This is a genomic window from Luteolibacter pohnpeiensis (genome assembly GCF_016595435.1).
Lineage (GTDB): Bacteria > Verrucomicrobiota > Verrucomicrobiia > Verrucomicrobiales > Akkermansiaceae > Luteolibacter > Luteolibacter pohnpeiensis.
The window spans coordinates 1-84,444 of record NZ_JAENIJ010000021.1; the positions used below are offsets into that span (position 1 = coordinate 1).

The window sequence follows — 84,444 nt, forward strand, 5'->3', positions numbered from 1 at the left end:
GCGCGGAGGTCTTGGCGTCACATCAGATTGCATCACGCGGCCGTTTTGGGTTCCATTTGGGAACGAGTGGTGTAGCCTTTGTTGTGGCTGAAATCTAACTTATGAGATGTTATAGGCAACGAGCATTCGCCCGTACCTGACATTTTTTGTCATTCTGCTAAATTTGGACTTGCACCGCATAAATAGTGAATACAATGTGTATGCATGCGAGGTGTTTACATTTTCAGTTATCTACTTCTCTCGGCGGGATTCGCGTCGGCCGCTACCATCATTGATGATTTCAGCACCGGGAGTCTTGCTTTCGATTCTTCCGACTCGATTTCACAAGAGGGCTTGGATACAAACTCCGTTCTAGGTGGCCGCCGCTCGGTTAGCGGATCCGCGCTGGGGTCGGCATCAATGGATGTGCGAGTCAACACGACTGAGGGTGCCTTCCAATTCACAAGTAGCGATTTCGGCTACTTCTCGGTTTCCTATTCTATTGATGTGGAGAACCGTGTTGATCTGCTCGCCAACGGAGACACAGCCTTCGTTCTCAGCTTCTCGTTCGTAGACCCTGGCTTCTGGCGAGGGAGATATGGACTCACAGTTGATGGCGTTCGCTACAGTCTCGCGAGCGAGATATTCGCCTTGAACGGCTCGGGAACAATAGAAGTCCCATTTTCTGCGTTTACGAGCGCAACATCATTCACTCCATCAGAGATCGTGTTTTCCGCAGATCGAGTCGAGCCGAACTTGCGCCTTGAGCTTTCGTCGATCTCGACGATACCCGAACCGCGGTTGGCCATCCTTCTTGCGGTTGGAGCACTCTTCACGACAATGAATTGCAGAACCAGGCGGGGATGACAATCCGCTACCCCCGCCGCGAGTCGGAGATTGAACCGTGACTAGAACCTTTTAACCCTGAGTCGGACTGGCGCTCTCGGTAGTGGGTGCCACCACCTCGACGTTAGATAGATAGACTGAAATTATTCAATGCAAACTTTACCACTTGTCCTCGCTCTAGCTGTTGGAGCGTTGGCGACGGTGGAAAGCTCGTGCTCATGGATATAACTGCGTAGGAGATATCAAAATGAGCGAACAAGGTGGTCTACTCAATGCTTACTCGCATCACAGCTCGTGCTTGTCCTTCGCTCTGGCACGAGTCGCGCCACGGGCGAGCGTAGGTGATATTGAAGGTTCTGCTAAATAATTCTAATAAATATGAATACCGACCTTGATAGAGTAACTCAAAGAGTTGAGCGTCTTGAACTCCAGAATCGACGATTGCGGTATTTTACTTTCGGAGTCTGGCCGTTCGTTTTGGCGATCATCACAGTTCTCGTTCTGCTTCCCGCGAAGATCGATTTTAAAGCAATGAAGCTCCTATTAGCCTGGGTTGGAGCAATTGTTGGACTGCTCGTGATCGCCTTAACGATTGCAATTGCTTGTTGGTTCCTGCTCAGGGTGGCGGTCGACTTCAAGAATCGCAATTCCCGGTTCGTTCTTAATCCTGGAAGTCGGAAGCTATCTGATTGAAAGAACCCTACAGCGTGTGTGCTGATCTTTGACACTCGCCGGAAAAATGCATCGCTTCGCCCTAATACGCCTCGTGTTTTTCGTTTCTTCGTGTGCGGTGTCTACTGATGGTTATTTCAAATCAATTTCCGTCAGTCTTCCAACGTAGAATGATTCGGACGTCACGGATACGCTGACTCCGGGGAAGCCGACGAGAGACGTAGACGATGATAGAACCATCAGTGGCTAAGTGAAGAGGCTGAAGAGTGCGATGACGACCTCAACGGCGGTCGGCACGGGAGCTTGAGAGTCCTTATGTGACTCTTTTCCGATTTTCCACCCCGCCATGCGGGCCAACTTGGTTCAAGACCGAGTCTCTCGCCACGAATTATCGTGGGGACGAGGGCTGTTTACTTGGTGGCTTTCACACAAGGCCCTGGAAACTACCGAAACAACGAAGAGTTGACCTATCTGTTTCAGGGGCTCTCTTACGACGAGAAGATTTTTATATCCGGTGACTTTCGAGTGACCCACGCGATCCTTCGCGCCACCATTGATTCTATTTCCGACTACGACTACATCGACGACAAGGTTCAATAGGTTGCGAGGGCGTTGGCCCGCCAGACAGACCCGACTTCCTTACCTGATCTGAAGGTTATCCGTGAGTGGGTGGCCTCGATATCAATCTATCAAGCTCAACAAACCACGGCTGGACAATCCGCTACCTCGCTGTGAGTCTGAGATTGAAACTTGAAAAGATCTATATATTCTGAGACGGACTGGTGCTCTCGTTAGCGGGTGCTAGGCATCAAACGTGATACAGAAAATGAAGACCATTCTATGCTTCTTTCTCTTGGCTCTCCGATTATTTGCAGCAGAGCCATGTCCGGTTTGCGGAGGCGAACTTACCACCGTTGGGATGATCAAGGATGATCTTTCCAAGCCGAACAAAAACGAGTGGGTTTGGCGCGGCAGCCCGGAATGCGGACTTCAGATGTTCAATGACGACTCTCCAATCTGCAAGCGCTGTTGGTTTGTTTCGGATGGTGGCACTCCGGTGTGGTGGAGACGCTCCAGTGAACTACCTGACTCTTTTCTTGTTCCATTCTCTGTGGCGATTCGCAATTTTCCTGTACCGCCCAAATCAGCGAGCTACGAACAACGATTTGTTGAAGGTACACGGACTGAGTCTATCCATTTCTGGTGTGATGACTCTCCTGAACTGATCGCAAAGTTCCGCAAGTATTGCATAGAGAACAATCTTTCTATCGATATCTCTGCGAAGCACGATGGCCAAGTGTTTATAGATATTGAACCAGTCGTGGGACAACAAGGCGGCGCTGGACAACCCGCTGCCACTTCTGAGTCGGATTCGGAGGGTGGTGAAAATCATCAACCTGAATCGGATGAGCGCTCCCAGTAACGGGTGGTTGGGCACATACATTTTGCAAAAAGAAGATGGTAATTATCGCAAAACTTAAGGCGTCGGGCGTTCGCGTGGCCATCATTGGAACTGGTTACGGCGCACTCGAATCGGCCAGAGCGAGTTGAATTTTCAGTGATCTGCTTCCGAGCTATATGAGCGGGTGACTTGGGGAGATTGTTGTATCCAGGAAGAATGGTGGGATTTTATGGTGTCCCTCCCATGAGAGTCAGATCGTAGAGATTGATGGAGTAGCCGTTGATAGCGTGTTGCAAGGCGGCGCTGCTACAGAGAGCGCTGCTGATCTTGTGTTCCCTACATCGACTGCCGAAGAGGTGCGCAATCCCCCACAGTTCATCGCTTTCGTGACGGAAGACCGTGATAGGTAGTTTTTGGGCAGTGGTCGTATCGAGACTGAGTTTAGTGAGTGGCAGTCGCCGCAAAAAAGAATCACAGAATAAGGTGCTGCGTCCGTAGGAGATCAGCCTGCGAGTTAGTTTTAGAGCTTCCATACCATCGCAAATGAAATTATGCATTCGCTGAGAAATTTATGATTAACATATTAGTCTTTGAGGTGCTGTCCCACAGATGAATCAAGAAAGGAAACCATGATCCTCGGCGACGGTATCTCTACAAAGAGCAAGTTTCTGCGAAGTTCTCTGAATGGCTTAAGTCGTGTGACCAAGAAAATCATAAAGACCAAGCGGTCCCAGGCAACGGGCGTCCATCCTTACCTGGATCTTGTATGTTCTGGGTGAAAATGTATGTATAACTCAGTGCTCACCTTGATCCTGCTTGCAATTGCCGGTGTTGTCCTTCTTGGCGGATATGTTGCCGTTTGCCGTTGGCTAGTGAAGGGGCAGGCGTGGGGTTTCCTCTACGTTGCCTACTTTGTGTTGTTTGGCACGGTCGGCGGTTGGGTTTTCACTTTTGCAATGTCGCCGTCTGGTGTCGCCGCAATGAGTGCAATGTTTCTTTCCACCGTTGCGCTCGCCGCATGCCTGATTTGTGCGATTGTGGTTAGCTCTCGGGAGAAGAAGAGCCGGGCAGAGTGGATCATCCTAGCCGCAGGTTGCTCTTACCCGATTTGTCTCGGAGTGATGGTAGGCATCGGATTCTTGCTCGACTCACGGCTACCATCGTAGCTGGTTTTTTTGTTCTATGCAAAAATGAACCAGAGAAACCCTGCGTCATTCCTAGTGCTTTTCAGCGGCATGACTCCAATGCTGGGTGGTATGGTCATGAGAGGCTTTTGAGAATGATTCGCGGATCATTTCTCAATGGATACGGGCCGCCATGGCTTCCCGCATCACACTGATCGGGTCCGTTTGGGGAAACCAGTGTTGGAACGCAAGCACGCCTTGATGGATCAGCAGTGACAGGCCGTTTGCGGTTTTGCATTCCAGCGCCGAACCAGCCGCGAGCAGGGGAGTGACTGCAGGCTGGTAAATGGTGTCATAGATCAAATGGCGGCTGCGCAGTAAAGTTGGCGGCAAGATGGACGGATCGCCGACTTTAAGGCCCACTGAAGAAGTATTCACGATCAAATCACAACTCCGACATTGTTGGGAGAGTTCTTCATCTTCAAAGGACAATGCCGTGATGTCCTGGGTCGACCCCAGCGCCAGCATGCGATTCACCAGCGGGCCGAGCTTCGATACGGTGCGGTTTACCAGCACCAGTTTTTCGACTCCCTGCATGGCACACTGTGTCGCGATAGCCTGGCCAGCTCCGCCGCCTGCACCCACGATCATGACTTTCAGGGTGGAGAGCGTGGTGTTGAATTCGTCGGCGATGGCGCGGACAAAACCCGGTCCATCCGTGTTGAAACCTCGGACAGCATCCGCATCGAAGCGCACGGTGTTCACCGCCCCAAGAGATCTGGCATCCGGGTGCACCTCGCTGCATGCTTCCAAAGCCTCGAATTTATGCGGAACCGTGACGTTGCAACCAATGAAATCAAGAGCTCTCATCCGGTCGAATGCTTCCGCGACCCGTCCCGGTTCCACCAATACCCGGATGTAACGCGCATCGATATCATTCGCATCGAGCGCCGGTTGTTGGAGATAGGGGGACGCCGAGTGCGCAATCGGATTTCCAATGACCGCCAGTTTTGCGGGTTTGGAATGCCCAGCATCCAGGGTATCGCGAGAAACCAAGTCTTCGAGGGAGTAAACTTCAGGCATGAGATCGATCAAGAAAGAGTCAGCGATTGGGCAAAAGCAGCCACGCGGGCGGCACTTCGCTCACGGCCAAGCAAATTGAGGATGTCGCCGAGGTCTGGGCCGTGTCCTCGGCCGGAGAGTGCGACCCGCAGTGGGAACATGAGTTGTCCGGGCTTTGCACCAGCTTCTTTGGCCACTGTGCTGAGAGCTTCTTTGGCCGAATCCGCAGACCAAGGATCCAGGTTGCGGAAAGTGGCAGCAAGTTTTTCCAGCAGGCCAGCTGCTGCGGCATTGGCTTGAACCTTTGCAACTGCTTCTGCATCGAAAGGACCATCATCTTTCAACAGGAAATCGATGGAAGACGGAACCTCGGCAAGCAGCCGCACTTTCTCTTTAACCGCGGTAGCCACTTGCTCAAAATTTTGAGGAATCGGCAGCCCAGCGGCTTCTACGAAGGGCTTTGCGGCTGCGGCGAATGACGGCACATCGAGTTTTGCGAGGTGCTGCTGGTTCATCCAGGTGCATTTCTCGATATCGAATCGTCCTGGTGAACGGTTGACCGCTTCCAGTGAGAATCGCTCGATCAGCTCATCGGGATTGAAAATTTCCTCATCGGTTTTTGGATTCCAGCCCAGCATGGCGATGAAATTGACCACAGCATTCCCGAGAAATCCCTGACGCGGGTAATCCCCAACGGCTGCTCCGATGTCACGTTTCGACATTTTTGAGCCGTCAGCATTGAGAATCAGTGGGATATGAGCGTATTGCGGTGCTTTCCCACCAAACGCCTCAATGAGCTGCAAGTGCTTCGGCGTGTTCATCAGGTGATCCTCGCCGCGAATCACGTGGGTGATCTCCATTTCCAAATCATCCACCACATTCACAAAGTGAAAGACATAGGATCCGTCTGAGCGACGGATGACCATGTCCGGCGTGTTGGATTCGTCGCGGTAATCGATGGTGACCTCGCCGCAAACGGCGTCGTGCATGGTGACGGGCTTGCGTTCGAAGCGAAATCTCCAGGCGCCACCGTCTTCGTAGACCCGATCGGCATCTTGCAGTTTGGCGAACCATTGGTCGTAGATTTCTTTGCGCTGGCTTTGAAAATACGGTCCGTGATTGCCTCCGACTTTGGGGCCTTCATCCCAGTCCAAACCGAGCCAATCCATGCCGTCGAAAATAGCCTGGCGGGCTTCCTCCGTATTCCGTGCTTCGTCGGTGTCCTCCACGCGCAACACGAAGCAACCTCCGTGTTTTCTGGCGAAAAGCCAGTTGAAGAGAGCAGTGCGTGCACCTCCCACATGCAAGTAGCCTGTAGGTGAGGGGGCAAATCGGGTACGGACGGTCATGCGGCTGTGTAGTGGCAGTCGACGCAGGAAGCAAGTGCTTCGATGAGACAAAGTCTGCAGGGACAGATGCTTAGCCCTGCAAGCCGCGCAATGCGCCGCGGATCAAAATCTCGGTCGTGGCAGCAGGATCGGCATCGAGAATTTTCCGGACAGCCTTGCGTGCATCCACCTGCTTGTAGCCCAAGGCAATCAGCGCAAGTTCCGCATCGGCAGCACATTCGCTGACCGAACCGGACGCGGCATCCTGCCAAGTGTCGGTAACGCCGACTTTATCTTTCAATTCCAACACAATGCGTTCGGCCGTTTTTTTGCCGACGCCTTTGACTTTGGAAAGACCGGCGACATCACCAGAAACAACGCATTGTTTGAACTTCGAAACTTCAACGCCGCTAAGCACCGCAATCGCCATCGAAGGACCAACACCGCTCACGCGATCAATCAGCAGCAGGAAAATATCCCGTTCTTCTTCACTCGCGAAGCCAAACAGCTTCTGGCCTAGCTGACTGAAATGAAGGTGCGTCCGCAGATCCACCTTGACTCCCTCGGAGGCATGCAACCGATCGAATGTGGAAACTGGGATAAACACTTCATAGCCGACACCTTGGACGTCCACCACCAACCGGTTGGGATAGGCTTCGATTAGAGTTCCGCGAAGTCGGGCGATCATGCGTTCTGCTTTCTTGCTCCGAGTGCCAGAGCATTGCAACGTAGAGTTTTAAAATGGAGCCGGCTAACGGATTCGAACCGTTGACCTACTGATTACAAATCAGTTGCTCTACCAACTGAGCTAAGCCGGCCAAGGACCATGGGGTCGACAGGGCGGAGTATTCCCAAACTTTGGATGTGGGGAAGCCCAAATTTAAGAAAAGCTACATTTTTATGAACGCTGCCCTTGATCCCGATGCAGAATGACCTTGCCAGCGACCTTTGCCGTCAGGTAGATCGTTCCGCCGCGCTGCTACACCACTCCGCGTTCCACTGCCGCCTGTGCCAAATCACGTAAATTGGCACGCTGCAGTAGAACTAAGAATCGGTGAGCAACGCAACTTCTGGAGCTTCAGTTCATTCTGATTCCGCAAGTGTATGGGCCTGTAGCTCAGCGGTCAGAGCAGGGGACTCATAATCCTTTGGTCGTGGGTTCAAACCCCACCGGGCCCACCTTGACTCGATCCGCAAGAAATCCGCGAAGATCGTCCGATCCGCATTACGTTTTCACGTAACTCAGAGGTCTCTCAATCAGCACTTTTGCCCCAGTTCGGATGGCATTCACGCATCGCTTGTTGGTCATGGAAATGACGAAGATCGGCAGAGAAAAGTTTCAATAAGCGGTTTGGTGAGCCGCTAAATGCATCTGCAACCTGATTTTTGTCACTTTCGATGCTTTTTTGATCCATCGACCGTCGATGAGTTTCAATTGAGAAGAGCGATCATAACATATTTCACGAAAATATAGGGAATCGCCTATAACGTATTGGCGTAATACACGCCTGAACATATAATCAATATAAATTGACTATTACTGATGCCTAGGTCAGTCTGCTAGGGATTTTCAACTATCCATTTCGGCGTCATGAAATTTGCCATACTTCCTTCGGTCATTGCTTTTTGTAGCTTTGTTCAACCTGCAGCTGCGGACATTGCAGTTTATTTCTCTCCCAACGACATTGAATCCGCCGAGGCGAGCGGCATTGTCGGGGCTAAGACCGAAACCTTCAGCAACGCCAGTATCGGAACATTAACGACCTATCGGAGTAATGCATTGGGAGGAACTTATACCTCAGTTCAAGGGACGTCATACTTTCAGGTTAACAATCGCTATGGCGCCAGCAATGGGGGCACGCAATTTGCCGTAAAGGGCGGCGCCATTACTTCTCTAACACTTGATGAGGAAGTGAGTTACTTTGGATTCTACTTCACTGCGGGTGATATCTATAACAGCATCGATTTGTATTCAGGTGATACCCTGCTCATGGCGTTCAGCACTGAGACCCTGATTGACTACATTCCGAGAACCGCGGGGACGACGGTTACTGCAATTGATGGAAACACCTATAACACCATCGATTACTATGGCCAGCCAGTCACGAACTTGAATGGCAATGAGCCATATGCCTATATCCACTTTTTTGCGACGGATGGAACGACGATTGATCGGATCGATTTCCATCAAGAGGTGAACACCAATACCTCGGTCTTTGAAAATGATAACCACAGCACTTTGGTTGTTGCTCCCACAGTTCCAGGTAGTTTCGTTTATTTGATTCCAGAGCCTAGTTCTCTTATCTTGAGCTCATTAGGATTGCTCTTTGGGGTGCGCAGACGTCGATAGTCTGTTGTCCAAGTTCGATTTCTTCTTTTTGCACCGCCCGGCTATTCGGGCGGTGCTTTTTGATGGAGGTCCTGCTGGTAATGAAACGCGGATGTTTTTTTAGGATTCTCGTTTCAGCCACAGCTGTTACGAAGTGCCATTGCTCCAAGCTACAGCCTGCATCATTATCGATATGAAGACCTACTGGAAAATCACCCTGACGTATCTGATTTTCGGGATTTCATGGATTTTGATCACGGATCTGATCGCGTTCGGTTTTTCGCCGGATAACAAGATGTTTGCCCTCGTCGAAGTCCTGAAAGGCTGGTTCTACGTGTTTTTATCAGCCGCCGTCATCTTTTACCTGACCCGAAACGCATTCTTCAAACAAGCGGCCGCCCATGAGGAAAAGTTCGCGATTTATCAGAATACGATTCGCGGGGTTCATCACATTTTCCTCAACTATCTGAATCAAATGCAGTTGATGACGTTGGAAGCGGAGAGATTTCCAGATTTTGACAGTGAAGCGCTTGAACTCTCCAAGTCTGCCTCTGCTGAAGCGGCCGAAGAGCTGATGAAGCTGGGAGAAATCGAAAAAATCTCACCGGAGAACATCGAATCATTTGTGTTCCGGAAAATGGAGCAGAAGCCGGAGAACGTGCCGTAAAGCACGGTTTCCTCTTATCCGTTGCCTATTAGAATACTGTTTGTTTGAGCTGGAGACTTTCGGTCCATGCCATCCATGTCGTCGTGGGATCGTGCTTGCGGATGGATGTGGTGCGGATTATCCCGGTGGCGCTTTCGTCACCTGATCCAGCTTGCGCCATTCAGTTTGGTCGCGGCCGCGGACCTTCTGACGCGAAGGTTACTTTTATGAAATGGCTCACGATTGTTGTCCCGGTGCTTTGTTTGATTGGCGGTTTTGTTGATGAATTTTTCCCTCTTCCGTTCAGCAACAAAGAGTTTGGAATCATGGAGAACCTCACGGTGTTGTTTTTAGCCCTATCCATCCTCATTCTTCTTTTTCGAGGATTTCGCGGGTTTGGGAAAATGCGGCCGTTGGACCGGATGGTTTTAATCGTTCTGTTGCTTGGGAGTATTTACTTTCTGGGGGAAGAAATCAGCTGGGGGCAACATTTCTTCGGCTTCCACACGCCAGAGGGATATCGCGAACTTAATTACCAGGGTGAAACCAACCTCCACAACCTCGGTGGAGAACTGAACAAGAAGTTATTCGACCGGCTGCCACGGCTGATTGTTGGAATTGGCGTCTTCTTTTCCGGGATCATTTTTCCATTCATTCCCAACAAACTACCAGAGTGGATCCGTCGTTATGTCCCTGGTAAAGACGTGGTTTTTACTTCAATTCTGGCGGTCGGCATCTCTCTCCCGAGCAAGGTTTATCGAATGATCACGGGCGTCAAAGATGGTTTTGATGCGGGTGAGGCCAAGGAGATGTATATCGCTCTTTTCATCCTGTTGTTCTGTTTGGCATTCCTCCGGATGCTCAAAAAAGAGAGGCAGAATTCCGTTTCGGTGCCCAACTAATCGGGTCATTCATCGCGAACGCTGGAGCACCATCATTTCGTGTCAGAAACGCGGATTTTTTGCTTGGCCACATCAACTGGGCGCATGAGTTTACGCCATGGAAGCTAAAAAAACCGCATTAGTCTTAATTGAGTTTCAGAACGATTTCACGACCGAAGGAGGCGCTCTCCACGGCGCGGTGAAGGACGTCATGGATCAAACCTCCATGCTGGCCAACACGATTGCTACCGTCAAAGCCGCTCGTGAAGCTGGAGTGACCATTATTTTCTCGCCGATCGAGTTTGTCGCTGGTTTCGGTGAAATCACTCCGAATCCCTACGGCATTCTCAAAGGAGTGGTGACCTCGAACGCTTTCGTCAAGGGAAGCTGGGGTGCGGCAGCAGTTGATTCCTTGCAACCGGAGCCTGGCGATATCGTGATTGAAGGAAAGCGTGGACTTGATGCATTCGGCTCCACCAACCTGGATTTCATTCTGCGCAGCCGCGGATTGGAAAACATGGCAGTCTGTGGATTCCTCACCAATTGCTGTGTCGAAAGCACCATGCGCACGGGCTATGAGCGCGGCTACAAGGTCATTACTTTGAAAGACTGCACCGCTGCCACCAGCATGGAGGAACACGAAGCCGCACATCGCTTCACCTATCCGATGTTTTCCAATCCGATGAACCACAACGAGTTTCTCGCAGAATTGGCATCTGCCTGAATTTCCGGCCAAGTTCCCTGAAAGACAAAAGCGCAAGGATGGCGTATGGGTTTGGAATCCATGCGGAATCCCTGCGCATTTTTTTTGATCTCGCTGATCTGCCTGCAGGCCTTGCAAGCGGAGGACGGTTTGTCGATTTATGCCAAGCAGTGCGCATCCTGTCATGGCGATCACGGTCAGGGAGTTGCCGATGAATGCGAAGATCCCTTGCAAGGAACTCGATCCCTGGAATCGCTGGCCCGCTACATCGAAAGGCGGATGCCGGAAGACGATCCGGAATTGGTCATTGGGGACGATGCGCGCCAGGTGGCGGCATACATCTATGAAGCATTTTACTCAGTTGACTCCCAGTCGGCATCGAAGCCTGCCGCTGAACCCGCATTCGCACGCCTGACGAATCGTCAATTTCGTGAATCCGTCGCAGACCTGATCAACAGCTTTTATAAGCAACCGCAGATGGCGGAAGGCACTGGCCTGCGTGCCAAATATTTCGAATCGGACGGAATGAATAAAAAGGCCCGCCAAGGTATGGAGCGGGTGGATCAGAAGCTGGACTTCGACTTCGGGGAGGGGGCTCCGGCGGATGGGATCAATCCCGAGCAATTTTCGGTTGCCTGGGAAGGGTCGCTCAACGCGCCGGAAACCGGATGGTATGAATTCCGGATGAGCACTCCAAATGGTGCCCGTTTCTACCTGAATGGCGATAAGCAAAATGGGGACTCGAACAGTCGGGATGACAGCGGGGCAAAACGGCAAACCGCATTGATCGACGAGTGGGTGAGTTCTGGCACGGAAGTGAGAACCTCATCTGCCAGGATCTTTCTGTTAGGCGGTCGCGGCTATCCGATTCGATTGGATTATTTCAAATACAAGGAACCGCGGGGCATGGTGAAAGTGGAATGGAAGCCGCCGCATTCCGAGTGGGAATTACTAGGTGTGCCGTATTTGTCACCGGCGGATTCCAAGCGAACTTTTGTGGTGAACACCAGTTTTCCGCCTGATGATGCGAGTGAGGGGTATGAGCGCGGAACCGGGATTTCCAAAGCTTGGCATGAAGCGACCACTCTGGCGGCGATCGAGGCCGCAGATGAAGTGGTTTCGCGGATTGGTTTGCTAACCGGAGTGAAGGCAGACGCCCCGGATCGAGTGGAGAAGCTCAAAGGATTCATTGCAACATTTGCGGAACGCGCATTCCGCCGCCCCTTGGATGATGACGCCCGACAACGCTACATCGACCACGCTTTTGCAGGCGATGTCACTGCGGATCAGGCCATCAAACGGGCGGTGATCATGATCTTGAAATCCCCACGATTTCTTTATCCCGAGCTTACGTCGGAAAAAGACGACTACACCATCGCCAGCCGCCTTGCTTTGGCATTGTGGGATTCCATCCCTGATGAAAAACTGAGAAATGCGGCGAAAGAGGGGAAACTCCGTGATGTGGCGGAAGTCCGCAGGCAAACCGAGCGCATGGCGGCAGACCCGAGGGCGATCGCGAAAGTGGAGGCCTTTTTTGCAGGATGGCTGAAGCTGGATGCGGAGGATGAATTGCAGAAAGATCCGCAAAAATTTCCCGGTTTCGATGCGGCAGTGGCATCGGATTTGCGGCGCTCATTGCAGTTGTTTGTCGATCACGTCATCACCAGCGAAACCTCGGATTATCGCGAGCTCATCCACGCCGATTACCTGATGTTGAATGCTCGTCTCGCGCACTACTACGGAGTCCCGGCTCCAGACGGCGATGGTTTTCATCCTGTGAAAATGGAAGCAGGGCAGAGGTCTGGCATATTGACCCATCCATACCTTCTTTCACGACTTGCTCATGAAGACTCAACCTCGCCGATCCATCGTGGAGTCTTTCTAACAAGAAATGTGTTAGGGGGAGTGCTCAAGCCACCCCCCAAGGCCATTTCCTTCGAAGATCATCCATTCACTCCGGGCATGAGCATGCGTGAAAAGGTGACGGAGATCACCCGCAGTAGCTCATGCATGACATGCCACGAACGGATCAACCCACTTGGGTTTTCACTTGAGAATTTCGATGCGACTGGAAGATTTCGCACGGAGGAAGATGGCCGGCCCATTGACCAAGTGGCGGATTTTATCACCAGTTCTGGCGATACGGTAGAGCTAAAAGGACCGGAAGATGTTGCGAATTTGGTTCTCCAGTCACCGGAGGCACGCATGGGATTTATCGAGCAATTGCTGCGGTATACTTTGAAACAAAATCCCGATGTTTACGGGAATCGATCGGTTGATCGATTGGAAGATGACTTCACTCAATCGGGTGATAACATCCGCAAACTTTTCATGGAAATCTGTGCCGTCGGAGCCTTGGACCGCATTCCGGATCTGAAGCAGGCGGCGAACTAAACGCAGTCGCGAACTTACAACATTCTCATGAATATCACCACACGCCGCCAGTTTCTCCGTCAACTTGGATTGTCGGCCGCAGCCCTTCCATTTTTGCCATCGCTCCCATCGTTGGCAGGGACAGTGAGCGAATCCCCACCTCAGCGGATTATTTTCATGTTCACCCCGAATGGCACCATCCCGGAAGATTTTTGGCCGGATGAAACGGGGGCCGATTTCAAATTAAAGCGAATTCTCTCGCCCCTGGAGCCGTTCAAAAACCGGATGATCACCTTGAAAGGCGTCTGCAATAAAATCGGTGGCGATGGTGACGGGCACATGCGTGGCATTAGCTGTCTGCTGACTGCGGATCAGCTTTTACCGGGAAATATCCAAGGCGGTGGCAATAAACCCGCAGGCTGGGCTGGAAATATCTCGATCGATCAGGAAATCAAAAATTTTCTCCAGGCCAACGCCGCGACTTCAACTCGCTTCGGCTCGCTGGAACTCGGCGTTGCGGTGCCAAATCGTGCCGATCCATGGACCCGGGAAGCCTACGCAGGCCCGAATCAACCACTTGCTCCAATCAGTGATCCCTATGCTCTTTTTGATAAACTTTATGGCAATCAGAAGAATCTGGAGAACCTCGGCAGTATCCTCGATGATGTGCGCGATGATTTGAAATGGATCTCAGCCAAAGTGGATCCGAAAGAGCGCGAGATGCTCGATCAGCATGCAACATTTGTGCGCGAAATGGAACAGGACCTTCAACGGTCCGATACGCAGCAGTTGATGTTTCCCGCACCTGTTTTGGAACAAGGAGTTGTGCTTGATAATGACGGAATTCCCAAGATCAGCGCGATGCAAATCGACTTGTTGGTCAATGCATTTGCTAACGGCATGGCGCGCGTCGCGACTCTGCAATACACCAATAGTGTCGGTCAGGCGCGGATGCGCTGGCTCGATATCAATGACGACCATCATCATCTTTCTCACGAGCCGGATAACAATGAGGAAGCCCGCGAGAAATTGGTGAAAATCAATACCTGGCTATGCCAGCAATTGTCGGATCTGGCTCGGAAGCTGGATGCGATTCCGGAGCCTGGAGGTTCCGGGACGATGCTGGACCACACCACGATTGTATGGACCAACGAGTTGGGCAAAGGCAATTCACACTCGCTCGACAATCTGCCATTCGTGATGGTCGGCGGAGGTTTGGGTTTTAAAGGAGGCCAAGCCTTGAGCTTTGATAATGTGCCACATAATCGGCTCTGGATGTCAGTGGCTCATGCGTTTGGACACCCGATTTCGACATTTGGACGTCAGGAATTTTGTGCGAATGGCCCGCTCAGCCTCAGCTAAGTTCATCGACGCCAATTCGATCGCGCACACGGTGGAATCGAAGAGAGCTGCTTTGGCTCGCTAACGATTCTTTGTCATTTCCTGTTTTGCATTTTACGGGCTGGGAAAGGCCGTCTAGCGTCCGCGATCTTAATTCATGAAAGCACTTGTTAAAGCTAAAGCGGAGCCGGGACTTTGGCTGGAAGACGTACCGGAACCTGAAGTCGGAATTAACGACGTCCTGATCAAAGTCCACAAAACGGGCATTTGCGGGACGGATCTTCACATCTATAACTGGGACTCGTGGGCGCAGAAAACGATCCCAGTTCCCATGGTCGTCGGCCACGAATTTGTCGGCGAAGTGGTTTCCGTCGGTTCGAATGTCGTTGATTTTCATGAAGGTGAAATCGTCAGCGCGGAAGGTCACGTGGTTTGCGGTCGCTGCCGCAACTGCCTCGCCGGTCGCCGCCACCTGTGCAAAGACACGGTCGGCATTGGGGTCAACCGGACCGGTGCTTTCGCCGAATACATCAGCGTGCCGATGACGAACGTTTGGCACCACACCGCAGGCATCGACGAAGATGTCGCTTCCATTTTCGATCCCTTCGGCAACGCAGTCCACACCGCGCTTTCCTTTGATCTCCTCGGCGAAGACGTGCTGATCACCGGCGCTGGCCCGATCGGTATCATGGCCGTTGCCATTGCCCGCCATGCGGGTGCCCGAAATGTGGTGATCACCGATGTGAACGACTATCGCCTGGATCTGGCGAAGCAAATGGGCGCGGACGTCGCCCACAACGTGAAAACCGGCAGTCTCGCCGATGTGCAGAAAAAACTCGGCATGACTGAAGGCTTCGACGTCGGTCTGGAAATGAGCGGAAATCCGAATGGATTCCGCGACATGATCGACTCGATGTGCCACGGCGGCAAAATCGCGCTGCTTGGCATTCCAAGCGAACCGATGGCGATCGACTGGAACAAGGTCATCTTCAGCATGTTGACGATCAAGGGGATCTACGGCCGTGAGATTTTCGAAACCTGGTATAAGATGCGCGTCTTGCTCGAAAGCGGACTCGATATCAAACCGGTCATCACGCACCGCTACGGAGCTGACGAATTCGAAAAAGGCTTTGCAGTCATGAACAGCGGTCTTAGCGGCAAAGTCGTGCTCGATTGGAGCGTGTTCTGATCCGAAACGCATCCATTTCCCAGCTTTCTTGATTTCCGGCCAACTTGCCCCTAACCATCGCGCATGAACGCAACTTTCAAAGCACACCTCGATAGCCAACTCGACTCGATCCGCGAGGCTGGCACCTACAAAAGCGAACGCACATTGACCACGCCGCAAGGAACGATGGTCGAGACCACCAGTGGAAAATCGGTGCTCAACATGTGCGCCAACAACTACCTTGGTCTCGCTCAGCATCCGAAGATCCGCGAAGCAGGTCACGAAGCGCTCGATCGCTGGGGCTACGGCTTGGCAAGTGTGCGTTTCATTTGCGGCACCCAGGGCGTGCACAAGGAGCTGGAAGATGCGCTCAGCAAATTCCTCGGCACTGAAGACACGATTCTCTACAGCTCGTGCTTCGATGCCAACGGCGGCCTATTCGAAACTTTGCTCGGTCCGGAAGATGCGATCATCAGCGATGAGCTCAACCATGCATCGATCATCGACGGCGTCCGGCTCTGCAAGGCGAAGCGCTTCCGCTACAAGAACTGCGACATGGCCGATCTCGAAGCGCAGTTGATCGCCGCGAAGGACGCCCGGTTCCGTCTGATCGCAACCGATGGCGTTTTCTCCATGGACGGCTACATCGCTCCGTTGAAGGAAATCTGCGACCTCGCGGACAAATATGATGCGCTGGTCATGGTGGACGATTCCCACTCGGTCGGGTTCATGGGCAAAAGCGGTCGCGGCACGCACGAACATTGCGACGTGATGGACCGGATCGACATCATCACCGGCACCTTGGGCAAGGCGCTCGGCGGTGCCAGCGGCGGCTACACCAGTGGTCGCAAGGAAATCGTCGAACTGCTGCGCCAGCGCTCCCGCCCGTATTTGTTCAGCAATACGCTCGCGCCAGTGATCACCGGAGCTTCACTCGAAACGCTGCGTTTGCTCAGCGAATCGACCGCGCTGCGCGACAAGCTGGAGGAAAACACCCGCTATTTCCGCGAGGCCATGACTGAAGCAGGTTTCAACATCGTCCCGGGCGAGCACCCGATCGTTCCGGTCATGCTGGGGGATGCAGCACTCGCGACCCAATTTGCCGATGCCATGCTGGAGCGCGGCGTTTACGTCATCGGCTTCAGCTATCCGGTAGTGCCGCAAGGCAAGGCGCGGATCCGCACCCAGATCAGCGCCGCGCACAGCCGCGAAGATCTGGAATTTGCGGTCAAGGCCTTCATCGAGGTCAAAAAGGAACTCGGCGTATGACCACGGCTGCGGAGCTCTCGACTGCCAGCACCATGCGGGAAATCCTGGACACGCTTCCAGGTGCCCGCAGGGCGATCTTTGCCAAGTATCATCTCGGCGGCTGCCAAAGTTGTGCCTTCTCCGACGACGAAACGCTGGCAGAACTCTGCCAGCGGGCAGGGGAGCTACCCGAAACCGAAGTGCTGGCTCATTTGCTGGAAAGTCACGAGCACGATCTGCAAATGCTGGTCGAACCGTCGACCGCAAAGCAATGGATCGAAGCCGGAGCGGTTCGGTTGATCGATATCCGGACCCGGGAAGAGCACGATGCGGTGCTTATCGAAAATTCGGATTTTTTCACCCAAGACCTACAACAGGAATTGTTTGCAGGAAATCCCGAACAAACTTTCGTGCTGTATGATCACTCCGGCAAAGGCGTTCTCGATCAGGTCGCCTGGTTCCGCGGTCACGGATTGAAAAAGACCTTTGGACTGCGTGGCGGCATCGATGCCTGGAGCCAGGAAGTCGATTCCACGATTCCACGATATCGGATCGAGGTCGATTGAGAATGATTCCGGTGCGTGAAGTTCCTTTGGCTCTTATTGCCAGCTGATCTTGCAGAGTTGCGAAATCGCATACTGCATGGAATTACACTAGCCAAAGCGCTTGCCTGGCGGTGTGAGAGTCAGGCAGCGTCTTGATCGCTGCGGCGGCGGCGAATGGATGGCGCACGTTCACCGAGAACGACCGGGCGATTGATGGTGATCGCTTCCACATCGTCGCGAGATGGGGTGTCGAACATCACATCGAGCATGAGGCGTTCGAAAATCGATCGCAACGCACGCGCTCCAGTGCCGCGTCGAACGGCTTCCTCTGCCATTGCGCGGAGTGCGTCGCGGGTGACACGGAGCTTCACATTGTTCATCGCCAGCTGCTTGCTGTACTGCTTGACCAACGCGTTTTTCGGCTCGGTGAGAATTGAGATCAACTCGTCTTCGGTGAGCTTGCGCAGCGATGAAATGACGGGGAGGCGACCGATGAATTCCGGGATCAAACCGAAGTGCAGGAGATCTTCCGGTTGCACCTTGTCGAGCACGTTGAAATTCGGATCGTCCAGTTCCTGGTTGCTCACTTCCGAGTGGAAACCAAGGGTGTTGCGTCCCAATCGGCGGCGCACCAGATCTTCCAGGCCGACGAAAGCGCCACCGCAGATGAACAGGATCTTCTCCGTATTCACCTGAATGTATTCCTGCTGCGGGTGCTTGCGGCCTCCTTGAGGCGGGACATTGCAGACGGTGCCTTCGAGGATTTTCAGCAGAGCCTGCTGAACGCCCTCACCGGAAACGTCGCGAGTGATCGAAACATTTTCGGTTTTGCGACCGATCTTGTCGATTTCATCGACATAAATGATGCCGCGTTCTGCGCGGGAAACATCGAAATCGGAAGCCTGCAGCAGGCGGAGAATGATGTTTTCAACATCTTCACCCACGTATCCGGCTTCTGTCAGGGTAGTCGCGTCGACAATGCAGAAGGGGACATCAAGCACTCGCGCTAAGGTGCGGGCAAGGAGCGTTTTTCCGGATCCGGTCGAGCCCAGCAGGAGAATGTTGGATTTCTCAATCTCAACATCGCGAAACTCGTCATCGACTTTCGCCTTATCCTGATTGAGCCGCTGGTAGTGATTGTAAACTGCCACGGCCAGCACCTTTTTGGCGGTTTCCTGGCCGATGACAAATTCGTTCAGCTTGTCGCGAATGTCGGCTGGCGATGGCGTCCGCAATTCGGTTTTCGTGCCGATTGTGGCGCCTTTGCCCGACGCTCCACCCAATTCCTTTTCAAGAATGTTGGAGCAGACGTCGATGCATTCGTTGCAAATGTAAACACCTGGCCCGGCGATCAATTTTTTCACCTCGGAGTGGCTCTTTCCACAGAAAGAACACATCGTGAGATTGGAAGCGCGGGCCATTAGTTTTACAGTAGCGGATTCAGAGGGTTACGCAAGAGGCGATGATCAGCCTTCTTCCTTGGGAGCATCCATGGCGGCTGCCACAGCGTCTGGAAGTTGTTTGCGACTTTCTAGGACTTTGTCAACCAATCCATAAGCAACCGATTGCTCGGCGGTCATGTAATTGTCACGGTCGGAGTCATTTTCAACCTGCTCGATGGTTTTGCCAGTATGCTTGGCAAGGATGCCATTGAGGCGCTTCTTGAGGTTGAACATGAAGCCGATGGTCCGTTCGACGTCCGAAGCAGTTCCTTGCGCGCCACCGGAAACCTGGTGAATCATGACGTGTGAGTTTGGCAGGCAAAAGCGTTTGCCTTTGGTGCCGGCAGTCAGCAACACCGAGCCCATGGAGGCGGCGATGCCGATGCAGTAGGTGTTCACGTCGCAGGTGAGGAATTGCATCGTGTCATACATCGCCAGTCCGGCGGTTACGGAACCTCCGGGAGAGTTGATGTAGATGTGGATGTCCTTCTTCGGATCCTGCATTTGCAGGAAAAGAAGTTGGGCGATGACGGAATTCGCAACGTAGTCGTCGATTGGCGTGCCGATGAAAATGATCCGGTCTTTGAGAAGACGGGAGTAAATATCAAAGGAGCGCTCGCCGCGGCCATCGGATTCGATGACGACGGGAACATAGTAACTGTTGCGAGGCTCGCTGGAGCCCATCACGGGAGATTGGAAGTTATTCATCGATGGTTGCATCTGCAGTTTCCTCAACGGTGGCGTGCTCGACCAGGAAGTCAATGGTCTTGCCGATCACCATGGAGCTGCGGATGTTTGAGAGACGTCCTTCACGTTGAAGATCGCGGATGAACTTCTTCGGTGCCACTTTGCGTTGGGCTGCGATTTGAGCCAGGTGATTCACCAGTTCGTTGTCGGATACGGTGATGTTCTCAGCGCGTGCGATTTCTTGGAGAATGAAGTTGGTGCGCAGGTTGGCGACAGCTTGGTTGCCGGCGGATGCCATGATTTCAGCTTGCTGCGAAGTCACTTCCTCCTTGCTCATGCCCGATTGCATGCCACGGCTGATCATGGCGTTCGCCTGGCTTTGCGTTTCCTGATTGATCAGGGCTTCCGGCAGTTCGAAATCGACCTGCTCGTTGAAGTGGGAAACGATTTGATTCACTTTGGAATCGTCGATTTTGCGGCGGCGCTCACCTTCGAGATTCTCGCGGATGATGCTCTTGATGCCGTCCATGGTTTGACCAGGGGCCAGCTTTTCCGCCAATTCGTCATCCAGTTCAGGAAGTTGTGCTTCCTTCAACTCCTTGAGGGTGACCTGAAATGTGATTTCCTTGTTCTGCAGATCGTTGACCGGGAAATCATCAGGTAGAGTGAGGGTGATTTCTTTGGAGTCACCAACGTTCATGCCTTCGAGCTGCAGGGCAAATCCTGGAAGGAATGCTTTTTCATCCAAACGGACCCAGAAGCCTTCGCGGCTGGAGAGATAACCTGCGGATTTACCGAGAAATTCCTCAGTTGGTTTGCCTTCGACCGTGGAAGAGTAGTCGATCACGGCAAAATCTCCGGCAGCAGCAGCGCGGCCTTCGATGTCGGAGAAATCTGCGAAACGCTCGCGCAGCGCCTGCAATTGAGCATCCAATTCTTCCTCAGGAAGCGCAAGAGGTGGAACTTTGACGGTGAGATTCTTGTAATCCGGGAGGCTGAAGTCAGGAGCGAGTGTCAGCTTGGACTCAAAGCTCATCGAGCCGTCCGGGTTGGTCACCAGATTTTCTGGAATGCCGAAATCGAGAACCTTGAGCGATTCTTGTTTCAGCGCTTCGTCATAAGCTTCATTCACCAGAGCACCAGTGAGTTCCTCAGTGATTTCCTTTTGGAACCGCTTTTCGACCAGTGCGCGGGGAGCTTTTCCGGGACGAAAACCTTGGATACGGGCCTTGTTCGCATAGCCGCGGACGATCTGATCCCGCTGGCCATTGACCTTATCCGAGGGGATTTCCACACGAAGGGTGGCGACGCATTTAGGCTGCTTCTCAACGACAATGTTCATGATGAATGGGCCGGGTTTCATGGCCCGGGGGCGAGAAGCTAGGGGGACTAAGGGGCGATTGTCAAACGGGGTCTTCCAGAAAACTCATCCTGTGGCTCCCGTCCAGCTCCAAAGTGTTGGGTCGAGCTGGTCTCGAGCTGCGGCGATGTGCTTTTCAGCATCATCCGCTTGATCCAAAATGGCAAAAATCGTGGAGCCGGATCCGCTCATCAAGGCGGACAGACCTCGGTCCAATAGCCACTGTTTCATCTCGGCCAAAAACCGGTGTTTGCGGAAAACGGGCAATTCCAAGTCATTGACCATCTGTCCCCAAGGAAATGTTACGGGATCATGGCTAATCCCGGGCAATGGCTTGGCGTCGTGCCACCGGCCATAGGCATCCGGGGTGGAAACGGCGAAAGTCGGTTTTAAAAGCAGCAACTGGATCGGCGGAATGGATGGCACCGGAGTGATGATTTCACCGCGACCCGTGCAGCGTGCAGCTCCATTTCCCAGGAAAAACGGGATGTCCGATCCCAAACTGGCGGCAATCCCCGAAAGCGCGGCCTGATCCAACGGGTTTCCGTGCAATTCGTTCAAGGCGGAGAGTGTCGTCGCCGCATCGCTGCTGCCACCGGCAAGACCAGCTCCGTGTGGAATGACTTTGCTCAAGGAGATGTGGAATTTGCAGGTAGTTCCTGTGGCTGATTCGAAAGCTCGAACCGCCTTCACCACCAAATTGGATTCATCCGATGGCACCGATGGGTCGTCACAGGAAAACGAAAACCGTTCGGATTCCTCAAATACCAGTGAATCGCAAAGTCCAGGCAAGCGAACCATCAAAGTATCGATCTCGTGAAATCCGTCGGTCCGTTTGCCGAGAACCCGAAGAGACAGATTGATTTTGGCGGGGGCGAGGAACGATTGCATAAAATTTTTTAAAAATCTCGGGTAATCAGTGCCATCATCCGACCTGTTTTGCCTTTCTCCATCCGGTAACTGTAAAAGCGCGCCAGATCAGCCGCGGTATCGAGGCCGCAGTCAGAAAATTCAGCGATTCCGGCAGCTTCTGCCTGGCGACCGATTTCTGCCGCGAAATCGATCTCATAGTGCGGTGGGCGGATGCATGGGCCGAGCACGGCAGTCACATCCTCCGGTCGGGTGCCGAACTCGCGCTCCATCGCGGCCAGCCCGGCAGTCAGGATATTGCCCTCGGTGCCTTTTTTGCCGGAATGAAGCAGTCCGATCGCGCCCGACTTCGCATCTGCCAGCCAGATCGGTCCGCAATCCGCCACATAAATTGCCAACGTGTGGCCGGGTTGGTTGGTGATCAAGCCGTCGACTCCTGCCATGACCGGGAGTCCATCCGATGCCTCAATGGCGTTGGATGCAGGAATGACTGCGATCCCGGTGCCGTGAATTTGTTCAGCTCGCCACCATGAGGCGTCCGGGGAAAAATGTTGAACGGCAGTTTGATGGGAGCGACGCAGGCTGCGCATGGCGGCATCCCGGTCACCGGTGATTTCAAGGCCGGGAATTCGTTCGACCCAGTCCGCGCGGATGCCGGGCAGGGATTGGATCGGTTTGAGAAATTTGGGGAGCGCCTCCGTCACTTCGGGACCGTAACGGAGGCACTCAAGCTTCGCCAAGCGGGTTATTCCATTTGGGGGAATTCGTGAATCATGCCATGACGCGACCTTGGATAGCGCGTTTGGTATGCTCGACGGCATCTGCCTCGTCTTCATCCATACCTGCGAGGATTCCGGCGAGGTCGGAGGCGATCTCTTTCCGCATTTTGGAAACGAGTTCGGTTCCTTTGGCCGTGATTCTCACCATGATCTTGCGGCGATCTTCCGCAGCATGCATGCGCTCAACGTAGGACAGCTTTTCCAAACGATCGACCAAGCCGGTGGCTGCGGCAGTCGAATGCCCCATCTTTTTCGCGATATCCGACATCGTCAGGTAATCTTCGCTGGAGAGATAGGTCAAAAGGAAGAACTGGGGGAACGAGATGTTTCCTTTGTTGAGTTCGGTGGACAGGTTCAGAATGCAACTTCTCTGTGTAAACAAGACGAAGTCAGCTAATCGATCGGCATCGGCGCCGATCGAAGCGCCCGAGGCGTTCGATGTGCTCAATTTCATTTTGGCTGGTTGTAGTGTTCATGTTTTGGGACATGTAAGGGAGCACAGCCATTACGTTAAACAAGCTACCTAGTTACCTAGATAGTTATCAACGCCAAAGTGAATAATTTCAAAAAGACGGCTGTGCAACCAAGTGGGACTTTTTGAAAGTATTCAAGTTCGGAACATTTGGGAAGCAAAGAATTTGGGAAATGCTAAATAAAAGGTGCTCAGTCCTGTCCTGAACTTGCTTCAAATGTTCGTCAAATCCTGGAAATTATTGAGCTTTTTCCGTCTTTTCGTCGGGCTCATCTTTTTTCGCTTTCTCAGTCTCCTGGATCTCAACCGCGCGCTGCAAAGCTGGCGGAAGATTGGTGATTGAGGGCGTCAGGTCGTCGGCTTTTGACTGAATTTCAGGCCGATCAAAAACCGCGTCTCCAACCGCAACTTGACCGGATTGTAGGTCTGCGGCGGCGTATTGGCCCAGATGCTCGCCGGTTGCCAATAGGTTGGCGGTTCTTCCGTCGTTTCCTCGGGAAGTCAGTATCGAATCGGGAGCGATGTCCCATTTGGCATAAGATTGAATCAAAACAAACCGGTGGTCGGCCGGCACAGAGGCGATGCGGCCGATCAGTCTTGGCAGGGTGACGGGCTCTTTTTTCGGCGCCGGTCCCGTAGGTGCTGGTTCCTCTTTGGACAGGGAGCAGGAGGCCAGGGCCAGAATGGGCAACAGGCAGATCAGGAATGCAGCCATATGACAGGGTTTTATCGGAAGTTGCATGGGCATCGTGGGGGGCGAATCAGTTGGTGACGGTTCGCGGGGATTCTGAGGCTGTTTGCAGCGAATCTTTGACCTGTGACTGGCGGTTTGAGGTGGATGTTGTGGTCTGAACGTCCAGAGCAGTTGCGACCAAACGATAGAATGCTTTTTCATCATTCGGGCTGGCATCGGTCCAGGATTCAATTTGTTTGTTTCCTGCAATGACCGGACTCAACGGAGAAAAGGTGATGAGATCCTCGGAATGCTCGATCTGATAGCTCATGAAGCTGCTCGAAGGCCATGAAAATTGAGCCGAGGTTGGATTGGTGATGGCATTGCTGAATCGGGCAGGTGGGGCGACTTCCCATCCGATGTCCACCAACGCCGAAACATCGAGGTCTGTGGCAACACAGAGTGGGGAATAACCGATTGTCGTCGCTGCGCGCATCAAGATCGGCCCAACGACTCCATGCTCAGTTTGGAAAGAGCCGAAAAATGGGCTGGTTAGCAGAGTTTCACCGAAATGTCCGCCGTTATCGGTCACGGATGGAGTTACACCGCAGGATCGGGCTGAGGCCACGCCGTTAAAGTCGGTGCCGGAAATCAGATTATCCCAGGATGCAGCCGTTCCGATGCCCAGAACATGGCCCAATTCGTGAAGGGCGATGGTGATGAAATTTGGACGGCTGCTATCGGCTGTGCTGGTAAAATTGAAATCGCGGTCCCGATTGAACGCGATCGTCCCGCCCCAGGGCGCGAAGTCGGTTTTTTGGTCATTCGCGGAAGCCGGGTAATCAGCGCCCGGATTTCCGCGTGAACGAAGTCGGCTAATCCACATGGAGGTCCCACTGGCGGAAAATCCACCGGGCCCACCGATGCCTAGAGTTGAACCAGCGAGTGAGCGACTTCCCACGAACACGATGATCGTGTCTTCCGGGACGACGAGATTGGAGATTGACGTGCTCTCCCCGCTTTCTGGATCGAGCGGTACAGCTGCCCAGGATGATTGTGAAAATTCCGAGGCATCAATCTGTAGCAGGTGGTCCTGCAGCATCGATCCCCAGAACTTCGCCACGGATTCCATGGCTGCTTTTTTTTCAGCGGTATCGAAGAAATTGGCGGTATCAAATCGATAATCGATCTGGATTTCGATTGCCTGGGCCTGATCGACTGCGCTTCCCGCGACGAGGAACAGCAGACTACCCAGGCATCGAAAATTTTTGGGAATTTTCGAAGAAAGCTCAGTGATCATTGCCTGAACCATTGGTAGCCGGCGGTGATCTGACAATCTATTTCCCTTTCTTCGGAAGTAACGCGAAGCTTACTGGCCTTGATCGGATGGGTTTTCAGGCTTCTCCGGTTGGGCAGGTGTCTCCGGTTGAGCAGGTGTCTCCGGTTGAGCAGGTGTCTCCGGTTGGGCAGGTGTCTCCGGTTGGGCAGGTGTCTCCGGTTGGGCAGGTGTCTCCGGTTGGGCTGGCTTCTCCGGTTGGGCTGGCTTCTCCGGTTGGGCTGGCTTCTCCGGTTGAGCTGGCTTCTCCGGTTGAGCAGGTGTCTCCGGCATTTCAGGAACTTCCTTTGCGGGGGCAGGAGCTGATGGAGTTGGCTTTGTCTCGCTAGTTTGCCTCATCGGCGGGATGGAAATCGGCGGAGTTACAGCCGTGACACCCGATGTAGGAAGCGGAGCCTGCCGTGGGGCTTGCCCCGGTTTGAGTAGCATGCCGGTCCGATCTTTCAGAACTGGATCGAGCATGTATTTGCTGACTTCAAAGACGCGACCCGCGAGTTTCTTGGTCTTGCTGACTTCTTCTTCCAGTGCTTTCAGGCGGTCGGTGAAGGCGGCATCCTTTGTTTTTGCTTGTTCGGGAGTTTCGCCCTCTTCCTTTTTCCGTTCTTTTGCCAGATCTGCGGAAATATCCACCGACATGAGATACGTTTCCTCAGCGGGTTGGGCTGGATTCGCAGGATCATCTGAAGGAGTGGGTTCTTTCGGAACGGTTGGCTGGAATTGAATGGTGTAGGTGAGTCCCTCGACGGTTTGTAAGGTCAGCGTCTGCTTTTTATTTTCGATGCCGCGTTTGGCGACCTGATCTGCCGGAACGACATCTTCAAATTGCAGATAGCTGAACAAACTCTTCAGAGGCGATAGCACGTCCGGGTCTAATGAGGTTCCAGGTGCCGCGTCGTCCAGAGTGTAAGTATCATTTTCGGTGGATCGGCTGACCTTCCAGTCGACCTTTGAGGTGCCGGGCTCGGTGACGGAAATGGATTTGATCTTCTCAATTTTGACGAAGTCCTCGGAGAGCCAGCTCTTGGGATCGCTGCTGACGGATGGGAACAGCTCGCTGGTGGCGTAGAAGCCGGAGCTATCGTCCGCATTGCGTAAGAAACGTCCACTCACCGGTGTGGATGCCTCGCCGCCGCCGATTTCTTTGCCGAGGTTGATTCGGTCCAGCTGGTTACCTTTGTCATCTTTAAAAGTGACTACCAATCCATGGAGTTCCGGTTTTGTGGATGATTCATCCATGCCGAAGTGTGGTGCGAATGATGGACCGGCTTCGATCGCTTGGGTGATTTTCAGGTCACTGAGCTTGCGAAGGAATTCATTAATGGTGTTGGTATTGGCAGGGTAGTCATCGCGTTGTGCGATTTTCCATTCGCCGTCTTTTTTCTGCAGGGTGGTTTTTTGGTCGGCACCATCGATCTCGATGCTCGCGACGTCTGTGGCAGGGAACGACGTGAAGAATTTCTCACCTGGGGCACGCTTGGTGGTGCTGTCCTCGGTCTTGCTCTGGCCGAGTTTGACAATGGAAATGGTGATGCCGAGGACAACGGCAATGGACCATAAGATGATTACCTGGCGTTTGTTCATGTTGAGAAGCGGGGTTGGGTCGGGAAGATAATCGGGGTTTGGCGTTGGATCAGCGGGCGCGGGTGGATGAGCGGCGTTTGATGAAAAGTCCGAGTCCGAACAAAATCACGAGGAGAGGCATCGTGGCGACGTTGATCAGGGTGATCTTGCCTGCCAGCGCATCCTTCTGTCGTCGCAGTTCCTTTTGTTGATCGCGGATCATGCGGGAGTAGTTGACTTGCTCTTCCCGCAGTTTCTGGATTTCAGCTTCCTGCTCAGGGGAAAGGTAGAGCTCGGAGCTTCTGGACTTCTGTGCTTGCAGTGCACTGAGCTTTTGCTGGGCTGCCTTTTGCTTTTCCTGGAACTCTTCGATCTTGGCTCCGACGGACTTATTGAAGTCAGCTTCCATTTTTTGAATCACTGTGAACGGACGTTGCACGGCGGAGCGGGAACGGGAACCGATCAGGTATTTCGAGCCGGTTGCCTGATCCAGAATGTTGAACAACAAGGTGATGTTGCCATTGATCGGGGTGGCCATTTGCATGCCGCCGAAATTTTGCACGTTGTAGGCGAAGTTGTCGTAGAACGCGTCGACATCGGCGATGAGAAACACGTTGCCTGTCGCGGTCGCTTCCTTCAGGTAAGTCGGCTTGGCTTCGGCATCTTTACTGTCTGCGGCCTTGTCATCCTTGGCAGTGGCATCTTTGTCCTCGCTGCCAGGTTTTCCTTTCGGGAAAGCGGTCTTGAATTTGCCGGTCAAATAAGTGACCAGGTCATACGAAGCGCCGGTGGGGTGGAGCGAAGTGTTCAGGGTAGGGTCCAGGCGGGAAGCGCGCATCGAATCGACGAAAGCCGCTTGGTTGGATGATTTGATCAAGGTCTGCGTCTCAATTCCAGCGCCACCGGTTTTGGTGAATCCGCCTGGCAGGAACATGGTGACCGCATTCAGATCTTTGGTAATGACACTGTCCTTCTGAGGCATCGAAGAGTTTGGCAGTGTCAGAACTGCGATGCCCGGGCGGTTGTCCGAAAGCGTGGTGGCATGGACTGGATCTGCCAGGGTTTTGGCTGATTCGAAGGAAATGCCCCATGCGGGGAGCAATGTTGGTAGGGTTGAGCTGGTTGGAAGTCCCTGTTGCCCCATCATCGGGTTCTGAGGTGCGGTCATTTGCACCGCGACCGAGTAAGGGTCTAAGCAGGCAACCACCGTTCCTCCACCCAGAAGGTATTGATCTACGGCAAATTCAGTAGCAGGGCTGATGGTGGCAGGATGGAATAGCAGCAGAACTTTGATTTCCTTCGGATCGATGGTTTCGACATCCATCGGAATGTCGCGAACGTCGAAGGACTGTTTGAGCTGCTGATAAACGACCCAGCCAGGCATGCCTTGCTGTCCGGGCATGGGCGAAGGACTGCCGCCGAGTTTGAGGGCGGACATCACGCCGATCACCGGTTTGGTTGGCATGGAAACATCAGAGATCGCTTTGGATAACTGATATTCGAGCATGGTTTCCTCGTTGGGGTTGAGGAAAGGAAGTACACTCGTTTTATCCAGGCATGAAATCGCGAGGCCAAAGTAGAGGTTCTGATCGTTGAAGCGCTGACCGTTGATGCCGTCCAGATTGGCGGAATCCTCGGCATCGGTATCAGGTTGCGGATCGAGGTTTTCAATCCGGAGTTTGCCATGTGAAAGCGAGGCATATTCCTTGAGCAGGTCATCCACACGGCGCATGTGGAGCTTCAATTGCTCCGGCAGGTAGTCGGTATTGCGGGTGGCGTAGTAGCGGATGACGACGGGGGTATCCAGATGCTCAAGAATCGAGCGTGTGCCATCGGATAAAGTATGGATTTTGTTTTCCGTGAAATCCGCACCATGATTGCCGAAGGATGTTAGAGAAACCAACCAGTTCGCCAGAATGGCGATGGCGACGAGAGCGGCGATGCCGAATGCGGCTCGAGTGACCGGGCGAGAAGTTTTCATAGGTAATAATCAGGCGCGTTTGGCGGAAAGGATGGCGCTGGTGCCGAGGAGAGGGATGAAGATCAGTGAGGCGAACCAGACGGCGTCCTGCACTCGGAACAGACCACGGTTCAAAGAACTGAAGTGATCCCACACCCCAAAGGAAGTGAATGCTTCAACCACGGAGGTTGGTGCCATTTTGGAGAACTGCATGACCAAGTCGTCATAAGAGCAGAGCACCATGAGGACGCAGACGAATACGGAAACGATGAGGCAGACGACCTGATCTCGTGTGAATGCGGATACCAACATGGTCACCGCGAGGAAGGTGCAGCAAACCAGGAAACTGCCGAGATAACCTGCGGCGATCGCGCCGTTATCGGGCTCACCGAGATAATTGACCGTGATGACGATGGGGAACGTGAGAGCCAGTGCGATCAGCCAGACCGTGGCGGCGGAGAGGAATTTGCCGAGAATGGCACTCCAGGTGGATGTTGGAAAGGTGCCTAACAGTTCGACGGTTCCGTTGCGCTGCTCATCTGCCCATAATTTCATGCCCACAGCGGGGGCCAGCAGCATGAACAACCACGGGTGCCAGAAAAAGAATGACCATTCGAGTGATGCATCGCCGACCTTGATGAACTGACCGAACGAGAAGGTCATGATCATCGAGAACAGCAGGAAGATCACGATGACTGCGTAGGCGGTGGGTTGGGTGAAGTAGCTTTTCAGCTCTCTCTTGTAAATGGTGAGAAATGACATGATTGGAGGTGGCTAGGGAAGGACTGCGGATCAGGCGGCGGCTTCGGTGTCACGAGTGGTGACGGTGCGGAAAAGATCGGTAAGCGATCCAGTTCCGGATTGTTCAATCAGTTCGGCAGGAGTGCCATCTGCGACGATTTTTCCCCGGTCGACGATGACGGCGCGGGTGCACGCCGCCTCGACTTCCTCCAGGATGTGGGTGGAAAACAAAATCGCCTTGGTCGTTCCAAGGCGTTTGATCAGCTGGCGGACCTCATATTTCTGGTTTGGGTCAAGACCGTCGGTGGGTTCATCGAGAATCAGAACTTCTGGGTCGTGCAACAGTGCCTGGGCAAGACAGGTGCGGTGACGATAACCCTTGGAAAGTGTGTCAATCGATTGGCGCGCTACATTTTGCAGGAAGCAGGTTTCGATCGCTCGCTCAACCGCGTCCCGTTTTCTGGAGCCTCTCAGACCGCGGATTTCCGCGCAGAACTTGAGGAAGCTGGTCACCGTCATGTCCTGATAAAGGGGGGCGGATTCCGGGAGATAGCCAATTTTGGTTTTTGCTTTGGCTGGATTGTCGACAATGGAGATACCACAGATTTTGGCATCTCCAGAGGTTGGGGGAAAAAATCCGGTAACCATGCGCATGGTGGTGGATTTTCCTGCACCGTTTGGCCCTAAGAAGCCAAGCACCTCGCCCGGTTTTACGGAGAACGAGAGATTGTCGACGGCGAGTTTGGTTCCGAATTGTTTGGTCAGGCTTTCGACTTCGATCATTGGGTCGGATGTTTTGATTCGCGGCGTTTCACGAAAACGAGCGTTATCGCGAAGACGGTTTGTTTGTAAAAATGGAGGGGATGGATAAAAAGAGGAATCCGTCGTTTTTCAAAGATTGTTGGAACGGAGTATTCCGCCAAAGCTCCTCAGAGACTGAGTCTTGCGAGAAAAATCTAACGGATCTTCTACGGTGCGAAATCGAGCATGCTTGCGCAGGATATCCGCTCGTGTAATCTTTTTCTACTGATGACGAGTCTTGAACTGCCCGATCGTTGCGGTGTCATGCTGCTGCCCGACTGCACTCTCTTTCCCCATGGAGGACTGCCGCTGCGAATTTTTGAACCACGCTATCGCGAAATGCTCGAACGGGCATTGGAAGGGGATTGTTTTTTTGCCATCGCCCGCAGGGTCGCTGACGAAGGCGAAGATCTCGCGGAGTGCGCGGCGAAAATCGGAACCATAGGCCTGGTGAGAGCATCGCGTGAGCAGGAAGACGGGACCTCTGAACTATTGCTGCATGGGGTCATGCGGGTGCGGTTTACCCAGTGGCACCCGGAATACAGCTACCCATGCGCGAGCATCCAACCGCAATTGCTTTATTTCGATCCCGAAAATCAGGCGGAGGCAGCGATGAAAACCCTGCGCGGTGCGGTGGAAGATGCCATTCGCGAGTTGCCGGATGAAGTTCAGAAAGGGATTCTTTCGCTGCTGGATCGGTCGGACGGACCCGGCTTGATGACGGATATCGTAAGCCAGCAATTCGTCCACGATCCGGACCTGCGGCAGCACTTGTTAGAGCTTGATTCCGCAGGTGAGCGCATCCCGTTGCTTTGCGAATACCTCCGCAATGCAACGATCAGTCACGATGAGTAGTCGAACGCCGGGTCGTCGGGTTATGCTTTGAAATAGTCGACGATTGCCTGGGTCAGGCCGGGGATGTCGTGCTGGGTCGCTTCGACAGCAGGCGGCATGCCCTTGCTGCGGAGGTTCTTGCCAGTTACCGGGCCGATGCTGGCGGCCACGCAATCATCCGGCCAATCCAGTCCGAGATTGAAGAAATGGTCCACGGTGGAGCTGGAAGTGAACGTGATCATGTCCGCACCTTGTTCGACCAGTTTCGCTCGGGCACCGGTGAGGTCCTCGGTTTCGGCGACGGTCCGGTATGCGATGCATTCGTCGACGATCGCGCCGAGTTTCTCCAGGCCCTTGCCGATGATGTCTCGTGTTTCTTCCGCCTTCACCCAGAGCATGGTCAGGTTCTCAACGGATTCATTTTCGAACGCCTCGATCAATCCTTCCGCCACGAAGCGTTTTGGGATGAGATCGACGGTGAATCGATATTCCTGAATCTTGGCTGCAGTTCCCGCGCCGATCGCTGCAATGCGCGGATTGCCTAAGCTACGGGCATCACCGTAGGTCGCGAAGAAGGCTTCGAAGAATTTTTCCACGCCATTCGGACTTGTGAAAACGAGCCAGTCATATTCATGGGCGTGAGTCACCATTTCCGCGAACCCGAGTTTGTCCTCCGGTGGCTCGATGCGAATGGTGGGAAGCTCGATCACATCGGCGCCCAGGTTCCGCAGGTTTTTGGAAAGTTCGCCCGCTTGTTCGCGCGTGCGGGTGACGACGATCTTTTTGCCAAACAACGGCCGGGTTTCGAACCAGTTGATCTTGGATCGCTCTTTCACCACGTTGCCAATCACCGCTACAGCGGGTGAGCTGAAGTCGACCGATTCCGCGATGTCGGCGATGGTGGTTAGAGTTCCTTCGATCGTCCATTGCGAACCCGTCGTGGCCCAGCGGGTGAGCGCGATCGGTGTGTCTGCTTCGGCTCCATGTTCGATGAATGCGTTGGCGATTTCCCGCAAACGGGAAACTCCCATCAGAAACACCTTGGTTCCCGGAGTTTTCGCAAGCTGAGCGTAATCGACCGAAGTGAAGCCCTTGGTCGGATCTTCGTGGCCGGTGAAAATGGTCAACTGCGTGTTGTGATCGCGATGTGTCACGGGGATGCCCGCATAGGAGGGGCCACCGATTGCGGAGCTGATGCCGGGGACGATTTCAAAAGGAACTCCGGCAGCTGCAAGCTCGGCAGCCTCCTCGCCGCCGCGACCGAAAATCATCGGATCACCGCCCTTCAGCCGGACCACGGATTTGCCTTGCTGGGACTTCTCGACGATCAGCTCGTTGATTTTGTCCTGCGGTAGCGCGTGATCCTTGGCGCGTTTGCCAACATAGATTTTTTCGCATCCCGGTTTCGTCCAGCGGAGCAACTCCGGGCTACTAAGGGCATCGTACACCAGCACATCCGCCGCCTCGATGCATTCTTTGGCGCGTAGGGTGACAAGGCCAGGGTCGCCTGGGCCGGCGCCGACGAGATAACAAATTCCGGATGCGGTCATGACAGGGATTGGAAAAGCTGGAAGGCGAGGGAGATCGGGTTGGCTGCAAGTCCACTGACTTCGGCGGTTTTCGGGGTGCCGCCTTGTTCCGGGAATACGATTGCTTTGAGGAATAGGTAGTCCTCCTTGATGCAGGATGAAACGCCAACAGGTGTGTGGCAGCCTCCATCCAGCAGTCGCAGAAACTCACGCTCGGCGCGAATGCGGGTCCATGTCTCCGCGTGGCCGATCGAGTGCGCCAGCGCGCGCGAACGAGCGTCATGCGAGCGGATTTCCAGACCGATCGCGCCCTGACCGGCCGCGGGCAGAAATTGATCCTCCGGCAGGCGGTAGACGTGCAGATTGGTGAAACCATTCACGGATTCAAATTCCGCGCCTTCGGCTTCAGAGAAAGAAATCAGGTTCAGTCGGATCAAGCCGGCTTCAGCCAGTAGAATCGCGTCGTAATCGTTGCCGTCTGAAAGTTTTTGCAACCGGGTCGGGACGTTCCCGCGAATGTCTTGGGTGACCAGATCCGGGCGAAGCCATTTGAGCTGCATGGCCCGGCGGACGCTGCTGGTTCCCACCCGTGCTCCTTTTGGCAAACCATCGAGACCACCTGGCTGGCAGGTGATCAGGACATCGCGAATCGGCGCGCGTTCCAACACAGCGGCCAATTCAAAGCGCTCGCCCAAGGTGGTTGGCATGTCCTTGAGGCTGTGCACGGCAATGTCGATATCGCCGCTGTCCAGGGCTTGTTCGAGTTCCTTGATGAAGACTCCTTTATCGAAAATCCCTTCCGCTTTGGCCACTTCACTGAGCGCTACATCCGTGCGGCGATCGCCCGTGGTTTTGATCACCTGGCGCTGAATGGAAATCCGGGGAAACGCCTGAGCCAGCGACGCCTCGGTGGCGGTAGCCTGCACCAAGGCAAGTTCGCTGCCACGGGTGCCAACGATGATGGGTGGGGTGGGGATGTCGCTCATCTCAGGTTCCAGGAAGATTCAGTTTTTTCAATTCGAGATCAATGATCCGTTCGCATTCGGTGATTTGGCGCTGGCGGCGTGTGCGAGCCTCCTCTGCCAGCTGTTCCAAAGTGTCGATGTCGTAAAGGTATACTTCGTCAATTTCAGCCACTGCGGGATCAATGTCGCGCGGGACAGCGATATCGATGAAGAACAGCGGGCGGAATTTGCGGGCGCGGCGTACCATTTCGACGTCAGCTCGTTTGATGATGGCGTGAGGGGCACCGGTGGAAGAAATCACGACGTCGACTTGTTCCAGAACGCGCTGCCAATCGTCGAATCGAACCGCGCTGCCGCCCATGTCGCGGGCCAGTTCTTCCGCGCGCTCAAACGAGCGGTTGGTGACAAAGATCGATCGCGCACCGCGGGAAACCAGGCTTTGCGCGGTGATCCGGCTCATTTCCCCAGCGCCCAGAATCATCACCTGGCTGTCTTTGAGGTGACCGAAGATTTTTTCCGCGAGATCGACCGCGACGTTTCCGATCGAGGTCGAGCCTTCCTGAATGCGGGTTTCTGTGCGGACTTTTTTGCCGACGCTGAACGCGCGCTGGAACAGGCGATTCAGGATTGAGCCAGTGGAGCCGGCTTCGAGCGCGGCATTGTAGGCCTGTTTGACCTGGCCGAAAATTTCAGTTTCGCCCAGCACCATGGAATCGAGACCACTCACGACCCGGCAGAGGTGGCGGGCGGCATCCGCCTTTTCCAATCGGTAAAAGTGTTCGGATATTTCGGCTTCGAGCTTTTCCCGCGCTGAGAGCCCTTGCTCCAGGCGTTCCAAGGTGGCGTGAGCATTTTCTCCGGCGAGGTAAAATTCCGTGCGATTGCAGGTGGAGACGACGACGCCCTCAGGAACATCCGCGAGAGCCGCGATTTCTGCAGCGGCTGCGCCGAGCTTATTGGTTCCCACGGCGAAGCGCTCACGCACCTCCACAGGCGCGGTCCGGTGGTTCAGTCCCAGGCAAAGAAGTTCCATCAGATCAGGGCAAAAACGGCGAGGGAAAGCACGAAAACCGCTACGGTGAAGAGCGACAGGCTTCTTCCACTTAGTCCGCGTTTGGCTCGGACCAACAACAGGATTGCGTAGGCGAACCAGACTGCGATTGCAGCGATCAAGTGAGCCATGGAGCCGTTCCGTGGCATGAGTAATCCGGCGATGATGCCGATGGTGAGCAGTCCCAGCCCCAGCCAGAGCAATCTTCCCAGCGAGGTCAGGAGCTCACGTATTGGCGGGAGATTGCGGAATAAGCCGCCTGCCATCTGGTGGGCTTTGAGTTGGTGATCGAGAACCAAAAACATCGTTCCTGCGACTGCGGCGAGGGCAAATGCTCCGTAGGATAAGACCGAAACGGCCGAATGGGTTTCGCCCCACGGGCTGGTATTGGCGACCCGTTCCGGAGATACAGCTAAAACGCCCGGGAATAAGGCGGTGGATTGGAAAATCACCACCAAGGGAGCGGAGAAGACGCCCAACAGCGAGATCCGGTAAGCCGGGCCGATCAGCAGATAGAACAGCGTCAGGGACCAGGAAAGGTAAACCAGAATCTCACCGGTGTCGCGCAGCGGGCAGGCGGCACGGTCCTGGCCCCGCACGGTGAGAAATCCGAGTTGCAGCAGAAAGGTTCCCGCCATCCAGATGACGGTCCATCGGCTGCGTTTGCCCTGGCGCACCGAAAGGATGCCCCAGAACGCGCCCGCGGCGGCGAGCAGCGTGGAGAAGATCAGCAACCAATGGTCCATGCCTCTTTCCATGCCCCCCGGAGCCGCCGCGCGCAAGGACAACTCATATCGAATTCAGGAATCGTCAGTTTTCGTTCATCGAGTTGCGTCTTCCACGACTCTCAAACGATAGAACTGCTTGGAACCAGTTGGCTCGTCCGAGATCGTCAGCATGCCGTTCGAATCGGGCAGATTGAGATCGGTGCTGGAGTCAAACAGCACATCCGCCTCGTTCCAAACATCGAGATCGCTGGAGCTTTCAACGATCCAACGCAATCCACGAAGGGATGGGTCGTATGGGAAGCTGAATGATGCCGTGGTGCCCGAGAATGTCAGCTTCGGCAGGAAGTCTTGAACGTTGTCTCCGGCACCCACTCCCAGTGCATAGCGCAGCAGGTTCGGCACTCCATCGCCAAACGGCGTGGCTTCCGGATCGGAAATCGCCGCATTGGCTGCATCCGCAGCGCTGAAGAACGCGGATCGGAATGCTTCGTAGGTCAGTGCTTTGCCATCGAAGCGGATTTCCAGAATCCGTCCACTGGTGGAACCGCTGGAGGTGCTGAGCGTGGTTGGCACACTGGTGAGTGTGGCGCCGGTACTCAATCTCCAAGTCTGACCATTGAACGAGTAACTACCGGCACTGTCAGCGATGAAGACGCGGGTCGTGCTTGCATCCAGAACATCTGCTACGGAAGCCGACGCAGGAAGGAGGTAGCCGCCCTGAACAATCGTCGCGGATGTCACGCTGGATAGATCGAGATAGAAGTCCTGGCTCGTCGGGACGCCCGGTGAGTTGGTGATGATCAACGCATTGCCGCTGTCCGACGAATCGGAAAGATCAGGAGCAGATGTGGTGAAGATCATGGAGCGGTTCAACCCGGTGATTGCAGGTGTGGTCAGGCTCGTGCCGGGAAGGACGAGACTGCCGGTTCCGCTGAGTGCAGCCGTGGAACCGCCAACGTTCAGAACACCAGAGTCCGCCAGATTGATGGCGGAACCGATGGAGCCGCGGAGCATGAGTTGACCGTTTTCGATCTGAACATCTTGCGTGTAGCTGGAATCATCTCCGGACAGGGCCAGAATGCCGCCCCCGGTTTTCCGCATGCTACCAGTGCCGCGAAGCGCGCCGGTGACTTGCAGTTCGTTGGTTCCGCCGTCGACGTGGAGGTCGGTGTCGGATTGGAACTCCAGATTGTTGGAGAGGATGGCAAGATTGTTGTCGTTGCTGCCGGGATCGTAGCGAAGTGCTCCGAGTTTGCCCAAGCCGGACGAATCATCGATTTCCTCACCACGGCCAGAGCCATTCAGGAACAGATCGCCGCCGAAGGTGTAGAGTCGAGGTTCCTCAGCACTGCCGCCGGAAGTGAGTCGCAACTGACCACCATCGAGCACGGTAACCGAAGGCGTGTTCGGCATCGCAGATGGTCCCGTCACTTGAAGGACGCCTTCTTCGATCCGGGTCGCTCCCGAGTAGAGCTTGTCGTCTCCGGTGAAGCTGGCAACACCGGCGCCGAGCTTGGTGATTCCACCGGTTCCGGTCCAGGATTCGCGCAGACGCAGGGCACCGTAATCTCCGTCACCGACGAGGTTGGTCACGTTCAATTGCAGATCGCTGTTGAGTTGGGTGCCACCTGCGACTTCGATTTCCACATAACCTTCTCCCGTTCCGCTGATGTCCAGCTCGGCGGGATCGTCGCCGTTGTCAAAGGTGAGGGAATTGCCTTCGTCTTCGCCTTCAATTCGGTTCCGATCGACCGAGCCGTCTTGAGGGAATGTGATCTTGCCGACGGTGACAGACGCCTGGAGGTTTACGTCGCGATCTCCTGCAGATGGAGGTCCGATGATCGGTGATGCACCCACGCCATTCGGGTAATCGGCAGGGCTGGTCGACCAGTTCGAGTTATTATTCCAGTCCGCTGTAATGGTTGGAATGAATTCCGGGTCACCATCTGGCACGGCAAAGGTTTCCGTGCTGGCGGTGCTCCAGCTGGTACCGTTCCATGCGCGGACGATCAGAGTCGAAGCAGAGCCGATGTCAAAGGTGCCGGTGTAGACCAATCCTTGTGAAGTGCCACCACTTGCCCGTGGGTCGGAACCGTCCAGGGTGTAGTAAAGGGTGCCTGATCCCGAGATGGTGACCAGATTTCCAGAAACCGTAATAGTCGGTGCCGAAGGCAAGGTGCCACCAGTAACCGTGCGGTTGTCGATCCAGCTCGCCCGATTGAGAATCCAGGTGAGCATGGCCTGCGTTTCAGCGGTAAATGAACCACTGCGGGGTTCATTGGACGACCAGCGTGCCGCATCGCGTGCAGCTGCGGAGGTGAGACCATTTGCGGTGCTGTCGATCTCATCTCGCATGGAAAGAACCAGTTCGGTCAAACTTTCGTCGGAGAACACGGTTTTGCGCAATTCAGCCCAGCGGTCGTAGAACTTCTGCGCGAAATCAGGGTCCGATGACAGCATTCCCCACCAATCGTAATCGAAATACTGGGTTGCGTCGGAGCTGCCATACCAAGTGGTGGCGCTGTCATCCCGGCCATCGTAGGAGTCCATCGAACGGTCGAAATCCCAGACTGGGCCAGCGGAGAGCTTGGCATTCTGTGGCTTGTAGAAAAAGGCGCTCAGGCGCAGGCCATCCACGTTCTTCGAAAATGAAACCATCAGCAAATGGTCAATCCACGCATCTCGATCGATGTAATTGAGGTAGTTATGAGTGCTAAATCCGTCCGCTTGATCAGCGTAGAGCGCGTCTTCAAAGCTCTGAACATAAGATCGTATGTATGCCACCTGTCGCGACCCCGAGGTCGCCGCACTATCCGATGTGTAAGGCCCTCCATCGAGATCTTCCATTTTCGGTCGGCTCAGAATGATGGAGTTGGTAGTTCCTGAAATTTGCGTTGGGATTCCGTGGTTGGTCCGCCAGTCGTATTCATCGGAATCCGCGCGATCGATTTTCAGCAGGTAACCACCGGTCCAATCGCCTTCCGCCAGCGGATCAATGGTGCCGTCAGGTGGGACATCAGACGAGTCCACCGTGCCGTAGCCGATTCGGGTGCTGTTGAGCTTGATCTGCTCCATGAAAACATAGACCCCGGCGTAATCGGAATCGACAAGGTCACCCCCGTCACTGTTGTAGAATACTTCGACGAAACGGGTACGCGGCGCATAGCGGCCAAGGCGGCGCGAAACTTCATAGATGAACGGATTTCGGGTATAGGTCCGGTCAAAGTAGTATGGAGCGTAGAAAACCCAGTCCGATTCGGCGGGCATGTCGAGAATTTCGAGATCCTTGCCATTGTCGGTTTCATCCCAAAACTCGACGCTGTAGGGTTTTTTCGGGAAATTCTGAGAAGAGGAGCCCCGGTAGCGGATGCCTTCGCGAGTCGAGACATCCGGTTGATTGGCCAGCGAGCTTACGCCGTTTTCGTCGCGATCAAATAACTGGAAGTAGGCACCAAGCCGTGTGGTGTCGTTCAGGGTCTGGCCCTGGGCATCCATCACGATCATTGGTAGGTTGGACTCACGATTCGCGAGGCTGCTGCTCAATCGAAGGTAGTGCACCGTGCTGGTGGCACCGCCAGCTCCGGATGAATCAAATATCCGTGCTCTGAGCAAAGTGGTGGCATTGAGTGTCAATGCACCGGTGTAGAGGGTCGAGGTCGCGGTTGGGACGCTGCCGTCGGTGGTATAACGAATTTCCTTACTGGAGGCGACAGCGCCGGAAATCGTCACCGATTTACTGCCGGTGAAAGTTCCGGAAGGAGATGAGAAAGTGACAGTATCATCCAACAGCAGGCCATCACTTCCGGAATTTGGGGCACCCGGGGTTGGGACTGCAAAAAAGCCGACCTGCGGCTCTTCATCAGGTTTCGGAACTTGTGCCCAGAGCTCTGGGGAAACCAGAAAGTCGGTGCTGCTGGTATTCAGGTTGAAGCCCTGAAAGGCCATCACGTTGCTACCAGCCGTCAACTCACTGATATGATCATTGAGGTTCGTGATTTGCCGGACGAGGCCGTCGACATCATCCACTTTACCGCTGGCCGAAGAATTCCAAGCAAGCGTCGTAGGGGCATTTACGGCGTCCACACGGGTTGTGCCGCCGTTCAGGAAGGCAGCGTAGCCGTCGTCGTATCGAGTGCGCATTTCCAACGCGAGGATTTGACTTGGGTCATCCACGGTGAATGGCACGCGGAAATAGATGCTAGTGCGCTGCTGATAGAGCTGGCTCTGCACATTGGTCGTGATGTAAGGGGTCAGATCCACCGGGCTGGTGCTGAGGTCATAGCCGAGTCCCAAGCTCCCGGTAGTCCAGGAAGTGTCGGAGAAATCTTTCGCAATCCAAGTGTCACCGAGTGTCGAGCTGGTAGGAACCTGATACTTGACGGAACTACCGAGACCAAACAGCTGAACCCACTCGCTGGGATTGGTCACGCCATAGGATAGATCGGTTGATTGGGAAGGGTATTCAGGCGAGAACTCGGTGGCGATGCTGACGCCATCGGGCGCGACGAGAGCCAGATATTCGCCTCCGGCGGAAAGGGCGAAGTTCGTGTGGAGCTCACTGCCAGCAACCGCCCGATCTTTGTTGGAAGCGAAAACAACCAGATAGCCATCCGGCGCAAGCGTGGTCCCCGGGAACGTCCATTTCGTAAGGTTGTCCGCTTTATCCGTTAAATGCCAACCATTTAGATTGATGGTTTCGGTGGTTGGATTGTGGATCTCAATCCAATCGGAATGATCTCCATCTTCGTCGGTGATGGAGTTGTCATTGGACGCCATGAATTCAGTAATCACCGGCTGGGCGTTCGCGAGGCCGATGGATGACAAGATTGTCACCAATAGGAGGAGTAAATTCTTTGACACTGCGCGACTGTTCAATCAGTCAACAAGCTGGGGAGCAAGGTCAGTTTTACCGCGACATTGCGAATCGCACCAATTTCCTTTTTTGACTCGAATGTCATCATCGTTTAAAGTCGGTGGCTTGGCTTTAGTAGCCGCAAACGAACCACCAAATTGCCATGAAATACGTTACCAAAATTGCACTTCCGATGTTGATCGCCCCACTTCTGCTCGCTTCATGCGACAAGAGCTCTCCTGATGCCAGCAGCCGCAAAATGGACTCAGGGGCCGATAAAGTCGCCGAAGGTGCTGGCGAGATGATGGAGGCCACTGGAGAAAAACTCAGCAAGGCAACCGACGCTGCAGCAGAAAAGAGCAAGGAAGTCATGTCCGACCTGGGTGAGGCGACGAAGGAGGGCTTGGAGAAGGCGAAAGAAAAAGGCTCCGAAATGATGGATCACACGGCGGATAAAATGGAAGAAGGCAAGGAGGCCGCAAAGGCGAAGACGGCTGAGATCATGAAAAAGGCGGGTGAAAAAATGGATGAAGCCGCCGATAAAACCGAAGAAAAGGCCGATGAAATGAAGGAAGGCGAATAATTGCCAGAAATCACCGATTTTACCAAGTCAACTGGCGCAGGGTGGCTTTCAAGCCATCCGGCCAGTTGAGGGTTTCCAGAGTGGCAGGGTCTTTCCAGTCTGGGTTTAGCTCCACCAATTCCTGAAAATGCCGTTGGGCTTCTTCAGGATATCCAGACTGCGCGGCGGAGATCGCCAAAAGCGCCAGGGCGTTTTCCTGCGAATCATCCGCGTAGCCTGCGGCGAGGCCAACCAGCAGGAAATCGTAGGCGAACTCCGGTCGCTCTGTGAGTAAAGCAATCCACCCCGACTGTAGGGCGTAATCGGCATTTTGCGGGAACTCCGACATGCCTTTTCCCAGAATATTCATCGCCTGTTTGCCCTTGCCCAGTTGGAACGCAGAATACGCGGCTTCAGTGAAATCGTGTGGCACATGAGCCTCAGCCGGGTAGTCGGTGATGAGCGATATCCACGCTTCGTGGGCATCCTGATAGTGTTCCAGAGTTGTCAGTGCCGTGGCTTGGCTGCGAATGCATGGGGCCGGATCTGCTCCGAGCTTGAGGGCTAAATTGGCAATTTGGTTTGCTTCGTCGGCGGTATCTCGAAGTTTTGCCATGGTATATGCCGCATCCGAACAAGCCACTGCGAGGGTTTTCCGTCCGACTTGGGCCAATGTCTCGGGCGATAGCAGCCGTTTGGCCAACTGATGCATTTGCTCGACCGTCGGGTCTTCAGGGAGCGACAGGGGCGCCAGCTCCTGATCCAAAGTCGATTGAAGTTGGTCGAATGCGGCTTCGAAATCGACCTGCTCCCATCCGTCCCAATTTTGAACCATGCGGATTTTATCATACCGGGGCACTCCATTTGGCCACAGGCTGATCACTTCCGGCAGTCGTTTCTCCAAAATCCCGATTCTCGAAGCGGCCAGTCGTTGCAAGAGAGGGGGTAAATCTTCTGCACGCTGGACGCAGGCGGAGATGATTGCCGACTCGTTGGATTTCATGGCGAGGCGTAGCGCTTCTGCCGCTACGGGGCCTTTCTTGGGACTTTGTTCGAGATAGGATAAAATCTGATCCTTGTCCCCGGATTCGAAAAGCTCCCGGACGACTTTCAACGGATCCGTGGACGGGGGTTGGGATGAGGAATCCTCCTCGATTTCATGGCCAACCCATTTGGAGCGATTCAGTCGATCCCATAGGGGCTTTGTTACATCCGCAGGCAATCCAATGGGAGGGTCTCCGGCAACAGCATTGAGGACATCTCCGAAATCGATTTCCGGTAGAACTTTCTTCAACTCCGTCGTGCGGATGATGCTGAGGCGCTGATATCGCTCATCGTCGTTCAGTGGATGCAGCATCGAATCTTGCTCTCGAAATTCGAGTCCGCACAGAGCGCTGCAGATGGAGCCTAGGGCTGAAATGGATTCAGTATCAGGTGGTTCAGGCGCATCGATGCCTGATGGCTCATTCTTTGTAGCCGGCAAGAGAGTGTAGATTTCAAGCATCCCGCTGCGGGTTCCGACATAGGCTTTGTTGCCTTCGAACGCCAAGGCGGTGACTTCACCTGAACTCCGGATCGGGCTACGATTTGCGCCGTTGAAAAATGTCGTCGTTTTCTGCACCGTTAGAGGACTGTCTTTGCTCGGAACAAGATTCGCCCAGACTGAAGATTGGCGGCTCCAGGGAATCGCCAGCAGATCCGTACGGTCTTTGATCGCCAGTTTGCGCGGGAGATTGGCTCCTTGGTCGAGCAGCAGTGCTGGCTGGCTTTTTCCGAGAAGGTAAACCCCTTGAAGGATTTTCGCTGGGTAGGGAGCAGGTAAATTGGAGATCTGTTCGTTCGGAGTGAGTGAAATCTGAGTGACGGACGCATCTGGCATCAGCAATTGCAGGCCGCTGCGGTCCAATCTTGCCGCAACTGCTGGCGAGTTCAGTTTTTCGCTGCGGAAAACTTCACCGGTGGCGCTGTCGCAAATGTCCCAGGTCAAATGATCGGCTTCAGGGCGAGCGAGCAATAAATCGTCCGGCGAAAAAACAAGTACGGAGCTTGGATTGGTATGATCCGGCAGCGAGCCGAGATCGCGGATAGGCTCCATGGTCCATGCGTCGCAGAGCAAGGTAACCGCGTGATCTCCAGAACCGCGCTGAACGACCAAATACTTGCCGTTCGGAGAAACGGTCAGGCTGCTGGTGGATGCTCCATGGACCGGGAAAAGTTCGGCTCGCATTGACCACGAAATCGCATCCCATCGGACAGTCGTATTCAGCTCGTCGCGTTGCCGACCCTGAGATAGGCTTACCCAAAGCGAGCCATTCGCAATCGCAAGGTGCTCAATGGGTATCTGGTGCTGGATCTTCGCTTTTGGGAAATACCACTGAATTTTTGTCAGTAGCATGATTAAGTTCCTTCTAGCTTGGACGTTCCCTGGATCGAGCCGGAAGGCGGCAAAGTTGAGCGCAAGCGCTTCATCCGCCGGTGAATCTTCAGCGGAATCAATCAAATCAGCAGCCAATGCCTTTGCAGACTCCTGATTGTCATCCTGTTGAGGGTTTGTGGAGGCGGCATCGACCGGTGGCAATTCCGTGCCTGGAGCCGTGCCGAGAGGTTTGGCGGCAGATGCGGAGCTTTGGGCCGATTTCTCCGGCTTTGCACTCTTCGGGGAACGGGGAGTGGATTTGTTGCAGGTAGCCAGGGTGGCACAGAGCAATGCCCCAGCGGTGACTGCAGCCCGCCGAAAGGTCTTGAACTGGAGATCGTTGACTCTGGAGGACATTCCCGTGGAATAAAACCACGGGAACTTGAATTTGTCTTAGGATTCCCGGTGGCCGGTGGACTTGCTACTTTTTCGCTGCGGCTTTTTTGGCGGCGCGTGGCGGGAAATCGAAGCCGATTTTGCCGTCTTTCGGATCAAACGTGAGATGGGCGTCGAATTTCCGTTTGGTGCGGTTTGAGACAAAGCCTTTCAATAGATCGGTCTTGCCTTCGGAGAGCAATTTCAATGCCTGATCCGCTGGGATTTCACGCTGGAGGATGGACTTGCCGATCCGAATTCCGTTGGCGTCCTTCTTCGTGACGAGCTCCGGCACATGATAGGCTTTTTCGGTTTCGTAAACTTTCACCTTCTTGCCATCGGCAAGTGTCGCTTCGCCTAGTAACTGATCTTCCGTCAATTCAACTGCGCTGTCTTTTTCATCGCTGTCGAACACGAAATTCACTTTGAATTTCTCGTCCAACGCCAGGCTGGCATCGAATAGCTTGTTGAATCGCGACTTGAATCCGCTCAATGGGCCGACAGTGCCTTTGAGGAATAACTCCTTGAGCTCTTCTTCGGTGATGAGGCGGCCAGCGATGTGTTTTTTCAGTTTGAACGGAGTGTCCGGATCGCGCGATTCGTAAGTCGCATCGGTTTGACGCAGAACAAAATCGCCGTGCACGGGGTGGTGCACTTCCACGTCCGGGAACTTCTGGCTCTTGGCAGCTTCGGCCAAATGATGGGCTTTTTCGACGATCTCGTTGGTGTAGGAGATGATCTCCTTCATGAACGCTGGGCGCTCCAGCAATCCTTGCTCCATCTGGCGCAATTTGTATTCCCAGTCACCAGTGAGCTTCGGCGAATAGAGACCCTCAATGTTCATTTGGTGGACCAAAGAGATCAGGCGCATGCCGGTTGGCGTCACGTGAAGGTCGCGGCCGTCCCGCGCCATGTATTTTTGGGAAATCAATCCCTCAATTGTTGCCGCGCGGGTAGCGGGGGTGCCGAGACCGCGTTCGGACATGGCTTCGCGGAGCGCCTCATCATCGACCAATTTTCCTGCCCCTTCCATCGCGGAAAGCAAAGTGGACTCGGTGAACCGAGCTGGCGGACGGGTTTGCTCGTGGATCAGTTCGATCGCATCCACATTGGCTTTTTCGCCCTCATCGACTGCAACGAGTTCGTCTTTGCCAGCCGCAACGCCTGGGCGACGACCGTAAACTTCAAGCCAGCCGGGCTTGGTCAGGATTCGTCCATCGGTTTTGAACACATCCGTAACGGAGCCGTGGTCGATTTTGGTCAGACGGGTGGTTTGTTCGAACTCCGCGTGGGGGTAAAACACGGCGATGAACCGTTTGACGATCATGTCGAAAACTTTTTGCTCCGTGTCCGAAAGTTTGGCGAATTTGCCGGTCGGAATGATCGCAAAGTGATCCGATACCTTTTTGGAATCGAACACCCGGCGCAGCTGCGTCAGCTTCGGACCCTTGCCATCGCCGCTGCCAGCCAGAACAGCTTTGGCGAATCCGGCGACATCGAGGTCGCTGTTGCCGATTTCCTGCATCGTTTCCCGGACGTTTGGCAAATAATCCTCCGGCAAATAGCGGGAGTCGGTCCGGGGATAGGTGATCACCTTATGTTTTTCATAAAGTGCCTGGGCGATTTGAAGTGTGCCCTTGGCGGAAAACGGCGCTTCACGCTGCAGGGTCGTCAGGTCGTAGAGCTGCGGCGCAATTTGGGATTGGGCTTTTTTCTCTTCGCTGACCGTGCCGGATTTGCCTTCGCAGCGATCGCGAATGGTTTCGGCAGTCGACTGATCCCAAATGCGTTCCTGGCGACTGTGCGGGTTCGACTCATCTTTTTTCCATGCCGGATCGATCCATTTGCCGAGATATTGGCCAGCGGATACACCAAAAGTTCCGTGAACTTCGAAGTATGGCGTTGGTTTGAAGGCTTGGATTTCAGCCTCACGAGCGGCCAGGATGGCCAAAGTTGGCGTTTGCACCCGACCCGCTGCGGTGATGTTGAATCCGCCGTGGCGCGAGTTGAAGCAGGTCAGAGCACGGGTTGCATTCAGGCCGACCAGCCAGTCGGATTCCGAGCGGCATTTCGCGGCATCCGCCAGCGGCTTCATTTGCTCATCCGTGCGGAGTTTATCCCACGCTTCGAGAATGGCATTATTGGTCATCGATTGCATCCACAGCCGCTTCACTGGCTTTTGGATGTTTCCGATTTCAATGATGTAGCGGAAAATCAGCTCTCCTTCGCGGCCGGCGTCGCAAGCATTGACGATGAGGTCGACGTCCTTGCGTTTGGCAAGCTTCAGCACTTGCTTGAGGCGCGCCTCGGAAGTGGCGATGGGATCCAGTTCAAAACGATCGGGAATGGCGGGGAGAACATCAAATTTCCAAGGCAGCTTTTTCCCGTTTGGCCCCATCGGCATGCGCAACTCCACCAAGTGACCGACTGCTGAAGTGATCACGGCATCGTCATTTTCGAAGTATGCATCACGGCCCGAACCTTTCTTTTCGAACTTTCCGAGCACCTTCGCGAGGGCGCGGGAGAGGTCGGTCATGACACTTGGCTTTTCGGCAATGATGAGTGTTTTTCCCATGGAATGAAGATGGCTGGCGAGGCGTTGCTTGGAGGGACTAGGCCCGGAAAATCGGATTTTGCAAGCGGATTAAGGCGAAGCCGTCACTCAACGCAGGGTGTAGCGGAATCCAGGAAGCACCCGAATCAAACGGCGCATTTCCAATTTCATGAGCGTCGCGGTGACGACGTGGGCGGGAAGACCTGACTTTTCAATGATCAGATCGACCGGGGATTCGGCAGCGTTGATGTAAGAGAAAATCTTAGCTTCATCCTCGGGTAATTCAGGAAGCGGAAGTGGCTTGTCAGAAGGCGTAGCTGTGCTCTTTTGCAAAGGAAGCTGGCCGAGATCTTCTAAAATATGATCGCCGTCCATCACTAGAGTTGCTCCGTCACGAATCAACTGATTGCAGCCGAGCGAGGTAGGTTTGTCGATGGGTCCTGGCACGGCAAATATGGGCTTTCCATATTCCGAGGCCAAATTGGCGGTAATGAGAGAACCGGACCACGCCGGACATTCCGTGACCAGAATGGCTTGTGACCAAGCGGCGACGATGCGGTTCCTCATGGGGAAAGTTTGCTTATCTGGCGCCGTGTTTAAGGGGAATTCAGAAACAACAGCTCCATGGCCTTCGGCGATTTTTGCAGCAAGCGCCAGGTTTTCAGGTGGATAGAGTTTTGCCAAACCGGATCCAAGGACCGCAATGGTGCGACCGTTGGCAGCTAGTGCGGCCTCGTGGGCGGCGGTATCGATGCCGCGCGCCAAGCCGGAAATGATGGTGTAGCCCGCGCTGGCGAGTTGATAGGAGAGTTTCTTGGTCGCTTGTTTGCCGTAATGGGTCGTTCGTCTGGAACCGACGACCCCGATCGCATGGCGATCTTTTGGGGATAAGTCACCCCATACATACAACAGTAGGGGAGGGTCGTAGGCATCCCGCAGCGGTGCGGGGTAGTCGGCGTCATCGTGGGTGATGATCGAAATCCCACGTTGTTCCGCATCGGCGATTTCAGTGAGCGGGTCCGCGTGTGATTCCCAGGAAGTGATGATTTTTGCCGTTTCCTCGCCAATGCCGTCGACTCGCATCAGTCGATCCTTGGGGGCATTGAGGATGGCGGTGGCGTCCGTGAAGGATTCCAACAGACGGCGCACGCGGATGGGGCCAATTCTTGGCAGTAAATTCAGAGCAACCAGTGCTTCCCGGGGAGACATTGACGTGAGCATGCAGATTTAGGGTCGCGTGGCGATCTCGGATTCCTGGAATGAACTGGTTGGTTTAATAATGCGTTTGAGATTGATCAGTTTGAGCAATTCTGCGGTGGCTGCAGCATCACACAACGCCCGATGATGCCGATCCAATGAGATGGAAAACTCATCGCACAGTCGGGAGAGTTTGTAGGACTCCAATCCCGGATAGAATTTCCGCATTGCCACCACGGTGCAGAGTGTTGGGCGGCGAAAGTTTTGCCCGAGACGAGTGTATTCGTCGCGAAGGAATCCGTAGTCGAAATTCGCATTGTGAGCGACCAACACGGCATCGCCCACAAATTCTCGAAACGAATCGGCAATCTGTTCGAAAGTGGGGGCATGCTCAACCATTCGATCATCAATTCCCGTGAGTTCGGTGATGATTTTTGGAATCCGGCGCTGCGGGTGGATTAACGTCTGAAATTGATCAATCACCTCACCATTGCGGACCTTTAGTGCTCCGATTTCTGTCACCCGGTGACTTTCCGAGCGACGCCCCGTGGTTTCGAGGTCGACCACGACGTATTCCTGCATCGGATCGATCCACCACTGCACCCTGAGCACCCCAACGTCGAAACCAGCTACGCGCAGGGCTTCCATTTGCACCAATTGATGTCGCCGGATCTGGTCTCCCTCGGCTTTGATTTCGAGGAATTTCACCCCATCGGGATCGAAAACCAACAAATCGGGGTAGCCTCTTCCATTGGATTTAGGATCTGCTGCGATTCTCCGCAAAATGGTGGCTGTGGCCGTGGGAGTTGCGGCTTTCAAAAACCGGATCAGCATTGGCAAATCTTCCTCACGCCAGTGAAAGATACCGTTCGGTTGTCCGAAGTGATTGGAGAAAACCTCCTGGATCCAGGCTTCCGCTTTCGCTGTGCCGAGCCATTGCAAACGCGCCTCAATGACATCGGCCTGTTTCTCCGCAAAGCTTCGGTTTAGAAGTTGGGTGGGTCGCAGCTCAAACTCATTGGGAGTCGCGCAACTGGATTCGCCGTGAAGCGCATCCCAGAACATTACGCCAAACAACACCGACCAAAAATGATTCTCCACATGGATCGCCGTTTGACCCAGCTCCATGAAATGTCTGACCACCGCTTCTTCGGGCTGATCACGGAAGGCCTCGTCCAGTTTTAGAATCGGGGCTTCGCGCAGTAGCTGGGTGAGTCTGCCGATTTTGCGGCCGCCAAATTTCCGGGCATGAAAATCCTCGGCAAACAAGAGCTCTTCATCACTTGCAGGCTGATCGATAATTCGCTGCAAAAATGCCTGCACGATTTCGGTTTCTCCGCGTGCGTGACGAAGTCGGCAAATGCGCTCGCGGGCAGGGTGGTGATCCGATAGTTCATAAACCTGCAGAGCCTGTGGAATACAGTCGATGCGTTCCAGGCGTCCACCAAGCTGGGCGATGACGCGATGGAATTTTGCCTCCGTTTCCCGGTCGACTGCTGGTGGCCAATCTGCTGCAGAATCCGCGATGATGAGCAATTCACCGGGGTCCGCAGTCTCAATTTTTGTGGCGATCGAGCTGTAAAAAAATGCTGACTTGGCGCTTTGCGGACTCTGAAATCTGGCCTCGAATTGAGTTTGTGCGGACTGAGTTTTCACAATTCCCAAGTCCCTCAATGCAAATGCCTGCAGGCTATCACGGGTTTTGCCGAAATAGAGAAAAAGCAAATACTCGAGCGTCTGTGTTCGAGCCTGGACGGTGAAGGATTCCAGCGTGAAGTGCCTGGCGAAATCTGCGAAACCGTAGCTTTCTCTGACCCAATTTCGGATCTGCTGTTTGGTTTTGCCGCTTGTGCAGCACTTCGCTGGATTTTCATCCGATTTCAGAAATTGGACGAGTTCAGCACGAGTTAGCAGATCTAACCATTCATCAACATCCGCTGCCTCCAAGGGTCGGATAAAGCCAAGCTCCCGCAGTTCGAGAAGCGAACTGTCGCGATCAGGGATTTCTGAATATTTGAATGACTCGATTCGAAAAATTCGCCCCCGGCGATTCGTCATTCTTACTTTCAATGCCTGAGCTTGTTGCCCCAATTGGTTGAAATGCTCGATATATTCACGTTCTTCGTCAGCCAACACTTTGGCATAGTGATTTTCTAAAAATGCGACCATTTCCTTAAAATGGTCGAGATAGTAGAAAGTTCGAAGTGTTGGAAATGGATGAGGCATCAGTCTTGATGCGGAGAACCGAAGCAATGATTTGCAATGTGTTCAAGTGAATAGTTTTCGGGGAAGTGCTTGGATTCCGCAAATGGATCAAAAAATCCCGAGCTACCAACCTGAATGCGCGGATCAGCTTTTACTTAGCGCAATCAGCTCAAGTAATTTTTCGGCACAGGCAACAGCGAATTGAGGATCGTTGATCTCCAGATCGTAGGACTGAACTGGAATTTTCACATGGGAGGAAAGCGCGGTAAATAATGCGTCGTCAGCGATTGGATCGTTGAATTCCTGACCCGGAGAGCCAAGCGCGCTTAGCCCGAGACGAGGAAACATCAGTGCCGAAGGCGCGGTCCACAGGTTGATTTTTTCCGCCATGATTTCGCCGATTTTCGAACACTCATCTGCTGAGGTGCGCATGAGGGTGATTTGCGGGTTGTGCCGATAAAATTTTCGGTTGGCGAACTTGTGAGGAATCGTATCCGGCTCGCCGAAATTGATCATGTCGATGCATCCTGGGGCAATCACCACCGGGATGTTGGCGGTCGCCGCGGCTTCCAACCGGTGTGGACCTGCGCCCATGATGCCGCCGACGGCTTCGTCCGCCAATTCGGTGGTGGTGAGATCAAGTACGGCGGTTACCATACCACTTTCGATCAAGGATTCCATGATGCGCCCACCGGCGCCGGTTGCCGCGAAGATGAGAACTTCATAGCCGGCTTGTTCCAGGACTTCCTTCGCTTTCGTCACACAGGCAGTCGTGTTGCCGAACATGCTGGCGACGATCAGAGGGCGCGATTCTCCGACATTCACCTCGCATTCCACCATGCCGCAGATCGCGCCTGCAGCCTGACTGAATAGCGTCCGCGAAAGTCGGTTGAGTCCGGCGACATCGGCGATGCTCGGCATCATGACAATGTCTTTGGTGCCGAGGTAAGCCGCGGTGTTGCCGGCGGCGAGAGCGGAGACCATGAGCTTGGGAAGACCAAGCGGAAGGGCGCGCATGGCGGTGGTGGCGAGCGCGGTTCCTCCGCCTCCACCGAGTGAAATGACTCCCTGGATGGCATTTTCAGCGGCCAGTCTCGCCAGTAAAATGGCGGCGGCATTCCCCATGGCGGTGACGCATTCTCCGCGATCTTTACGGGCGAGTAGGGGTGCCAGGTCGAGCCCGGCGGCTGCCGCTACCTGTTCCCTTGTGATATCTGGCACGATGCTTGCGGGCGCTCCGGTGCCGACGTCGATGAGTAAAGTTTGCTGACCACGTTGACGGATTTTTTCAGCGATGAATTTGTGCTCCTCACCTTTGGAATCGAAGGTGCCGATGACTGCGATGGTGGCCATTTGTTAGTAGAATCGATGGGTGGATTTTTGCGATGGTGTCTGATCTCGCGGAGATCGTCACGTTTGTTTTGGAGGACTAGGTAATTCAACTTGCCGCCGCAAGTTTGAATCACTAGGGCTAAGCTGAAGCCTGCCAAGTGGTGGGGAACTGATAACCCATATGTCATCGAGATTCTTAGTCGCGCCGGATAAATTTAAAGGTTCACTTACTGCAAAGGAGGCAGCGGATGCCATGATTGCTGGTATCATCGCTGCCTGTCCGACGGCTGAAATCGATTATTGTCCGATCGCGGACGGGGGTGAGGGATTCATGGATGCGCTGGCGGAAGCCATGCATGGAGAATGGATCGATTGTCCTGCGGTGGATGCGCTGAATCGGCCGATCCAGAGTCGCTATGCCATCGCCCAAACTGCGGAGGGCAAAATTGCGATCATGGAAATGGCTGAGACCGCAGGAATTTGGCGGATCGGGAAAGATGAATTATGTCCATTGCTGGCGACCACTAAAGGAGTCGGTATGCAAATCGCGGACGCCGTTTTGAATCACCAGGTGGATCGGGTCATTCTTGGTTTGGGTGGGAGTGCCACCAACGACGGCGGGGCTGGAATGGCGGCTGCGCTCGGAGTTGAATTTTTGGATGCCTCAGGACAGCCGATCGATGTGGTGCCTCAGTGCTTTTCACAATTGGCCTCGGTGGATCTAAGTAAACGCATTCCACTTCCTGCCATGGTGGCAGCATGCGATGTGGAAAATCCTCTGCTGGGAAACCGGGGAGCGACGGCGGTTTTTTCAAAACAGAAGGGAGCGAGCGATGAGGATCGCCTGCTGCTTGAACGGGCCTTGGCGGCCTTGGCAGATCACAGCGCGGGATGGGTGGCCGCAGAAAAACCCGGAGCTGGAGCTGCGGGTGGGCTGGGATTCGGCTTATTGCATTTCACCGGGGCGACTCTGGAATCCGGCTTTGATTTGATTTCCGGATTGCTGCGGTTGGATGAGAGGGTGGCATCCGCAAGTCATGTTGTAACCGGCGAAGGGGCTCTGGACTATCAGAGTTTGGCGGGAAAAGGTCCGGTGTCGCTGGCAAGAATGGCAGTAAGATCAGGCGTCCCAGTGACGGCATTTTGCGGGATGGTGGACCAGGAAGTTCGGGCGAGCGGGTTGTTTCATGGAATTCACAGCCTTGCCGAAACCGGTTTGCCATTGGATGAGTTGATTTCGCGGGCTGGAACTCTGCTGAGTGAAATCGCCGAACGCACGTTTAGAAAATCATGAAACGAAAACCATTCATCACCGAGGCTGAAGCCATTAAGGAAGATTTCAAAGGCAGGACCAACTATTGGCTATGCAACCCAGAGGTGGCGGATGCCAAGGGCTTGCAGATTTGCCGGGCCGTGCTGCCACCGGGGGAAGGGCACAATTTCCATCGCCACCCGGAATTGGAAGAAGTGATTTATGTGCTCCAAGGCAAGGTCGAACAATGGGTGGAGCAGGAGAAACAAGTGCTGAATCCGGGCGAAGTGGCTCACATTCCGGCCGATGTGGTCCATGCGACTTTCAATGATTCCGATGAGGATGCGGTGATTCTGGCGATCCTTTCTCCGGCGGCGAGCCATGGCCCGGCGACGGTTGATGTTTTTGACGATGAGCCTTGGAAATCAATGCGTGGCTGATGTTGAGAGCTGACAAATACATGTGGATTCCCCGATAGAGCCTTTCCTCGACTTAGGCCTGTAGGCCGGGTTCCATGTTCTGCGTATGCCGAATCAATGGACAGGAAAAGGAAACCCCTACACCCGCAGCGAAGTTCTCGAGCGTCTGAACGATACGATCTCGAAAGGTGAAGCGATCATCGCTGCCGGGGCAGGGACGGGAATCAGTGCGAAGTTCATTGAAAAAGGCGGAGCCGATCTCATCATTATCTACAATTCCGGTCGTTTCCGGATGATGGGACATGGCTCGACAGCTGGCATGATGGCCTATGGCGATGCCAATGCCGTGGCGATGGAAATTGGCGAATATGAAGTGCTTCCCGTGGTCGAGGAAGTGCCCGTGATCTGCGGGGTTCATGCTACCGATCCACGCCGCCGGATGTGGCATTGGCTTGGGAAAGTGAAAGATATGGGCTTTTCCGGAGTGAATAATTTCCCGACTCACACCATCATCGATGGTCATTTCCGTGGGGTCTTGGAAGAGACCGGGATGAGCGTGCAAAAAGAATACGAAATGGTCGCTCTCGGAAGGAAAATGGACCTTTTCAGCATCGTTTACGTCGGCTCACCCGAAGAGGCGGTCGAAATGGCCAAGGCGGGAGCTGACGCGATCATCGCACACGTCGGAACCACCGTGGGTGGCTCGATCGGCGTGACCAATGCCGTAGCAAGCTGGGATGATACGATCAAACGGACGCAAGACATTATCGACGCGGCGAACACGGTTCGTAAGGACATCCTGTTCCTGTGCCATGGTGGTCCGATCAACACTCCTGAGGATGCGGCACGGGTGATCGACAAGACCGATTGTGTCGGCTTCGTCGGTGCGTCGAGTTTGGAACGAATGGGCGTTGAAGCTTCACTGACAAGCCTCACTCGCGAATTCAAATCGATCTCGCTGAAACGCAAGAACTGAGCTCGTTTCAAGAACTTGTAGCTCGAATTTTGCTGAAAGTTCCATTACTGGAAATCCAGTAGTTCAAAGTCATGAAAAGCTCCAACCATCATCATCGATTCCTCGCCGCTGGCTGTGCGCTGGCATTTTCCCTTCTTTCTTCCATGCCTGCGATGTCAGAAGATTTGCCGCCGGATAGCATTGCTCCGATGGGGCAGAAGTGGGCTGAAAAAAAAGCTGCGGATACGATTCGGGTGCTTCTTGTCGGATCCGGCAGTTCCCACGATTTCCCGAAATACTTCCTCAAGGCGGACAGCGAAACGCTGACGAAAGCCGGCGGAATGGAAGTGACGGCGACGCCTAATCTTGAGGAAGCCCTCGCTCTATTGCCGGAAGCCGATGTATTGGTTTTCAGCGGCAACCACGACCAGTGGGGAACCGAGAAATTCCAGAAAGCACTCAATCAGTTCGCGGATGATGGGCACGGAGTCATCATTCTCCACGCGGGGACTTGGGTGCATCCATGGGCTGGATACAACGATCGATTTGTCGGCGGCGGTTCCACCGGACATGGTTATGGCGAATTTGAAGTGGCTGTGGAAAAGCAAAAAAATCCAGTCATGAACGGCGTGCCCAAGACTTTCAAAATCGTTGATGAAAGTTACCGGCATACTTTCAGCGAGGACGCCAAGGTCATTGAGCTGGCAGAGAACCATGCGGATGGACAGAAGCACGCCTGTGTCTGGATTGTAAAAGACCGCAAGGCACGGATTGTCGACATCACGCTCGGCCATGCGGATGAGGCTCACTCCAATCCAGCCTATCAATCCATTCTCACCAATGCGGTGAAGTGGGTGGCAGAAGGCCGCTGAACAAAAGAAGCGACACATGAGACGATTTACCCTCGCGATCTTTCTGTTCGGTCTGGCGGTTCCGGTTTTTGGACAAGCTGCGAAAACTCCCGGCCGTTTGGAGGTGCTATTTTTGGGAGATGATCGCGGTCATCAACCGATTGAGCGCTACCGGGTCTTAAAGCAAGCACTCGGACCGCGAGGCGTGAATCTCACTTATGTGGAAGATCTGAGCAAGATTACCGCAGAGAATCTGGCTCTCCAGGATGCTCTGATCGTCTACGCAAACCATGAGGAGGACCAGGTTCCTGAGGCAATCTTGCCTTGGGTGAAGTCCGGTGGGGCTTTGGTGGCGCTGCATAGTGCATGCGGGAATTTCCATCCATCGAAATCCTGGTTCGATCTGGTCGGCGGTCGTTTCCAGAGTCACGAAGGTCATGAGTTCAGTCCGGTGAATGTGGACAAGAATCATCCGATCATGCGCGATCTGCCGACGCTCGAATGTTGGGATGAGACCTACGTGCATACCGATCTAACCGATGATCGTCATTTGCTGCAGGAACGTCCTGCGCTTAATGCTGGTGAAACCGAGCCGGAGCCGTGGACCTGGACCCGTGATGAGGGCAAGGGGCGGGTATTTTACACCGCGAGCGGTCACGACCTCCGCTGCTGGAATTTGCCAGCTTATCAGGAGCTGGTTTATCGAGGGATTCTGTGGTCCGTGGGCGATGCCAGAGCAAAGGAGTTCCTGGCGGTGGAGATCCCTAAACTGGAAATGGAAACTCCGCGGATTTCCAATCGGGCTCATCCGGAGATTCCGATGATGGAGTTGCAGAAGCCGTTGTCAGCTGAGGACAGTGCGAAGCATGCGCAGGTTCCAGCTGGGACAAAGCTTGAGCTGTTTGCCAGCGAACCCATGGTCATCAATCCGATCGCGATCGATTGGGATGAGCGAGGTCGGGCATTCGTCGTAGAAAGTTTTGGCTATCCCAATGACGTGCCGATGGAAGTGGGGCGCGGGAAGGATCGGATCAAGATTCTAGAGGACACGGACTTCGATGGCAAAGCGGACAAGATGACCTTGTTTGCAGATGGCCTCCGTCATTGCACGACCACCGTTTTCTATGATGGTGGTGTAATTGCAACCGACGGACCGGACATTGTTTTTCTAAAAGACAAGAATGGCGATGGCTGGGCGGAAGTTCATCGTCGGCTGGCGACAGGTTTGAATATGTCCGACACCCATGCTGCAACTTCGCATTTCATGTATGGCGTGGATAACTGGATTTACGCGACGGTTGGTTACAGCGGAGTGGATCTGAATGTTAACGGCGAGACCCACAAATTCGGCAATGCGGTGTTCCGGTTTCGACCTGATTTTTCAGAACTCGAACATCTCCAAAATACCTCTAACAACACTTGGGGATTAGGATTCACCGAGGACGGAGATGTGATTGGATCCACTGCGAATAACAATCCATCGTGGATGGTATCTATTCCAAGTTCCGCCTATCAGGGAACCGGAATCGAGCAACCACAGACGCCGCGGATTGAGACTTCGACTTTTATCTATCCGAATACGTTTGATATCACCCAAGTCGATCAAATCAACCGATTCACTGCAGGTGCGGGTCATCAATTCTATACCGATGACTTGTTAGCCGCAGAGTTGAAACCCAACGATGCTTTCATTTGTGAACCCACTGGACACCTGGTGGCATTGGGAACCATACATGACAATGGTTCGCTGAAAACGACCGTGATGCGGGGCAATAATTTGTTCGCCAGCTCGGATGCCTGGTGCGCTCCCGTTGCCGCACGTCCAGGTCCGGATGGGGCGATGTGGATTGCTGATTGGTATGATCCGATCATTCAGCACAATGTTGTGTTTCGATTTTGGAATCCGGCCCGCGGCTATGATCAGCCACACAGTCCGTTCCAGACCGGCGATCCCGGACCAGGGAAGGGAAATGCGTATGTCACGCCGCTGCGCGACAGTGAGCACGGGCGCATCTGGCGGATTGTTCCAATGGATGGAAACGCCCGCAAACCATTGGCGCTCGATCTAACCAAACCCGCAACCTTGATGGCCGGGCTGAAATCACCTTCACAGGCTGTAAGGCTCCAGGCTCAGCGCCTGCTGATTGAGCGCGGCAAGGAAGATGCTGTTGCACCGTTGGCAGCCTTGATCGAACAAAGTGCCAAGGCGGAGGGAAGTGACAAGCCTCTCGCTGCCATGCACGCGATTTGGGCACTCGAAGGACTCGGGCTCAAGCCGGGAAGTGCGGCCTATCAGGCAGTGGCTGGCGTGCTCGCAACTCCAGGCACGCATCCATTGCTTCGCCGTCACGCATTGGCCGCTTTGGGGGCTGACGATCCCGCGGTAATCCAGTTGCTCCCTGAGCTGCTGGCCCGTGCATCGTCTCCGCGAAATCAATTGTTCAATCTGATCGCCTGCGCCGAGACATCACCTAACGATGGGGTGGCAAAGGCTGTATGGCATTTAGCCAATCATGGCTCATCATTGGATGATACCCAACGCGAAGCGATCCGCCTGGCCATGCATCGCCAAGGCTTCAGCATGCTTGCTGTTGCTGTCGGGGAACTCGAAGACAAACTTCCGGAAAGCTGGCAAGGCAAGGCTCTGATCGAAGTCGCCGAGCAGATCGCGGCTGGTCCTAACAAGCCCGCTTTGGTGGCACTGCTCGATCAGGCTCCGCTTGCACTGCGGGAACAATTTGCTCCGGCCCTGGCGAAGGCGGGTACGGAGGCTCCGGAGGCGGAAAAACTTCCCGATCATTTGATCGCCGGTCGCGATGCCTATATGAAAGCCTGCATCGAATGCCATCAGGTCACAGGTTTGGGCATGTCCGGCACGTTTCCTCCCTTGAAAGGTTCCGAGTGGGTTCGTGGAAATCCGCGCACCATTCTGCGAATTATGTTAGGTGGTCTTTCCGGGCCGATCGAAGTGAAAGGCGAAAAGTTTGATAGTGTGATGCCGGGTCACAGTCACATCGATGACGAGGAAATAGCAGCGATTGCGAGCTACGTCCGATATGCCTTTGGTGATCTCAAGGAAAAGCCATTTCCGCCAGCGGAGGTGAAAGCGCTCCGCCCTGAAATTGAAAAGCGCATGTTTGCTCCTTGGACGGTGAAGGAGCTCAAGGCGCTCGAGCGCTGATCGCTTCGGTTAGAGTTCAGAGTCGTGGGCGATTTCTAGCAACCGGAGTCTCTCCGGTTGCGATCGCCCGCCGATGCTCGGAGGGTCTCCAGCCGATCCATTTGGTGAAGGTGTTGGAAAAGGTGCCGATGCTTTCAAAGCCAACCGTTTTGGCGATTACTTCGACTTTGTCGTCGGTAACGGAGAGCAGGTGACGGGCGCGTTGCAGTCGCAGGAAAGTCAGATGCTGCATCGGGCTGCGACCCAGCTCTTTGCGGGAAACGCGGCGCAGGTGTTCTTCGCTCATGCAGGCGATGGCCGCCAGTTTTGAAAGTGTCCAGGGTTGGGCGAGTTCGGCCTCGACCTGTTGCCACACCCGCCACAGACGTGAGTCGGATTGATGAGGTTGGGCGAAGCGCATCACATAATGCTGGATGAGTTCGCTCCAGTGATGCAGCGCGGATGGGGCGTTGGCTCCCATGCATTCGCTGTGCAGGCCGTTGATCGAAGCTCGCAGGGGTTCGGCATCGAATGGACCGGTGACTGGTGAGATCGCAGAGACGATCGGCCGGGTTTCGCGCGATTCCTGATAGCGCACCCAGGCGAAGTGCCAAGGTTTCCCGGGCAGGCATTTGAGCGAGTTCATCACAAAGGGTGGCTGCAGGCAGGCCTGGCCCGCGCGGATTTTTTTCCAATTTCCATCTGCCAGAATCACTCCTTCACCGTGAAAGCAGGCGAGCATGAAGGTGCCGCTTTGATCTCGGCGAATGATCTCGAAAGGAGACCACGCCTGCATGATGCCGACGTGGGCGACGTGATGTTGACCCAAAAGTGGGCAAATCGGCGCATTGTTGAACCAACCTCGTGAATGGGCAGCGTCCGCACGAACGATGATGCTGTGGGTGTCGTCGCCGAGAATATCCACATCGGCCAGATCTGAAGGGAGTTCTGATTCACCGGTAGCCATGCTCTGAAACGACCCTGCATCAGGCGGCGGACCCGTGGCAAGGGAGCAATTTGGAAAGCTCTTTTGTGCTGCCCGGACAGCTGCGATCAAACATCCCTTAAAAAACGAAAAAATCGGCCCCTTTTATATCGGACAGGTCTTGCCTTTAGTGGTGGTTCCACTTAAAGCGCTGCGCACCATGACAAGCGTAGGCCCGATTACTTTCCCACTTGATGGTTACGATGCAGTGATTTTTGATTGCGATGGCACCTTGGTTGATTCCATGCCAGCTCACTTTGAAGCTTGGTGCGAGGCGCTCGCCCTCCATGGTGCCGGTGGCGTTTTTAAAGAGGATGTTTTCATCGCGATGGGCGGTCGTCCGACCTTGGACATTGTCATTGATCTCAACAGCCAAAACGACCTGAAACTCGATCCGGAGGCTGTTGCATTTGCAAAACGCGAATCGTTCCTGAAGCGCATGCCGGCAGTGCGATTGATCAAGGAAGTCGCCGAGTTCGCCGAATCCCTGCGCGGCAAAAAGCCGATGGGAATCGCCACCGGCGGCACCCGCATGGTGGTCGAAAAAACTCTCCAAGCGGTGGGTTGCTCAGACTGGTTTGATGAAGTGGTGACCGCAGATGATGTGAAGGAAGGAAAGCCATCTCCTGAGATTTTCCTGCGTGCTGCGGAACTTCTCGGCGTTGAGCCATCGCGCTGCCTGGTGTTGGAGGACGCACCGGCCGGCATTCTTGCCGCCCAACGCGCCGGCATGCAGGTGATCGCGATCCCATCGCCATTGGAGTCGTTTCCGAGCTGATGTCCTGCCGGAAAGGAACCATTTCTGATGAAATTATTTCTTTCCGGGGATTCAGGCTTGCCTAGCGGGGAACTCCTCTATTGACTCCCCCATGGCGGAGATTTCCCTAGGTCTTTCATTTGACGATGTGCTTCTGGTGCCGGCATACAGTGCCGTTCTTCCTGGTGAAGCAGATCTTTCCACTCAAGTTACAGCAGATATTTCTCTGCATATTCCGGTCGTGTCCGCTGCAATGGATACGGTTTCCGAGCACGATCTCGCGATCGCTCTGGCACGCGAAGGCGGCATCGGCGTGATCCACCGCGCTTGCCCGATCGATGAGCAGGCGGTCATGGTTTCCCGCGTCAAGCGTTCGGAAAACGCCGTGATCCAAAAGCCCCTCACGGTGCGCAAGGAGGATACGATCGCTCACGTTCGTGCGATCATGGCGCAGAACGGATTTTCCGGATTTCCGGTAGTTGATGAAGCCGGGCATCTCGAAGGCATGGTCACCGGGCGCGACATCCGTTACCTGGATCGGTCGGATGCCCTTGTCAGCGATGTGATGACTCCGCGTGAGAAGCTGATCACCGCACCTGCCAATACCGAGCTCGAGGAAGCTCGCCGGGTTCTTTACCAAAACCGCATCGAGAAGCTTCCACTGGTGGATGCAAACGGTTGCCTGGTCGGGTTGATTACCGGATCGGACATCGAAAAGCGAGTGACCTTCACCAACGCGGCCAAAGATGCAAATGGTCAGCTCCGTTGCGGTGCGGCTGTTGGAGTCGGTCCGGATTGCTTGGATCGTGCCCGTGCCTTGATCGATGCCGGTGCCGATGCGTTGTTCATCGACGCTGCCACAGGACACACCCGCCACGTCATGAACGTGATCGAAAAATTGCGCGGCCTCTCGGAGCGCCCGGTTGTCGCCGGAAACGTGGTCACCGAGCACGGTGCGCGTGACTTGGTCGCTGCAGGAGCGAGTGCGGTCAAAGTGGGTGTCGGTCCTGGATCGATTTGCACGACCCGCGTGATTGCCGGAGTCGGCATGCCACAGTTTACCGCGATTCAGAATGTGGCCGGCTATTGCCGCGAGCACGGAGTCAAAGTCATCGCAGACGGCGGCATTCGTTATTCCGGTGATATCGTCAAGGCGATCGCCGCCGGTGCGGACATGGTCATGCTTGGCTCATTGCTCGCCGGAACCCGCGAAAGCCCGGGGCAAACCGTTCAGTCGATGGGCCGCCGTTTCAAAACCTACCGTGGCATGGGCTCGCTCGGGGCGATGCAGAAAGGCGCAAGCGACCGCTACAGTCAGAACAGTTCCGGCAAATTGGTGGCGGAAGGCGTTGAAGGCCGGGTGCCATACAAAGGTCCGCTCACCGATGTGATTTTCCAACTGATGGGCGGCCTGAAATCCGGCATGGGCTACGTCGGCGCTTCGAGTCTTCAGGAACTTCGCGACCGCGCGACCTTTACCCAGATCACCGCTGGCGGTCTGCGCGAAAGCCACGTTCACGACATCGTGATGACTGAAGAACCAACCAACTATCAGCCAGTCAGCTGAGTTTCATTTCCCAAGACTCTTTTCCCACCACTCCATGCAGGACCAACAACACGTCGCCGTTCTTGATTTCGGCTCCCAGTACACGCAGCTCATTGTCCGCCGCGTGCGCGAACTCGGATTTTTCGCAAAACTTTACGCCATTGAGGAATTTCCGGACATCGGTCAACCCGGAGCCATCATCTTGTCCGGTGGTCCCAAAAGCACCAGCGAGCCAGACGCGCCGGATCTCGATTTCGATGCGTTGATGGGATTCAATGTCCCGGTTCTTGGCGTCTGCTACGGCATGCAATTGCTGAACATCAAGTTCGGCGGCAGCGTCGAAGCCAGTGACCGTCGTGAATACGGCCCTGCGAACCTGGTGCTCGATGAAGCGTGCCCGCTTTACGAAGGCATTTCAAAATCGTCTCAGGTTTGGATGAGCCATTCGGACACGGTGAAAGTGATCCCGGCGGAAACCAAGGTGATCGCCCGCAACCAGCACGGCACCCCGGTTTCGTTGCAATGGAAAGAAGGGGTCTTCGGCATCCAATTCCACCCGGAAGTGACTCACAGTCATGAAGGATTGCGCATTCTGCAGAACTTCCTCCTCCAAGCGAAGGAGCTTCAGCGTTTCCGGATCGACGACTTCAAGCGCGAGATCATCGCCGACATCAAGGAGAAGGTTGGCACCAAACAAGTGGTCTGCGGTGTTTCCGGCGGTGTGGATAGTACGGTGCTCGCCGTACTTCTCAAGGAAGCCGGAGCAAATGTGCGCGCGATCTTTGTCGATCATGGCCTGATGCGTAAAAACGAAGGCGATGAAGTTCGGGCGAACTTCGAGCGCATGGGCGTGCCGATCGAGACGGTCGATTGCTCGGAGCGTTTCCTCACTGCCTTGAGTGGTGTGGATGATCCGGAGAAAAAGCGCGTGATCATTGGCAACCTGTTCATCGATGTGTTTTGGGACGCCGTGGGCGATGCTGAATTGCTCGCGCAAGGCACGCTTTATCCGGACGTGATTGAAAGCGCGTCGAATGCGAAATCGAAGGCATCGAAGATCAAAACCCACCACAACCGGGTCGATCGAATCCTCGAACTCCAAGCTGAAGGCAAGGTGCTGGAGCCATTGGCGGAACTTTTCAAAGACGAAGTTCGTGAGCTCGGCACGGCGCTCGGCATCCCGCACGACATCCTGCAACGCCATCCATTCCCAGGTCCGGGTCTTGCCGTTCGCTGCCCAGGCGAGGTGACTGAGCAAAAGCTTAAAATCATCCGCGACTGCGATTACATCTTCATCAACCAACTCAAGGAACAAGGTTGGTATGATAAAGTCTGGCAATCCTACGCCTGTTTGGTGCCGGTGAAAACCGTGGGTGTCAAAGGTGATGAACGCAGTTATGAGTGGGCGATTTCCCTGCGCGCGGTGATTTCCGAAGACGCGATGACTGCCGATTGGGTGGAGCTGCCGTATTCGTTGTTGCGTGAAGCCAGCAACCGGATCTTGAACGACGTATCCGGCATCAACCGCGTGCTTTACGATATTTCGACCAAGCCGCCAGCCAGCATCGAGTGGGAATAATTTCCTGAATTTCCAATCCAATGGAAGCAGACGACAACAGGGCGGTTTCCGCGTTGTTTCGTGTCTTCGGCACGTCTGATCAAGCGCCGAAAGCGGACCGGGTGGAACCCACCCGGCACCGCGGGATGCATCGTGGGGAGTTGATTTTCCTCGCCACGCTCGTGCCGATCACTCTGTTGGTTGCCGTTGGAAATGAGCTGGTTCGTTGGCTTGGATGGGGTGTCGGGCTGCTGTTGACGATACCCGCCAGTTTCATCGCTCTGAATCTTCTAGCGGTCATTTCGGCGGGGAAAAATTCCACGCGAAAGTGGCAGCGGGTTTTGTTGCTTTTCGTGATCTGGGGTTACGCCCGTTATCAGGTAGGCGGAGTGGTAAGCCTGCTTGCCTGGATCTGGTTTTTGCTTGCGGCATTGAACGGACTCGCCGCTGGGTTGCTGTTGCTAGGCAAATCGGTTCGGCTCGGTTTGCAGCAGCCAAACCTTTCTGCTTCCAAGCCCTTTCACGGCACTGGACTGATGATTTGGCGCGGAAGTCTGTTGCTGATCGCGCATTTGGGAATCATCGTAGCGGGATTCTGGATCGGCTGGCGATGGGTCATGGTGGCAGGTGCCATTCTCGATCTCGGATGCCTGGGAGTGGTGCTGAATCCATCAAGCCAATGGCTTGGCCAGGTCATTCGTCGGCGTTCACGTGAGGGGATTTTGATCACCATTGATGATGGCCCAGATCCGAAGGATACCCCGCGCATTCTGGATCTACTGGATACATATCAAGCGAAGGCAATCTTTTTCATGATTGGCGAAAAAGTCAGACGCCATCCCGAGCTTGCGAGAGAGGTGCTTCGACGCGGACATGAAATCGGCAACCATACGATGACCCATCCGCAGGCGACTTTTTGGTGTGCTGGGCCGTGGCGAACGCGACGTGAGATAGTGGCATGTCAAAAGTTGATCGAAGAAACCACCGGGTTTACCCCAAAATGGTTCCGTGCTCCGGTTGGGCATCGGAACTGGTTCACGCATCCGGTTGCCGCAGCGCTCGGATTGCAGGTCATGGGGTGGACACGCCGCGGATTTGATGCGATCGGAAATGATGCGAGTAAGGTCTTGGAGCGCATCATCCCGGATCTGACAGATCGCGATATTGTTCTTGTTCACGAAGCGACCCCGATTGCCGAGGAAGTGATGGAAGGGCTGCTCCGAGCCTTGGCCAACCAACATCACGGCTTGTCCGACCCGGAATCGGGTCCAAGCGAGAAGGTGTGTGACTCGTAAAAGTGATTACAAAGTCCTGCCTTTTGTGGAGATGACAAACGGCTCGGTGGCGCTATCTTAGAGAGTGCAAACAGTGTGTGGCCGGTTCATGAAAACCCGGTTGCACCATTGATTCCAAAAAAGTTTATCCAATTTTCCAACCCGATCCGGATGGTGTCCAGGGAGATCCTGGGACAGGTTGTTATCTTATCCTCATGAAACAGAGGACGGGTTGGAACTCTTTCCGCCGGGTGGTCTGTCCTAAATTGACGCGTTATGGTCTGCAGTCAAAAAGCTCATGAAGTCGTATTGGTGTAGCCATCCCACACGTGCATGAGAAGTCGTGCCGAATCCATGAGCTGATCGGCTGAAATGCCATCCCGGCCTTGGATGGCAATCCCTTTCACAAATGTATCGAAGAGGTGAATGAGTCCGGTTTGATCGGTGTCATTTCTCAATTCACCCGAAGCGATCGCCCGAGAGATGCAGTCCTTGAGAGCGGTGCGCACAGAGGCCCTGGCCTGTTTGACCATGGTGGCCACGTTGGCGTTTTCCTGTGGAAGATTGGTCCCGGCCAACACAGCCATACACCCGCTTGGATGCTCTGTGCTGGTCTGCATGCTGATGGTTTGCACCAGCATTTCATACATCGCAGCTCGTGCTGGAATATCTTTGCGCGTCAGTTCTTTGGCAATGTTGCCGCAGCTCTCCATGTATAGCGCGAGGGCTTCGGAAAATAGCTGCTCCTTCGAGCCGAACGCGGCGTAAAAGCTGGCATTTGAAAGGCCACCCAGCTCCGAGCGCAATTCGGAGAGGGATGTTGTCTCGTAGCCGAATTGCCAAAAAAGGGCCATTGACTTCCGCACCGCCTCTTCGCGGTTGAACTCTCGTGGTCTTCCAGTCCGTGCCATTTTCTCAATCAATGTCGAAGCAAAGTTTTCGCACACCTTCGTCTTGACTCAATCGTAAATCAGCCCACTTTGAATTCCGGCTCGAACGAGCCATAAATAAAGAAAGAATACAAAATGGCTAATTGGAAAGAAATACTCGGAGGTGAAGGTCAAATGGTGGGCACTCTTTGGAAAGAGCATCCAGACCTAGGTGCCGCCTTCTCACAGCTGCAGAAGGCGAACTTCAAAGAGAAAGTTCTATCGGTAAAACAGAAGGAGCACATTGCGGTGGCATTGGCGATCGCCGCTCGTTGTGATGGTTGCATTGCCCATCATATCAACGCTGCGATCAAAGCTGGCTGCACCCGCGAGGAGCTTGTCGAGGTTGCAGGTGTAGCTATTTTGATGGGGGGCGGCCCATCCAACTACTACGCCTCGAAAGCGCTCCAGGCCTTTGATGAATTCACTGCGGAAGCATAACAGCTTTCCAGATACATCACCGTTTTACCCACTTGATCGACCCGGGGAAGATCAAGTGGGCAATTTCCGCAGTTCATGGTGTACTCGCACTCAAGTATTGAACGAATTTGCATCGGGAGGCTGGGAAATTGCCAAGTTGCTCATCCGGTTGCTGGCTTTAAGTTGCGCAATCCATAAGCAAGCAAAACCATGAGTGGTGAGTTTTTAATAATAACGCTTTTTTCAATCCGTTTCGCTAGACTCGGGCAGTAGCGCCTGCAGATCTTCCCACGCCTGCATCTTTCCTGCACTCCAATTGCTCATGTCTGGCATAGGTCCGTTGGAATACTTCCATCTTTCATAGTTGCTATACCAATTTGTCGCTTGGGGATATGGGGTGGGGGAGGATGTCGTGGAAGGTGGTGTAATCATGATGACGTCACTGCCGATAAATTCGTAGGGAGGGAGTTCAAAGCGGTCTGCATATTCCGATTGCGCAAAGCTCTCTGCATCGATATTTTGCCAACACATGAGAAGTCGCTTGATTGCATCTTCGATGTGATCATCAGATGGCTCTTTGGTTAGATCAAAGGCCAAGAGCGCTTCCTTCACATCCTCGACTCGGTTGAGCCGCTTATAGATGATGTCATTGGGGGCAGAGGGCAGTGTACCGCTTTGAATGAGAACTTTGAAGGCCAGTTCCGCTGAATCGGTCACCAACCACTGGGCAATCTTGCTGATGAGTCCCCTTTCGAGCACTGGGTGTTCCAGTTCAGCTCCTTTGGCGAGGCTCAAGAAGCTATCATCAGAATCGTCGAAACATTGGGTTGTGATCGCCCACGCCGCAAGACCCTCTGGATCAGCCCATGCCCATGCCGGACCGATCTCGACGAAGGCATCATGCCACAACTGTTTCATCCGAAGGTGTATCCAAGCCCACTCTGTAGCGGCTTCTCCATCCTCTGAACCCCAGCGGTTGAGAAGCAGCTTCGCCGGTTGTGTGAGGCCTGAATTTTCTTTCAATGGAATCGATTCCAAGGTCGCCTGGATTTGTGAAAGAGGAATTTTCTCAAGTGTCCGCGTGACACGATAGCGTTCGGCATCGGTATTGGCAGCTTGCAATGATGTCAGGAATTCTCCGATATCAGGAACTGAGGAATTCACCTTTGCCGCCATTGGAAGACTGTCCTCGACCGGTTTTTGCTGCGTCTGAAAAGCGGTCCAGATCGCGGCGGTGAGCACGCTAGCCGCCGTGAAAAGGAGTAGCTGACGTTTGCTCGGAATCATTGGAACTCGGTTATAATGGTTGAGAAGGCTTGGGATAGCTCGGTGGGTAGTCCGGGTTGTGTCGCAAGCGCGATTGCTTCTTCCGGACTGCGGCCGAGCAGCTTGGTAAAGGCACCGCGGGAAAGCTGCAGCCGCAGCGCGGGATCCGATATTCTTTTCGCCCATTCGATCGCTTGCACTTCGAATGGGACGTAGTTGCTTGAACCATTGAATTGTGCAACGTCCCGCACTTTTTCTGTGATTAATAAATCGAAATTCGCATCATCACGATGATCATCGAACCATGTCATCGCTTCCTCAGCGGCTCGTTCTGTTAGATGAACCCGACCAATTTCGACCAGCACAGCGTCGCGGGGCAATCCCGCGTCCAATCCTGCTTGTTCTGCCTGTTGGAGGCGTGTGGAGGAATCGCTGACTTGGTTGCCTGATGTGCGGAAACCTCCTCCAAGCATTGGAGTGTCAACGTTCTCCTCATAAACAGTGGCAAACCTCCCGAGTGTCAGATAGAATCGTTCCTCGGGAGAAACCGCTTTCATGGCTCGCAGAATGCCTTCCGGGTCCTTCGTGGCCCAGCGTTTTGCCAGATCGATCTTCAATTGATTTTTTCCTGCCACAGGGACTTCGTCTAACAACACGAACCGATCGATGCGGTCTTGGTTGCTCATCATTTCCCATCCCAAGTCCGTATTGAAGTTATCCTTAAATTTTTGGATCAACCTTTCGCGCGCTGCTGCATCCGGCAGGGCTGCAAGGAATTCACTGAAGGCGGAGGTTCCTTGACCAACAAACAGGCCATTTCCTACCTGTAGCACCATGTCGTCACGCGATGATTTTGTTAGGCCGCGATGGGTCCAGTTTTCTACGATCCATTTGCCACTGGCAATTGGATCGGACCCCGACCAGACACGCCAAAGATAACCGATCACCCTGGTCCCCATGGCGGAGTCAATTTTGTCTCCGATTTTGGCATCGAAGACAAAAAGCATCGTCTCAGCGGGAGCGCGCTTCATTTCCTGCTCAAGGATCAAATAGTAGATCGAATTCTTTTCGGTCTGGGAAAGGCGGGTTTTGGCGGCGGCAAAAAACTCAGGGAATCCAGCTACGCCGATCAAGTCGGTGAGGGCGAGCATTTGCAGCCGCGTCGTCTCATCCCGAGGTTTGGCATTGAGACGCTTGAGCTGTTCGAGCAAATCCGAGCTGGTGGATACGACAGCTCTTTCTCGTTCCGAAAGCAGGTCCATTGGATGCGAAGGCGGCTTGCTTGGCAGGGTAGCAACCACTGCGTTCTTCCTACGCATGGTGAAAGGTGCCGCGATCATGGAAGTGATAGCCACTCCAGCTGCAATGGGAGCCAAGTGGGACATCAGGGTTGACGATGCCGCCTGATGTCCGGCCCATGCCTTGGCGGAAATTTGTGCCACAAATGTCGATGGCAGGGGAGGTGTTGGCAGTCCGGCAAGGGTCGAGCCAAGAAAGGCGGCGGAATGATCCAGGCCGTCATTTCGTAGCATGGTTGCCAGGCGGTCCAGTGCTCGTTTCACCCGCTTGCGGGCGGCGTCTTCGCTGATGCCTAGAATTCCGCCGATGGTCCGATGATCCATCCCTTCGAAATAACGTAAGACCAATGCGTCCCGATCGGGAGTGGGTAGTTGATTGAGCGCGTCATCCAGATCCATATTGGAAAGTTCGGGAGTCACTTTTACCTGACTGTTGAGTGCGTGGGATTCGGCTGCGATTTTTTCCCGCACCCGCCTGCGAGATTCGGTTCTGATATGATTGGATGCTCGTCGGCAGGTCTGGCGATAGAGCCAGGATGAAAGGACGACACCACGCAATCGATGAGCCTTTTTTGCCAGCAAGCTAAACACTTCCTGGCATACATCTTCTGCCGCAGCCCGATCGCCATTCAGTTTGCGCATCGCGGTTCGGAATACCAAAGTTGAATAACACGCGACCAATTCGCGGAAGGCGGTTTCCGATTGTTCGCGATGAAATCGGAGCAGGAGATTATCGGAATCTTGGATCATGATTTTCCTATCAGACACCGCCGGTGCGTTCTACCGGACAATTTATTTTTCACCTTATCGATCGATACAATGATTGAAATTAAAACGGTTGTTGATTATTGTCATTGCGAAATGTCAATAACAAAAATCTTGACCAATTGAGTAGTTTTTCGGGATATTTTAGGCGATGAAATCAAAAAGCCTCCTCACCTTAGTATTATCACCTATTTTGCTATCAGGCACTGCATTTGCCGCATACACTCCAGTAGGAGTCACTGGATGGACAGAGGATATCGTTATTAATAACCCGAGCCCTTACAACGAGAGTGTCACCTCCACCATGGATGGTGGTTATGGGACTCCCGAAAACAATACTTGGATCGAAGCCGGAACATACACGCGTAATGAAGGCGACGAATTCTACTTCAATGGTTTGGTTGCTGGCACTCACACCAGTATCGGACCGAGCGGTGCGGAATTTGTTTTCCAGAATTTCACGGGCAATAACGCACTTCTTTTGGAATCAGGCATTACCCAAACTTTGTCCCTCGATAGCCTCGCTTCCTACTCATCTCTGGTCTTCATCGGTGCGGCTGCCGGTGGTGGTGCCGCAGAGGTGACTGTGACCTTGCACTTCTCGGATTTTACCACTGCAACGTTCTCCTCACCGGACGGAATTGCTCGCGACTGGTTTGATTCAGGTTCAACCGAAGCTGCTTATCTGGTTGGAGGACGTGCCTCGAACAAGAGTGAGGAAGGCTACACGCTGTTGTTCGATAATAATAACGACGCAATCCGACTTCACGAATACGTGGTTGATCTTGCCCTTGCAGATCAATCCAAAGAGTTGGTTTCGATCGATGTGACGAACTCCGGGTCAGGTGGCCGCGTTGCACTTTTCGCTGTGAGTGGCGAAGCCATTCCTGAGCCGAGTGTAGCGCTTCTTTCCGGTGCTGCACTGCTCGGCCTCGGTTTGCGCCGCCGCCGTAACTGATTTGACGGACTGATTGATTCAGAATTCGGAGAGGTCGCAGTTCGCTGCGGCCTCTTTTTTTTGTGACATTTGAGCAAAAAGAAAGCCTTGGAATTTCTTCCAAGGCTTTCTTTTTGAAAAGATTCGGTAATGGCGGGATCAATGCCTGAAGTGGCGATGACCGGTGAAGATCATGGCCATGCCAGCGGCATCTGCGGCGGCGATCACTTCTTCATCGCGGATGGAGCCACCAGGTTGAATACAGGCTGTGGCGCCGGCATCGATGGCAGATTGGAGACCGTCAGCAAATGGGAACATGGCGTCGGAGGCGATGATGGAGCCTTTGAGATCAAGACCAGCTTCCTTGGCTTTCCAAATCGCAATGCGGGACGAGTCTACCCGGCTCATTTGGCCGGCGCCAATGCCAAGGGTGCGGTCGGAATTGGAGTAAACAATCGCATTGGACTTCACGTGCTTCACGATCCGCCAACCGAAGCGCATCGCCCGCATTTCTTCGGCATTCGGCGGGCGTTTGGTCACCACTTTCGATTCCAGATTTTCGAGGCCAAGCGCGGTGTGGTCGCGATCCATCACCATGATGCCGCCGGGGCAGGAACGAATCACGGCTGATTTCTTTTCCGTGATGTAGGCATCGTTCATTTTCATGAGCCGCAGGTTTTTCTTCTTCTGCAGCAGCGCGCGTGCATCGGCCTCGAATTCCGGGGCGATGATGACATCGGTGAAAATTTCGGAAATCACACGGGCGAGCTCGATGTTGAGCGGGCGGTTGACCACGATGACGCCGCCGAATGGTGCCTGGCGGTCGGTCTCGTAGGCTTTTTGCCACGCTTCGCGCAGATTCTCGTCGTCCTGACCGACACCGCAGGGGTTGGTGTGCTTGAGAATGGCAACGGTCGGGCGGACGAAATCGAGGATCAGGTCGGCTGCTGCCTCAATGTCCAGGATGTTGGTGTAGCTGAGCTCCTTGCCTTGGACCTGGGTGAAAAACTGGCGGAAATTGCCGTAAAGGGAGCAGGCTTGGTGAGGGTTGTCGCCGTAACGGAGATCTTGCTCGAGAGGGAGATTGAGTGAGAAATTCCGGCGGGTGCCCTGGCGATTCTGACCGAGGAAATTATTGATCGCAGCGTCGTATTGCGAGGTGCGGAGGAAGACTTTCACGGCGAGTTGTTCGCGGAATCCCTTGGTGGTATCACCGTTGTTTTCCTTCATTTCCTCAATCACCCGTGAGTAGTCAGCTGGATCGACGATGACCGTGACGTGGGAATGGTTTTTCGCAGCGCTGCGCAGCATGGATGGGCCGCCGATGTCGATATTTTCGATGGCTTCCTCCAGCGTGACATTTGGCTTCGCCACGGTTTCCTCGAATGGATAGAGGTTTACGACCACCAGATCGATCGGCGGGATGTCGTTGGCTTTTGCCTGTGCGACATGCTCTTGATCATCGCGGCGATGAAGCAAGCCGCCGTGGACTTTTGGATGAAGCGTTTTTACACGGCCATCGAACAGTTCGGGGGCACCGGTGAATTCGGAAACATCCGTGACGGGTAAGCCGGCTTCACGCAGGGCTTTGGCGGTGCCGCCAGTGGAAAGAAGGTCGACGCCGAGGTCGCGCAATTCTTGGGCAAATTCGACGAGTCCGGTTTTATCGGACACGGAAAGGAGGGCGCGTTGAATGGACATGGATTTGATCTTTCGCGGGTGATGAGATGGTTCCTGTTCGGGGAGGAAGTATCGGGTGGAGGACCTCCGTAGCGAAGGCTGAGGTCAGGCGCAAGAGGGAATCGGGCGGTTATGCTGGAGCTGATTTTACTGGAAATCGATGATTCTCTTCGAATTTTTGCAGGTTTCCAAAGTGATTATGAACCCATCTCGGCAGCTTTCGCGATCTGCAGCAATTTGGCTTCGGCCAAGTGAGGGGCGATGATTTGCAAGCCAACCGGGAGCGCATCCGCGCCGTCGTAGGCAGTGGTCCCAGCCGGGACGGAAATGGCGGGCACTCCGGCCAGGTTGGCGGCGAGGGTGAAAATATCAGACAGATACTCGTGGATCGGATCGCTTCCAGCGGCTCCCAATTTGCGGGCTGGAGTTGGCGCTACCGGTGCGAGAATGGCATCCACTTGCTGGAAAGCCTCGTCAAAGTCCCGACGGATCAAGGTTCGCACTTTCTGCGCCCGGCCGTAGTAGGCATCGTAATAGCCGGAGGACAAAACGTAGGTGCCGAGGATGATCCGGCGTTTCACTTCCGCGCCGAATCCTTCTTCGCGGGATTTTTGGTAAAGATCGAGGATGTCAGCCGGATTGGCTGCCCGGTGGCCGTAGCGGATGCCATCAAAGCGGGATAAGTTCGAGGACGCTTCCGCTGGCGCGATGATGTAGTAGGTTGCGACCGCGTGTTCGGTATGGGGAAGGGAAATTTCCACGATTTCAGCGCCCTGCGCCTGCAGCGAATCGATCGACTTCTGAATTTGCTGGCGCACACCATCGTGAATGCCGGAACCGAGGTATTCCTTCGGTAGACCGAGTTTCATGCCCTTTACTCCGTGATTCAAGGACGCCAGGTAATCAGGTACCGGAGCAGTGAGGCAGGTGGAATCGTGTGGGTCCGCCCCGGCGATCGCTTGTAAAATCAGCGCAGCATCCTCGACCGACTGGGTGAGCGGACCGATTTGATCCAATGAGGATGCGAACGCCACTAGACCGTAGCGCGATACCCGGCCGTAGGAAGGCTTCAATCCAACGACTCCGCAGTGCGAGGCCGGTTGGCGAATTGAGCCGCCAGTGTCCGATCCGAGCGCGGCGATCGCGGTCAAGTCGGCAACTGCGGCTGCGGAACCGCCTGATGATCCACCGGGAATCCGCTCAGGATCCCGGGGGTTGCGAGTTATCTGGACTGCGGAGTTTTCCGTAGCGGAACCCATCGCGAATTCGTCCTGGTTCATGCGCCCAAAGGGAATCGCCCCGGCGGCGCGGAGTTTCTTGATCACCGTCGCGTCGTAGGGCGAAACGAAGTTTTCGAGAAACTTGGAGGAACAGCCGCAGGGATGGCCAAGAACGTTGATGTTGTCCTTGATGGCGATCGGGATGCCGCCGAGCGGCTTTTCCAGATCGGCGGACTCCGCTTCTGCCAAAGCGGTTTCGAGATTGTAGGAGAGATACGCTTGGATCTGGGGATCGCGGGCGATGATCTCTTTGGAGAGGGCGCGGACGATGTCAGGCGCGGTGGTTTCACCGGCGAGAAGTTGCCGACGGAGGGAGGCGATGGTCATGGCGGGTCCTAAAAAAATGGAAAATGCGGGGCTCAGGCGTCAGTCACGACTTTTGGCACACGGATCTGCCCTTGTGCCTGATCTGGAGCGTTTTGCAGCACGGTTTCGACGCTCATGCTCTCATGCGGAACGTCCTCGCGCATCGGCCCGAAAACCGTGTTGGCATGGGCGGACGCTTCGATGCCCGAGAGATCCAGCGCGGAAAGTGATTCTGCGTGACGTAAAATGGCCTCCAGCTGGGGCTGGAACGTAGCGATTTCCTCGTCAGAAAGTTCCAGACGGGCGAGGTTGGCGACGTAGCGGACGTCGATGGCGGGCTGCGACATGCGTGGAAGGTCTCCGAAACCTAGGGTAGGTGCCAAGTTCCAAGTTCACTACCAGATGGAATCGGAATGTTGGCAAAATGAAATAATTTCAAAAACTTTGAACGCTCAAATTGCTTGGATGTCTCAAAAATATGAAAATCGTTAAAAGCGATTTTTATGTAAGGGTGCATACAGCAACCATTGTCTGCCTTGATCCCATGGGTGTGGGAGTTTGGTTCTGACAATATTCGGCCGCCAGGGGAGGGACCCTCTGGCGGCCATTTTTTTAAAATCACTCGGATTTTAGCGATTGGATCAGATCGTCGGTTTTTTGTGCCTCAACCGTGTTGCCATCAGCTTTATAGGCGCGCTGGAGTCCTTGCAGCGAATCGCTGTCATTGGGGAAGTCTTTGAGTGCCTCTTGGAATGACTCGATCGCTTTTTTCGGTTCATTGAGAGCGAGGTAGTAGTTGCCGAGGCGGTTTGCCATCGGCGACAGGATTGCCGGGGGGAACAGCATGGCGGCAGGTTTCTGCAGATCCGTCGCAGAACGGAACCAGTTAAATGCAGATCCATGGGCACTTTCCGGTCCGGCGAGAGCGTCCCGTCCCTTCAACTCAGTGGCTAAAATCTCAAGCGCATGGAGCGATTTCGTCCATTCTGAGCGCTCACCGGTGTGGTTGCTGGCTTCCTGCATTTTCGACATGCGGGATCCATGTTGAGCCAAAACTGCGGCGGTTTGCATGGCTTGCTGCAATTGCTCTGCTTCCAGAAGTCGCTTCGCATCCAGATAAATGCGTAGACCGTCAATCCACCAGAATGCCAATGACTTATCGGTAATTTTTTTGAGATCATCAGGCTTGGGCAAGCTCTGGAGAGCCTCAGCGGTTGTGCCGGGAAGGCCACGCCGCATCAGCAGCCGTGCTGGGAGTGTTTTGGCTTCCCAGTAAAGCATGTGAACGCCTGCGGATTGCATCCGATCCGCTGGACTGGAAGTGGCTGCCAGTTGTTTGGCTGCAGCGTAGGCGGTGTCGAAATCACCTTTGGAGGCAAGAGCGACGATGCGGTAGCACTCGGAACGGACCCATTGTGGTGCGTCAGCGACAGAAACCTTATTGTCCTTCATCCATTGGCTGTAGAGAGAGGATGCTTTGCCGAAGGCAGATGCGGCCTGCGCGTGATGACCACAGCGCCACTCGTAGTGGCCGAGCAGGTGGTAATAGGGAGCGTAGCCAGGCTTGAGCTGGCATAGCTTGCGCGCAAGGGGGAGGGAATCGGTAAGATCGGGAGCCTCTGCCCGGATGAGAAGCAGGGCGTGCAGGGGAATCGGATTTTCAGGATTTTTTGCAATCAGACCCTCCAGGATTTTTTCCGAATTTTTTTGATCCGGAGTCGCTTCATCAAAATCGTCATAGCCACCGCGTCCGAACAACGAAGAGAAGATGGCGGCCTGCAAATCATTGGGAAAACGTTCAGCGACTTTGTAGAAGGCGTTGGCCGCCTCTTTGGAACCCTCGCGAAGATACTTGATCATTCCGTAGGCGTACCCGCGCTCAAGTTCGTTGCCTTTTCCTTCATCGACGAGATACAGCAAGCGCTCTGCAGCCGCATCACGGGCAGGATTGGTTTCAGGCGATGGAGCAAGCAACGACATCACCATGCCCCAGGTGGCGAGCAGGCAATCCGGGTCTTCGCGCATCGCCACAGCGAAATGCCGGGAAGCTTCAAATTCCCAACCGCTGTGCAAATGGTTTAGTCCCTCCAAAACTTCAGCCTGTACATGATCATTTTTGGCCGTGACGGCCATCTTGATTCCTTGGGGGAATTCGGTGTGAGTTGGAGCCTGTAGTGCTTTGACGCACGGCGGAATCGCCTCCTCAACCGATGGAATTTCTTTCGCTGCAGCCAAGGTGAAGGTTGCGAGCCATGCGATGAACCAGAGTTTCATGCGCGGACAATGGGATGGGTTCTGACGCTTCTCCAGCAAAATGACGTTGGCCAGTTGCGGTTGTGCTGGTTAGCCTCTGGCCATGAAACTCGGACTCATCGGCTGCGGAAAAATGGCAACAGCATTGGTAAAAGGAGCGATCCAGGCAGGTGTGGTGAATCCCTCCGAGGTCGTGGCAACCAGCCGCTCGCAGGCTTCCCGGGACGCTTTTGCAGCGGAAACAGGTGCAAAAACAAGCGATCTCGCGGGAGTTCTGGCCACCAGCGAGGTCATTTTACTATGCCCAAAGCCCCAGGATATTCCGGCAGCATTGGAACAAATCCGATCGGTCCCACAAAGCGGCGAAGGCGCCTTGATCATCTCCATTGCCGCTGGGGTAACCGCCAAAACCATGGAAGACGGATTGCCGGATCAATTTCGAGTCATCCGCTCAGTGCCGAATACCCCATCACTCGTCGGATGCGGTGCCGCCGCCTATTGTTTGGGTGCTGATGCGACGGAAGACGATGCCGCATTGGCTCAGCGCCTTCTCGGAGCAGTTGGAGTCGCGCTTCGGGTTCCGGAAAAACTGATCAATGCAGTGACCGGCGTTTCAGGCAGTGGACCAGCATACGTTTACTTGCTGATTGAGGCTTTGGCTGACGGGGGAGTGAAAGCCGGACTTTCCCGGGCTGATGCGATCCAATTGTCCGCACAAACTTTCCTTGGGGCTGCCACCATGGTTTTGGAAACCGGAGAACATCCAGCCGTCCTGAAGGACAAGGTGGCTTCACCCGCTGGAACCACCATCGCCGCGCTGGCTTCGCTAGAGAAAAATGGCGCCCGCTCGGCAATGATCCAGGCCGTGGAAGCCGTGGTCCAACGGGCGAACGAACTGGGCGGAAAATAAAGTCGCTTCATCCCGATCGTTAGCAGGATCAAATGAGACAAATGAGATTGATTCGTGCGGGGATCAGGTTTGATCCGATTGAGGCTTTTGTTCTGAAGATCGATTTTGTGCGAGTTGAGTGATCCCTTTCGCCATGGTGACGAAGTCGGATGGCATGATCACAATCGTTGTCGTATTATTTTCAGTGCCAACCTCAGAGATCATTTGCATTCTCCGCAACTCCAAAGCTGCGGGATTTTCTGAAATCGATTTCGCAGCATCTGTTAATTTCAAGGATGCTTCCTGTTCGGCCTCTGCCTTGATCAGACGTGCCCTTTTTTCACGGGATGCTTCAGCTTCCCTTGCCATGGCCCGTTGCATCGTTTGAGGAAGTTCCACATCCTTCATTTCCACCAATTCAACTTTCAGTCCCCACGGATCGGTGATTTGATCCACAATGTCGCGTGCGGCCTTGTTGATTTTATCTCGATCTTTCAACACTTCATCCAAAATATGCTGACCGATCACATTGCGTAATGTGGTTAGAGCTGCCTGATAAGTTGCAGTTTGATAGTTTTTGACCGAAATGATCGCCTTTTCAGGATTGCTGACTTTATAGTAAAGAACGGCATTGACCTTAATCGTGACGCTGTCGCGGGTGACTGTTTCCTGGGATTCGATATCGACCGTAGCCGTCCGAATGTCGACCTGAACTTTTTGGTCAACCATGGGAATGATCCAGTAAATCCCTGGTCCTTTGATGTGCTTAAATCTTCCCAGTCGGAAGATGACCCCTCGTTGGTATTCGCGATCGATTTTAATTCCAGAGGCTGAAAATATGATGAGAATCACAAATAATAATAAAAATACAATCATAATTAGATGGATTGAATTTGTATGGAGAGCGGAGATTTGAATCGAGTGTCTATCCGGTCACTTTTGGAGTCATGAACGAAAAAATAGATACGGGGCGAGCATCGTGATGGATGCTGCATCGTTCTTTGTTGAACTCATACTTCGAGTTTTGAAAATGAGACATCTTTTGATTGTCACTTGGGGATAATCTAAACTGTGGATCTGCCTGCGCACTTCTATTTTTCAATTATTTTGTAATCCGAATCATAATTCATGTCCTGGAAGGCGCCGGAAGCTGTGTTAGAAAGGTGGCGAGTGAATAGATGCCCCCTGAGCCTTTGAGCGCGGAGCAAATCCAGCAGATGCTGCAGCAGGTGGCATGATGGATTTTTTAGATCACTTGCTGAAGTTTGCCGGTGGGCTCTGAGAAATCACTGCGGCTTTTTTCAAATGTCATTTTCCTGCTTGATGACTGAGTTCTGGTGCCGTAGCTCACGCAGTTCGTTATCTGCGAGGCCGCTCAGCGTGAGCTAGGTCTGGGTTTTGAACTCAGCGGAGTGGCGTTCCCGTGGTTTCGATTTCATGGAGTGGATTGAAATAGTCGCTGATCCAGAAATCTAGCTCACCTGACGTATGCACGCACGCAGATGAGGCCTCGCGATTTGTTCTACCTACGCTTTCTTCGGAGAAGACCTATTCCTACTAATAGGGTTAGAGAAAGAGACGTTGGTTCTGGAATCTGAAAGCCGACATAAACCAGTCCGGATCCAACTGAAAACGTCGAAATGGTAGCAAGTGTAGTATCTGTTACAACAACATCTCCGAATCGGGATCCAGCGATAAGAGTTCCCTCTGCACTCAAATCGATATCCAATAAGTTGCCAGTGCCTGTGTAAACACTCTTCACTAAATTGCCAGTAGGGTCATACTCGTATATTCGACCATTCCAATCTGCAATGTAGATTTGACCGTCCTCGCGAACTGCTATTCCGCGTGCATCCAGACGAAATCCTGCGGAGTCTAGTAGTTCAAACTCTCGTAATAGTGAGAAATCCGTTGGATCAAGAACCCGCAATCCTCCACGCGGGGATCCTGAATCAAGCGCGTAAAGTAAGCCATCTAATCCAAATGATACTTCGCCAACACCACCGAAACCAGGAACTGAAAATTGAGTGGCAGTGAAACGATTCAAGTCAAACATAACTCTATTAGTGACAGCGACATTTCCTAAAATCGAGAGATCTGCATCACTCACATTTCCAAACCCGCCAGCTGGATCAGGAGTGTGACTCCAGATACGCGAGCTTGGTTGTAGCGTGCTCAAATAGTCATTGTCGCCAGGCGCGCTATTGAGAACATGAATTTTTCCGTCAGGGGTCGCCACGACATCCGTGGCATCATAACGTGTCGTATCTGGATGAGGAACTACCCCATAATCCATCACCAGATCACCATCTGGCGAGTATTCGAGTAAACGGTTTCCCTCAGTGACCAAAATATTTAACGCCGCTTGTGTTGGCTCAATAAGTGATATGAAAGTTGTGATATAAATAATTGTAAAATCGAACTTCATTTATTCAATATAGCTTATTAGGCTTGGTGCCACGCTATCGGGAGTGTACGTCCGACTCTGGTTGAAGTTCATCATCACCCTCCGAATCCGACTTGGAGCGGGTAGTGGCTTGTCTATCGCTGCCTTCATCAGCTTTCCGCTTTTTGAGTATGGCTAGAGCTTTCTCCATAGCTGATGCATCGAGCTTCTCTACTGCGAAATCTTTGATGCTTGCTTCAAGGTGCTCAACGGCCTTTGAATATTCAACATAGCGGAAATCCTGGAGCTTCGACTGGTCGACCGGATGCCGCTTCGCAGTCTCCTCCTGCGTCTGATCCCAATAAACGACGACCTTGATTGGGTATTTATGATCATGAGCGTCTCCTTGAGAATCCCACTGCCACCATTCCATTCCGATTAATTCGTATGCGACAACCTGAGGGCCGAAAGCGGAATAGGGGAGTACCACTTCACCTGCACGAACATGGGAAACTGAAAGAACTAGGATTAATGCGGATAGGATGCTCTTCATGATATTCCAAACGTTAAAAAGTGAGACACGGAGCCAACTGAACGAGCAATATCTAGTGCTTCATTCGGCTTTTTCCAATTAGATTCTTCTTCGAGAGTATTGTGCTTCAGTCTCCTTGGTGAGATTTGATCAACATGATGTCTTCTACGATGATATTCACCTCGAAATCGCTTCTTCACCTCATCGGTATCTGGTATGGCAACAAATGGCGTTAGATAAAGTCTGCCTGTATTGTAATCCCAAGATTGCTGTTGCAGCCCGCATTGGATGCACAGCCTAGTTCGCTGTTTGGGGTCATTCTATGGAGACTTTCAAATCAAAATAGATTTTGCAGGATGGGCAACACAAAATCATAACTTCTTCGGAAGCTGACAATGAATTTGTCGGGTGAACTTTGCGCTTGAGCATCTTGGAATGGCACCGGGGACAATTCAGAGATGGACTTAAATCCCAAGTAAAAAATGCCACAATGCCTGCAATTGCGAGGAGGAGAATAGCATATGTTCCAAATGTACCAATGTGATCATTCTTTTGGAGTATGCCGAGTAATATCAGCATAGCAATGATTGCTGTGAATAGTGCAAGCTTGCTTAAAAGTAATTTTATCCAGTAGCGACTCAATTCGCCAACTTTTTGGAATTCTGGATCTGGATGAGTCATTTGATTACAGCTGAACGTTAGAGCTCTGGCGGCGGCGGGAGAAGCTCGAATTCAAATTGGGGCGTTACCCGCCATTAGATGAGTCGGCTTGTTCGATGGTTGTTTTCTGCCAGATGCGGAGGATCTCCGATTCGATTACGGAATCGGCCCACGAATCGTCAAAATCGTCTCCAAGTACATTCCAGAAACTTTCCAAATGCCTCTTCAATACGCAGGGATCCGTTGTCTTCTCAAGTTCCTCCAAGGTCATCTTTGCCGTAGTGGCGGATATCTTGTGATTGTTGAACGACCGGTCGACAGCTCCGACCCAGAATAGCATTCGTGGATAACAAAAGTCGATTCGCTTACGCGGAAAGGAAAAGCCCTCTTCCGCGACTGTCAGCCATCTACCTGATTGGATCGACCTACCGAGCGCCTGCGATATCGTCGTCTGCCTGGGCGGTGACCTGTGGATAGTGATCCAAAATGACTTGTGCTCCTCCCGAATCATTCCGGAGCCAAGATCGATCTGTACAGACTTCTTATAGGTGGCAACACCACACCCAGCGAGAAGTGCGATTGAAGCAAGCCCGACGATGATCTTCTGTTTCTTCATTTCTTCATCGAACGTCAAAGGCCACCTACCGCTGACCGGCGGCGGCACTTCGACTCTGGTTTGAGATTGTCATTACGGTGGAATTCCGACACATGGCGGGTCCGCAGTTAGGTGCGCCGCCTTACTCGCGTTGGGTTGTTTCTTTGTGTTGTGAAACAGGCTGCTCTTGCCCTCTAAACAGGAAGTGTCGGGAAGTCAGATGCTGATACAAGCTGCGACAAATCGCCTCATCCTCGCACATGATATTGTCATCAAAAGGGCTGAAATCCACATTGTCAAGATGAGGTGCGTGATGGTCATAGTGATCCCGTGCAGCGAGTATCCCATCAGCTGCTTGGTGGTGTCCTATCGCGTGATACGCTCGTGCTGCGTCGTCGATCCATCCGTCGTCGTCTCGATGGTAGTGGATCCAAGCTCCTACGCCGGCATTGTTGGTGATCGAAAGCACATCATGCACAAAATACAAATCGCGATCCATCTCGGGAAGAGTCATGACAACCGAACCCGGCTTAATCTCCCCGCTGCGTTCTTGAGGACGGCTTGAGGCATCAATACGGTTCAAATAGTTGAAGTGGTCTTGGATGATGTGGTATATCGCTTTAAGGTTCACGATGACTGGCATTCTTGTTTTGTTCGTTACCTCAGGTCGCCCAGCCCGATAGGCTTGTCGTGGTCGGGCTGTCCCTCGTAGCGACCAATCAAAGGTGGGCGTTCGATCGGCCAGCTCTTGTTAATCTTCCCGTTCGTAGAGGCTGTCATCCGGTAGTCCCGGGAAAAATACGCCTGATCCATCCCGAAGTAGAAATCCGATCCTTCTCTCGTCACAAAATTGCCGTTCCTGTCGGCCGTCGTTCGGGTCTCGGGTTGACCCTGCACCTCAACCCACGCATCATCGGATCCCCAGCCATGAACACGCCCCGAAAACGTTGGGATTGGGACTGTCTGTGGATACGGGAAAGGAATCGCTCCGGCACATGAGACGAGAAGCAGCGAGGGAATCGCCAGTAATGCTCCTTTCTTCATTTCTTGCACGTATAGGTCATCCGCGGCGGGGGGAGAAGCTCGAATCAAAATTGGGACGTTACCCGCCGTTGGACGAGCCGGCTTGTTCTGCCTCTTTCAGGTAGATCTGGACTGGGCTGAAGCACGGGAAATGAAACCCGAAGTTTGTATCTCGGTGGACTTCGCCCTGAAATCGGCTCCCGATCGCAATCTCTCCAGGTGATTCAAGCGATTGAACCCATCTCGCCCGCTGCCCGAACCATTTTGGGGCCACACCGATAAATTCGAGTTTCACGGCAAGCATTCTGCCAGCAAATGGACTCTCCGACGGAAAAAGTTTTTTCGCCTTCTTCGTGTCCAAGATCACTTCACGAATCACGAATTCACCCTTGAGTGATTTCAGACCATCGTCCGCCACTTCCTGGGCCTGCATCGCGCCAAGTGAAATGACAAGACCGAGAATCACGATGACAGTGTGTGATTTCATTTGAGTAGATCGTTTCAGGTAAGCCATGAGGGGATGGTGAAGCCTATCCCCGATTGGTCTCCACCCGATTGTTAGATGTTTCCTTTAATTTCTTAATCCAAATTGGGGTGAAACCCAATGAAATACTATTTGCGATCAATACGGGAAGTGCCAGAGTGCCATTAATCCAATGGATGATATAGCATAAATATCCAATTGGAAATAAAAAAATATTCAAGATAATAAATACGGCTGTTAATTCCGTATCACTAATTCCCATTTTGTCTTCACCCAATGCTCGATCCATACTAGCAGCGCCAATGGCTGCCAAGAGAGTGGCTGTGATGATAAAATGTAGAGTGATAAATATCAAGCGTTTCCATCGAGTTTGAAGAAAATCGATAATATTGTTTTTATTCATTTTTATAGATCCAACGTCGAGGTGTGGTACGGCGAAAAGAGGACTCACAGAGCGAAGCGAACGAGCGAGCATATTCGCCGTTGCCACCCACGACGTGTTAGCCGATTTTGTTTTTGTCTGATTGCGATCGGATGCCGGAAGAAAAATGCAGAGTCCCAAAAACTGCGGCGAAGACCGAACCGAAGGCAGCCGCTGGATGGAGGTCTTGAAGCGGCAGATTGGCATCAGTTGAAATATAGGTCGTGATGAAGCCAAGGTCTCGTCCGTAGTAAAGCACGCCAAGCGCCAATAGAATAACGGAGATCGATGGAAGAGCGTTCGAATACCAGAGTCGGGCAACGGAAGGGATGCGAAGGATGAGCCCGACAATCCAGGCGACACCCACGAGAATGATGCTGAAGAGCGCTCCGATGATAGATTGGGATAGCAATCCAATAATGCCTTCATCTCCGATGACATTCAGTGCCAAGAACAAATAGAGGATGCAACCGAGGAACCATGCAGCGCATCCGTGCTTCGGCGCACTAAGAGCGGGATTCATTCGCGATACTCTTCATTTTTTGCAGAACGTTAAGGTGAGGCAACCGGCAAAGTCGGGTTGCCTCCATCGCCTTGTTCGCTTTGGTGTTATAATCTGTAGGTGTCGATGTCAATAGAGGCTCCAGTTGAGGCGATGATCGAGACGACTCTCTTCGAGAAACCAAACGCTGGAGTAGAAATGTCTTCGGAAACCGGGTAATACAAAACCACTTGGAAAATTGGATCCGCATCGTAGTCGCGAATCGCTGAGATCAGGGAATCCAGATGTGGCTCAAGAATATCGATGGATCTCTCAGCGAGTTCGTAAATATCGATGAGATCTGAAAAAGTCTCAACTTGGGCGTAACGCAAAAGCGAAGCCTTTGGAATTTGGTGATCTGGATTGTTTGCGCGTTTGGCGACGCACTCGTCTGGCGAAAGCTTAATACGATTGGCAAATTCGTATGGGTCGAAGTCACCTTGTATGCCGAAATAAATGTATGCAGTATGAGTCGGCATTATCTGAGTGAACGTCAAGGATCAGGCACCGGCTTCAGCTGGGTGCCTCCAGCGACTTGTTCGGTTTTCTTTTGTCGCTGGTGATACAGGAAGTAGTATGAGACGCAGGATCCCAAACCGAAAAGTCCTGCAATACCCAAAATTGGTAGCAGAGACCATAAGGTCAGTTGCTCGGGCCCGCCGCTGGTTGCGAGAAAAGCAAAGGGCAGTCCGCTCATCACCGCGCAGCATGGAATCGCAGTTCTTCGAGAGGCTGACCGTTTGATAATCAGGCTGCCGGGTATCCCGATCAAGATCTGGATAAACAATATAATCGGCGCGATAATGTAGTAATCAGGGACTTGCCCTCCGAAGAACGTTGCGGTGCTGTGTGGCGCTTCAGTCGCGAGACTCCAAAGATGAACGGCTGCCAGATGGGCAATCGTTGGTGCCAGATAGGGGAATCCAAGTATAACTGCAATCTGTTTCATCTTTTCTTACCGAATGTTATAGAGCACCGGACCGGCGACAACGGAAGCTCGAATTCAATGAAGGACGTTAACGCCGGTTCGGTGCCTCGACTTGTTCTGCGGATTTTTTCTCCGCGAAGAGTGCTTCCAATCCGGGCTTCTTACCCCGATAATCTTTGGTGTAAACGTAGCCGCTAATCCTACCTTCGTTGTCGAGATCGTCGCGCCACAAAAACGTCCCCTCATAATCAACGCCATCTTCTACAAATCGAATGCGAAAAACAGGGATCTTGTCAGGTGTGGCAGACTCAACCTTGCCACTGCCAATGATCTTCTTCCCATCAATGATTCGGGTCACGACAAACACATTGGGCCGATCCTCGCGAATTGTGATGGTGCCAGTAAACAACTTCTCCGATTCGCAGTGTCGTCCGATCACTTCATATCGTCCGGAAATCAACGGGTAGTCACTTTCCCATTCTTCGCCAGCATGGCAGACGGCAGTAAAGACGCCTAAAGCTAGTGCATAGCAGATTGACTTCATTTCTTGCAGAACGTTCAAAGTCCAGGCACGGGCGAATACCCGTTGCCTGTAACATCTTGTTGGGAATTCTTGGTTTCCGCTCGCCTCAAGAGCTTTAGAGACTTGGAAGGTTGGACCAGATTCAGTCGAATTGGTTTGCTGGTTGCCTCCTCGATATCGGTGATCAGAAGCTCCCGGGCAGGGCTGTGAATGGCGAAATTGATTGCATCACCAGCCTTCCCGACTCCCGGAGCATCTTCGAGTAAAATCACGCGCACCAGAAATCGCGGATCGACTCCAGTGACAATCGTCGTGCTGTCGTAGCGTCTGGCATTCTTAATCTCGGTGATTTTCGCGTTGAACTCGACTGCTTGCTCTTCTGCCTGGGCGGACGACGACCACATCACAAGGATGGCCGCGAGCTTGAAGATGTTCCGTGGGATGTTCATGAATTCATTGCCGAACGTTTGAAGTGTGGCACGGCGGGAAAAAGGCGTCCAGAGCGAAGCGAACTACCGAGCTTATCCGCCGTTGCCACCACTGACTTCTTCTCCTGCTTGTTTAGGTGGTGCTTTCGGAAATATCTTAGTTGGATCGCTTGCATCAATCTTAGATTCCATCTCTGGAGACAAAGGCTTAAATC

The 84,444-nt window shown here is 53.7% G+C and carries 76 protein-coding genes, 2 tRNA genes and 1 pseudogene; 28 read left to right on the plus strand and 51 right to left on the minus strand.

The genetic code is table 11. The annotated features are described in order from the left end of the window. Positions 1 to 602: 602 nt before the first annotated feature. Complete coding sequence (locus JIN85_RS13135) at positions 603 to 815, minus strand: hypothetical protein (protein WP_200271460.1); 213 nt, start codon at positions 813 to 815, stop codon at positions 603 to 605. Between the two features lie 388 nt (positions 816 to 1,203). On the opposite strand from JIN85_RS13135, the gene JIN85_RS13140 reads away from it, so the two are divergent. From JIN85_RS13140 to JIN85_RS13150, 3 genes are all read left to right on the plus strand, one after another. Then, positions 1,204 to 1,518: a hypothetical protein gene (locus JIN85_RS13140; RefSeq protein WP_200271462.1), complete on the plus strand. Its 315-nt coding sequence runs from the start codon at positions 1,204 to 1,206 to the stop codon at positions 1,516 to 1,518. 396 nt (positions 1,519 to 1,914) lie between these two features. After that, positions 1,915 to 2,097, plus strand: coding sequence for a hypothetical protein (locus JIN85_RS13145; protein WP_200271464.1), 183 nt, complete (start codon positions 1,915 to 1,917; stop codon positions 2,095 to 2,097). A 226-nt stretch (positions 2,098 to 2,323) separates the two neighbouring features. Further along, a complete protein-coding gene (locus tag JIN85_RS13150) occupies positions 2,324 to 2,920 on the plus strand; it encodes a hypothetical protein (protein ID WP_200271466.1) in 597 nt (198 codons plus the stop codon). A gap of 206 nt (positions 2,921 to 3,126) precedes the next feature. Here JIN85_RS13150 and JIN85_RS13155 read toward each other — a convergent pair whose 3' ends face one another. Beyond that, entirely contained in the window at positions 3,127 to 3,456 is a 330-nt protein-coding gene (locus JIN85_RS13155) for a hypothetical protein (RefSeq protein WP_200271468.1), read from the minus strand. A gap of 228 nt (positions 3,457 to 3,684) precedes the next feature. On the opposite strand from JIN85_RS13155, the gene JIN85_RS13160 reads away from it, so the two are divergent. After that, positions 3,685 to 4,065 carry a hypothetical protein gene (locus JIN85_RS13160; protein ID WP_200271470.1) on the plus strand — a complete coding sequence of 127 codons (381 nt, stop codon included), beginning with the start codon at positions 3,685 to 3,687 and terminating at the stop codon, positions 4,063 to 4,065. A gap of 132 nt (positions 4,066 to 4,197) precedes the next feature. Here the strand turns inward: JIN85_RS13160 and aroE are convergent, their stop codons facing one another. The 4 genes from aroE to JIN85_RS13180 form a co-directional block, all read right to left on the minus strand. Further along, positions 4,198 to 5,106 carry a shikimate dehydrogenase gene (aroE, locus tag JIN85_RS13165; RefSeq protein ID WP_200271472.1) on the minus strand — a complete coding sequence of 303 codons (909 nt, stop codon included), beginning with the start codon at positions 5,104 to 5,106 and terminating at the stop codon, positions 4,198 to 4,200. Positions 5,107 to 5,114: 8 nt separating this feature from the next. After that, on the minus strand, positions 5,115 to 6,434 hold the full coding sequence (locus JIN85_RS13170) for a glutamate--tRNA ligase (RefSeq protein ID WP_200271474.1): 1,320 nt from the start codon (positions 6,432 to 6,434) through the stop codon (positions 5,115 to 5,117). 70 nt (positions 6,435 to 6,504) lie between these two features. Then, complete coding sequence (gene ruvA, locus JIN85_RS13175; RefSeq protein ID WP_200271476.1) at positions 6,505 to 7,101, minus strand: Holliday junction branch migration protein RuvA; 597 nt, start codon at positions 7,099 to 7,101, stop codon at positions 6,505 to 6,507. Between the two features lie 54 nt (positions 7,102 to 7,155). Further along, positions 7,156 to 7,231 (minus strand) — tRNA-Thr (locus tag JIN85_RS13180). 288 nt (positions 7,232 to 7,519) lie between these two features. On the opposite strand from JIN85_RS13180, the gene JIN85_RS13185 reads away from it, so the two are divergent. After that, positions 7,520 to 7,592 (plus strand) — tRNA-Ile (locus JIN85_RS13185). Between the two features lie 74 nt (positions 7,593 to 7,666). Here JIN85_RS13185 and JIN85_RS13190 read toward each other — a convergent pair. Next, positions 7,667 to 7,828: a hypothetical protein gene (locus JIN85_RS13190; protein ID WP_200271478.1), complete on the minus strand. Its 162-nt coding sequence runs from the start codon at positions 7,826 to 7,828 to the stop codon at positions 7,667 to 7,669. Positions 7,829 to 8,004: 176 nt separating this feature from the next. Here JIN85_RS13190 and JIN85_RS13195 point away from each other — a divergent pair, with 176 nt between their 5' ends. The 9 genes from JIN85_RS13195 (at position 8,005) to JIN85_RS13235 (ending at position 17,668) form a co-directional block, all read left to right on the plus strand. After that, complete coding sequence (locus JIN85_RS13195; RefSeq protein WP_200271480.1) at positions 8,005 to 8,763, plus strand: Npun_F0296 family exosortase-dependent surface protein; 759 nt, start codon at positions 8,005 to 8,007, stop codon at positions 8,761 to 8,763. 172 nt (positions 8,764 to 8,935) lie between these two features. Beyond that, entirely contained in the window at positions 8,936 to 9,409 is a 474-nt protein-coding gene (locus JIN85_RS13200) for a hypothetical protein (RefSeq protein WP_200271482.1), read from the plus strand. A 101-nt stretch (positions 9,410 to 9,510) separates the two neighbouring features. Beyond that, entirely contained in the window at positions 9,511 to 10,290 is a 780-nt protein-coding gene (locus tag JIN85_RS13205) for a hypothetical protein (RefSeq protein ID WP_200271484.1), read from the plus strand. A gap of 97 nt (positions 10,291 to 10,387) precedes the next feature. Beyond that, a complete protein-coding gene (locus JIN85_RS13210; RefSeq protein ID WP_200271485.1) occupies positions 10,388 to 10,993 on the plus strand; it encodes a cysteine hydrolase family protein in 606 nt (201 codons plus the stop codon). Between the two features lie 60 nt (positions 10,994 to 11,053). After that, positions 11,054 to 13,366, plus strand: a complete 2,313-nt coding sequence (locus JIN85_RS13215) for a DUF1592 domain-containing protein (protein ID WP_200271487.1) — start codon at positions 11,054 to 11,056, stop codon at positions 13,364 to 13,366. A gap of 27 nt (positions 13,367 to 13,393) precedes the next feature. Further along, positions 13,394 to 14,707, plus strand: a complete 1,314-nt coding sequence (locus JIN85_RS13220; protein ID WP_200271489.1) for a DUF1552 domain-containing protein — start codon at positions 13,394 to 13,396, stop codon at positions 14,705 to 14,707. A 136-nt stretch (positions 14,708 to 14,843) separates the two neighbouring features. Further along, positions 14,844 to 15,875 (plus strand): L-threonine 3-dehydrogenase, encoded by a 1,032-nt coding sequence (gene tdh, locus JIN85_RS13225; RefSeq protein WP_200271490.1) that lies wholly within the window; start codon positions 14,844 to 14,846, stop codon positions 15,873 to 15,875. 63 nt (positions 15,876 to 15,938) lie between these two features. Further along, positions 15,939 to 17,123 (plus strand): glycine C-acetyltransferase, encoded by a 1,185-nt coding sequence (locus JIN85_RS13230; protein WP_200271492.1) that lies wholly within the window; start codon positions 15,939 to 15,941, stop codon positions 17,121 to 17,123. After that, a complete protein-coding gene (locus tag JIN85_RS13235; RefSeq protein ID WP_200271494.1) occupies positions 17,120 to 17,668 on the plus strand; it encodes a rhodanese-like domain-containing protein in 549 nt (182 codons plus the stop codon). The genes JIN85_RS13230 and JIN85_RS13235 overlap by 4 nt, the downstream gene beginning before the upstream one ends. A 119-nt stretch (positions 17,669 to 17,787) precedes the next feature. Here the strand turns inward: JIN85_RS13235 and clpX are convergent, their stop codons facing one another. The 12 genes and pseudogenes from clpX to JIN85_RS13295 all read right to left on the minus strand — a co-directional run. After that, on the minus strand, positions 17,788 to 19,068 hold the full coding sequence (clpX, locus tag JIN85_RS13240; protein WP_200271496.1) for an ATP-dependent Clp protease ATP-binding subunit ClpX: 1,281 nt from the start codon (positions 19,066 to 19,068) through the stop codon (positions 17,788 to 17,790). Positions 19,069 to 19,113: 45 nt separating this feature from the next. Then, positions 19,114 to 19,797 carry an ATP-dependent Clp protease proteolytic subunit gene (locus tag JIN85_RS13245; RefSeq protein ID WP_200271497.1) on the minus strand — a complete coding sequence of 228 codons (684 nt, stop codon included), beginning with the start codon at positions 19,795 to 19,797 and terminating at the stop codon, positions 19,114 to 19,116. After that, on the minus strand, positions 19,790 to 21,118 hold the full coding sequence (tig, locus tag JIN85_RS13250) for a trigger factor (protein WP_200271499.1): 1,329 nt from the start codon (positions 21,116 to 21,118) through the stop codon (positions 19,790 to 19,792). Before tig ends, JIN85_RS13245 begins: the two co-directional genes overlap by 8 nt. A gap of 84 nt (positions 21,119 to 21,202) precedes the next feature. Continuing rightward, entirely contained in the window at positions 21,203 to 22,027 is an 825-nt protein-coding gene (gene ispE, locus JIN85_RS13255) for a 4-(cytidine 5'-diphospho)-2-C-methyl-D-erythritol kinase (RefSeq protein ID WP_200271501.1), read from the minus strand. 8 nt (positions 22,028 to 22,035) lie between these two features. Next, positions 22,036 to 22,746 (minus strand): purine nucleoside phosphorylase YfiH/LACC1 family protein, encoded by a 711-nt coding sequence (locus JIN85_RS13260; protein ID WP_200271503.1) that lies wholly within the window; start codon positions 22,744 to 22,746, stop codon positions 22,036 to 22,038. A gap of 31 nt (positions 22,747 to 22,777) precedes the next feature. Next, complete coding sequence (locus tag JIN85_RS13265; protein ID WP_200271505.1) at positions 22,778 to 23,239, minus strand: MarR family transcriptional regulator; 462 nt, start codon at positions 23,237 to 23,239, stop codon at positions 22,778 to 22,780. 256 nt (positions 23,240 to 23,495) lie between these two features. Next, positions 23,496 to 23,972, minus strand: coding sequence for a hypothetical protein (locus tag JIN85_RS13270; RefSeq protein ID WP_200271507.1), 477 nt, complete (start codon positions 23,970 to 23,972; stop codon positions 23,496 to 23,498). 46 nt (positions 23,973 to 24,018) lie between these two features. Then, complete coding sequence (locus JIN85_RS13275; protein WP_200271509.1) at positions 24,019 to 25,230, minus strand: hypothetical protein; 1,212 nt, start codon at positions 25,228 to 25,230, stop codon at positions 24,019 to 24,021. Positions 25,231 to 25,299: 69 nt separating this feature from the next. Further along, positions 25,300 to 26,847 (minus strand): DUF4340 domain-containing protein, encoded by a 1,548-nt coding sequence (locus JIN85_RS21685; protein WP_200271511.1) that lies wholly within the window; start codon positions 26,845 to 26,847, stop codon positions 25,300 to 25,302. A 49-nt stretch (positions 26,848 to 26,896) separates the two neighbouring features. Continuing rightward, positions 26,897 to 28,807 (minus strand): Gldg family protein, encoded by a 1,911-nt coding sequence (locus JIN85_RS13285; protein WP_200271513.1) that lies wholly within the window; start codon positions 28,805 to 28,807, stop codon positions 26,897 to 26,899. Between the two features lie 9 nt (positions 28,808 to 28,816). Then, the gene (locus JIN85_RS13290; protein WP_200271515.1) at positions 28,817 to 29,548 is read right to left on the minus strand and encodes an ABC transporter permease; all 732 of its coding nucleotides are present in this window, start codon (positions 29,546 to 29,548) and stop codon (positions 28,817 to 28,819) included. Positions 29,549 to 29,644: 96 nt separating this feature from the next. Beyond that, positions 29,645 to 30,310, minus strand: a pseudogene (locus tag JIN85_RS13295) (ABC transporter ATP-binding protein); the annotation flags it as partial. A 246-nt stretch (positions 30,311 to 30,556) separates the two neighbouring features. Between JIN85_RS13295 and JIN85_RS13300 the strand changes: the two are divergent. After that, positions 30,557 to 31,183 carry an LON peptidase substrate-binding domain-containing protein gene (locus JIN85_RS13300; protein ID WP_200271519.1) on the plus strand — a complete coding sequence of 209 codons (627 nt, stop codon included), beginning with the start codon at positions 30,557 to 30,559 and terminating at the stop codon, positions 31,181 to 31,183. A gap of 20 nt (positions 31,184 to 31,203) precedes the next feature. Here JIN85_RS13300 and cobA read toward each other — a convergent pair whose 3' ends face one another. From cobA to JIN85_RS13325, 5 genes are all read right to left on the minus strand, one after another. Continuing rightward, positions 31,204 to 32,712 carry a uroporphyrinogen-III C-methyltransferase gene (cobA, locus tag JIN85_RS13305; RefSeq protein ID WP_200271521.1) on the minus strand — a complete coding sequence of 503 codons (1,509 nt, stop codon included), beginning with the start codon at positions 32,710 to 32,712 and terminating at the stop codon, positions 31,204 to 31,206. Further along, complete coding sequence (gene hemC, locus JIN85_RS13310) at positions 32,709 to 33,677, minus strand: hydroxymethylbilane synthase (RefSeq protein WP_200271523.1); 969 nt, start codon at positions 33,675 to 33,677, stop codon at positions 32,709 to 32,711. Before hemC ends, cobA begins: the two co-directional genes overlap by 4 nt. Position 33,678: 1 nt before the next feature. Beyond that, positions 33,679 to 34,689, minus strand: a complete 1,011-nt coding sequence (hemA, locus tag JIN85_RS13315) for a glutamyl-tRNA reductase (protein ID WP_200271525.1) — start codon at positions 34,687 to 34,689, stop codon at positions 33,679 to 33,681. Then, positions 34,689 to 35,453, minus strand: a complete 765-nt coding sequence (gene ccsA, locus JIN85_RS13320; RefSeq protein WP_200271534.1) for a cytochrome c biogenesis protein CcsA — start codon at positions 35,451 to 35,453, stop codon at positions 34,689 to 34,691. The genes hemA and ccsA overlap by 1 nt, the downstream gene beginning before the upstream one ends. A 75-nt stretch (positions 35,454 to 35,528) precedes the next feature. Next, on the minus strand, positions 35,529 to 40,259 hold the full coding sequence (locus tag JIN85_RS13325) for a CotH kinase family protein (RefSeq protein WP_200271536.1): 4,731 nt from the start codon (positions 40,257 to 40,259) through the stop codon (positions 35,529 to 35,531). 191 nt (positions 40,260 to 40,450) lie between these two features. On the opposite strand from JIN85_RS13325, the gene JIN85_RS13330 reads away from it, so the two are divergent. Further along, a complete protein-coding gene (locus JIN85_RS13330) occupies positions 40,451 to 40,870 on the plus strand; it encodes a hypothetical protein (RefSeq protein WP_200271538.1) in 420 nt (139 codons plus the stop codon). A 19-nt stretch (positions 40,871 to 40,889) separates the two neighbouring features. On the opposite strand, the gene JIN85_RS13335 is transcribed toward JIN85_RS13330, so the two are convergent. The 5 genes from JIN85_RS13335 to JIN85_RS13355 all read right to left on the minus strand — a co-directional run bounded on the left by JIN85_RS13335 (position 40,890) and on the right by JIN85_RS13355 (position 50,949). Continuing rightward, positions 40,890 to 43,622, minus strand: coding sequence for a WD40 repeat domain-containing protein (locus tag JIN85_RS13335; RefSeq protein WP_200271540.1), 2,733 nt, complete (start codon positions 43,620 to 43,622; stop codon positions 40,890 to 40,892). 64 nt (positions 43,623 to 43,686) lie between these two features. Continuing rightward, positions 43,687 to 46,215 carry a DNA topoisomerase gene (locus JIN85_RS13340; RefSeq protein WP_200271541.1) on the minus strand — a complete coding sequence of 843 codons (2,529 nt, stop codon included), beginning with the start codon at positions 46,213 to 46,215 and terminating at the stop codon, positions 43,687 to 43,689. Positions 46,216 to 46,302: 87 nt separating this feature from the next. Beyond that, a complete protein-coding gene (dprA, locus tag JIN85_RS13345; protein ID WP_200271543.1) occupies positions 46,303 to 47,403 on the minus strand; it encodes a DNA-processing protein DprA in 1,101 nt (366 codons plus the stop codon). Positions 47,404 to 47,421: 18 nt separating this feature from the next. Continuing rightward, positions 47,422 to 49,617, minus strand: a complete 2,196-nt coding sequence (locus JIN85_RS13350) for an exonuclease domain-containing protein (RefSeq protein WP_200271546.1) — start codon at positions 49,615 to 49,617, stop codon at positions 47,422 to 47,424. 123 nt (positions 49,618 to 49,740) lie between these two features. Continuing rightward, complete coding sequence (locus tag JIN85_RS13355; protein WP_200271548.1) at positions 49,741 to 50,949, minus strand: Tm-1-like ATP-binding domain-containing protein; 1,209 nt, start codon at positions 50,947 to 50,949, stop codon at positions 49,741 to 49,743. Positions 50,950 to 51,109: 160 nt separating this feature from the next. Between JIN85_RS13355 and JIN85_RS13360 the strand changes: the two genes are divergently transcribed. From JIN85_RS13360 to JIN85_RS13380, 5 genes are all read left to right on the plus strand, one after another. Next, positions 51,110 to 52,222 carry a glycerate kinase gene (locus JIN85_RS13360; RefSeq protein ID WP_200271550.1) on the plus strand — a complete coding sequence of 371 codons (1,113 nt, stop codon included), beginning with the start codon at positions 51,110 to 51,112 and terminating at the stop codon, positions 52,220 to 52,222. Beyond that, positions 52,219 to 52,620 carry a cupin domain-containing protein gene (locus JIN85_RS13365; protein WP_200271552.1) on the plus strand — a complete coding sequence of 134 codons (402 nt, stop codon included), beginning with the start codon at positions 52,219 to 52,221 and terminating at the stop codon, positions 52,618 to 52,620. Before JIN85_RS13360 ends, JIN85_RS13365 begins: the two co-directional genes overlap by 4 nt. Positions 52,621 to 52,705: 85 nt before the next feature. Next, the gene (locus JIN85_RS13370) at positions 52,706 to 53,575 is read left to right on the plus strand and encodes a phosphoenolpyruvate hydrolase family protein (protein WP_200271554.1); all 870 of its coding nucleotides are present in this window, start codon (positions 52,706 to 52,708) and stop codon (positions 53,573 to 53,575) included. Positions 53,576 to 53,646: 71 nt separating this feature from the next. Next, entirely contained in the window at positions 53,647 to 54,426 is a 780-nt protein-coding gene (locus JIN85_RS13375; RefSeq protein ID WP_200271556.1) for a ThuA domain-containing protein, read from the plus strand. 16 nt (positions 54,427 to 54,442) lie between these two features. Next, positions 54,443 to 57,586 carry a PVC-type heme-binding CxxCH protein gene (locus JIN85_RS13380; RefSeq protein ID WP_200271558.1) on the plus strand — a complete coding sequence of 1,048 codons (3,144 nt, stop codon included), beginning with the start codon at positions 54,443 to 54,445 and terminating at the stop codon, positions 57,584 to 57,586. Between the two features lie 16 nt (positions 57,587 to 57,602). On the opposite strand, the gene JIN85_RS13385 is transcribed toward JIN85_RS13380, so the two are convergent. Then, a complete protein-coding gene (locus tag JIN85_RS13385) occupies positions 57,603 to 58,532 on the minus strand; it encodes a helix-turn-helix domain-containing protein (protein ID WP_200271560.1) in 930 nt (309 codons plus the stop codon). A gap of 178 nt (positions 58,533 to 58,710) precedes the next feature. On the opposite strand from JIN85_RS13385, the gene JIN85_RS13390 reads away from it, so the two are divergent. From JIN85_RS13390 to JIN85_RS13405, 4 genes are all read left to right on the plus strand, one after another. After that, entirely contained in the window at positions 58,711 to 59,328 is a 618-nt protein-coding gene (locus JIN85_RS13390) for an HAD family hydrolase (RefSeq protein WP_200271562.1), read from the plus strand. A 91-nt stretch (positions 59,329 to 59,419) separates the two neighbouring features. After that, on the plus strand, positions 59,420 to 60,874 hold the full coding sequence (guaB, locus tag JIN85_RS13395; protein ID WP_200271564.1) for an IMP dehydrogenase: 1,455 nt from the start codon (positions 59,420 to 59,422) through the stop codon (positions 60,872 to 60,874). A 34-nt stretch (positions 60,875 to 60,908) separates the two neighbouring features. Then, the gene (gene guaA, locus JIN85_RS13400) at positions 60,909 to 62,432 is read left to right on the plus strand and encodes a glutamine-hydrolyzing GMP synthase (RefSeq protein WP_200271566.1); all 1,524 of its coding nucleotides are present in this window, start codon (positions 60,909 to 60,911) and stop codon (positions 62,430 to 62,432) included. A 20-nt stretch (positions 62,433 to 62,452) separates the two neighbouring features. Beyond that, positions 62,453 to 63,706, plus strand: a complete 1,254-nt coding sequence (locus JIN85_RS13405) for a polysaccharide deacetylase family protein (protein WP_200271568.1) — start codon at positions 62,453 to 62,455, stop codon at positions 63,704 to 63,706. A gap of 275 nt (positions 63,707 to 63,981) precedes the next feature. Here JIN85_RS13405 and JIN85_RS13410 read toward each other — a convergent pair whose 3' ends face one another. Next, positions 63,982 to 64,596: a TetR/AcrR family transcriptional regulator gene (locus JIN85_RS13410; protein WP_200271570.1), complete on the minus strand. Its 615-nt coding sequence runs from the start codon at positions 64,594 to 64,596 to the stop codon at positions 63,982 to 63,984. Positions 64,597 to 64,710: 114 nt separating this feature from the next. Here JIN85_RS13410 and JIN85_RS13415 point away from each other — a divergent pair, with 114 nt between their 5' ends. Continuing rightward, on the plus strand, positions 64,711 to 65,055 hold the full coding sequence (locus JIN85_RS13415; RefSeq protein ID WP_200271572.1) for a carboxymuconolactone decarboxylase family protein: 345 nt from the start codon (positions 64,711 to 64,713) through the stop codon (positions 65,053 to 65,055). Positions 65,056 to 65,277: 222 nt separating this feature from the next. On the opposite strand, the gene JIN85_RS13420 is transcribed toward JIN85_RS13415, so the two are convergent. After that, positions 65,278 to 66,321 carry a hypothetical protein gene (locus JIN85_RS13420; RefSeq protein WP_200271574.1) on the minus strand — a complete coding sequence of 348 codons (1,044 nt, stop codon included), beginning with the start codon at positions 66,319 to 66,321 and terminating at the stop codon, positions 65,278 to 65,280. Then, positions 66,318 to 68,348 (minus strand): RNA polymerase sigma factor, encoded by a 2,031-nt coding sequence (locus JIN85_RS13425; RefSeq protein ID WP_200271576.1) that lies wholly within the window; start codon positions 68,346 to 68,348, stop codon positions 66,318 to 66,320. The genes JIN85_RS13420 and JIN85_RS13425 overlap by 4 nt, the downstream gene beginning before the upstream one ends. A gap of 166 nt (positions 68,349 to 68,514) precedes the next feature. On the opposite strand from JIN85_RS13425, the gene JIN85_RS13430 reads away from it, so the two are divergent. Then, entirely contained in the window at positions 68,515 to 69,321 is an 807-nt protein-coding gene (locus JIN85_RS13430; protein ID WP_200271578.1) for a PEP-CTERM sorting domain-containing protein, read from the plus strand. Positions 69,322 to 69,459: 138 nt separating this feature from the next. Here the strand turns inward: JIN85_RS13430 and purH are convergent, their stop codons facing one another. The 4 genes from purH to JIN85_RS13450 form a co-directional block, all read right to left on the minus strand. Then, positions 69,460 to 71,001: a bifunctional phosphoribosylaminoimidazolecarboxamide formyltransferase/IMP cyclohydrolase gene (gene purH, locus JIN85_RS13435; RefSeq protein ID WP_234047423.1), complete on the minus strand. Its 1,542-nt coding sequence runs from the start codon at positions 70,999 to 71,001 to the stop codon at positions 69,460 to 69,462. Between the two features lie 176 nt (positions 71,002 to 71,177). After that, positions 71,178 to 72,587, minus strand: a complete 1,410-nt coding sequence (gatA, locus tag JIN85_RS13440; protein ID WP_200271580.1) for an Asp-tRNA(Asn)/Glu-tRNA(Gln) amidotransferase subunit GatA — start codon at positions 72,585 to 72,587, stop codon at positions 71,178 to 71,180. Positions 72,588 to 72,619: 32 nt separating this feature from the next. Next, positions 72,620 to 72,913: an Asp-tRNA(Asn)/Glu-tRNA(Gln) amidotransferase subunit GatC gene (gene gatC, locus JIN85_RS13445; protein ID WP_200271583.1), complete on the minus strand. Its 294-nt coding sequence runs from the start codon at positions 72,911 to 72,913 to the stop codon at positions 72,620 to 72,622. Between the two features lie 271 nt (positions 72,914 to 73,184). Then, the gene (locus JIN85_RS13450) at positions 73,185 to 74,840 is read right to left on the minus strand and encodes a tetratricopeptide repeat protein (RefSeq protein WP_200271585.1); all 1,656 of its coding nucleotides are present in this window, start codon (positions 74,838 to 74,840) and stop codon (positions 73,185 to 73,187) included. Positions 74,841 to 74,922: 82 nt separating this feature from the next. On the opposite strand from JIN85_RS13450, the gene proC reads away from it, so the two are divergent. Further along, a complete protein-coding gene (proC, locus tag JIN85_RS13455) occupies positions 74,923 to 75,729 on the plus strand; it encodes a pyrroline-5-carboxylate reductase (RefSeq protein ID WP_234047424.1) in 807 nt (268 codons plus the stop codon). A 63-nt stretch (positions 75,730 to 75,792) separates the two neighbouring features. Here the strand turns inward: proC and JIN85_RS13460 are convergent, their stop codons facing one another. From JIN85_RS13460 to JIN85_RS13525, 14 genes are all read right to left on the minus strand, one after another. Then, a complete protein-coding gene (locus tag JIN85_RS13460; RefSeq protein ID WP_200271587.1) occupies positions 75,793 to 76,584 on the minus strand; it encodes a slipin family protein in 792 nt (263 codons plus the stop codon). A gap of 646 nt (positions 76,585 to 77,230) precedes the next feature. Further along, a complete protein-coding gene (locus tag JIN85_RS13465) occupies positions 77,231 to 78,136 on the minus strand; it encodes a PEP-CTERM sorting domain-containing protein (RefSeq protein WP_200271589.1) in 906 nt (301 codons plus the stop codon). Positions 78,137 to 78,170: 34 nt separating this feature from the next. Continuing rightward, positions 78,171 to 78,647, minus strand: coding sequence for a hypothetical protein (locus JIN85_RS13470; RefSeq protein WP_200271591.1), 477 nt, complete (start codon positions 78,645 to 78,647; stop codon positions 78,171 to 78,173). Between the two features lie 294 nt (positions 78,648 to 78,941). Next, on the minus strand, positions 78,942 to 79,307 hold the full coding sequence (locus JIN85_RS13475; RefSeq protein ID WP_200271593.1) for a hypothetical protein: 366 nt from the start codon (positions 79,305 to 79,307) through the stop codon (positions 78,942 to 78,944). A gap of 64 nt (positions 79,308 to 79,371) precedes the next feature. Beyond that, a complete protein-coding gene (locus JIN85_RS13480) occupies positions 79,372 to 79,902 on the minus strand; it encodes a hypothetical protein (protein WP_200271595.1) in 531 nt (176 codons plus the stop codon). 121 nt (positions 79,903 to 80,023) lie between these two features. Beyond that, a complete protein-coding gene (locus JIN85_RS13485; protein ID WP_200271597.1) occupies positions 80,024 to 80,524 on the minus strand; it encodes a DMP19 family protein in 501 nt (166 codons plus the stop codon). 14 nt (positions 80,525 to 80,538) lie between these two features. Further along, a complete protein-coding gene (locus JIN85_RS13490; RefSeq protein WP_200271599.1) occupies positions 80,539 to 80,925 on the minus strand; it encodes a hypothetical protein in 387 nt (128 codons plus the stop codon). A 58-nt stretch (positions 80,926 to 80,983) separates the two neighbouring features. Then, positions 80,984 to 81,391 (minus strand): hypothetical protein, encoded by a 408-nt coding sequence (locus tag JIN85_RS13495; RefSeq protein WP_200271601.1) that lies wholly within the window; start codon positions 81,389 to 81,391, stop codon positions 80,984 to 80,986. 43 nt (positions 81,392 to 81,434) lie between these two features. Further along, positions 81,435 to 81,791: a guided entry of tail-anchored proteins factor 1 gene (locus JIN85_RS13500; protein ID WP_200271603.1), complete on the minus strand. Its 357-nt coding sequence runs from the start codon at positions 81,789 to 81,791 to the stop codon at positions 81,435 to 81,437. A 97-nt stretch (positions 81,792 to 81,888) separates the two neighbouring features. Next, complete coding sequence (locus JIN85_RS13505; RefSeq protein WP_200271605.1) at positions 81,889 to 82,332, minus strand: hypothetical protein; 444 nt, start codon at positions 82,330 to 82,332, stop codon at positions 81,889 to 81,891. Between the two features lie 86 nt (positions 82,333 to 82,418). After that, the gene (locus JIN85_RS13510; protein WP_200271607.1) at positions 82,419 to 82,829 is read right to left on the minus strand and encodes a DUF4279 domain-containing protein; all 411 of its coding nucleotides are present in this window, start codon (positions 82,827 to 82,829) and stop codon (positions 82,419 to 82,421) included. A gap of 14 nt (positions 82,830 to 82,843) precedes the next feature. Then, positions 82,844 to 83,299: a hypothetical protein gene (locus JIN85_RS13515; RefSeq protein ID WP_200271609.1), complete on the minus strand. Its 456-nt coding sequence runs from the start codon at positions 83,297 to 83,299 to the stop codon at positions 82,844 to 82,846. Between the two features lie 67 nt (positions 83,300 to 83,366). Beyond that, positions 83,367 to 83,822 (minus strand): hypothetical protein, encoded by a 456-nt coding sequence (locus JIN85_RS13520; RefSeq protein WP_200271611.1) that lies wholly within the window; start codon positions 83,820 to 83,822, stop codon positions 83,367 to 83,369. Between the two features lie 14 nt (positions 83,823 to 83,836). After that, positions 83,837 to 84,250 (minus strand): hypothetical protein, encoded by a 414-nt coding sequence (locus JIN85_RS13525; RefSeq protein ID WP_200271613.1) that lies wholly within the window; start codon positions 84,248 to 84,250, stop codon positions 83,837 to 83,839. Positions 84,251 to 84,444: the final 194 nt, after the last annotated feature.

Coding starts and splice junctions, on each gene's coding strand:
- JIN85_RS13355 (WP_200271548.1), bottom strand. CDS start 50,949: ATGGCCACCATCGCAGTCATCGGCACCTTCGATTCCAAAGGTGAGGAG.
- JIN85_RS13380 (WP_200271558.1), top strand. CDS start 54,443: ATGAGACGATTTACCCTCGCGATCTTTCTGTTCGGTCTGGCGGTTCCG.
- JIN85_RS13500 (WP_200271603.1), bottom strand. CDS start 81,791: ATGAATAAAAACAATATTATCGATTTTCTTCAAACTCGATGGAAACGC.
- JIN85_RS13470 (WP_200271591.1), bottom strand. CDS start 78,647: ATGAAGAGCATCCTATCCGCATTAATCCTAGTTCTTTCAGTTTCCCAT.
- JIN85_RS13505 (WP_200271605.1), bottom strand. CDS start 82,332: ATGAATCCCGCTCTTAGTGCGCCGAAGCACGGATGCGCTGCATGGTTC.
- JIN85_RS13205 (WP_200271484.1), top strand. CDS start 9,511: ATGGATGTGGTGCGGATTATCCCGGTGGCGCTTTCGTCACCTGATCCA.
- gatC (WP_200271583.1), bottom strand. CDS start 72,913: ATGTCGCAGCCCGCCATCGACGTCCGCTACGTCGCCAACCTCGCCCGT.
- JIN85_RS13425 (WP_200271576.1), bottom strand. CDS start 68,348: ATGATCCAAGATTCCGATAATCTCCTGCTCCGATTTCATCGCGAACAA.
- JIN85_RS13270 (WP_200271507.1), bottom strand. CDS start 23,972: ATGGCTGCATTCCTGATCTGCCTGTTGCCCATTCTGGCCCTGGCCTCC.
- JIN85_RS13410 (WP_200271570.1), bottom strand. CDS start 64,596: ATGGCACGGACTGGAAGACCACGAGAGTTCAACCGCGAAGAGGCGGTG.
- ccsA (WP_200271534.1), bottom strand. CDS start 35,453: ATGGACCATTGGTTGCTGATCTTCTCCACGCTGCTCGCCGCCGCGGGC.
- JIN85_RS13155 (WP_200271468.1), bottom strand. CDS start 3,456: ATGCATAATTTCATTTGCGATGGTATGGAAGCTCTAAAACTAACTCGC.
- JIN85_RS13245 (WP_200271497.1), bottom strand. CDS start 19,797: ATGAATAACTTCCAATCTCCCGTGATGGGCTCCAGCGAGCCTCGCAAC.
- JIN85_RS13520 (WP_200271611.1), bottom strand. CDS start 83,822: ATGAAGTCAATCTGCTATGCACTAGCTTTAGGCGTCTTTACTGCCGTC.
- JIN85_RS13495 (WP_200271601.1), bottom strand. CDS start 81,391: ATGAAATCACACACTGTCATCGTGATTCTCGGTCTTGTCATTTCACTT.
- JIN85_RS13525 (WP_200271613.1), bottom strand. CDS start 84,250: ATGAACATCCCACGGAACATCTTCAAGCTCGCGGCCATCCTTGTGATG.
- JIN85_RS13160 (WP_200271470.1), top strand. CDS start 3,685: ATGTATAACTCAGTGCTCACCTTGATCCTGCTTGCAATTGCCGGTGTT.
- JIN85_RS13285 (WP_200271513.1), bottom strand. CDS start 28,807: ATGAAAACTTCTCGCCCGGTCACTCGAGCCGCATTCGGCATCGCCGCT.
- JIN85_RS13375 (WP_200271556.1), top strand. CDS start 53,647: ATGAAAAGCTCCAACCATCATCATCGATTCCTCGCCGCTGGCTGTGCG.
- JIN85_RS13405 (WP_200271568.1), top strand. CDS start 62,453: ATGGAAGCAGACGACAACAGGGCGGTTTCCGCGTTGTTTCGTGTCTTC.
- JIN85_RS13340 (WP_200271541.1), bottom strand. CDS start 46,215: ATGGGAAAAACACTCATCATTGCCGAAAAGCCAAGTGTCATGACCGAC.
- proC (WP_234047424.1), top strand. CDS start 74,923: ATGAAACTCGGACTCATCGGCTGCGGAAAAATGGCAACAGCATTGGTA.
- JIN85_RS13415 (WP_200271572.1), top strand. CDS start 64,711: ATGGCTAATTGGAAAGAAATACTCGGAGGTGAAGGTCAAATGGTGGGC.
- JIN85_RS21685 (WP_200271511.1), bottom strand. CDS start 26,847: ATGAACAAACGCCAGGTAATCATCTTATGGTCCATTGCCGTTGTCCTC.
- JIN85_RS13190 (WP_200271478.1), bottom strand. CDS start 7,828: ATGGATCAAAAAAGCATCGAAAGTGACAAAAATCAGGTTGCAGATGCA.
- JIN85_RS13235 (WP_200271494.1), top strand. CDS start 17,120: ATGACCACGGCTGCGGAGCTCTCGACTGCCAGCACCATGCGGGAAATC.
- ispE (WP_200271501.1), bottom strand. CDS start 22,027: ATGCAATCGTTCCTCGCCCCCGCCAAAATCAATCTGTCTCTTCGGGTT.
- JIN85_RS13360 (WP_200271550.1), top strand. CDS start 51,110: ATGTCATCGAGATTCTTAGTCGCGCCGGATAAATTTAAAGGTTCACTT.
- JIN85_RS13200 (WP_200271482.1), top strand. CDS start 8,936: ATGAAGACCTACTGGAAAATCACCCTGACGTATCTGATTTTCGGGATT.
- JIN85_RS13430 (WP_200271578.1), top strand. CDS start 68,515: ATGAAATCAAAAAGCCTCCTCACCTTAGTATTATCACCTATTTTGCTA.
- JIN85_RS13265 (WP_200271505.1), bottom strand. CDS start 23,239: ATGAAATTGAGCACATCGAACGCCTCGGGCGCTTCGATCGGCGCCGAT.
- tdh (WP_200271490.1), top strand. CDS start 14,844: ATGAAAGCACTTGTTAAAGCTAAAGCGGAGCCGGGACTTTGGCTGGAA.
- JIN85_RS13330 (WP_200271538.1), top strand. CDS start 40,451: ATGAAATACGTTACCAAAATTGCACTTCCGATGTTGATCGCCCCACTT.
- JIN85_RS13420 (WP_200271574.1), bottom strand. CDS start 66,321: ATGATTCCGAGCAAACGTCAGCTACTCCTTTTCACGGCGGCTAGCGTG.
- JIN85_RS13365 (WP_200271552.1), top strand. CDS start 52,219: ATGAAACGAAAACCATTCATCACCGAGGCTGAAGCCATTAAGGAAGAT.
- JIN85_RS13220 (WP_200271489.1), top strand. CDS start 13,394: ATGAATATCACCACACGCCGCCAGTTTCTCCGTCAACTTGGATTGTCG.
- dprA (WP_200271543.1), bottom strand. CDS start 47,403: ATGTCTCCCCGGGAAGCACTGGTTGCTCTGAATTTACTGCCAAGAATT.
- guaA (WP_200271566.1), top strand. CDS start 60,909: ATGCAGGACCAACAACACGTCGCCGTTCTTGATTTCGGCTCCCAGTAC.
- JIN85_RS13510 (WP_200271607.1), bottom strand. CDS start 82,829: ATGCCGACTCATACTGCATACATTTATTTCGGCATACAAGGTGACTTC.
- JIN85_RS13370 (WP_200271554.1), top strand. CDS start 52,706: ATGCCGAATCAATGGACAGGAAAAGGAAACCCCTACACCCGCAGCGAA.
- clpX (WP_200271496.1), bottom strand. CDS start 19,068: ATGGCCCGCGCTTCCAATCTCACGATGTGTTCTTTCTGTGGAAAGAGC.
- cobA (WP_200271521.1), bottom strand. CDS start 32,712: ATGACCGCATCCGGAATTTGTTATCTCGTCGGCGCCGGCCCAGGCGAC.
- JIN85_RS13480 (WP_200271595.1), bottom strand. CDS start 79,902: ATGAAGAAACAGAAGATCATCGTCGGGCTTGCTTCAATCGCACTTCTC.
- JIN85_RS13485 (WP_200271597.1), bottom strand. CDS start 80,524: ATGCCAGTCATCGTGAACCTTAAAGCGATATACCACATCATCCAAGAC.
- JIN85_RS13230 (WP_200271492.1), top strand. CDS start 15,939: ATGAACGCAACTTTCAAAGCACACCTCGATAGCCAACTCGACTCGATC.
- JIN85_RS13210 (WP_200271485.1), top strand. CDS start 10,388: ATGGAAGCTAAAAAAACCGCATTAGTCTTAATTGAGTTTCAGAACGAT.
- JIN85_RS13335 (WP_200271540.1), bottom strand. CDS start 43,622: ATGTCCTCCAGAGTCAACGATCTCCAGTTCAAGACCTTTCGGCGGGCT.
- JIN85_RS13150 (WP_200271466.1), top strand. CDS start 2,324: ATGAAGACCATTCTATGCTTCTTTCTCTTGGCTCTCCGATTATTTGCA.
- purH (WP_234047423.1), bottom strand. CDS start 71,001: ATGTCCATTCAACGCGCCCTCCTTTCCGTGTCCGATAAAACCGGACTC.
- JIN85_RS13300 (WP_200271519.1), top strand. CDS start 30,557: ATGACGAGTCTTGAACTGCCCGATCGTTGCGGTGTCATGCTGCTGCCC.
- JIN85_RS13170 (WP_200271474.1), bottom strand. CDS start 6,434: ATGACCGTCCGTACCCGATTTGCCCCCTCACCTACAGGCTACTTGCAT.
- JIN85_RS13350 (WP_200271546.1), bottom strand. CDS start 49,617: ATGCCTCATCCATTTCCAACACTTCGAACTTTCTACTATCTCGACCAT.
- JIN85_RS13195 (WP_200271480.1), top strand. CDS start 8,005: ATGAAATTTGCCATACTTCCTTCGGTCATTGCTTTTTGTAGCTTTGTT.
- JIN85_RS13465 (WP_200271589.1), bottom strand. CDS start 78,136: ATGAAGTTCGATTTTACAATTATTTATATCACAACTTTCATATCACTT.
- JIN85_RS13290 (WP_200271515.1), bottom strand. CDS start 29,548: ATGTCATTTCTCACCATTTACAAGAGAGAGCTGAAAAGCTACTTCACC.
- JIN85_RS13215 (WP_200271487.1), top strand. CDS start 11,054: ATGCGGAATCCCTGCGCATTTTTTTTGATCTCGCTGATCTGCCTGCAG.
- gatA (WP_200271580.1), bottom strand. CDS start 72,587: ATGACCATCGCCTCCCTCCGTCGGCAACTTCTCGCCGGTGAAACCACC.
- JIN85_RS13475 (WP_200271593.1), bottom strand. CDS start 79,307: ATGACTCATCCAGATCCAGAATTCCAAAAAGTTGGCGAATTGAGTCGC.
- tig (WP_200271499.1), bottom strand. CDS start 21,118: ATGAACATTGTCGTTGAGAAGCAGCCTAAATGCGTCGCCACCCTTCGT.
- JIN85_RS13275 (WP_200271509.1), bottom strand. CDS start 25,230: ATGATCACTGAGCTTTCTTCGAAAATTCCCAAAAATTTTCGATGCCTG.
- JIN85_RS13390 (WP_200271562.1), top strand. CDS start 58,711: ATGACAAGCGTAGGCCCGATTACTTTCCCACTTGATGGTTACGATGCA.
- aroE (WP_200271472.1), bottom strand. CDS start 5,106: ATGCCTGAAGTTTACTCCCTCGAAGACTTGGTTTCTCGCGATACCCTG.
- JIN85_RS13450 (WP_200271585.1), bottom strand. CDS start 74,840: ATGAAACTCTGGTTCATCGCATGGCTCGCAACCTTCACCTTGGCTGCA.
- hemA (WP_200271525.1), bottom strand. CDS start 34,689: ATGGAACTTCTTTGCCTGGGACTGAACCACCGGACCGCGCCTGTGGAG.
- guaB (WP_200271564.1), top strand. CDS start 59,420: ATGGCGGAGATTTCCCTAGGTCTTTCATTTGACGATGTGCTTCTGGTG.
- JIN85_RS13460 (WP_200271587.1), bottom strand. CDS start 76,584: ATGATTGTATTTTTATTATTATTTGTGATTCTCATCATATTTTCAGCC.
- JIN85_RS13385 (WP_200271560.1), bottom strand. CDS start 58,532: ATGGCTACCGGTGAATCAGAACTCCCTTCAGATCTGGCCGATGTGGAT.
- JIN85_RS13515 (WP_200271609.1), bottom strand. CDS start 83,299: ATGAAACAGATTGCAGTTATACTTGGATTCCCCTATCTGGCACCAACG.
- JIN85_RS13490 (WP_200271599.1), bottom strand. CDS start 80,925: ATGAAGAAAGGAGCATTACTGGCGATTCCCTCGCTGCTTCTCGTCTCA.
- JIN85_RS13140 (WP_200271462.1), top strand. CDS start 1,204: ATGAATACCGACCTTGATAGAGTAACTCAAAGAGTTGAGCGTCTTGAA.
- ruvA (WP_200271476.1), bottom strand. CDS start 7,101: ATGATCGCCCGACTTCGCGGAACTCTAATCGAAGCCTATCCCAACCGG.
- hemC (WP_200271523.1), bottom strand. CDS start 33,677: ATGAGCGACATCCCCACCCCACCCATCATCGTTGGCACCCGTGGCAGC.